Source organism: Marinitoga aeolica (assembly GCF_029910535.1).
In the GTDB taxonomy this organism is placed as follows: Bacteria; Thermotogota; Thermotogae; order Petrotogales; family Petrotogaceae; genus Marinitoga; species Marinitoga aeolica.
The window spans coordinates 2,133,844-2,249,186 of sequence record NZ_CP069362.1; the positions used below are offsets into that span (position 1 = coordinate 2,133,844).

A 115,343-nucleotide genomic window follows, 5' to 3' on the forward strand; every position below is an offset into this window, starting at 1 on the left:
TTATCTGGTAATGGTGGGTTAATTTTCTTTAATGGATTATTATTGTCTTTTTCTAAAAGTAGATGGTGAAACGTTATTTCGCATGTTGTGTTGATATTATTTGATTTTGCATACTTAATTAATTCAAGCGAGTTTTTAGTTGAAATATGAGCTATATGGACATGTGCTTTAGTAAATTTAGATAACTCTATATCTCTTGCTACCATTAATGATTCAAAAATTTCTTTATTTGAGAAACGACTATTTTCACAATGATTGATGATGATACCGTTGAAATTTTTTACTTCATTTAAAGCATTAAACATTATTTCATCATTCCAAATAGGATTTCCATCATCGGAAAAGAATCTATATCCATTTTTGTTGAGCTCTTTTAAATTATTTAATTCTAAGCCTTTTCTTTCTTTAGTAACCGCTGGTATTGGTATAATTTTAGATAAATTTATTTTTTTTGACTTTTTTAATACATAATCCAAAATTTCTAAATTATCCATAGCTGGTTTGGTATTAGGCATTACACCAAGAGTAGTAACACCACCATGTACAGCTGCTTTTAAACCTGTTTCAATAGTTTCTTTATATTCGTATCCAGGTTCTCTTAAATGTGTATGCATATCGATAATTCCAGGTATAAGAGTTAAGTTTTTTGCGTCAATGACAATATCTGCTTTTTTTATATTTTTCGATATTTCTATTATTTTGTTTTTTTCGATATAAACGTTAAAAACACCATTGGTTGAATGTGAAATGATATTAGCATTTTTTATTAATATGCTCATATTTTCACCTAAATATTCCATATTTCATCATAATTATGAGGTGTTTCACAGTATTCACATACTAAATTTCCGTTTTCATCTTTTATAAAGGAGCCTTTTACATTTTCACCATGAATAGGATTAGTAATACAATTTTCATTTTTACATCTTAATTCTTCAAAACCATAGACTTTTGGTGGAAGTTTTATTCTATATTTTTCTGTAACTCTTGAATCTTTTATAATATTTACAGTTACATTAGGTGAAATTGCAGATAATTTTTTGATTTCTTTTTTGGAAAGGTATCTATCTGGTAAGCTTATGTATCCTTTTAAATTTCCGTCTTCTGATTTGAATATTCCATCTGCACTATCTATGTCATATAATTTCATTATTTTTCTTATTTTCATAATAGTTGAATAAATTTCATCTGAACTCTTACCTTTTGCAATATGATCTATAATAGTTCCATTTGCTATAGGTTTAATTCCTCTTTTACCATCTTTTTGGACACCTTTTGTGCCGTTTGTAATAGGTGCATTTATTATAAATTCTTCATCTTTTTTTTCTTTTTGTGGGGTTAAATCAAAATTTGTTTTTAAAGCTCCACCAAACATAGATAGTAAAATAATTCTTGTCCAATAACCATTGATTGCTTGTTTTTCCCAACCATTTAATGGAAGATCATCTAAGAAAGTAGGAATAGTAGGATATATTTTATGTCTTGGAAGTGGATGATAGAATTTAACATTTTGAGGAAGTAAAGTAAGGAAATCTTTTTTGAAGGTAACAGCTTTTCTTAAAATAAATTCTTTTTCTAAAATATCTTCTCCCATTCTTTCTAATTGTAATCTTGTAAAATACCATATTTTTGCAATATCTTTTTGTTTTAAATAGTTTTCAATTGAATCAAAAATTCTAACTTCAAAACCATTTTTTTTCATTTTTTCGATATAGTGTAAAGGCATTGAGATTTCTTGAGGTGCAATAAGGTCGACTTTAACGTTTTTGAAGATTTTTAATCCATTAACTTTTGAATGGACAGTTCTGCCATGTAACAAATCACCAACAAGAGCAATATGAATAAAAGAATTATCAAAATTATTTTTTTCAAGGAAAGTAAATTCATCGAGAAGTTCTTGAGTAGGGTGTTCATGTTTTCCATCGCCGGCATTTATAAAAGAGGGAATAGGGAGATTATTTCTAATAGCAAATTTTGAAACAGATTCGGAAAGTAATTTAGTAGTACCTTCAAGTTTTGTTCTTAAAACGAAAATGGAATAGTCACTATAACCGGTAAGCATATTAAATGTATCAACATAACTTTCTTTTTTATTAAATGAGGAATGATTTGAATCAAAGATAGTAACTTTAGCGTTTTTGTGGAATTTAGCAGCATTAATGAAGGATTCTTTTGTGCGGGTACTTGGTTCAATAAAAACAATATAAATACCAACATTTTTATTAATCATAAATTCGGATAAATCTTCTTTGTTAGACCATTTCTGCTTTAAACGATGAGTTTGTCTATACAAAAATAGTTGTTCATCAACATTTAAATCATTAATAACGGTGAGTGATCTACCTAAAAAATCATTTCTCGCTGTTTCCATTTAACCACCTCCCAAGAAAATTTATTCTCGAGAGAGAATAATACACAAAAAAATAGATAAAATCAATTAACGAAAAGTAACAGGATTTTTAACAATACTATATATTGTATATCTTGTATTAAGATAATTGTTTATATAGGACCGTTTGAAGATATACGATAGATATAAAACAAAAAAACTCCCCGAAAATCGGGGAGTTTTTGTGGTGGCCAGGGACAGAATCGAACTGTCGACACCTGGATTTTCAGTCCAGTGCTCTACCAACTGAGCTACCTGGCCATCTAATAAAATGGTGGGTGCTGCAGGGATCGAACCTACGACCTTCTGCTTGTAAGGCAGACGCTCTCCCAGCTGAGCTAAGCACCCACTCGTTTCTGGCGCCCCCAACGGGATTTGAACCCGTGCCTTTGGCGTGAAAGGCCAATGTCCTAGGCCGCTAGACGATGGGGGCAAATTTGGTTACATTTCCCTTCGCAACCGAAATATATATTACCAGAAAAAACTTTAAAAGTCAAGGAATTAAATATTGAATTTATGTAAAATCTTAAAGTAATGCTCGATTTACCTTAACTTAATATTAGCTTTATTTTTTTTTAATATCTTTTTTGTAGAATCGCGGTGTAAAGAAAAGAATTTTGAAAATTAAATAGTATGTAGTGTCCTCTTCCTGTATAATCCCAAGAATATGGCTTGGGAGTCTCTACCAGGCAGCCGTAAACTGTCTGACTACAGGAAGAGGGGTAGTGGATATATGCTATAATTCACGCCTCTCTTCCTGAGAGGCGTTTTCTGTTTTAATAGGCAAACTTGAAGGAGGTAGATTATGTCAAAAGTACTTATTATTGCAGGTAGTGAATCTGATAAAGAATTCGTTAAACAAGCTTTAAATCTGTTTGATGAGTGGAATGTGGAGTATGAATTCAGGATATTTAGCGCTCATAGGAATCTTCTTGAATTGACAGAGTATATGAAGAATCTTTCTTCAGAATTTAAAGTTGTAATTGCTGTTGCAGGCCTTGCTGCTGCCCTTCCTGGCGTTGTTGCTTCCTTAACTTCCCTTCCTGTAATTGGTGTGCCTCGTGATGTTGGACCTCTTAATGGGATTGATGCACTTCTTTCTATTGTTCAAATGCCTAAAGGTGTTCCAGTTGGAACGATGGGAATAGGAAATCACGGAATGAAAAATGCTGCATATTTTGCAAAAAGAATTTTAGATTTGGAGGGGAAATGATGAATATTAAAAATTTGAATTTGTTATATGAGGGAAAGGCAAAAAAAATATATGAAAAAGCTCCTGATGAAGTTGTGATTTATTTCAAAGATGATGTTACAGCATTTAATGGCGAAAAAAAAGATTCAATTATAGGTAAAGGCAGAATCAATAAAAAAATAACGACATTTTTCTTTGAAATGCTTGAGGAAAAAGGAATTCCAACTCATATGATATCAGATATAGACGAAAATTCTTTTCTTGCAAAAAAAGTTAAAATTATACCTCTTGAAGTTATAGTCAGAAATTATACAGCTGGAAGTTTTTGTAGAAGATATGGGATTGAAAAAGGAATAAAACTTGAAAAACCAATTGTTGAATATTCATTAAAAGATGATGATCTTGGAGATCCTATGATATGTAGAAATGTGGTGTTATCTTTAAAATTGGTAGAAGAAAAAGTTTTAAATAAAATAGAATATTATGCTTTAAAAATAAATGATATTCTTTCACAATTTTTGGAGTCAAAAAATATTATTCTTGTTGATTATAAGTTGGAATTTGGTATTAGTAATGGAAAAGTTTATTTAGCAGATGAAATTTCGCCAGATACCTGTAGATTTTGGGATAAAGAAACTATGGAGTCACTTGATAAAGATGTATATAGAGAAGATAAAGGAGATTTAATAGATAAATATTCTGAATTTTTGAGGAGGGTTGAAATATGAGAAAATTTGTATTCGAAGCATTAATAACATTAAAAAATGGAATTTTGGATCCACAAGGATTAGCTACACAAAAAGTATTGAAAAGATTGAAATATCCTATAGAAAACGTTAAATTTGGAAAATTAATAACCTTTGAAATTGAAGCGGAAAATGAAAAAAATGCAGAAGAGTTAGCAGAGGAAATAACCTATAAATCTTTAATAAATCCAGTTTTAGAAAATTATGAATTGAAATTATTAAAGGAGATAGAAGCATGATAAAAGCAGGAATAATAGTTTTTCCGGGAACGAATTGTGATAGAGATGCTGAATTTGCATTAAAAATGGCAGGTTTTGATGTTGAATATATCTGGCATGATTTTGAGAATATAAAAAAATATAATTTAGTATTTATACCAGGTGGTTTTTCATATGGTGATTATTTAAGAGCAGGAGCATTAGCAAAATTTTCACCTGTAATGAAAGAAGTAGAGAGATATGTAGAAGAAGATAGAGGATTGGTATTGGGAATTTGTAACGGATTTCAAATATTAACAGAAGCTGGTTTGTTAAAAGGAGCATTAACTAAGAATAAAACTTTGAAATTTATATGCAAAGATGTAGATGTAAAAGTTATTAATAAAGAAACTCCTTTTGCAAAACATATAAAAAAAGAAAGTTTAACAATTCCAATTGCTCATGCAGAAGGAAATTACTATATTGAAGATTATGATTATTTGAAAGAAAATAATTTAATAGCTTTTGAATATGTGGATAATCCCAATGGTTCTATAGGAAATATAGCGGGAATATATAATGAGAAATTTAATGTTTTAGGAATGATGCCACACCCTGAAAGGAATTCATTAAAAACATTAGGTAATGGTGATGGATTAGAAATTTTACTATCAATCAGGAGGGCTTTAGAAAATGAATAATTTATATCTAGAATTAGGATTAAAAGATTTTGAATATGAAAAAATAAAAAAAGATTTAAATAGAGAACCAAATGATTTAGAAGTATATATGTATTCTGCACAATGGTCTGAACATTGTGGTTATAAACATTCAAAGGAATTACTTAAAAGATTACCAAAAAGCATAGAGAATGAAAATGCAGGTTATGTAATTATAGATGATTATGCGGTGGTTTTTAAAGTGGAAAGTCATAATCATCCAAGTGCTGTTGAGCCATATCAAGGTGCTGCAACAGGTATTGGTGGGATAGTTAGAGATGTATTGGCAATGGGAGCAAGGCCGGTAGCTTTACTTGATTCTTTGCGTTTTGGAAAAGATATTAAATCAAAAAATATCTTTGAAGGCGTTGTTTCTGGAATTAGTGGTTATGGTAATTCTATAGGTGTTCCTACAGTTGCAGGCGAAACATTTTTTGATGAAAGTTACAATACTAATCCTCTTGTAAATGTAATGTGTGTTGGTCTTGCAAAAACAGAAGAATTAGCTTCCTCAAAAGCAAATGAAGCTAATAAATTATACGTTTATGTAGGCTCTAAAACAGGGAGAGATGGAATTCACGGTGCATCTTTTGCTTCAAAAGAGTTATCAGGAAAAGATGATAGACCATCTGTTCAGGTTGGAGATCCTTTTTCTGAAAAAAATCTCATTGAAGCAACTCTTGAAATATTGAAATTAAAAGGTGTATTAGCCTGTCAAGATATGGGTGCGGCTGGGATTTTAAGTTCATCTTCTGAGATGTCCTTTAAAGGAAATCTTGGATGTGAATTATATATGGATAAAGTTCCTTTAAGAGAAGAAAATATGGAACCATGGGAAATATTATTATCAGAATCTCAAGAAAGAATGTTATTTTTGGTAGAACCTGGTGAAGAGAAAGAAATAGAAAAAATTGCAAAAAAATATTTTTTAGACTATGCAGTAATAGGTAAAACAATAAATGGTGAAAATATTAGAATAATGAAAAATGACAATATCCTTTCCGAAATGCCTATATCTTCACTTGTTGATGCTCCTTCGATGTATAGACCTACTAAAGAACCTACATATATAAAAGAAATAAAAAACAAAAAATTTGAAATGGCAATAGATTTAAAAACAGCTTTTTATAAGGTGTTAAAGGATATTAATGTTGTTAATAAATCATGGATTTTTGAACAATATGATTATAAAGTTGGAACTAACACATTGATGGTTCCTGGAAAAGCTGATGCTTCAGTTGTGTGGATTAAAGATACAAATAAAGGGGTAGCTGTTACTATAGATGGAAATGGGTTATATTCCTATATTGATCCATATGAAGGAAGTAAAAATATAGTTTTTGAAGCTGCAAGAAATCTTGTTTCAGTAGGAGCAAAACCGTTAGGTGTTACAGATAATATGAATTTTGGTAATCCTGAAGATGACATGGTAATGTGGCAATTTGAAAAGAGTATCGAAGGAATATCAGAAGCATGTAAAACTTTGAATATTCCAGTTACAGGAGGTAATGTTAGTTTCTATAATGAATCAGAAAATATGGCAATATTGCCAACACCTGTGATTGGTATGATCGGAGAAATAGATATAAACAAAATAATGGATATGACTTTTAAAAATCCAACAGATAAAGTTTATCTAATTGGAAAGGTGAATTTAGATAGAGAAAGAATTGGTGGAAGTATATACCAAAGGATTTTAAATAATTTCATTGGTGGAGAAATAGATAAGGTAGATCCAAAATTTGAATTAAAGCTATATAATGTGATTTTTGATTTAATAGAAAATAAAGTTGTTAATTCAATTCATGATGTTTCAAAAGGTGGAATTACTATTGCAGTTTTAGAATCAGCATTGAATGGCAATAAAGGGTTTAAAGGAGATTTAGGTAATACGCTTGAAGATTTGTTTGGTGAAAATCAATCGAGATTTATATTAACAGTTTCAAGTGAAAAGGCAAGAATATTAGAAAATATATTAAAAGACAAAAATATAGAATTCAAAAACATTGGCGAAGTAATGCCGGCAGATTATGGATTTAATTTAGGATTTGAAAAATTTGATTTTGAGGAATTGAAGGATATTTACTATAATTCCATACAAAATTATATGGAGGAATAAAAATGTTAATGGAAGAGTGTGGTGTATACGGTGCTTATTTTAAAAATAATGAAAATGCTATTCCTTATGTTGTTGAGGGGTTAATAGCTTTACAGCATCGAGGTCAGGAATCAGCAGGTGTAGCCTATATATCAGATGAAGAAGTGAAAGTATATAAAAAGATGGGAATGGTTGTTGATGTTTTTAATAATGGAATAATGAAAAAATTGAATAGTTCGCAGGCAATAGGGCATGTAAGATATTCCACAAAAGGGAAATCGGAAATTCAAAATTCTCAACCATTCCATGTAAGATTTAAAAATGAACATTTTGCTATTGCGCATAATGGACAGATAGAAAATGCAGAAGATTTAAGACAAATGTTGGAAGAAAGAGGAACAATATTTTTAACAGAAAGTGATACAGAGTTAATTTTGCATATTTTGATAAAACAAATGAGAAAAAACATAAGTGAATGGACTCTTGAAAATATAGCTAAAACAATATTTGAAAATGTATCACCATCATATTCATTATTATTGCTTTTTAAAGATAGAATAATTGCAATTAGAGATAAATACGGATATAGACCATTATATTATTATATTTCTGAAAAAGGATATTTTATGTCCTCTGAAGATAGTGGATTTAATTTTTTAGATCCAGATCTTAATAATATCTATGAAGTGTTACCAGGAGAAGCTATAGAATTTTCGAGAGATGGAATAAGAAAGTATAACATTGGAAATTCGGAAAAAAGATATTGTTTTTTTGAACATATTTATTTTGCCAGACCTGATTCAAATGTTTTTGGTAAAAATGTACATTTAATGAGAGAAAATTTAGGAAAGTTATGTGCAAAAGAGAATCCTGTTGAGGCTGACATAGTTGTTCCTGTACTTGATAGCGGGTTCTCTGCTGCATTGGGATATTCAAAGGAAAGTAAAATTCCTATTGAAATGGGTTTAATGAGAAATAGATATGTGGGAAGAACATTTATTAATCCAAATCAAAGAGATAGGGAAATTGGAGTAAGAAGGAAACTTCCACCAATATCACATGTAATAAAAAATAAAAGAGTTATTCTTGTAGATGATTCAATAGTAAGAGGTACAACAATGAAAAAAATAGTAAATATGATAAAAAGTGCAGGAGCTAAAGAAGTACATGTGAGGATAGCAAGTCCTAAAGTGCTTAATGCATGCCATTGGGGTGTTGACATACCTACTACTGAAGAATTAATAGCAGCTAATTTAACAATTGAAGAAATGAAAGAAGAATTTAATGCAGATTCTATCGGTTACATTTCATTAGATGGAATAAGAAAATTACTTATGGAAGATTATAATGATTATTGTTTTCATTGTTTTATGAGAGGTGAAAGGAATGGATTATAAAAAAAGTGGAGTAAATATAGACGAAGCAAATAAAATGATTTCAAATATCAAAGAAAAATTAAATGATAATGCTGACATGTATGCTGGAGTTTTTTCATTGAATGAGATCATCGAAGATTATGAAAATCCACTTTTAGTTGCCAGCACTGATGGTGTTGGAACAAAAATGGTTTTATTAGAAGAAAGAAAAAGATGGGATATTGTTGCACAAGATTTAGTAGGAATGGTTTTAAATGATTTAGTTTGTGTGGGAGCAAAACCGTTGTTTTTCTTAGATTATTATGCTACTGGAAAATTAAATAGCAAAGATGGAGCAGCATTTTTGAATCATTTAATAAACACATTGGAAGAAGTTAATTGCAAATTAATAGGAGGCGAAACTGCTGAGTTACCTGGACTTTTAGTAAGCAATAGAGTTGATGTAGCAGGATTTGGAGTTGGAATAGTTGAAAAAGCAAAAGTGCTTGGAAAAAATAAAGTAAAAGAAGGAGATATAATAATAGGATTAAAATCAAACGGGATACACTCGAATGGATATTCTTTGGTTAGAAGTTTGTTGAATGAAGGAACGTTAAAGTTTTCAGAAAAAATAATTGCCCCTACTAAAATAATGGTTAACCAAACACTTGCAATAAAAGATTATATTCATGCAGCTGCTCATATTACTGGTGGTGGAATAGCAGAGAATCTTTCGCGTGTAATACCAGATGGATTAAGTGCTGAAATCTATGTTAATTGGAAATTTAATGATGTATTTAAAGAAATATTAAATGCAGGTGTTTCTATAAAAGAGGCATTTAGAGTATTTAATATGGGTATAGGAATGATTTATATATTAGATCAAAATAATTTAGATAAAATAAAAGAATTATTACCAGAAGAAGAAATAATTGAATTGGGAAAAATAGGAAGTGGAGATAAAAAGGTAAGAATTTATTATTAGGAAGGCGATAATATGAAGAAAAAACTGATAGTTTTAGCATCTGGGAATGGGTCCAACTTTGAAGCAATAGTTAGAAAATTAAGAAATAGATATGAAATAAAATTAATAAGCGAAAATAGAGATGCATATGCTTTACAAAGAGCTATCAAATTAAACATAGATTATGAATTAATAAACTATAAATACTTTAGGGAGAGGGAGAGTTATAATAAAAAACTTTTTGAATATTTGAAGAAAGAAGAACCCGATTTAATAGCTTTGGCAGGCTATATGAAAATACTGCCAGAATATATAGTTGAATATTTTTCAGGAAGGATATTGAATATACATCCTTCCTTATTACCTGCTTTCAAAGGATTAAATGCTATTAAACAGGCATTTGAATATGGTGTAAAGTATACTGGAGTTACAGTACATTATGTAAATAATGAACTTGATGGTGGAAAAATAATTACTCAAGAAGTTGTAAAGATTGAGCCAGAAGATACATTAGAAACGTTAGAAGAAAAAATTCATAAATTAGAACATAGATTATATCCTAAAGTAATAGATAAAGTAATAAGAAGGCTTACAATATCAATATAAAAATTATGAGGAGGTAATGATGAAAAGAGCGCTTATTTCCGCATATAATAAAGACCATATAGAAAAATTAGCAAAAGTATTGGTGAATAATGAATATGAAATACTATCTACAGGCAATACAGCAAAATATTTAGAAGAACATGGTATTAAAGTAATTAAAGTGGAAGAAATAACAGAATTTCCTGAAATACTTGATGGAAGGGTAAAAACATTACACCCAAAAATACATGGAGGTATATTATCCAGAAATACAGAAAAAGATAAAAAAACTTTAGAAAAATTGAATATTAAAAAAATAGATTTTGTATATGTAAATCTATACCCCTTTGAGGAAAAATTAAATGAAAATCTTGAATTAAAGGAATTAATAGAGTTTATCGATATAGGCGGCCCAACATTGATTAGAGCAGCGGCAAAAAATTTTGAAAACACAATAATATTAGTAGATCCAGATGATATTGACTTAATAATAGAAAAAATAAATAATTTTGATTTTGAAACGAAACTATATCTTGCTGCAAAAGCATTTAATTTTACCGCATATTATGATTCAGTAATTTCTTCTTATTTTAATAAATTAATAAATAAAGAATTTCCAGAATATATGGCATTACCGCTTAAGAAAAGAAATGAATTAAGATATGGTGAAAATCCGCATCAAAAAGCAGTATATTATGAAAATGCATTGGAAAAAGGATTATTTAAAGATTTTGAACAATTAAACGGAAAGGAATTATCCTATAACAATTTTAAGGATATAGATATGGCGTGGAAAGTAGTTAACGAATTCGATGAAAAAGTATGTTGTGCTGTAAAACATCAAACTCCATGTGGTGTTGCTGTGGGAAGAGATAATTTAGAAGCATATAAAAAAGCATATGAATGCGATCCAATTTCTATATTTGGAGGGATTGTAGCCTTTAATCATAAAGTCACTGCAGAAACAGCTAAGGAGATGAAAAAGATATTTTTAGAAGTTATTATAGCTCCAGAGTTTGAAGAAGAAGCAATTGAAATATTGAGAAAAAAGAAAAATTTAAGAATTATAAAAGCAAAAACTAATCCTTCTCAAAAATTAGAATACTCTTCAGTAGATGGTGGAATATTGGTTCAAGAAAGAGATTTGAAATTATTTGAATCGTTGAAAATAGTAACAAATGGTCCAGTAGCAGAATACTTAATAGAAGATATGATATTTGCATTTAAAGTTGTAAAGCATGCAAAATCAAATGCAATAGTGGTTTCAAATGGAAAAATGGCTAAAGGTATAGGATCTGGACAACCAAATAGAATATGGGCAGCTATAGATGCTCTTGATAGAGCTAAAGATGGAGTAGTTCTTGCATCAGATGCCTTTTTTCCATTTGATGATGTTGTAAGAAAAGCGGGAAAATACAATATAAAAGCTATAATTCAACCTGGTGGTTCTATTAGAGATGAAGATTCCATAAATGCAGCTAATGAATTGGGGATTTCCATGATATTTACAAATATGAGGCATTTTAAACATTAATGAGGTGAGAAAATGAAGGTGGCTGTAATAGGGAATGGTGGAAGAGAACACGCTATTGCTTGGAAAATATCTCAAAACCCGAAAATAGATAAAATATATTGTATACCGGGAAATGGTGGAACGGCTGTTGAAAAAAAATGTGAAAATGTATATATTGATAATATAGATGAGATTGTAAATTTTGCAAAGAAAAACAATATAGAGTTAACGATTGTTGGTCCGGAGAAATATCTTGTAGAAGGAATAGTAGATGAATTTAAAAAAAATAATTTAAAGATAATAGGTCCAGATAAAGAAGCATCTAAACTTGAAGGCAGTAAAATATATGCAAAAAACTTTGCAAAAAAATATGGTGTTCAAACGGCGGAATATCAGTTTTTTAACAATATAAAAGAAGCGAATGAATATATAAAAAATGCAAAATATCCATTAGTAATTAAAGCGGATGGACTTGCTGCTGGTAAAGGTGTAATAATAGCTCAAAATATAAAAGAGGCTGAAAATGCACTTTATGATTTTATGGAAAAAGATATATTTGTTGGAGCTGGTAAAAATATTGTAGTCGAAGAATATTTAAATGGTTATGAAATGTCAGTATTCGTGCTTTTTGATGGATACAATTATAAAATTTTTCAAACAGCAAAGGATCATAAAAAAATATATGATGGTGAAAAAGGACCTAATACGGGAGGTATGGGGGCAATATCACCTCATCCAGAATATAAAAATAGTTTAGTAAAAAAAATAGAAAATAAAATAATAATTCCAACAATAAGTGGAATAGTTAAAGAAGGATTAAATTACAAAGGAATAATTTTTATTGGATTAATGATAGTAAATGAAGAACCCTATTTATTAGAATATAATATAAGATTTGGAGATCCAGAAACTCAAGCGATGTTACTGCTTTTAGAAAGTGATTTGTTAGAAATTTTTGAACATATCATAGATGAAAAACTTGATGAAATAGAAATCAAGTGGAAAAACAAAGTTTCATGTTGTATTGTAGCTGCGTCAGAAGGTTATCCTTTGAAATATGAAAAAGGAAAAGAAATAAATATTAATACTGAATCACTGGTATTTCAAGCGGGTACAAAATTAGAAAATAGAAAACTTTTAACCAATGGTGGAAGAGTGTTATCGGTAGTTGAAGTTGGAGAAACATATAAAGAAGCAAGAGAAAAAGCATATTTGTCTATAAAAAATATAACTTTTGATGGAATATATTATAGAAATGATATAGGAAAAGGATGGTGAAATCACCATCCTTTTTTTTCAAAAGTGGAGATATAAAACTTATAGAATTTACAAAGAATGAAGGATGGGTTATGATATAATATAAATAAAAATTATAAGATTAGGGTGTGAATATGTTTATAAACTTCTTATATAATTTTAAATTAACTAAAGATCAAGAATATTTATCTAACGAATTGGATAGTTTTCTCTTCAACACGTTAGATTTTTTAATAGTTCAGGGTAGCGCTGGTACAGGAAAAACATTTTTAATTTCTCAATATGCAAGATATTTATATAGAAAACATAGAAATTTTGTAATATTAGCTCCTACAGGAAGAGCTGCAAAAATCCTTCATGAAAAATCTAAATTTAAAACAAAAACAATTCATAGTGAGGTTTACAGTTTTTTTGATAAAGAAATAAACCTTGATAAAGATGAAATAAAAATATATTTTAAATTAAAAGATTCATCATGGGATAACACCATTTTTATAGTCGATGAAAGCTCAATGATATCAGATACACCACAATCAGATGAAAATCTCATTTTTGGTAGTGGTAAATTACTTTCAGATTTAATTGATTATATTAAATCTGGTAATAACAATAAAATTATATTCTTAGGTGATGAATATCAACTTCCGCCGGTTAATTCTAATTTTTCTCCAGCTTTAAATAGAGAATATCTTGAAAAAAATTATAATTTAAAAGGTGAAAAAATAATACTCAATGAAATCGTTAGACAAAAAGAAGAGAGCTATATATTAAAAAATGCAAATACAATAAAAAATCATATAGATAAAAAAAAGTTTATAAATTTAAAATTTGAATATAATAATGATTTTATAAAAACTGATAAATTAATTGAAAAATATAATTATTCTGAGCCAGGGAAAGATATTATAATAACCTCAACAAATGAAAAAGCATTAAAATATAATCAAGAAATTAGAAAATTTTTGGGCTATAAAAATAATATTGAAATAGGAGATATATTATTAAATACAAAAAATGTATATTATAATGAAATAAACATATTTAATGGAGAATTTTTCAAAATAATTGATATATTAAACCATGAAAAAAAAGATGCCTTTATAGGAAAAAAAGAACATATAATTTTAGAATTTTATGATTTAAAATTAGAAAATGTATTTTCTAGTGAAACTATTCTATTTAAAGTATTAGCGAACTCATTGTTTTCAAAAACTGCAGATATAGATATTAATTTAAAAAAAGCATTATATAGTTTTTGTATAGACGATATGTATAAAAAAACAGGATTACCAATAGAATTTGTAATTCAACAATTAGATTCTCATCCATATTTTAACGCCTTGCATGTTAAATATGGCTATGCAGTAACTACACATAAAGCCCAGGGCGGCGAATGGAAAAATGTTTTTGTAGATCCATATTATTATAATTCACCAAAAACAAAAGAATATTTTCAATGGTTGTATACTTCAATAACCAGAGCTAAGGAGAGGATATATATTAAAGATTTACCTTTTAAAATTTTTTCACAGAAAAAATTAAAAATAGAAAAAGATTTTACAGTAAAAGAAAAAATAAAAATTTCATATAATTTAAACTTTTCAAACACTATATTGAGAGAATTATATCTTGCATTTAGAGAAAGAATTTTAGAAAAACAATTTGAAATAATAGGTGTAGAACATCATCAATATCAGGAAGTATATTATATAAAGAAAGACAAAGACTATTTGAAAGTGCAGATGTACTACAATAAAAATTATGAACCAACGAAATTAAAAATAATGGAAACTACAAATATTGAAAAAGCTCATAAATTTCTTGAGATTTTTAACGAAAAAATATTAGAAGAAGAAACTGCATATGAAGAAGATAGCGAAAATTGTATAAAAATATATGTAGATGGTAGTTATGATCAAAAATTGAAAAAATTTGGAGCTGGATTTGTTGTCGTTAAAGAAAATAAAGTGGAAAAATATTGGAAAGGTTATATAAATGAGAAATTTTTAAAACATAGAAATATATCTGGTGAAATATTTGCTGTTTTACTAGCATTAGAATATGCGAAAAAAGAAAATTTAAAGTGTGTTGAAATAAATTATGATTATCAGGGAATTGAAAAATGGGCATTGGGGTTATGGAAAACAAACACAGAATTGACAAAATACTATAAAAAACAGTATGATTATTATTCTAAATTTTTTCAAGTGAAGTTTAATAAAATAAAATCACATTCTGGAGATGAGTTTAATGATATGGCAGATGAGTTAGCTAAAAAGGCAGTATATGAGAATGATTATAATATCAAATATGATATTGAGGTGAAATTATGAATTTATTAGAATTAGCTAAAAAAAGAAAAACAGTAAGAAAATTTGATAGCAAAATGCCAAGTTTTGAAGATATAAAATACGCTATAGAAGTTGCCAAAGAAGCTCCATCAGGTAAAAATGATCAACCGTGGTTATATGTTTTGATTAAGGATGATAATAGAAAAAAAGAAATAAGAAAAATATGCGAAAAAGGTGAAAAAACATTTTATGATAATTCAAAAGGGGAATTAAGAGAATGGTTGGATAAAATGGGATTTTCATGGGAAAAGCCTTTTTTATCTGAAGCGCCATATTTATTATTTGTATATTCTAATATGAAGTCACCTTTTTCAAAAGAATCAGTGTGGATTTCAATAGGTTATTTATTATTAGCATTGGAAGAAAAAGGATTAGCTACAGTTACATATACACCTTCAAATTTTAATGAAATATCTAACTATATTAACTTATCAAAAGAATATAAACTTGAAGTGATTTTGCCTATAGGATATTCCATAGATCCAAAACCAAAATATAAAAGAAAAGATATAGATGATGTTTTGATTATAAAATAAAAATAATATATAATTAATTTAATAAATTGGAGTGCTTGCTTTCCATGTCAATAGGAGCAAAGCACTCCAATTTCTGTTGCAATCAGATTATTTCAATCTAATCTTTAACTTTACAGGATTATGATCAGAATTTTCAAATTCATAATTTAATGTTTTTACATATTCAATATCAATATTTGGTGAAACATAAAATCCGTCAATAACAGTAACGAAGTTTTTTCCTTTTTCATAAGCAAAAGCGACTGATCTATTGGTTGGATTGGAACTATCAACAGCCCATTTCCAACCATCAATTTTTAAATCTTTTGGTAATTCAACATAACTTTCTGGTTTTTTTTCTGTATAATCGAAATTTATCTTTGTAAATTCGCTATTCCAATCTCCACCTATAATCACATAATTTCCTTTTTCATATTCTTTTTTTGCTGTATTTAAAATAAATTCTAATTGTTGTTTTCTTAAAGTTCCACCTGAATCATATGCGCTAGGATGGATATTTAAAATAACAAGATCTTTTCCTTTATTTGTTGGTATTCTGGTTAATATTATACATCTATCTAATTGAAAAACTTTAGTTGGCCAACTATATTCTCCTGGTAATTTTAATCTTTTTGCTTCTTCAATTTTATATTTAGAAATAGTAGTTAATCCTGATAATACCTTACCCATTGGTTTTGAAAAAGGAACTGGAACAAACGAAACATTATAATTAATAGCAAATGCTATATTATAACTATTCTCAAAAACATTATTTTTTAAATATTCTAATTCATTAATATTATGACTTCTATGACTATTAATATCAATTTCTTGAATTAGATATATATCTGCAGGATTTTCTTTTAATGTATTTGCTATACCTTCAAGATATTTTCTAACATGTTCTTTATCAGGCACTGATCCTGTTCCACCATCCATAAAGAAATCTTCATACTTTCCTAATCCAGCATATCCAATATTCCAATTAAAAAGTACTAGTTCATCTGGTGCAATTTCGTCTGTATAACTCTCAACGTTTATTTTTTCTACATCTTTTGGTTTATAGTCTGTAAGTGTTCCAAATAAAATCACTCCTGGGAAATATAAAATAATAGCTACAATAACAATAATAACAACCTTTAACCACCCTGGCATCTTCTTTTTACCCATAACCTATCCCCTTTCCTGGATATTCATAATATATTATATTTTAATTAATCTTGGAAGGACTTTCAAAATTAGTTTTAATAAACCAAATATGAATTTTTATCCCCTCTTTATCTTCTAATAAATAATCAAAATCATCTATACTATTTGAATATATTACTAACCATCCTTCATTCAAATCTTTTCTTTTTAAATATTCAATTATTTGTTTTTTCGCTTTTTCATATTCATTTCCCGTTATATCTGCTTTTACTTCTATTAAATACTCTTTATTATTAAAGTTTATTAATAAGTCTATTCTTCCCCCACCTACTTGTGTTTCTGGATATACTTTTCCTTCTCCTGCTTCAATATATAAACTCAGAAATTGATCTAAATTATATTGATATACTCCTTCATAATAATTCCTTCCTTTAAACATTATTGCTCCTCTTTGTTTTATATACTTCGTATATCTTTCTAATAATTTATTTAAATCCAAGCTTCCATCTTTTTTTATATATTCCCTTACTGTATCTTTTAACGTTGCCATATAATTCTTTTCACCATTTATTTGTGGTTTGAATTTTGCATATAATGCTTTGTAATACAATGGTACTTTCACACAACATTTCCCTTCACAATTATCTATCACACCATTTAAATATAGGAATTTTATTCTTTCATCATATATTACAAATTTTACACTTTCTGGTTCAAATAATATTTTTATTATTAATTCTTTTTCTTTTTCTGCTTTTGATATTATATTTGATATATTTTTATTTATATATACATACATAAAATCATTTAATGTTTTTTCAAAATATTCTTTTGTTATTATTTGTTTATCTTTTGCTTTTTTTTCTACTAAATCATATGCCAATGCATTGGTTAATCCTGGTTGTCCGCCTGCATTTTCCCAAATTAGCTCTTTCACTTTATTATCAAATATCTGTCCTGTTTCTTTTTCATGTTGGTTTAACAAATCATACACTTGTTCTTTTGTAAAATATGGCACTTCCATATGCTCTGCTATATTAAATGGACTTGCATTATCTTCTAATATTCCACTTAAATAACTTACACTGATTAATATTACACTTCTGAGTTTATATAACATCTTTTTATGATACACATTTCTTATAACATGTAAAAATTCATTCATTAATTCTTCATTATTAAATTTCTCAAACTCATCTATCATTAGTATAATTTCTTTTCCTGTTTTGTTGTATAAATCTTCTAATACAAGCCTTATTTCATCAATTTCCTCGGGGGTTTTTAATTTAACCTTTATGTTATGTCTATATTCAATATCATCTTCTATATCTTTTATAAATGTTTTTAAAAATTGATTTTGATCTTTACTGGAATAACTTTCAAAAGATATAAATATAGGTAAATATTTATCTTTTGTCTTTTCCACTATATCATTTAAAAATGTTGTTTTTCCCGTTTGTCTTGGTGCTGATACTGTAAAGTATCTCCAATTTTCTATATGGTCTAATGCCTCTTTCATCAATTCTGGTCTTTCTATATAATAACAAGTATTCTTATCAACAGGTCCTGATGTACAAAATCGTTTCATCATCTCACCTCAATATAATCAATTATATTTTTTCTATCATATATTCATCAATATTCCTTTTTTCTGAGTCTATATTTATTCCTATTATATATATTTCTTTTTCATTGTTTTTACTCATATATTTTTCATAATATTTCTTTTCTTTTATTTGTTCAATTGCTTCTTTTGCGCTTTTATCTAATTTTATTTCAAATAAATATATTTTATCATCATGATCTAATACTAGGTCACTTCTTCCAAGATTCGTTAATTCTTCTGCTGTTACGTTTAATCCTGCTGAGGCTAATATTGTATATATTAATGAGTGATAATAACTTTCTCTTTTTTGATGTAAGTTATACGGTATTGCACTTATTATCCTTTTTATTTCTTCTATTATTTCTTCTATTTTATTTTTTGACAATAATTTCCATATTGTTTTATTTAATTCTTTTATCTTATCATTTTCTAAATTATAATTTGCTTCTAATATTAATTTTGAGAAACTATTTTTTACTTCTAAATTTGGATAGTCTAATATATACTCTTCTTCAAGACCATATTTTTCTTTTCCTTTAAAGGTTAAATATCCTGCTTGTGCAAAGAATATGTTTGCATTTGCATCTTCTATTTCTCTTGTTGTAAAGTCTAATGAATTTACTGTGTATTTTACTAAATCTTCGTATTCTATTTTTCTCCCTTTTACATATTCATATATAAATGATGGTGATCCACTTTCAAACCAATAATTTTGAAATTTCCTTTCATCAAAGAATCTTAATACTGAGAATGGATTATATACAAAATGTTCTCCATCAAATGAGAATCCATTATAATATGTTTTTATTTCTTTTAGTAATTCTTCTTTACTTATTCCCATTTCTTTTGCTGTTTCTTCTATGTGTTCTTTGAAATAATATTCTAATTCTTCTTGGGTATAACCTAACATTTGTGAATATTTTCTGTTTAGTGATATGTCATTTAAATTATTTAATGCTGAAAATACTCCTGTTTTTGTGAATTTCGTTATTCCTGTAATAAATACGAATTTTATGTATTCATCTTTTGTTTTTACTTTCTTATAGAATTCTCTTAAAAATCCTCTTATTTTTTCTGCTTCTTTTTTATTGTTTATATGCTCTAATATTGGTGATTCATATTCATCTATTAATATTACTACTTTCTCATTATATTTTTTATTTAAACTTTCTATTAAATTACCAAATTTTGTTGGAATATTATTTTTTATTATTGGCATTTCTTCATTTATATATATTTTATTTATTACTTCGTCTAAAGATTCTATAAAAGTTTCATATGTTGTTAAGGTATTATCAGACATATCTAGTTTTATAATAGGGTATTCTTTGAATTCCCATTTGTCATATATATAAGCATCTTTAAATAATTCTTTTTCGCCTTTGAATATGTAATATAATGTCGATATCGTTAAGCTCTTCCCAAATCTTCTTGGGCGAGATAGAAATATTGGCACTTCTGAACTTATTAAGTCATGTATATATTTTGTTTTATCTATATATATATAATTTCCTTCTATTATCTTTTTATAATCCTGTATTCCTATTGGTAATTTTTTCATCAGTTCCACCTCCGATTCAATTATATCATATAATATCAATAATGATTTGCTGTAAGATAGATAAAATAGTTAAAAGTATAATATCCATATATTTAATATGATATAATAATTTTAATATGAATAACTATATTTTGATATTCAAATGAATAAAATTTTTAGAGGTGTTTTTGATGGCTAAAAGAAAGATATATGGTAAAACATGGTGGGGTAAGAAATGGATTGAGGCTATGGAAAAAATAGATTTTAATACCAATAGGCTCCCTAGAGGTAGAACCTATGCTAATAAGGGATTGGTTTTGGAAGTTAGAGTAAATAGAAATTCCGATATTGTTGCTAGAGTACAGGGAACAAGAGCTACACCATATAAGGAAAAAATTTCTTTGATAAAATTTCCTTCATATGATGTAGAGATTATTGGAAGTATACTTTCTGAAAATCCATATATTGCAGGACAATTATTAAACGGAATATTACCAGAAGAATTATATGAAATTTTTCAAAAAGAAGGGATAAAATTATTTCCAGAATCATGGGATGATATAGAAGCATATTGTTCATGCCCCGATTGGGCTAATCCATGTAAGCATCTTGCTGCAGTATATTATGTTATTGCTAATGAAATTGATAAAGATCCATTCCTTTTATTTGAAATGCATGGACTAAAAAAGAAGAAATTATTGGAGCTCGCTAAAATTTCCAGTGAAAAATCGAAAAATGTCTTAAACTTTTTACCTATTAACAGTGAAAAAAATGAATTAGTTTTAGATGAAAAAATTGCTTTAGAAGAACCTTTCATTTACTTTGAAAATATAGAGGAAATAATATCATTGCTTTCTGAAAAAACTATTTTTTCTGATTTTTCAATAAAGGATTTTTTAAACGATTTATATGGACAAGGCGAAAAATATGTGAAAAACATAAAAATATTAGAAGAAAATCTGTATCTTAAAGATACAGAATTTAAAATAATTTATTCATTACAAAATCCAGATATATTAATTAAAGGATATAATCCTTTTTCAAAAGAAATAATAAAATTTGAAGATTTATTTAATTTAATGTATAGTATATCTTTTTTACCTGATAAAAACGATAATGAATATTCCTTCTTTTTTAAAAAGGTTTTAGGATTTGTATTTAATATCATTATGAATCATTCATTTGCACCAAAACCAGAAATAATTGAATCGGATAAATTTTATGTAAAATATATGCCACTTATTTCAAATTCATCTTTTATAGAATATTTGGATTATCTTGAAAAAATAATTCCAGATAATCTTGTAATTTATTTAGAAAAAAATAAAGTATTAAAAAAATCAGATGCTGTTATATATATTATATCTTTGGTTATAAAGGAAATAGTAAAAAAAGTATATGTAAATAAGAAAATGTCGCATAATATATTATCTGTGTTTTCAGAAGATAAATTGTATCCATTAAAAACATTAGAAGAAAAAAATATTGCTAATTCATTGGAAAATTATTTTGAACCTTTATTTTTTAAAAGTCAAAAATATACATTAGCCATTAAAATCATGCCGTTTATTGAAGATAGGTATTATTTATCTCTTTTAGTAAAAGATAATTCAGATGTATTATCCGAACCTATTAGTCTTACCGATTTTTTAAAAAACAAAAAATACTTTAATGAAAAAGCTAATATATTAAAACAAATAGGGTTTATTTCCAATTTATCCAATTTTTCTAAAACTATTATGAAACATGAGGATATAATAATAACTTCATCAGAATTAAGTACATTTTTTAATGATGTATTACCTGCTTTAAATGTTTTTGGTATTGATGTAATTCTTCCAAAAGAAATGAAAAAAATAGTAGAGCCAAAAGTAGTTATACAAGCAAAAAGAATTAATAATACTACAAGCTTTTTTAATTTGAATGATTTGTTAAGATTTGATTGGAAAATAGCAATAGGTGATCAGATCATATCTGCTGAAGAATTTAGAAAATTATTGGAAAAATCAGAAGGAATAATAAAATTCAAAGATATGTATATTCATCTTAATCCAAAGAAATTCTTAAACATATTGAAAAAATTAGAAAAACCTATTGATGAATTATCTAATTACGAGAGTTTAAGAGTTTTACTTTCAGAAGAATATAATGGAATACCATTATATTCGGATAATAAATTAAAAAACATAATTGATGAAATGAAAAAAATCAAAAATATTAGAATACCTAAAACATTAAATGCTGAAATGAGAGAATATCAAAAACGAGGATATAAATGGTTAAAATCAAATGTTGATAAGGGTTTTGGAGTATGTCTTGCGGATGACATGGGATTAGGTAAAACTATTCAAACAATAGCGGTTGTTTTAAAGGATAAAGAAAATAAAAATTTAAATGAACCAGCTTTAGTTGTTTGTCCTACTACGTTAATAGGTAATTGGGCAACGGAAATTGAAAAATTTGCACCAAAATTAAAATATCATATATATCATGGAAATAATCGTGATTTAAAAAATGATTCAGATATTATATTGACCTCATATGGGGTTATAAGAAGAGATATAGAAAAATTAGAAGATTTAAACTGGTCATATATAATACTTGATGAAGCTCAAAATATTAAAAATCCTTTAACTAAACAAACTAAAGCTGTAAAAAAATTAAAAGGTAAAAAAAGAATAGCATTAACCGGAACTCCTGTGGAAAATCGCCTATTAGAGTTATGGAGTATATTTGATTTTTTAATGCCAGGATATTTAGGAAATTATAATAATTTTATAAAAAATTATGCTATTCCTATTGAAAAATATAATGATAAAACAAAATTAAAAGCTATTAAAAAAGCTATTAATCCATTTCTATTAAGAAGATTAAAAACGGATAAAAATATTATAAAAGATTTACCAGAAAAAATTATTTTTGATCAATATGTATATTTAACTCCAATTCAAACATCATTATATAATAAAACAGTAGAAATGGTAAATGAGATTTCTAACTTTTCTGGTATAGAAAGAAAAGGATTAATCTTTAAATTAATCACATCTTTAAAGCAAATTTGTAATCATCCTGCTAATTATCTTAAGAATAAGAATTTCAGTCCAGAAGAATCTGGTAAAACACAGAAATTGTTGGATTTATTAACCGATATATTTGAAAATAATGAAAAGGCCATAATATTTACACAATATAAAGAAATGGGAGAAATACTTGAAGATATAATAAAAAAACAATTGAAAGTTAAAACGTTATTTTTTCATGGAAATTTGCCAAGAAAAAAGAGAGATGAAATGGTAGAAAAATTTCAAACATCACATGATTATCCTGTGATTATTATTTCTTTAAAGGCTGGAGGTACAGGATTGAATTTAACTGCTGCATCGCATGTAATCCATTTTGATTTATGGTGGAATCCTGCAGTTGAAGCTCAAGCTACAGATAGAGCATATAGAATAGGGCAAAAAAACAATGTTATTGTTCATAGATTTATCACCAAAAATACATTTGAAGAAAAAATCAATGAGATAATTCAAAAAAAGAAGAATTTAAGCAATAATATTTTAAGTATTGGAGAAAAATGGATTTCTGAACTTAGTGATGATGAATTAAGAGAAATATTTAAAATATAAAATATTATAAAATACCTCCAAAGCGGAATTAAACCACAAAGGAGGTATCCTTTATTGAATATAATCCTGTATTTATAATAATTTTTAATATTTTTGGAGTATACTCTAAATTTTTAATAAAAAAATATGACTGTACTCCAAAAAATTATTTTAAATGGAAACGTCAGTTTATTAGTAATGTAATACTTTAATATAAAAATCCAAAAAGGTACAGCGGGATAATACTTTTTTCTCCATACAAAATATCATCTTTTACAATAAATGAATTATCTATATTATTTTTAATTTGTTTTTTACTTTTATTTTTTCCACCAATTTCAAAGTAATAACTATTTACATTAAAATCTCCTATCTCTTTACTATATCTTATATTTTGATTACTGTTCTTTATTTGATTAACAAAAATTATTTCTCTTAAATTTCCAATGTTTATGTTATTTCTAATCTCTTCATTTATAGCGTTATATAAAGTTCCATTTCCTATGTATATTTTTTCTGGGCTTCTTATTAAAGTTCCCCCTACCCCTTCCTTAAATAAAAGAGTTAATAATCCAGCGTCTTCTAACTTTGAAATATAATTTATTATAGTTTTATTATCTTTTTTTAAATTCTTGCTTAAACTGTTTATATTAATTTTTCCAGGTTGCATAGTTGCAATAAAATATATTAGTTTTTTTAAAATAATTAAATTTTCTGTATTTAAATTTGCAACTTCAACAATATCTTCATATATAACTTTTTCATACATATTTATTATTTTAGAAACTATGGATTTTGGATTTTCAAAATATATAGGATAATATCCATATTTATAATATTCTTGAAAATCTAACAATATTTTGCTGTTTTCAGCAATATTAAAAGCAATATCCATATGATTATTAATTAAATCTTGAAAATCATAAGGTTTATAGTTTTCATTATATTTTATATTTAAAAATTCTCTAAAAGACAATCCATTTAAAATATATGTGACACATCTCCTTGAAAGATCGTATTTTGCTTGCTTGATATTTATGCTTGAACTGCCTGAAAAAATGATTTGAATATCATTATAAAAGTCATAAACATTTTTTATTTCCTGCTCCCAATTTTTGTATTTATGTATTTCATCTAAGAAGAAATTTTTTATTCCATATTTTGTATAAAGATTTTCTATAACATTTATTAATTTATTTTCTAAAAAGAATATGTGATCTAAACTCATGTATATAGTTTTTGATAATTCGTACTTTTCTTTTATTAATTGCAGCATAAGGGTTGTTTTTCCAGTACCTCTGGCTCCTAAAATCCCAATTAATCTATTATCAATATCTATTTTCTCATATAAATATCTTTTGGTTGTAATTTTATTGTTTTTGATTTTATTTCTTGAAAGATTTAGTAAGAATTCCATTATATCCACCTCTATTCAGGAGTATATTCTAAATATCATATATAATTATATCATTTTTTAGAATAAAATCAAAAAATTATATAAAAAAATTTGACTATAATCCAATTAAAAAATACTTACTACATTTAAACTTTTATTTTAAATACACTTTACCTCTTTTATCATTTTCTATATTTTTCAATATATCTCCATTTACTTCTAAACCTGCATGAATTCCTTTAGATGAGAAAATTATATTATTATCTTTTTTAAAAACAATACTAATTTCTGAATTTAAACTTTCATTTACTCTACCTGTCATATTTCCATTTTTTGGAGCTAATAAAATTTTTCCTTCTCCTTTTTTTATTCTTACATCAAGATAATAATTTTTTCTTTTTGCTTTAAAAGTAATAATATTTTCTTTAATCGCAAGATCATAAATTTTTGCTCCATTATATGTAGTAAATTTATATATTTTTCCATTCAAGTATAATCCCATTATAAATCCTACAAAATAACTTTTTCCAAAAGGTACATTTGCTATTGACAATGAAAAGGAAGCATCATAATCTTCAAAATTATTAGATGATGCCCATATCCATGATTTTGGAAATGATCTTCCCCAATCTTTTTCTATATATCCATTTCCATTTTCATAATCTTTCTGTTCACCTCTAACAACAACTGACCCTTTTATAGTATGATTAAAACTTAATATTCCATGATAACACTCTAAAAAATTTAAAAATCCATATGGTCCCATTGCTCCTGGATTAAATAAACTTACAGGCCATGGCTTTAAATTTTCAAAATTCAAATCAGCAGATATATCCTCAAGATTTAAAATTAATCTTTCTAAAGAGAAGAAATTATTACCAATAGTAACACTAAATGGATTATTTGTATATTTAAAATCTTCTAATTTAAATCTATAATATTTTGAAAAATTATTATTATCAATTATTTGAACAAATGAATGTGAATCATCACCTATAGATACCCCGGGAATAACTGCAAAAACATATTTTTTTTGAGGATCGGTATTTTTAAAATACCACCCTTCAAAAAAATTCTTTTTATTCACACCATGGAAATTCTCAGGATGCCATTTATTAAAAATCATTTAATCACTCCATTTTTTAATTCATCTCTTTTTTTCCTATATTCCAATATAGGTAAATCTCCTGTAATTAAATTTTCTTTCATTTTTAATTCACTCTTTTTTGGAATTTGAGTTTCTACAACTTCTTTATCTTGATTTAAAACCTTTTTATTAAAAGGTATAGCAAATTTACCAATTATCTTATTTAATAATCTTGATTTTGTAAATTTATTATAAAATCTCAAATATATCTTAGTATGTTCTTCGTCTATTGGAACAAAAGCTGCAACAACTCTAATTTTTTCAGCAATATGATTTTCCCAATAATTAGGAAATTTGAATTCTAAATAAACTTTACTAACATCTTCTTGAGATAATTCATGAGGCTTTTTAGCAGGAGTGCCATCTTCAACTCTACTTCTCATGTAATAATAAAACATAGTGTTATTTTCCCATTTTAATATTGGTCCATCCATGATTGTTCTATTACCCTTACCTATAGTATTATAATGAACAAAAGGTACATGAACAGGATCTAATTGGTTTTCAATAGCTCTACTATAATGAACATTCCATAATTCATTAAATTCAACAAATGTCAATTCATTATCAATATCTTCAAAAAAGGATGGATTATGATCTGGTTTTCCATCGCCATACCAAACCCAAATAAAATTAGCCAGTTCATATGTATAATAAGAATTTACTTTAAAGTTTTCTGGTACAGGAGTAGTTCTACCATTTGCTGGAATTACTTGTACCTTCCCATTTGAATCATATTCAAACCCATGGAAAGGACACATTACTCTCTCCCCGTTAGCTAATATTTTCCCATGTGAAATAGATGCGCCTCTATGACAACAAATATCTGAAATACAACTTATGTTATTTTTCTCATCTCTCCAAAGAGCTAATTTTTCACCAAATCTGGTTATTCCAATTAATTTTCCTTTAGGTAATTCTTCAGAAGACAGTATTATATACCATTGATTTTTTATCATAATCTCCCTCCCCATTATTAATATTAAATCATTAAAATTATAACATAAATTTAAAAAAATAGCTCCCGGTAGGGAGCTAGAAATATACATTATAATACTTTTTTACCTTCAATATAAACACTTTCAGCTTTTGCTCTAATATCAAATGGGTGATAATTCCATATTGCAATATCTGCATCTTTTCCTGGTTCTAACGATCCAACTCTATCGTCTATTTTTAATATCTTTGCAGGATTTATAGTTAACATTTTTATTAAATCTTCTTCTTTTGCGCCATATCTCATACCAAGAGCAGCTTGTACATTAGCATGTTCCAAATGAAGTACAGGATGATCACACATTAATCCAGCTAATATACCTTTTTCGTTAATTATTCTTAACGCTTCAAATGACATATCCTTTAATTCTAATTTTGTTCTAAATCCAAATAATGGTCCTAATACTAAAGGAATATCTTTTTCTTTTATATAATCGGCAATTTTATATGCTTCTGTAGCGTGTTCTATTACTAAATCAAATCCAAATTCTTCTGATAATCTAATAGCTGTTATGATATCATCTGCTCTATGTGCATGAATTCTTGCTGGTATCTCTCTTTTCAATACCTTTTCACCTATTTCCATTTTTAAATCAAATTCATAAAAATCGCCTTTTTCTTTCTTTTTCATATAATTTTGTACTTTTAAGAAATATTCTCTAATAACAGCAACACTTCCGAGCCTTGTAGATGGCAATTTTTTTTGAGAACCATATACTCTTTTTGGATTTTCGCCCATTGCCATTTTTAATCCTGCTGGTTCTTTAATTATCATTTCATCTACTATTTTAGATTTGAATTTTAAAATTGCTCCTTGTCCCCCAATTGGATTAGCACTTCCAGGAACAACCATTACTGTAGTGACCCCGCCTTCTAAAGCTCTTTTTATTGCAGCATCTTCTGGGTAAAATGCATCAATAACTCTAACTTGTGCAGTATTAGGGTCTGTCATTTCATTTCCATCTTGATAATAACCTTCACCAACACCTTCTTCAAAAACTCCGATGTGAGAATGAGCATCTACAAAACCTGGAAAAATATATTTACCTTCAACATCAATAACTTCATCTGCTTTTGCTCTGATGTTTTTAGCTAATTTTTTGATTTTGCCATTTTCAATTAATAAATCTCCTTTAAATGGGTCTGAAGTTATTGGGTAGATGTTAGCATTTTTGAATAATATTTTCATTTTTCTTCCTCCTTCTATTATATTGTCAAAAATATATGAATAAATATATTAATTTTTTGACTACTAATTTACTAAATTATATCATAAAATGATTCGTAAAACAAATTAAAATTTCTCAGAAATCTTAACATTTAATTCTATGTTTTTTGGGAATTGAATTTGAAAATTTTCTACCTAATTTATCCGATATACATATATATTGTGTTTTTTGATTTATTGTGATACAATATATCGTGTTATATTTAGAATTAATGGAGGAGGGGAAATATGAATTTAATTTATGATTACATCAATAATAGTGATTGGAAGGTTAGAGAAAATTCAAATATGCAATATTCACTTCAGGGATTAAACAATCATATACATCAGGAAATAACAAAACAATTCTGGCTAAATGAGGTGTATGACAAACATAATAAGAGCATAAGTGAATATCATAATAAAGGATTTATGCATATACATGATTTAGGTGCATTATCTGCATATTGTGTTGGTTGGGATTTAGAAGAGTTATTGAGAAAAGGGTTTAACGGAGTACCTGGAAAAGTAGCTTCAGGACCTGCACGACATTTTAGAACTGCATTAGGGCAAATAGTTAATTTTTTATATACCATGCAGGGAGAAGCAGCTGGAGCTGTTGCATTTTCGAACTTTGACACATTATTAGCACCGTTTATTAGACATGACAATTTAAATTATGATAAGGTAAAACAATCTCTTCAAGAATTTATTTTTAATATGAATGTTCCGACACGAGTTGGATTTCAATCACCATTTAGTAATATCACAATGGATTTAACTGTTCCTTCAACACATAAAAATAAAAGAGTTATTATAGGTGGGAAGGAAACAGAGGAAACATATAGTGAATTTCAAAAAGAGATGGATATTTTAAATAAAGCATTTATTGAAGTTATGTTAGAAGGCGATTATGATGGAAGACCATTTTCTTTCCCTATTCCAACATATAATATTACAAAAGATTTTAATTGGAACAATGAAGTTGCTACGATGGTTATAACTATGACAATGAAATATGGAACTCCATATTTTGCTAATTATATAAATTCAGATATGAACCCAGAAGACGCTAGAAGTATGTGTTGTAGATTAAAACTTGATAATAGGCAGGTTTTACAACATATGCAACAACTCTCATTTGGTTTTGTTAATGAAGATAAAAAAGAAAATGAAAAGACGGAAATCAAAAGACGCGGTGGTTTATTCGGTTCAAATCCTTTAACTGGATCAATAGGCGTTGTTACCATTAATATGCCAAGATTAATGTATTTATCAAAAGGCGATAAAAATAAATTTTATTCATTATTAGATGATGTTATGAATTTAGCAAAAGAAAGCCTTGAAATAAAAAGAATTTATGTAGAAGAATGGACGAAACAAGGATTATATCCATATACAAAAGTATATCTTGATAGTGTTTATAAACTAACGGGTCAATATTGGGCAAATCATTTTTCTACCATTGGTTTTGTAGGGATGCATGAAGGTTTATTGAATTTTGGTATAGAAAATGGAATTGTAAATCCTGAAGGAAAAAAGTTTGCAGAAGAAATTATGAATTATATGCTTGAAAAATTAAATGAGTTTAATAAAGAAACTGGTAATTTATATAATCTTGAAGCATCCCCAGCAGAAGGAACAACATATAGATTGGCTAAAATAGATAGAAATGAATTCGAAGATAGTATAAAACAATCTGGATCAAATGAAAGACCATATTATACTAATTCTGTACATCCTCCAGTAAATTATTTTGAAGATCCGTTTGATTTATTAGAACATCAAGAAGGATTGCAAAATAAATGGACAGGTGGAACGGTTGTTCATATTTTTGTGGGTGAAAAAATTACAGATGCTGAAGCTTTAAAAGAATTTATTAAATTTAGTTTTGAAAATTATTCTTTACCATATATGAGCATTACTCCAACATTTTCAATTTGTCCTGAACATGGATATATAGCTGGCGAACATTTTGAATGTCCATATTGTGGAGAAAAAACAGAAGTTTATTCAAGGGTGGTTGGTTATTATAGACCTGTTCAAAATTGGAATGATGGGAAACAGCAAGAATACATTGAAAGAATACAATTTAGAATTAATGATGAGGTTTTGAGGGGCTGATAATATGGTGCTAGCTGGAATAAGAACATTTAGTTTTGTGGATTATCCAAAAAGGATTTCAGCAGTAGTATATACTGGTGGATGCAATTTTAGATGTCAGTGGTGTCATAATTGGAAAATTGCATATTCTAATGAATATAATGTTATTTCCGAAGGAAAAATATTAAAAAAATTAAAAGATTTAAAGAAAAGGCTAAATGCTGTATGTGTTACTGGCGGTGAACCAACTATTCATAATGATTTGCCAGAATTTATTTCTAAAATTAAAGAAATGGGATATTTAATAAAATTAGATACTAATGGAACAAATCCTGATATGGTAAGTGAATTGATAGAAAATAAATTAATAGATTATGTAGCTATGGATATTAAAGCTAAGCCAGAAAATTATTATAAATTAATAAATATACCAAAAAAATATTGGGATAATATAAATAAAACTATAGAAATATTAAGAAATTCAAATGTTGATTATGAATTTAGAATGACCTATGTTTCTGGATTATCTACAGAGGAAGATGTGGAATTTTTTGAAAATATGTTATTAGAAAATGAAAAAGGATATATTACAATGGCAAATTCCACTGAAATTTTTGAAGTTAATTCGAAAGATGAAATAAGATTTAACAAACTTATATTAAGATGAATAGGCCGAAAGGCCTATTTTTTGTGGTAAAATATTAGTAAAACAAAATATTTTATGGAGGAATAAAATGAAAGAATATTTTTTAATTGTAAATCCACATTCTTCAGGTGCAAAAGCGATTAAATTATGGCCTAATATTAAAGAAACTCTGGAAAAAGAAGGCTTTAAATTCGAATATGAATTTACAAAAGGTAAAATGGATGCATATAATATCACTATAGATGCAATAAAAAAAGGATATAGAAAAATTATTGCTGTTGGTGGGGATGGAACTGCTAATGAAATAATAAATGGTATTTTCAATCAAAATTATGTTGATACAAAAGATATTGTTGTGGGTGTAATACCAACAGGAACAGGAAACGATTGGGGTAAAACTATTGGTATTCCAAATGATTATTTACAAGCGATTAATATAATAAATAAGGGTAATATATTTACACAAGATATTGGTAAAGTGTTGTATTATGAAAACAATGAAAAAAAAGAAAGATATTTTATAAATATAGCTGGGATGTTTTTTGATGCTGTTGTTACAAAAAATACTAACAAATCAAAAGACAAAAATAAAAGTGGAACATTTTCATATCTTTTAAACCTTTTAACGACATTATTCAAGTATAAATCTCAAAAAGCTGAAATAAATATTGATGGAAAAATAATAAAAGAAAAGATATTTACTATGGCTGTTGGAATTTGCAAGTATAGCGGTGGTGGAATGAAAATGCTACCTAATGCAATTCCAAATGATGGCTATTTTGATATTACTCTTGTAAAAGAAGTACCAAAATTCCAAGTAATAAGAAATATTAAAAAAATTTTTGATGGAACTTTTGTAAATTTAAAGTGGGTAAAACAATTTAAAGCTAAAAATGTAAAATTAACTTCAAAAGATAAAATATATTTAGAAGTAGATGGTGAAAATTTAGGATATTCGCCTTTTGAGTTTGAAATTTTAGAAAATGCATTAAATGTTTTTTGGGAGGGATAATATGGTACCTACTATTGTAAATGCTTTTGCAGTAATAATTGGAAGTCTATTGGGATTGTTAGCTAAAAAAGGAATACCAGAAAGGTTAAAAATAATATTATTCTATGCTGTTGGCTTAACTACTTTAGGGATAGGGATAAATATGTCTATGTCAGCTAATAATTTTTTAATAGTATTAGGCTCAATGGCTTTAGGAGGATTAATAGGCGAATTGCTTAATATAGAAGGATTTTTGAAAAGAATAGGAGATAATATGAAAGAAGGAGATTTCTCCACTGGATTTGTTATGTCATCTATATTATTTCTTGTGGGGCCATTGACAATTATAGGTTCTATTAATGCCGGATTAACTAATGATGGAACACTTATATATACCAAATCATTATTAGACGGAATATCTTCAACAGTTTTAGCGTCCATATATGGACTTGGAGTTATGGTTTCTGCTGGTTCTGTACTTGTAGTTCAAGGGAGTATTGTTTTATTAGCATCACAATTATCATTTTTAACAAATAAAATATATCTTAATGATTTAGTTGCAGTTGGTGGTATAATGGTATTAGGAATAGGGTTGAAGATATTAGACATAAAAGATACAAAAGTTGGAAATTTTTTACCAGCATTGTTTGTATCTCCAACTTTGGTTTGGATTGTATCCCTTTTTAAGTGAGGTGAAATAATGAAATTAATTAAAGATATTGAAGAGATATACGATGAGGCAAAACCCTTGGTAGAAAAAAGATGGCAAGAATTTGTTGAATTTGGAAAAAAAGGTAATGAATTAGAATTGTTTTCTGAATTATCTTTCTGTGTTTTAACTGCAAATTGGAGTGCGAAAGGTGGAATAAAGGCGCAGAAAGAAATTGGAGCAGAAGGTTTTTCAAAATTAGATATAGATGAATTGGAGTATTCTTTAAGAAAGGTTGGTCATAGATTTCCTAAAGCACGAGCACAATATATAGTGTCCAATAGATGGATTATAGGGACAATACGTCATCTTTTTGTTTTACCATATTATCAGATCAGAGAATTTTTAGTAAGGAATATTAAAGGGATAGGTTGGAAAGAAGCCAGTCATTTTTTAAGAAATGTTGGATATGGTGAAGTAGCTATTCTTGATAAACACATTATGAGATTAATGTTGGAAAACGAATTGATTGAATCTATACCAAAGGGTTGGACAAAAAATAGATATCTTGATTATGAAAAAAGATTAAAAAATGTTTTGGAAAGTCATTTTAATGAACCTATAGGGAAATTAGATCTTTACCTATGGTATCTGGTTAAAAAAAGTGTTGATAAATAAAGAAAGCCAGAGTAATTCTGGCTTTTTAATATATCTATAAATATTTTTTAATTTCTTCAATTGAAATATTTCCTATTATACTACCTCTATTTTCTCCTCCACCACCTTTAATCTCTGGATAATCTTTTTTAATGTTATTGATTAATTCTTTACAATTTACTTTCTTTGAAGAGATTTCAAATCTATTTTCTTTTTTTACAATATATATTGCCTCTTCCATTGGTAAAAATTTTGGTAAATAAGAAACAAAATCTTCGTATGAATCTAAATATATAAATTTAATTCCACTAATAATTTCTGCGCTATTAATAATATCTTTAGCTATTAATTCCGCATATTTTTCATTCAATTTTTCATATTTTGATTTATATTCTTTCATTTTATTTATAGTATCTTCTACTCTTTTTGGTGTATCTTCTATTTTTGAAGTCATTAAATTAGAAATAGTTTTTGTTATTTTTATTCTTTCACCATAATCTTTTAAAGCTCTATTTCCAGCTACAAAATAATATCTTATTAGATTACCTTTGATTTTTTCTCTATCTATTATTTTTATTAACCCAATTTCTCCAGTATTTTTTACATGAAATCCTCCACAAGGATTAATATCAAAATCTCCAATTTTTATTAATCTTACAGTTCCTTTAACCTTGCTGCTTAAAGGTTTTCTTAATTTATATTCATGTATCTTATCCACTGTAGTAAAAATTTCTTCTACATCAATACATTTTTGAATTATTTCATTTGAAATTCTTTCAACATCTTCTACAAATTTTTCGGATTTATAATCTAAATCAATAGTTGTATACTCTTCCCCTACTCTAAAACCTAATGTATCCATATCAGCAATTTGTTCAAAAAGTGCTGAGATAATATGTTGAGCAGTATGTTGTTGAGCAATATCTTTTCTTCTGCTTAAATCTATTTCGTATTCATATTCTCCAGGTTCTATTTCTTTATCAATTAAATGATAATACATTTCACCCTTGTATTCTACAAATAAAACATTGGCATCTCCAATTTTCCCCCTGTCTCCTAATTGCCCGCCTTTTCCATCTGGATAAAAAGGACTTTCTTTAGATATTGCATATACTTTCTTTTTATCTTTTATTATTTCAATAATTTCTATCATTTGACACCTCCTATAATATTAAATATTTGCCATTTTCTCTAAACCACTTTCTTGATTCTAAATAATCATCACAATATTTTGATACGTAATCCCAAAAACTTTTCTGATGATGTTTATGTAATATGTGAGCTAATTCATGAACTATTATATAATCTATTTTTCTCATAGGAGCCATTATTATTCTAAAATTAAAACTGAGATTATTTTTCCCAGAACAACTTCCCCAACGAGTTTTTTGATCTCTTATATATACCTTCCCATATTTTAAATTCATTATTTTAGAATAATATTCTAAACGTTCATTAATAATTTTTTTTGCTTCATTTTTATACCACTTTAAAATCATTTCTTTTTTCAATGAAATATTGTCAAAAAAGTCTTTTTTTAAGGAGATATATATAAAATCATTCTGAATACCTACTCCATAATTGCCTTCAATAGTTATTAATTTATAGTATTTACCAAGATAAAGGAATTTTTCACCATCTCTATACTCTTTTTCTTTAATAGGCTTAATATTGGTTAATTTCGATATAATCCATTTTCTTTTATCAAAAATAAATTTTTTTATTTCGTAATCTGAAAGAAATTTTGGTGCCCTAACAATTACGTTTCCGTTATTTTCTATGGTAATAGAAAGGCTTTTTCGCTTTGATTTTATTATATCGTATTTAATATCCATAATTTCGGTTCTTAAAATATTCATAAAACACCTCATCGGTATGTCTTTACTATAAGAAATTATAGCATATTAATCTTTTTTTTACAAAATCTTATATTAGAGAACTTTTGTAGGAATAATTTTTACATTTATTTGATAAAATAAAATTAGTTTTAGTTAGGGAGGAATTAATATGCTTGAATTGAAAAACATTAATTTTACAACGGGTTCGAGAAAAATATTGGAAGATATTACTTATACCTTTGAAAAAGGGAAAATATATGCTGTTTTGGGAAATAATGGTGTTGGGAAATCCACTTTGGCAAGAATAATAATGGGATTAGATGGATATAAAGGAAACCACGGTGGTAAAATATTTTTTGAAGGACAGGATATAACTGATACTAATATAACTGAAAGAGCAAAATTAGGTATAACTATGGCATGGCAGGAACCAGCAAGATTTGAAGGTTTAGGTGTAAAAGAATATTTAACTCTTGGAAAAAGAATAAAATTAAGTGAAAATGAACTGATAGAAATATTGAATTTAGTTGGATTAAATCCATTTTATTTACATAGAAAGGTTGATAAAACGCTTTCGGGTGGCGAAAGAAAAAGAATAGAATTAGCTTCTTTAATTATATTAAAACCTAAATTTGCAATTTTTGATGAACCGGATTCTGGAATAGATATGATGTCAAATATTATGATAGAAAGAATATTTAAAATGATAACTGCTAATGGTGGATCTGTTTTAAGCATAACTCATAGGGAAGAAATTGCAGAAATTGCTGATGAAGCATTTTTAATATGCTCTGGAAGAATTAAAGCTGAAGGCGATCCGAAAAAGGTTTCAGAAGTTTATAAAACTACTTGTGATAATTGTGCCCACATAAATGTTCCAATCGATTTTTTTGAAAATGAGGTGAAATTATGAATATAGAAAAAAATTATGCCAAAGAATTTGAAATGATAGAAAAAGCTTATGAACAAGCTGGTGGTGATGTAAGTAGTTTACTAAGTAAAGATATAGTTTCCCTCATCATAAGTGGAGATAAAGTGTTGGGTAAAAATACAGTTGAAGGTATTCATTTGAATGTTGAAACCTCTGAGGGTGTTGTAAATTATGAAATGATAATAGAAGATGGCGTGAAATTGGATAAACCAATACATTTATGCGTTGGTTTTTTAAGAAATCAAGGAGAACAATATATTAATGCAAAATATAAAATAGGGAATAATTGTGATATTAAATTTTTATCGCATTGTTCTTTCCCATTTGGAAAAATTCATCATAAAATGGATTCTGAAATGATAATAGGAGAAAATTCTGTTGTGTTTATGGAAGATGAACATTTTCATAACGAAAAAGATGGTATATTTTTAGAAACATCATATTACACAAAAGTTGGAAAAAATTCAGTTTTCGACAGCAGATTTAAATTAACTAAATCAAGAGCAGGTAAATTAAAAATAGATATGTTTGTAGATCTGGATGAGAGTTCTAAAGCATTGTTGGAATCTAAGGTTTGGGGAAAAAAAGATGATGAATTAGAAATAAGAGAAATAGTGAATCTTAATGGGGAATATTCTTCAGGTATTGCAAAAAGTTATATTTTTGCTCAGGATTCGACAAAAGCAGAGGTAGTAAATGAAGCATATGGAAATGCACCGTATTCAAAAGGTCATATTGAATGTACAGAAATAAGTAAAGGCTCAAATGTAAACATTAGTACAATACCTATTTTAAGAGTAAAAAATGATCTTTCAGAATTAACTCACGAAGCATCTGTAGGAAGGGTAAACCCTCAACAATTGGAAACATTAATGGCAAAAGGATTAGATGAAGATGAAGCAACAGAATTAATTATAAAAGGAATTTTAAAATAAAAATAGATATTATGGCGCAGTTAGTTTTAACTGCGCTTTTTTACATAAATTTAATTTAAATAAGATATTTTTTATCCAATTTATGTTATAATAAATATGATAATATTTATCGTAAATGAGGTGATTTTATAAATATGATAATAAAATTCTTTAAAGATTTTCTTTCAATATTTTTTGACCTTAATAGGGATTTAAATGAATATTTAAAAAAGGATCCAGCATCTAATAGAAAGTTAGGAATAATTCTATTTAATACCGCATTTCATGGTTTGGTATTATATAGAATATATCATTTTTTTCACAAATATAAAATATATCCAATTTCATATTTCTTATATATGTTAAGTAAAATATTATATTCAATGGATATTCATCCAGCTGCAAAACTTGATGCCGGTATTGTAATTGATCATGGAATTGGTGTAGTTATAGGTTCTACAACTACTGTTGGAAGTGGTACTTTAATATATCATCAAGTAACCTTAGGTGCAAAACATATTAAAAAAGGAAAAAGACATCCAGACATTGGTGAGAATGTAATTATTGGAGCAGGCGCTAAGGTTTTAGGAGATATAATAATAGGTGATAATTCAGTAATAGCTGCTAATTCGGTAGTTTTAAGAAATGTTCCTTCAAATTGCCTGGTTGCAGGGATTCCTGCAAAAATCAAAAGTTTTGAATATGATCAAAATCATATTTATGAAATAAACCATAATTATGATTTTTCTATTTAAACAAAAAATTTTAGTATAAATTTGTATTTATTATAATTTTTTGTTATAATTTTTATATATAGAAACCGTAGGTGAAAAGATGGATTATTTAGAATATTTATCATATAATTATGAAAAAATTATAAAAGAATTACTTAATCATTTACGTATAATTGGAACTGCATTACCTTTTGCAATTCTTATAGGGGTAGGAATAGGGCTTTTAATTTCTAAAAATAAAACTCTATCAAAGATAGTATTGTATATAGCTGGTATATTGATGACTATTCCGAGTCCAGCATTATTTGGTATAATGGTAATACTTCTTGCTCCTCTTCATATGGGTTTAGGTAAAACTCCTGCAATAATTGCTTTGATAATTTATTCTCTTCTTCCAATGATAAGAAATACTTTAGTTGCTATTCATTCTTTGGATAAAAGTATTGTAGAATCCGCTCGAGGAATGGGAATGACCGAATTACAAATCTTATTTAAAATAAAAATCCCTTTATCTATTCCTATAATTATGTCTGGAATAAGAAATTCAGTAGTGATGGGCGTAGGTGTAGCGACAATTGGTTATTATATAGCTGCAGGAGGATTAGGATATTTTATATTTGCTGGTTTAAGTCGCGGGAGATACGATATGATTATTACAGGAGTTATATTATTAGCAGTATTGGGAATTGGGTTAAATTATTTAATGTTAAAACTTGAAGAAATAATTACTCCTAGAGGTTTAAAATTAAAGAGTAAATGATGGAGGATATATATGTCTATAGAATTAAAAAATCTATCAAAAAAATATAATGATAAATATGCTGTGAAAAATCTCGATTTAAATATTGAAGATGGAAAAATCACTGTATTAATAGGCCCCTCAGGTTGTGGGAAAACTACAACATTAAAATTAATAAATAGACTAATTGAAAGAACGTCTGGTGATATATTATTTGATGGAATATCTATAGATAATATAGATAAAATTCAATTAAGAAGGAAAATAGGATATGTTATTCAAGAAATAGGTTTATTTCCACATTATAATGTTTTTGATAATATAGCAGTTGTTCCGAAATTGTTAGGATGGAATAAGAAAAAAATCAAAAATAGAGTAAAAGAGCTTATAAACTTAATAAATTTAAAATATGATGAAGTAATAAATAAATATCCAATGGAATTATCTGGTGGCCAAAGACAGAGAATTGGAGTAGCAAGGGCTTTAGCAGCGGATCCGAAAATATTATTAATGGATGAACCCTTTGGGGCTATAGACCCTATTAATAGAGAAGTTTTACAAGATGTTTTCCTGGAAATACAAAATAAATTAAAAAAAACTATTGTTTTTGTTACGCATGATATAAGAGAAGCAATTAAATTAGCTGATAAAATAGCAATATTTAATAATGGTGAATTAGTACAATATAACTCTACTTTAAACATAATAAAGAAACCAAAAAATGAGTTTGTTAAAGAATTATTAGGCAAAAATGCTGAATTAAATTTTTTAGAATTTGTTAAAGCAGAAAAAGTTATAGTAAATGATTATAAAATTATAAAATCATTTAATGAAATAAAGGTAGATAAAAAATCGTGTTATATCGTATTTAATGAGAAATATGAAGGGTTTTTAACAGAAAGTGATATTAAAAATAATAATTATTATTTGAGAAAAGAATATATCAACTATAATGATAGTGTTTTAGAAGGATTAAACATAATGTTTAAGAGAAATATACATTATTTACCAGTTTTGAGAGATGGAAGAGTTATTGGAATATTAAAATACGATTCAATATTGGAGGAATAATATGAATATTTTTTCATATATGGTGGATAATATTGATGTTGTTATTGAAAGGACATTGGAACATCTGATGATATTTTTCTTTTCTTGGACTTTATCTGTCATTGTTGGAGTTTTTATAGGTATATATATTACTAGAGAAAAAAGAAAAAAATACACCAATATTGCACTTTCAATAACTGGAGTTACTCAATCTGTTCCCAGCATTGCGGTAATTGCTTTAATATTTTTATTTATGGGAATTGGAAAAATAACTGCTATAACATCGTTATTTTTATATGGATTAGTTCCTATAATATTTAACACAACATCAGGAATAATTAATATTAGTCCAAAAATTATAGAAGTAGCAAAAGGTATGGGAATGGATGAAAAAGATATTTTATATAAGGTTGAAATTCCAATAGCATTACCAGCTATTTTTTCTGGAATAAGAAATTCTGCAATAATAAATATTGCAACTGCTACTGTAGCCTCTGTTATTGGAGGTGGGGGATTAGGAGTGATAATATTTACAGGGTTATCACATTATAATGGTCCTATAATATTTGCTGGTGTGTTGCCTGTTTCATTATTAGCAATATTAGTAGATACATTACTAGGAATATTAGAGAAAAAATTTGTTTCAAGAGGATTAATTACTGAAATTTAAGGGGGTATTTTTATGAAAAAATTTGGAGTTATTTTGTTGTTAGTTATCATGAGTTTTAATGTTTTTGCTGCTAAAACAATAGTTGTTGGGTCAAAAATGTTTACAGAAGGATATGTTATTGCAAATATGATATCTTTACTTTTAAAAGATGCAGGATTTAAGGTTGAAGAACAATTTGGGTTAACATCTTTTCCATTAAGGGCTGCTATAGAAAATGGACAGGTAGACATTTATTCTGAATATACTGGAACAGCATGGGCAGCTTATTTTAAACAAAAAAAGAATATATATGATCCATATGAATTATTCAATGAGGTTGCAAAACTTGATTATGAAAAAAATAAAATTGTTTGGATAAATATGATACCGTTTAATGATACATATGCTATGGCTGTTAGAAACGAATTTGCAGAAAAAAATAATATTAGAACTCTTTCAGATTTAGCAAAATTTGTGAATAATGGAAATAAGGTGATATTTGGAGTTAATCCTGAATTTTATGAAAGAGCGGATGGTTTTTTTGCAATGGCAAATGCTTATAATATGAATGTTCCTAAGAAATATGTGAAAACTATGGAAGCGGGTTTAACATATGAAGCAGTGTCAGCAGGGAAAATAGATGTAGCTATGGTATATTCAACTGATGCAAAATTATTAAAATATAATTTAACTGTATTAAAAGACGATAAAAGCTTTTTCCCGTTATATAATCCAGCTGTATTGGTTAGAGAAGAAGTTTTGAATAAATATCCTGAAATAAAAGAAATTTTGAAACCTTTGACTCTTTATTTAAATGAAAATATAATCATTAGACTTAACTATTTAGTTGATGTAAAAGGTATGGAACCAGAAATTGTTGCAAAAAATTATTTAAAGGGGTTAGGATTAATTAAATGATAATGGAGGAATTGAAGTGCAGGAAATAATTGAATTATTAGGTTGGATAAACGTATTTTTATTGGTGTTTAATCTTTCATTATTTATATCAAGAAGAATTTATAAGTATATTATTAAAGACAAAAAATCAAAAGTTGCAAAATATTTTGTTGTAATAATGAATATCTTAAAAAGATATCATAAATTATCTGGAATATTACTAATTATAACAGGTATTATTCATGGTTATTTAGCATTAAATGGAAATTTATATTTACATACTGGTGTGATATTGTGGTTAGGAATAATTTTAATGTTTTTAATGTATTGGTTGGGTAAGGTGCAAGTATTTAAAAAGATATGGGTTAAATGGCATAGATATTTAGGTTTTATATTAATTGTCTTATTATTAATTCATTTAATTAACCCATGGTTATTATAGGAGGGGAAAATTATGAAAAAAGTTTTTTTATTTGTCACTATATTTATTTTAGGTTTGTCTGTATTTGGTGAATATGTAAATATTTTAGATGTGAAATTTGAGGATTTTGGAACAAAATATAAAATAGTTCCATATAGTGAATTAGTAAAAAATAATGGTAAAGATGGTTCAGATGCATGGGTGGGTATAAATGGCTTAGTTTATGATCTCACATACTCTAAATTATGGAAAAACGGGGAACATAAAGGAAAACACAATGCAGGAATGGATTTAACATATGAAATAAAAGAATTATCTCCTCATGGGATTGGGAAATTAGAGAAATTTGATATTGTTGGAATTTTAGGTTTTACTTTAGATGATTTAAAAGAGTTTAATGGAAAAAATGGAAAAAAGTCATATGTAGCTGTAAATGGCATAATATATGATATGTCCCATTCTAAATTATGGAAAAATGGAGAACATAAAGGAAGGCATAATGCAGGAATGGATTTAACATATGAAATAACTAAATTATCACCACATGGTTTGAAAAAATTAGATAATGTTTATCCAATAGGTGTTTTGATTCTGGATTTGAATGATTTAAAAAAATTTAATGGTAAAGACGGAAACAAAGCATATGTAGCTGTAAATGGAATAGTATATGATATGTCTCATTCTAAGTTATGGAAAAATGGAGAACATAAAGGAAGACATAGTGCAGGAATGGATTTAACATACGAAATAACAAAATTATCTCCTCATGGATTAAAGAAATTAGATAATGTTTTTAAAGTGGGATATTTAGTTTTAAATGAAAAAGAATTATCTATTTATAATGGAAAGAATGGTAATAAGGCATATGTAGCAGTAAATGGTGTAATATATGATATGTCCCATTCTGACTTATGGAAAAATGGAGAACATAAAGGGAGGCATGAAGCTGGCAAAGATTTAACGTATGAAATAACAAAATTATCACCACATGGATTGGGAAAATTAAATAACGTATATAAAATTGGATTTTTATTGAAATAGGAGGACTATATGGAAAAATATACATTAATAACTGGTGCATCTAGTGGAATAGGATTAGAATTAGCAAAAATATTTGCAAAAAACAAGCATAATTTAGTGTTGATTGCTAGAAGTTATGATAAATTACAAAGAATAAAAGATGATTTAGAAAAAAAGTATAATATAAAAGTTATTATAATAAAAAAAGATTTATCTAATCCAAATTCACCAAAAGAACTATACAATGAAATTAAGCAAAAAAATATATTTATAAATATTTTAGTAAATAACGCTGGATATGCTACTTTTGGAAAATTTTATGATTTAGATATAGAAAAAGAATTAAATATGATTCAATTAAATGTTGTTACATTAGTTCATTTAACAAAACTATTTTTAGATGATATGATAAAATATAATGAAGGAAAAATATTAAATGTTGCATCAACCGCTGCATTTCAACCAGGACCATTAATGGCTAATTATTATGCTTCAAAAGCATATGTACTAAATTTTAGTGAAGCATTAAATGAAGAATTAAAAGACAAAAATATTTCTGTTAGCGCATTATGTCCAGGTGCAACATCGACGGGTTTTGTAAAAAGAGCGAATATGGAAAAATCAAAATTATTCCAGGCTTTAAAACCAATGCGTCCACAAAAAGTAGCGGAAATTGCATATAACGGTTTAATGAATAAAAAACAAGTTATTATTCCAGGTTTTAGAAATAAATTTTTAGCATTCTCAATTAGATTTACACCTCGAAAAATAGTTCCCAAGATGGTTATGAATCTTCAAAAAGAGATGAATTAAAATTTGACAAAATATAAAAAATATAATATAATAAAATTTGTTGAGGAGGGGATAAAATGGACTCAATCGAATTAGTTGTTAAAGTTTTATCTGAATCTAAAGAACCTTTAAAAGCTGGAGAGATTGCGGAAAAAGCTGGGATTGATAAAAAAGAAGTAGATAAGGCTATAAAAAAATTAAAGAAAGAGGAGAAAATTGAATCTCCCAAAAGATGTTACTATACTATAAAGAGATAATACTAACTGAAACCTACGGGTTTCAGTTTTTTTATTTTTTTGAAAGGAGTTGAAGGCTGTGAAAATCGCTATTATAGGGTTTGGTGCTGCTGCAGTTGGTTTTTTGAAAGAAATTGATACTTCTAAACATGAGGTAACTGTCTACGAAATGAATAGAGATATTTTTTCTTCTTCAATTAGTGGTATCAGGGCAGATGGAAAACTATTTGTTTCATCTGAAATGGGTGGTGATTTGGAAGAGATACTATTTGATAAACAACTACAGAAAGAAATTGTGGATTATTATTCAGAATTATCGGAAACAGAGCCCGAGATAGGTACAAGAGAAAATCTTGAAGAATTACAAAAAAAGTTTTTTATTAATGGATTTAAATTAGTAGAATCAGAATTTTTCCATATAGGAACAGATAAACTAAAAATATTCTTAAAAAATGCACATGAAGAATTTGTTAGAAAGGGTGTTAATTTTAAATTTAATTCATTAGTTAAAGATATAGAAATTAATGAAAAAGTAATTGTTAAATATATAGACAGAGAAACAAGGAATGAAATAAAAGAAGCATTTGATAAGGTTTATGTTGCTGTAGGAAGGAGTGGATTTAAATTAATAGATACTTTAACAAAAAAGTATCCTGATATTATATTATCCAATACTAAAGTTGATTTGGGAGTTAGATTTGAATTACCTGATATTGTAGTTAAAGAATTAAATGAGGCATTATATGAATTTAAAGTAAAATTTAAATCTTCAAATGGTCAATTAGTAAGAACTTTTTGTAATAACCCCTCAGGATATGTTGTTACAGAAAAGTATTCGGATTTTATTACAGTAAATGGTCATGCTATTCACGACCAAAAATCTACAAATACTAATTTTGCAATTTTAGTGACTCATTCATTTACTAAACCATTTAATGATCCAAATGGTTATGGATCATACATTGCAAAATTATCCAATATCTTAGCTGGCGGGAATAAGGTTATACTTCAGACATATGGAGATTTTAAAAAAGGTAAAAGAACAAAAAAGTTATGGAAAGTATTCCCGACCTTAAGTCAGGAAGAATATGTTTTAGGTGATCTGAACTTGGTTTTTCCAAGTAAAACATCTATATCATTAATAGAATTTATAGATAATTTAAATAATATTATTCCTGGAATAGCAGATGAAGAAAATCTTTTATATGGAGTAGAAGTTAAATTTTATGGTAAAAAATTAGATAACAATTTATTTGAAAATTTAAAATTTATTGGAGATTGTTCAGGACAAACAAGAAGTATAGTACATGCTACAGCCCATGGAATTATTGAAGCGCGAAAATTAATAGAAAGTTAAATTTATTCATGATATATTTTAAATAAATTGGATTATACTATAAGAGTATTAATATAGAAATTAAGAGGAGCTAAAATAATGGATGAATGTGAATTAATTGCAGAAATATTTAAGGCATTGTCTCATCCCACACGTTTGAGAATATTAAAAATATTAAAAAATAGAAAATGCAATATAATTGAAATTTCAGAAGAGCTTGATTTAACACAATCAAGCGTTTCTCAGCATTTAAAAATTTTAGAAAATGTTGGTATAATTAGAAAAAGAAAAGAAGGTAATATAGTTTTTTGTGATCTAAAATATGAAGCAATATTTAAATTATTTAATGATGCTAAAAAGATTGTTCATGAAGAATTACAAGAAGCTCATAAAATGATAAAAAATTCTTAGCCCACATCGTTAGATGTGGATTTTTATGGTATAATAATAGTATGATTGCGATAGAAAAAGGGATTATAGATAAGAAAATTTTAAAAAAATTAAAATTCGAATACGTACTTATTGATAAAAATACAGAATTAAATTCTGTAAATATTATTGTATCTAGTGATATAGTAAATAGTGATATTTATACAATTCTAGTAGTTGATTCAATGAGCGAAAATTTATTAGAAGCGGATGATTTTATTTTAAATCCAATTAATATTGAAGAATTAAATTATAGAGTAGAATTAGGGTTAAAAAAAGTTAAGTTAATAAATGAATTAAGAAAATTATCTTTAATAGATTATTTAACAGGTGTTTATAACAGAAGAGCTATTACAGACATTTTAAAAAAAGAGATAGAAAGATCGAAAAGAGAAAATAGAACATTTGTTATTTCAATGCTTGACTTTGATAATTTTAAGAAAGTTAATGATACATATGGGCATGATGCAGGGGATGAAGTTTTGAGGAAAACTATTGAACTTATAAGAAAAAAGATTAGATATTATGATTCCATTGGAAGACTTGGCGGAGAGGAATTTCTGATTGTATTATCTAATATATCTAAAGAAAATGCTCTTAAAGTTACCGAAAGAATAAGATTGGCAGTAGAGAATAATATTGTACATATAAATGGTCATCAAATTAAAATCACAGTAAGCCAAGGGTTGTCAATATTTGATGGAAATAAAAATGTAGATCAATTAATTAAGGAAGCTGATTTAGCTGTATATAAAGCTAAGGATAATGGAAAAAATAAAATAGAGTTTTATGAATAATCCCCGGTGAAAAAATCACCGGGGATTATTATTTTTATTTAACTAAAGCATTCATTCCTGCTTCAATAGCTTTTAAATTTATATCCAATAATGCTGCTTTTTTACCTTTTAATGATTTTTCTAAAGCTTTTTTTACTGAATCAAAGGAAACAGCATTTGTAGCTTTTAAATAAGCGCCTAACATAACCATATTTTGGACTTTAACATTTCCTAATTCATCGGCAATTTCGTTTGCAGGAATTTTATAAACCTGGATATCTTTTCTTTCTGGATCTCTATCGATAACTGATGAATTTAATAATAAAATACCATTTTCTGGTAATAATTTTTCAAATTTATACATTGAAGGGATATTAAATGCAATAACTTCTGTTGGTTGGTCTACAACAGGTGAGGCAATATATTCTTCTGAGAGAACTACTGTACAATTTGCTGTACCTCCACGCATTTCAGGACCATATGAAGGTAACCATGTCGTATACATATTTTCATACATTGCAGCTAAAGATAATATTTTCCCAAATAACATTACACCTTGACCACCAAATCCTGCAGCTATAAATGCATGATGTTTCATTTTTCATCACCCACCTTATCAACGTAAACGCCCAATGGATATTCTGGAACCATATTTTCTTCTAACCATTTATTTGCTTCAACTGGTGGAATACCCCAGTTTGTAGGACATGTTGATAATACTTCAACCATACCGAAACCTTTACCTTCAATTTGAGCTAAGAAAGCTTTTTTTATCATTTTTTTAGTTTTTATTACATCTTGTGGTTTGTTAACTTTTGTTCTTGCCAAGTATGCTACACCTGGTAAGTTAGATAATAACTCAGCCATATGGATTGGATAACCTTCATTCTCAGCACTTCTTCCATATGGTGAAGTAGTTGTTTTCATTCCTAATAATGTAGTTGGAGCCATTTGTCCTCCAGTCATACCATATATAGCGTTATTGATGAAAATTGTTGTAATTTTTTCTCCTCTATTAGCGGCATGTAAAATTTCAGCTGTACCAATTGCAGCTAAATCACCATCACCTTGATAAGTGAATACAACATTTTCTGGCATAGCTCTTTTCATACCTGTTGCTACTGCTGGAGCTCTTCCGTGTGGTGCAACAGTTCCATCAACATCAAAAAATTCATATGCAAAAACTGAACAACCAACTGGAGCAACCATTAAAGTTTTTTCTCTTATACCTAATTCATCAATTACTTCTGCAACAAGTCTATGAACAATTCCATGATGGCATCCTGGACAATATGTAAATTCCTTTCCACTCAATGCTTCAGGGCCTTTGAATTTTATTTTATAAGACATAATTTTCCTCCTTTCTTATATCAATTCCATTAATTTTGCTAATACTTCATTTGGTGTAGGAACAACCCCACCAGTTCTTCCATAGAATTCTACTGGTTTTTTACCATTTACAGCTAATTTTACATCTTCTACCATTTGACCCATACTCATTTCTACTGTGAAGAATAATTTTGCTTGATCAGCTAATTTTGCCAATGCATCATAAGGATAAGGCCATAATGTAATAGGTCTAAATAAACCAGCTTTAACGCCTTTCTCTCTAGCCATGTTTACAATTGTTTTTGCTATCCTTCCCATTGTACCATAAGCCACTATAATAACATCAGCATCTTCTGTTTTATATTCTTCCCACATTTGTTCATTTTCAATGATTTTCTTATATTTTTCTTGATATCTTAAATTCATTTGTTCTAAAACGTATTCGTTTATATCAAATGAAGTTATTTTATGAGGTTCTCTACCTTTTGCTCCTTGCATAGCCCATGAGCTATGATCTGGTAATGTGTTTAAATCTCTAAATTCAGGGAATTCAACAGGTTCCATCATTTGACCTAACATACCATCTGCAAGTATTAAAGCAGGGTTTCTATATTTATCAGCTACATCAAAAGCTTTTGCAGTCAGTTCTACAGCTTCTTGTAATGATTCTGGACCATAAACAACTAATCTATAATCACCATGTCCTCCACCTTTTGTAGCTTGAAAGTAATCACTTTGAGCAGGTTGAATATCACCTAAACCTGGACCACCTCTAACAACATTTACAAATACAACAGGTAATTCTGCACCTGCGATATATGAAACCCCTTCCTGCATTAAACTATAACCGGGTGAAGATGTTGAAGTCATAACTCTATGTCCTGTTGATGCAGCACCATATAACATATTTACAGCAGCTACTTCACTTTCTGCTTGTAAAAAAACACCATCAACTTGAGGCATTCTTCTTGACATATATTCAGTTAATTCGCTTTGTGGAGTAATAGGATAACCAAAATATAATCTACATCCAGCCCTTATGGCGGCTTCACCAATTGCTTCAGTACCTTTTACCATTACTTTTTCAGCCATTAATATCCCTCCTTAAGCTTTAGCTTTTTCTAATGTTGAAACTGTTATACATACATCGGGACACATTTGATAACAGAAACCACAACCAATACATTTTTCAGGATTTAAAACTGCAGCAGGATGATAACCTTTTGCATTAAATCCTTCAGAAAATCCTAATGTTCCTGTTGGACATGCATCTATACAAAGACCACATCCTTTACATCTTTCTTGATCAATTTCAACTTTGTTCTTGTATTCCATCGTATCCCTCCTTCTATAATTGATATACTTTATCTAAAAATCTTTTTAATATAAATTTTGGATATTCTGTTTCTATATCCTTTAAAAATTCAGGAACAACAGTAAAAGCAATAGGAATTCCTAATTTTTCCGAAACCCTTTTTAACGTTTTTTCACCATTTAAAATAATTTCTTTTGTTGTTTCGTCTTGTAAATTAGAGTTAGATATCAAAAAATCCACTTTTCTTCTAGCTTTTGCACTTAAACGTTCAATATAGTATTCAATATCTTCAACAGTGTTCATAAAAGGTCTTTTTGTATTAACAACAAAATATGTAGCTGTTTTTGTTTGATCCAAAAAATTTTTTAATGAACCAACAACTGTAGAACCGTCCTCGTTACCACCAGCATCTATTATTGTTTGATATTCAGGATTAACAATATATCCCCCAACCGCAGGTGGTATTATTGGTAAATCAGCATGCATAAATTGTCTTGGAGGAGTTATAACTTTTATTCCCATATTTTCTAATACATCAATTTCATCTCTTGTTCTGAAATAAGGACTAATTACATCAATATCTGCAATTGATACTTTTTCATATTTTTCTTTTAAATATATTGCAGAATTTAAAGCAATTTCAGTTTTTCCGGAACCAAACATTCCAATAATCACATGACATTTATAATTAGTATTAAGCATTATTTACCTCCGTAGGTGGATATTTTTTTGCTTTATCTTCGCCTTTTAGTACTCTTAGAGCAGCTTCTGCTAATGCTCTTTCTTCATCACCACCAGGTACAACATAAATTGGTGCAATAAATTCTGTATGTTCAGTTAACCACTTAACCATATTATTTTTATCATATGCTAATCCACCTGTTAATACAATTCCATCAACTTCAAAGCTTAAAGCAGCTGCCATTTTACCAATCCATTTAGAAATTTGTAAAGCCATTGCTTTGTATATTAAGGTAGCATATTCTTCTCCATTTTCAACTCTTTTTTGAACTTCTAATGCATCGTTTGTATCGAGGTAAGCGACTAATCCGCCTTTCCCTTTTATTCTTTTTTTCATTTCATCTAAAGTCATTTTACCTGAATAAGCTAAATCAATAATTTGTGTCATTGGTAATGTACCAGACCTTTCGGGGGTAAAAGGGCCGTCACCATCTAATGCATTATTCACATCAATGACTTTTCCTTTCTTATGGGCTCCTATAGATATTCCTCCGCCCATATGTACAACAATTAAATTGACTTCATCATATTTTTTATTCATTTTTTCTGCAGTAGCTCTGGCAACTGCTTTTTGGTTTAATGCGTGAAAAATAGATTTCCTTTCAAAATCTGGATGTCCTGAAAATCTAGCAATATCAATCATTTCATCTACAACAACAGGATCGGCTATGAAAGAAGGAATATTATAATCAGAAGCTAATTCGTGTGCAATTAATGCGCCTAAATTTGAAGCGTGTTCGCCAAATTTTCCTTCTCTTAATTCTTCTTTCATTAATTCATTGATTTCATACACGCCACCCGGGATAGGTCTTAGCAATCCACCTCTTCCAACAATAGCAGAAAAAAATGAAAGATGATACCCTTCTTTTTCTAAAAATTTCTTTATAACTTCTTTTCTAAATTCATATTGTTCAGCTATATGTTTAAATGGAGCTAATTCATCTGATGAATGCCTTACAGTATCTTTAGAGATCAATTTTTCGTCTTCATATATAGCTAACTTTGTGGATGTTGAACCAGGATTTATAACCAATATTTTATGCATATTATTACCTCCTAAGCCAAGAGTACAGATAATGCAATTGAAAGCAACTTTGCATCATCAGAATCTGCTCTTGAAGTTAAAACTACAGGTTTTTTTCCACCAAGTATTGTACTTGCGACACTAGAACCTGCTAAAAATACCATAGATTTATAGAAAATATTACCTGCTTCAATGTCAGGCATAATTACAATATCTGCATCTCCAGCAACCTCACTTTTAATACCTTTGTGTTCTGCAGCTTCTTTTGAAATAGCATTATCCATAGCGAATGGTCCGTCGACTATACATCCCTTTATCTGTCCTCTTCTATTCATTTGAGTTATTATAGCAGCATCCATAGTTGCCTGCATCTTTGGATTAACCTTCTCTAATGCCCCAACAATTGCTACTTTAGGGTTTTGTATTCCTAATGAATTAGCTACTTTTACAGCATTATTTATTGAATCCACTTTTTGCTCAAGCGTAGGAGCTATAACCATACCAGCATCTGTAACAATTAGTAATTTATGATATTTTTCTATATCAAAAACACTTACCAAATTAATTGTGCCTTTGGTTCTTAGCCCATATTCTTCTTTTAAATATACTGACAATAATTCACCTGTTGTTATATGACCTTTCATAGGCAAATCAGTTTTTCCAGCAGACACATCTTCTATAGTTTTTATAACAGATTCTTTATTTGAATTGCAATGGACAATTTCCATTTTTGAAATATCTATATTGTTTTCTTGAGCTATTTCTTTTATTTTATTTTCATTTCCATATAAAACAGCGTTACATATTCCTTCTTTAACTGCGCGTGAAACAGCTTTTAAAACCACATCGTCTTCGGCAGCAGCTACACCAATAGTTTTTTTTGTTTCTAAATTTTTTGTTAATTCAATAATTTTATTAATTCGCATATTTTCACCTCACATTTTCCAATCTTTAGCCTTTTCCTCATTATTTAGAACTCTTAGGGCTCCTTCGGCTAATGCTTCCATCTCAAATGAACCTGGATACAACATTATTAAGGCGATTTTTGATATTCTTTGTCTTATCATATCAATGAAATCATCATTTCGGGCCATTCCACCGGTGATAATAATTGCGTCAACTTCTCCTTTTAATACAGCAGCCATTCCTCCAATTTCTTTTGCAATTTGATATGCCATAGCTTCAACAACTTTTTTTGCATATTCATCATGTTCTGCTTTTTTCATTGCAACTCTTAAATCATTGGTTCCGAGATATGCAACTAAACCACCTTTTCCAATGTATCTCTTTTTTAATTCTCTTTTTTCATATTTTCCTGAAAATGCTAATTTAGCTAAATCTCCAACAGGCAATTCACCTGTTCTTTCAGGACTAAATGGACCTTCATCATTAGCATTATTAACATCAATCATTTTTCCTTTTCTTTGTGCTCCAATTGATATACCGCCACCTAAATGTGCTATTACAAAATTACATTCTTCATATTTTTTGTTTAATTCTTTAGACGCTTTACGTGCAACACTTTTCATATTTAATGCATGATACAAACTCTTTCTTTCAATTTCAGGTATCCCAGAAATTCTTGATTCAGGAATAAATTCATCAACAGAAACGGGATCAGTAATAAATACAGGTATATTATTTTCTGCTAATTCCCAACCAATCACTGCAGCTAAATTTGAAGCATGTTCTATTTTTGTTTTGTTTTTCAGGAAATCCACCATTTCTTTTGTTACTCTATATGTTCCACTTTCTAAAGGAGGTAACACACCTCCTCTTGCTGCGATAGCATTGAAGTCAGTTATTTTATAGCCATATTTTTCAATAAAACTTTTTATTTCATCTCTTCTTAAATCTATTTGATCCATTAATTTTTCATATTTATCTAACTCTTCAGGAGAATGAGAAACTTCTTCTGATACTATTAATTTTTCGTCTTCAAAGACTGCAATTTTAGTTGAAGTAGAACCTGGATTAATAACTAAAATACGATTCATTTTTTCACCTCACTTAGTGGTTATTTTTTTAATTTTAACTCTAAACCCTTTTTACTAGCATACTCTTCAATAGTTTTTCTTAATCTTTTTGTTCCCTCTTCTAATTCTTCAAAAGAAGGTAAACAGAATGATACTCTCAGAGTATTTCTTTCTGGCTCATCAACGTAAAATGTTTCTCCTGGAATATAAATTATTTTATTTTCTTTAGCAATTTCAAACATTTCCATTGTATCAAATCCTTCAGGTAATTTGATCCATGAAAATAAACCACCCTCAGGATGTATCCAGTCGATTCCATCAATATCTCCCAAATATTTATCTAAAGCTTCCATAAATTTATCCTTTTTGGCCTTATATAATTTTATTGTTGGTTGGATTTCTTCAAATAAGTCATATTTTTCCATAAATCTTGCAGCAATTCTTTGAGTTAATGTTGAAGAACATAAATCCATTCCCTGTTTAGCTAAAACCATTTTTCTTATTAATTGTTTGTTCCCGATGATTACACCAATTCTTAAACCAGGAGATAATACTTTACTAAATGTGTTTAATAAGATAACCCTTTCACCGTTATTTAATTTAAAAATACTTGGTAATTTTTCTCCTTCAAATCTTAAAGCACCATATGGATCGTCTTCAATGATAATGAAATCATATTTTTCTGCTAATTCAATTAATCTTTTTCTTTTTTCTAAAGATAAAGTAGTACCAGCTGGATTGTGGAAATTACTTACAGTATATACAAATTTAAATTTATCAATTTTTCCATCTTTTTTGAGTTTTTCTAATTCTTCTTCTAAAATGTCTAAATTCATTCCATCTTTTTCTAAAGGAATACTTATATAATTAGGATTTCTTTGATTAAATGCACTACCAGCACCTAAGTATATAGGTTTGCTAACTGCACAATAACTATCTTCATCTAAAAATACAGTACCAATAATAAATAAAGCCTGTTGAGAACCTGTTGTTATCATAAGATTTTCTTCTGTTAATCCCGATATACCCTCATATTTTTCTAATAATCTAATATATTGCTTAATTAATTCTGGATCTCCTTCCGTAGAGCCATATTGTAAAGCAATTTTATATTCATTCATAATAACTTCTTTGGAAATTTCTGATAATTTTTCTATTGGGAAGGTTTCTGGATCTGGAATACCTCCACCAAAAGAAATAATTCCTTCTTGAGTAGCTGTTTTTAACAATTCTCTAATAATGTTAGATTTAATTCTTTTTACCGTTACAGAATATTTACTTTCAAAATTCATAATATCACCCCTCCAAATTTAGTTTCTTTCTCGATTTTATTTTACACTTTTAATTTAAAATTTACAAAGTTGATTATGGAGCCATATATCTGGTTATATACAATTATAAGTGATTATATGCTGTGTGAAAAATTTTTCACGAAATTTTTTTCAATATCAATACTGGTTTTTACAAAAATAATGTTGTATAATATGATCGAAACTAAAAACAGTAATGTACGTTAATTGTAAAATTAAATTTTATTTTGATTAAGAATTAAATCACATAAGGAGGAGTTAAAATGTGGGAAAATCTGAAAAATGTAGATCCAGAAATTTATAAAATAGTTATGAAAGAATTAAACAGACAAGAATATGGTTTAGAGTTAATTGCGTCTGAAAATTTTGCATCACAAGCTGTGATGGAAGCTATGGGAAGTGTATTAACTAATAAATATGCAGAAGGTTATCCTAAGAAAAGATATTATGGTGGTTGCGAATTTGTTGATGAAGCAGAAACGTTAGCAAGAAATAGAGCTAAAGAATTGTTTGGGGCTAAGTATGCAAATGTTCAACCACATTCTGGTTCTCAAGCAAATATGGGAGTATATTTAGCATTAATGCAAACTGGAGAAACATTAATGGGGATGTCTTTAAGTCATGGCGGCCATTTGACTCATGGAGCTTCTGTTAATTTTTCGGGAAAAATTTTTAATGTTGTTCAATATGGTGTGAATGAAGAAACAGAAGTTATAGATTATGATGAAGTGGAAAAATTGGCTTTAGAACATAAACCAAAAGTTATTGTTGCTGGGGGAAGTGCTTATGCAAGAATAATAGATTTTAAAAGATTTAGAGAAATAGCTGATAAAGTAGGAGCTTATTTGGTAGTTGATATGTCACATTTTGCAGGATTGGTTGCTGCAGGATTATATCCTAATCCTTTGGAATATGCGCATGTTGTTACAACAACTACCCACAAAACGTTGAGGGGACCAAGAGGTGGAATGATATTAACAAATGATAAAGAATTATATAAATTAATAAATAAAAGTATATTTCCTGGAATTCAAGGTGGCCCATTAATGCATGTTATTGCTGCAAAAGCTGTAGCTTTTAAGGAAGCTTTGTCTCCTGAATTTAAAGACTATCAAGCACAAGTAATAAAAAATGCAAAAAAATTAGCTGAAGAAATGGAAAAATTAGGTTTTAGAATCGTTTCAGGAGGTACAGATTCTCATTTATTCTTAGTGGATTTAAATGAAAAAGGTGTAACAGGTAAAGCTGCAGAAAAAGCATTAGAAGCATCTGGAATAACGGTTAATAAAAATACAATTCCAAAAGAAACAAGATCACCATTTGTCACAAGTGGTATTAGAATTGGAACACCAGCAGTAACTACAAGGGGAATGAAAGAAGAGGAAATGAAAATTATAGCAGAATTAATTAATGAAGTTATATCTAATATAAAAGATGAAGATGGAACTTTAGACGATACATTTAAGGAAAATATGAAATCTAGAGTTAAAGAGTTATGCGAAAAATTTCCATTATATAAAGGAAAAATATTTTAAAGTAAGCCCCAATTGGGGCTTACTTTTGTAGTCAAAGTACAAAATAAAATATTTAAAATAACAATCATTCATCCAGTGAAAATTCTTATTCCTAAAGTTGGAATCAAAATAAAACTCATTCAAACGCTTGATTGCTAATCTGAAAAAACCATATTTTTAATGCAACGCATTAAAAATAGATAAAGTTTTATATTAAAAATATAATTTAATACATTTTTAAAACAAATAGGTATTTTAATTTATAATATTTAAATTTTTTCGCGAAGCGAAGCTTAGGTAATCTTCGAGTTTTCATTCGTTTTATATTTGAGTTCCAATAATATACATAATTTCATTTATATTTTTTCATACTTTAATTTGTCATCAGTCTGAAGCACTATTAGGGTTTTTTTTAAATAAAAAAAACGGAGCATTTAAGCTCCGCAAATTCCTTAGTTTATTTTAAGGAGGATAGGGGTATTATAATATTATCATTATTATGTTAAGTAAAAATCAATTAATTATTCAAAAATATGTATTATAAATTAAGAAAAGTAAAACAAAATAGTTATAAAAATATTTTCTTAAAACTAAGAATTAATGATATAATATAACTTAAGAATAAAATTCAGGAGGTGTTTTTGGTGAAAAACTTTTCAAAATTTTTAGTTGTAGCAGTTGTTTTATTAGGATTTTTGTTTATTCCTAAGATAGGTATTTCAGAAAATTCTAAACAAACAGGTAAGGATTTAAAAATTGCTTTTGTACAAATGCAAAAAGTTACGCAAAGTTATTACAAATGGGTTGATTTACAAGAAAAATATAAAAATGATCTTCAATATTATCAGAATAAAATCAATCAGATGAAACAAGATTTTGAAAATTTAAAGAAATCAGGCGCATCTACAGAAGAATTATCTCAAAAACAAAAAGAATTGGAAACAAGAGTATCTGAATATCAAAAGGCAATTCAAGATGAATATACACAAAAAACAAATCAGATATTAGATGAAGTAAAGAATAAAGTTATAGAATATGCAAAAGAAAATGGTTATAATTTAGTTCTTTATGAACCGTCTGTAATTTATGCTGATGAATTAGTTGATATTACACCACAAATTATAGAATTATTGAAAAAATAATATTATGCATAATCTTGTGTGCAAAAAAATAACAAAAAAATATGGAAGAAAAACAGTATTAAATAAAGTAGATTTTAAAGCCAGCACCGGCAAAATTGTTGGGATTTTGGGTCCCAACGGTGCTGGTAAGTCTACTTTATTTAAATCAATTTTGGGAATCGTAGTTCCCAAAAGTGGAGATATATATTTAGATGATAAAAAAATTACTCATTTACCTGTTCATGTAAGAGCAAAAACTGGAATAGCATATCTTCCACAGGAACCGTCGGTATTCAGAAATTTGACAGTTTGGGATAATATGGATTTAATAGCTACAATGTTGAAAATTAAAAATAAGGAAGATTTCATAAAAGATATTTTAATCGAATTTGGAATATATGAATTAAGAGAGCAAATAGCAGATTCGCTTTCGGGTGGTGAAAAAAGAAGATTAGAATTTGCAAGAACTTTGATAACTAATCCAAAATTTATTTTATTAGATGAACCGTTTGTTGGAATTGATCCAATTACAGTTAAAGATATACAAAAAATAATAAAAACGTTGTCTCAAAAAAATTTAGGAGTTATTGTTACAGATCATAATGTTGATGAAATTGCAGAAGTTGTAGATATTTTATATGTTTTACATAAAGGTAATGTTATTGCCTATGGGAATCCAGAAGAGGTATTAAAAGATAAAGTAGTAATAGAAAATTACTTAGGTTGGTGATAAAATGAATATAGGTGTGATTGGATATTCTGGTAACCCTAATGAAGAACCAATCAATTCTCTAAAAGGTATAGTATATGAAATTGGAAAAATGATAGCTGAAAATAATTGGACTTTATTTAGTGGTGGAAGAGATGGAATTATGGAATTGATTTCTAAATCTGTAAAAGAAAATGGTGGAAAAAGCATAGGAATATTGCCCTGGGAAATAGAAGGAAATGAGTATCTTGATATTTCAATAAAAACAGGGTTGGATTTTTCAATGAGATCATATGTTCTTGTTAAAAGTGTTGATGTTGTTATAAGCATTGGTGGAGAAATAGGGACTGCAATAGAAATTTTAGGAGCATATGCAAATAAAAAACCAGTAATTTTAATAAAAAGAACTGGTGGTTGGACTGATAGAATACAAAATGTATTGATTGAAGAAAAATATTTAGATAATAGAAAGCTTGCTAAAATTTATATAGCAAATGATATAAAGGAATTAGAAATGTTACTAAAAAAGTTAGAAAATTCTATTGATAAAGTAAGAGGAGGAGAATTTTAATATGATTAGATTAAGATTTGCTCCTAGTCCCACAGGTAGTATGCATGTTGGAGGAGTGAGAACAGCTCTTTTTAATTGGTTATATGCAAGGAAATATAATGGGAAATTTATATTAAGAATTGAAGATACGGATATTGAAAGATCTACAAAAGAATCAGAAAATGAAATTATTAATTCATTAAAATGGTGTGGTTTAACTTGGGATGAAGGTCCAGATATAAATGGAGATTATGGTCCTTATAGGCAAAGTGAAAGATTAGAAATATATGATAAATATATAAATTATTTGATTGAAAATAATAAAGCATATTATGCTGTTTATGATAAAGATAATAATGAAATATACACATCTTCAGAGTATCCAGAAAAATTTAAAGATGAAAGTATTGTAGTTAAATTTAGGGTAGATAAAAAAGGAAATACGAAATTTGTAGATTTATTAAAAGGGGAAATAACTTTTAGGAATGATCTTTTAGAAGATTTTATTATCAAACGTTCTAATGGAATTCCTGTGTATAATTTTACAGTTGTTATAGATGATCATTTTATGGAAATAACTCATGTAATTAGAGGCGAAGACCATATTTCAAATACACAAAAACAAATAATGCTATATGAAGCTTTGGGATGGACTCCGCCAAAATTTATGCATATACCATTAATACTGGGAAATGATAGAAAACCGTTAAGCAAAAGACATGGAGGAACTTCAGTTGAATATTTCAGAAAAGAAGGTATATTGAAAGAAGCTTTAATGAATTATCTTGCGTTACTAGGGTGGACTATAGAAGATGAAATTTTTAACTATAAGAGTAAAGTTGGTAGTTTTACTCCAGAAAAACTTTCTAATAAAGGTGTAATTTTTGATTATGAAAAATTGGAATGGATTTGTGGAAAACATCTTAGAATGAAAAATATTGAAATATTAATGGATGAATATATTGATTGGTTGAACTATATTGAAGATATAGATTTAAAAGAAAAGGTTTTATCTGATAAAAAGTATTCTCTAAATGTTTTATCCATATGTAGAGAAAAAGTGAATACTTTAAAACAATTAAAAGATTTTTCATATAATTTCTTTATAGAAAATTTTGATTACGAAGAAAAATTTATAGAAAAATTTTTAAAAAAAGAATGGTCAGAAGAATTAATAAAAATTGCAAAAGAAAAATTTGAAGAATTAGAGGATTATACAGTTGAAAATGTTGAAAAAGTTATTAGAAATTTAGCAGAGTTAAAGATAGCATCAAAAAAGAATACTTTTCAAACAATTAGAGGCGTAGTTTTAGGTAAACTAGTTACACCAGGACTTTTTGAATCTATATCGGTTTTAGGGAAAGAAAAAACAATATCTCGTTTTAAAAAGGCAGAGGTGTTTTTAAATGAATATATTAAAAAATAAAAAGATAGTATTAGGTGTAAGTAGTGGGATAGCTATATATAAAGCTGTAGATTTATCTTCAAAATTGAGAAAGTTGGATGTGGATTTAAATATAGTTTTAACAGAAGATTCTAAAAAAATGATATCGCCTGTGGTTTTTTCAGCGGTGGGAAATTGTCCGGTATATACAGATTATTTTAATGAAGTAAAGGATGGGTGGATACCTCATACACAACTTTCTATGGAATCAGATGCAATAATAATAGCTCCGGCAACAGCTAATATTATTGCAAAGATTGCTAATGGTTTTGCAGATGATTTATTATCATTGATTGCTCTTGCTTTTAGGAAAGAAGCAAAAATATTAGTGCCGACTATGAATACAAGAATGTATGAATCCCCTACATTACAAAGAAATCTTGATATTTTGAAAAAAGATGGATGGATTATAGTGGAACCAGAAGTTGGACATTTGGCATGTGGAGAAGTAGGAAAAGGAAGATATCCAGATAATGAAATGATTTTGGAATATTTAGAATATGTATTAACAAAGAAAGATATGAAGGGGAAAAAAGTTTTAATAACAGCAGGTCCTACTGTAGAACCTATAGATCCTGTTAGAAATATAACAAATAGATCAAGTGGTAGGATGGGATATGAATTAGCCAGAGCATTTTCTTATAGAGGAGCTGAAGTTACTCTTATTTCTGGTCCTACAAATATAAATCCACCATATATATTAAAAAGATTTATTAATGTTAATACTGCATTAGAAATGAAGAATGAAGTAATGAAATATTATAAAAATTCAGATATAATTGTTATGTCCGCCGCTGTTTCAGATTATAAAGTAAAAAATTATTCCAATAAAAAGATAAAAAAAGAAAATGAAAATATAATATTGGAATTAGATAGAAATCCTGATATTCTTAAAGAATTAGGAAAAATAAAAAAAGAAAATCAAATATTAATTGGATTTGCTGCTGAGACAAACAACTTATTAAATTATGCTAAAAGAAAATTGGTGGAAAAAAATTGTGATTTAATAATTGCAAATGATGTATCTAAAAAAGAAATAGGTTTTGATTCAAATTTAAATGAAATAGATATAATAAATAAAATGGGAGATGTTACCCATGTTAAAAAAAGTTCAAAAAGAGATATTGCTTTTAGGATTATTGATTATATTGCAAACAATTATTCTGGCTAAGAATTCTATAACATTTTTAAAATTTCATAATAATATTATTTATTTGAGAGCAATTACCGAAGAAAGAATGATAAATCCAAAAGTTTTTTTAACTACAATAGGTTTTAGAATAATGCCAGATTATTCTTATAGTCCGACATATATTGATATAAGAATAAATATTGATGATTTTAGCAGGAAAGATGTTCTAAATTTGGAGATAGAATATGATTCTTTAAATGGGAGAAAGAAAATAATAGTTAATAAATTTCTTGAACTTAAAGATTTTTTTGATGAAATAAAAGTAGAAGTTTCTACTATAGAAACATTGGATGGTTGGAAAGGTGTTCTGGTTAATAACTCTAATGGGAGATTTAATGTAGAAAATGTATATCTTGATAATAGGATAAAAATATATAATAGCGAGAGTAATTTATATTATTTACCAGAAAGTATTGAGGATGGTTTTCATGAGATAAAAGTTTTTTATTTAAATAAATATAATGTTGAAAGAATAAAAAAAATTAAATTTTTCAAAAAAGGATGGTTTTATGCATCATCAAATTTAAAAGGAGCTTCTTATAGGGTAAGATTTATTGATAATTACCTTGTAAAGAAGGGTGATTCTATATATAAAATTGCTAGAAAATATGATGTGAAACCTGGAGAAATAATATTATATAATAATATTTCAGATCCAAAAACAATTTATCCAGGGCAATTATTAAAAATTGGGAAATTAAAATTTGGAGAAAGTCCTCTGATAATTACCGTTGATCTTGATAAATCTATTCTTAATTTATATTATCTTGGAAAAAAGGTATTAACTTTTCCTGCAGCAGTCGGAAGGAGTGATGCGACGCCACCTGGGTATTATAGAATAATGTATAAAGAAAAAGAGCCTGCTTTATACTGGTATGGAGAATATATAAAACCAGGATCTATTATAAATGGTGTTGGTAGTAGATGGCTGCAATTATCTGTAGAACAATATGGAATACATGGAACAACAAAACCATGGGAAATAGGGAAAAGGATTTCACATGGATGTATAAGATTATTAAATCAGGATGTGGAATTATTGGATTTCTTAACTGGTATAGGAACAGAAGTGTATGCTTTAAAATCTGCGAGGTGATTTTTTTTGCTTTTTTTTCTCACGCTATTTAAAATATTACCTTTATTTATAATAATTTTTGTAGGATATATATTTGGAAAAGTGTTTTTTGAATTGGATAATGCTATCTTGAATAAAGTAACATTATGGATAGCAGGGAACGTTTTGGCTTTTACAGCTATAAATTCTAATCCTCCAAGATTTAATGAATTAAAAGCATTTTTTGTAGGTTATATTTTTATATTTGCTTTAGCAATAATACTACCTTTAATATTAAAAAAGCTTAACTTAATAAAATCTGAATGGGGTATTATTTCTTTTGCTCTGATGTTTTCAAATGGTGGGTATTTAGGGTATCCAGTTGTAAGTGCTCTTTTTGGTGAAGAATATATAGCTAAAGCAGTGATGTATGTTATAGTTATGACATTATTATCTTTTTCTATAGGTATAATAATTTTAACTGGAGATATAAAAAAAGGGTTAAAAAATATGATAAAACTTCCAATGTTGTGGGGATTTTTAATTGGTTGGATTTTAGGAGCTAATGGTTTATCATGGGAGAAATTACCATTTTTTTTACATGAACCATTAAAAATGATAAAGGAAGCTAGTATTGTTATAATTCTAATAAATATAGGAGTTTCCCTTTCAAGGATAAAAATAAAGATTTATGATTTATATGATACAATTTTAACAACTACATTTAGATTAATAATATTTCCAGTTATAGCTGTGTTTTTAGTTCGTTTATTGAAACTGGATCCTATTCTTGCTGGAGTTTTTGTAATAGAAGTGGGAATGCCTGTTGGAATGAATGTATCATTTATTACTGAAGAGTTAGAAATAAATCCTGCTCTTGGAAATTTAATGGTTTTTATTAGTACATTGATATCTATTATAACTGTTCCGTTATTATACTATTTAATTAGTCTTGTGTAGGAGGGATAATATGTTTGATGTTAGAAAAATAAAAAAGATTGGATTAATTGGTGCAACAACAAACAAAGCTAAATTTGGGTATAAAATTTTAAAAGATTTAGTTTCAAAAGGTTATGAAGTTTATCCAGTAACACCAAATTACGATGAAATAGAAGGTATAAAAACTTATAACTCTGTAAAAGACTTACCAGAAGTAGATATTTTAAATTTTGTTGTTCCGCCAAAAATTGGTTTAAAAGTTACTAAAGAAGCTTATAAAAATGGTTTTAAAAAATTCTGGTATCAACCAGGGGCGGAGTCAGAAGAAATAAAAGAGTATTTAGAATCATTAAATGATCCAGAAGTTGAATATTTATTTTATAAATGTATAATGGTAGAAACAATGTAATATAAAGCCCGGACGGGCTTTTATTTATACTTAGGAGGGTGTGTTTCTGTGTCAGATATAATGAAATTTACAGCAATATTTGCATCTGCTACTATGGTAAGCAGATTTTTAGGATTATTTAGAGACATTTTGTTTGCTTATTATTTTGGAAGAAGTGGCCAATATGATGCGTACATAATTGCAATATTACTTCCATTTTTTCTCAGGCGTATTTTTGCTGAAGGTGCATTTTCTACAGTCTTTGTTCCACTATATACAAGAAAAAAAGGAAAAGATGCAGATATTTTTGCAAGCACGGCTATAAATTTTTTGTTGTTGATTACAATGGGATTATATATTATAGTTTTTTTATTTTCACCATATGTTGCTAAAATTCTTGGTAGCGGAATGAATAAAGAATATTTAAAACTTTCATCTGAACTTATGAAAATAACTTTTCCTTTTATTACATTTATTTCAATATGGTCAATATTCTCTGGCATCTTATATAATAAAAATAATTTTTTTGTTTCAGCTGTTTCGCCTGCGATTACAAATATTTTCACAATTTTAGGAATTATATTTTCATATATATTTTCAATAAAAATATATGGACCAACTATAGGATTTCTTATGGGTGGTTTTTTTCAGATGTTTCTTTTATTTATATATGTAAAAAAGAAAAAATATTTTCAATACCATTTTTCCTTAAAAAAGGAATATATAAATGAAATAATGGGGATGTTTATACCAGCATTTTTTGGAGTTGCTATATCTCACATTAATAGTATTGTCGATACAAATGTAGCAACATGGACCGGAGAAGGCGGTGTTGCAACAATCCAATATGCTTTAAGATTATATCAATTACCTTTAGCAATCTTTTCCGTTAGTATAGCAAATGTGATTTTGCCTAGATTATCAAAATTATCCTTTAATAATCAAAAAGAAAAATTTATTCAAGAATTTAAAGATGCTATTTTAATTTCATTATTTTTAACTATTCCTGCATCTGCTGGATTAATAATCTTAAGTAAAGAAGTTATTAGACTTATATATCAACATGGCAATTTTTTGGAAAAGGATACAATTATTACAGCATTAACTTTAATTACTTATTCTATAGGAATAATTTTTTATTCAATTCATGGTATTTTGGTTAGAAATTATTATTCGAGATTAAATACAAAAAAACCAACCAGGATTTCTTTTATAATGGTTTTAATAAATATTGTTCTGGATATAATTTTGGCTAAATATATGGGAGTTGCTGGTATAGGATTGGCTACAAGTATTTCAGGATTTATTGGTATGATAATATTGGGTTGGGAATTCTTTTCACATTTTACAAAAAATGATTATATTGAAATTATTAAAATTATTATTTCTACATCAGGAATGTTGCTTGGTTTGTATATTTTGAAAATGTTGAATTCCTCTAATATATATACAATAGCATTAGTATTTGCTGGGGTTATTATTTATTTGATATTTACATTATTATTTAAAGTGAAATATTTACAAAATATAGTTAATATAGTTAAAAGCAAAAGATATAAAAAATATTAATGAAACAATTTAATTCATAATAAATGGTTATCAATTAGCAAATAATGTTTGTATATAATTAATGGATTTGTGGTATAATTAAAGTGAAAAAAAGATTATATATTTAGGGGGCTTGAATATGGATGTAATGACTGTAACCTTAAACCCCTCTCTTGATAGAGAGATAATTGTAGAAAATTTTAAATGTGGTAAAATGTTTAGGATTTCAAACCCATCAAATGCTGTTATGGAGCCAGGGGGTAAAGGTATAAATGTTTCTAAAATGCTTAGTAAATTAGGTATAGAAAATATGGCCTTAGGTTTCTTGGGAGGCTTTATAGGAAAAGTCTTTCTAGAAAAATTGTTAGAAGATAGAAATATCACATCTAATTTTATTTTTGTAGAAGAAGAGACGCGTGAAAATATTGCAATTTTAGATTTAGTAAATCATTCAATAACTCAAATCAATTCTAGTGGTCCAAAAATTACTGAAGTTGATATTGAGCATTTGATTCAAAGATATGAAAACTCTTTATCTTTAGTAGAACATGTATTAATTTCTGGTAGTGTTCCCCCAAATGCTCCTAAAGATATTTATGCAACATTATTTTCATTAGCTAAAAAAAATGGGATTACAACTTATATGGAGGCAAATGGAGAGCATTTTAATGAAGCAATAGAGAAATCCTGTCCAATGGTTGTAAGAGTTGACTTAAGAAAAGAAAAGAAATATTATGATAGAGAATTAAAGGAAATGGATGATTATATCTATGCTGCAGAAGATATTATTAAACATGGAGCAAAATTAGCTGTTCTAAGTTATCATGTTGAAGGAGATATAATTGCTACAAATGATGGAGTGTGGTTATTCGCTGTAAATGAAAAAGTTGACAGATCTCATTTATTTGGTGTTGGGGATTCATTTATGACTGGTATAATTTATTATATATTAAAAAATGGTTATAATTATCTTGAAGCTGCTAAATTTGGTATGGCGACAGCTATCGCTAAAATACATCATATAGAAAAGTATATAGAGAGTAAAGATGAAATTAACAAATATCTTGATTATTTTGAAACAAAGAAGGTGAAATGATGAGAGTAGAAGATATTATGTTAAAGGATGTTACATCTTTAATGGAAGACGTTACTATAGAAAGATTTATTACTTTATGTGAAAGGCATGGGTATTCAGCTTTACCAGTTGTTGATAAAGAATTTCACCTTGTTGGCTTATTAAGTGAATCTATGGTTATAAAAGCATCTATACCAGGATATCTTTCTTTAATGCAATCTACATCATTTATTCCTGATTCACAACAGTTTATTAAAGGTTTGGGGAGTATTCTACATAAACCTGTTTCTGAAATAATGGAAAAAAATCCAACAAAAGTTTATTATGATGATACAGCTTTGCATGTGGCAGATGTAATAATAAAAAATAGTTTAAAAATAGTGCCAGTGGTGGACTATGATAATAGATTAGTTGGTATTGTTAGAAGGATTAAATTACTGAGTCTTGCAGCAAAGGGGATATTGGAAGAATCGTGAGTATAAAAAAAATAGATATTATTACTTTTGGTTGTAAATTAAATCAGGCAGAGAGTGAATTTATTGGTGAAAAATTGAAAAATATTAATTTTGATGTTTCTTATGATAAAAAAAATAATAATAGTGATTATGTTTTGATAAATTCTTGTACTGTAACTTCGGAAGCAGAAAGAAAAATAAAACAGTTAATACGTAGTATAAAAAAGAATAATAGCAATAAAAAAGTAATAGTTGTTGGATGCTATGCACACACGAATGCAGAAGAATTAAGGAATATAGGGGCAGACCTGATATTAGGAAATTTAGAAAAAAAATATATTGAAAACTATATTGAAAAAAAAGGTATTTTTGTTGATAAAGTATATTGGAATAAAGAAAAAGAAAGGGTTTTTATTCCTTCTAAACCATATAATTCATATTCAAGATACTTTCTTCCAATTGAAGAAGGATGTCTTGAATTTTGTAGTTATTGTAGAATTATTTTTGCAAGAGGTAATAAAATTAGAAGTGTTGAGAAAGAAGATATATTCAATAAAGTAGATGAGATATATAATAAGGGTATTAAAGAGATAGTATTTACTGGAATAAATCTTTCTTATTTTGGCTATGGTACTGATTATAATTTAAAAAAGTTAATATATGACTTAAATGAGAAGTATTCAAATAAGGAGATCAGATTTAGAATTAGTTCACTATATCCTGATTTTATTGATAAAAATATAATTAAAGTATTAAATGAAAGTCCTATTTTTGAAAAACATATTCATTTATCATTACAACATGTTTCGGATAATGTTTTAAGAAATATGGGAAGAAAATACACAGAAAAATATTTATATAATCTTTTTGATATGATTTATTCAATAAATGGGTATTTTTCTGTATCGGCTGATTTAATTGTAGGATTTCCTGGAGAAAACAAAGAGGATTTTCAAAAATTAATATCTTTTTTAAATAAATACGATTTTTCAAGAGTTCATGCATTTAGATATTCAAGTAGACCAAATACTAAAGCAGCTAGAATGAAAAATCAGATACCCGGAAATATAAAGAAAGAGCGAATGAAAGAATTGCAAAAATATATAAATATTTCAACAAACCGATATTTGGATAAATTAAAAAGCAAAAATACGAAAGTTTTAATAGAAAAGATAAGTGGAAATGAAAGTTTTGGATATGATGAATATTACATATATCATAAAATTGATAAAAAATTGAGTGACAATATGTTTTATAGTGTAAGAATTAATAATATTGAAAACACTGGAGTGATTTCTTATGTTTTATAATACAGAAAATTGGATTGAAAAAAATAAATATGAAAATGATGATTTTGACTTATTTAACGGTTATTCAACTTATGAGACTTTAAGAACTTATAATAAAAACATTTTTGCCTTACGTTTTCATTATGAAAGATTAAAAAAATCCGCAATGTTTTTAGGATTAGATATTCCAAAATATGAAGAATTAAAAAATATATTGAATGAAGGAATAGAAAAATTAAATTGCCAAAATGACGTTAGAATTAAATTAATGCTAAATAAATATACTTCTAGCAAAAAATCGTTTTATGCTTTTATAGAGCCAATAATAGAGATAGATGATTTAAGGGAAAGTGGGGTTGTACTTACAATATCTCGTGAGAGAAAACCGAAAAATCCCGTAATACCATATTATGTAAAAACATCATTGAATGGTTATAGTATGTATTTAAGACAGAAATATAATGCTTATTATGATGCTGTAGTGTTGAATGAATTTGGATACGTTACTGAAGGTACAAAGTCTAATATTTTTATTGTTACTGCTGGGGTTATTACCACTCCACCGGTATCTGCCGGAATATTACCTGGAGTAACGAGAAAAATAGTTTTAGATTTAGTGGAAAGTTTTAATATGGATTTTGAAGAAAGAAATATAGAAGTTTGGGAACTTCTTTCTGCAGATGAGATCTTTTTGACTCATACAAGTGTTGGAATAGTTCCTGTTAGAAGAATAGTTCCAAATTTTACTTTTAATGCACCAGGTATTACTACTGAAACACTTATTAATTATTGGCAAGATTTTATTATTAATAATAATGCTTATTGGGATTAAGATGAAAGATTTTAATGATATTTTTAGAGAAATTAGCCATAAAGATAATGTTTTGAAAAAGGTTTTAATGATTAAAGACTTAAAGCAAATAATTAAAAATGTTTTTGATAAATATGGATTTACCTCAGTGGAGGTGGTTAATGTAGATTTAAAAACCTCCACACTTTTTTTGTATATAGAAAATAATTATATTAAACAAGAAATAATTTTTAAAAAGAAAAAAATCTTAAAAGATATTAATGATAAATTGGAATATGACAAGATAATAAATATAAAATTTTCCGGAGGTGTTGATTAATGAGTCAATATTCACAAGAGAACATAAAAGTATTAAAAGGTTTAGAACCAGTAAGAAAAAGGCCGGGAATGTATATAGGCTCTATTGGTAAACCAGGATTAAATCATCTTGTTTATGAAATAGTTGATAATAGTGTGGATGAATATATGAGTGGTTTTTGTACAAAAATAATTGTCAAAATAAATAGTGATGATTCAATAGAAGTGAAGGATAATGGAAGAGGTATACCAGTTGGGCCACATCCTACAGAAAAAAAAGATACATTAGAAGTTGTATTTACAACGCTGCATGCTGGTGGGAAATTTGATAATGCAACATATAAAATCAGTGGAGGATTACATGGTGTTGGTGCTTCGGTTGTAAATGCTTTATCTGAATATTTAGAAGTTTGGGTTCATAGAAATGGGAAAATATATTATCAAAAATATTCTCGAGGAATTAAGGTAACTGAGGTAGAAATATTAGGTGATACAAATAAAACTGGAACACATATTAAATTTAAACCTGATCATAAGATTTTTGAAAATGGTGATATTGAAGTAGAAGGACAAATAATTGAAAATAGATTAAGAGAATTAGCGTTTTTAAATCCGGGATTAGAAATAGAATTTATAGATGAAAAGAGAAATAAAAAGACTTTCTTTAAATTTGAAAAGGGAATTTCGGAGTTTCTAGAATTTCTTGTAAAGAAAAACAAAAAAATTCCGATTCATGAAACCCCTATTTTTGGAAAAGGCGCAGTAAAAAATCCAAGAGGAGATAATTTTTCAGATATTATAGTAGAATTTTCAATGATGTATACCAGGAATGATTTTCCACATATTTATAGTTATGTGAATAATATTAGAACTATAGAGGGTGGAGAACATGAATCAGCTTTTAAAGCTACATTAACAAGATTAATGAATGAGTATGCAAGAAAAATAGGTGTTTTAAAAGAAAAAGATGAGAATTTTACAGGAGAAGATGTAAGAGAAGGATTAATTGCTATTATAAGCATTAAACTTCCAGATCCGGTTTTTGAAGGCCAAACAAAAGCTAAGTTAGGAAGTAAAGAAGTGAGAGTTGCTGTAAATGAAATATTATCCGAATATTTAATTAAATATTTAGATTCGCACCCAAAAGATACAAAAATGATTTTTGAACGTATTAAAGAAGCTGCAAGAGCTCGTATAAATGCACGAAAAGCGAGAGATAAAGTAAAAAGGAAATCTATTTTTGAAAATTCACCGTTACCAGGTAAGTTAGCTGATTGTACTTCAACAAATTTAGACGAAACAGAATTATTTATAGTTGAAGGTAATTCTGCTGGAGGAAATGCTAAATCAGCAAGAGATAGAAATTTTCAGGCTATTTTACCTTTAAGAGGTAAAATTATTAACGTAGAAAAACATGATATAGAGAGATTGATGAAAAATGAACAGGTTTCTAACATTATATCTGCAATAGGTACAGGGATTGGTGAAAATTTTAATATAAAAAAATTAAGATATGGTAAGATTATAATTATGACTGATGCGGATGTTGATGGTGCACATATTAGAACATTGTTATTAGCATTATTCTTTAGATTCATGCCTGAACTAATTAAAGAAGGTAGAATATATGCAGCACAGCCGCCACTATACAAATTTAAATCTGGAAAATTTGAAACATATTTATATAGTGATGAAGAATTGGAAGAACTAAAAAAAGAATATCCAAAATATTCACTTCAAAGATATAAAGGTCTTGGTGAGATGAATGCTGATCAATTATGGGATACAACAATGGATCCTGCAAAGAGAAAATTAATCCAAATTAACATTGATGATCTTGTTGAAACAGAAGAAATTTTAGAGATATTAATGGGAAGTGACCCATCTTCGAGAAGAGAATTTATTGAAGAACATGCTTTGAAGGTTAAGGAGTTAGATATTTAAAATGAGCACTTCTCGCACCTTATTGCTATTAATATCGATGTTATATTTATTTATTATTTTTTATATAGGTTCACAATTTTTTGTTACAAAAAGTCAACGATTAAGAAATTATTATGCAACACAACAACCTATATGTGTGGTAAAATTTAATAGCAGGTATCTTCTTTTAAGTAAAGATGAAATAATTTTTAAAATTTCAGATGTTCCTATTGTTGGTTATCCTATTATAAATTTTAAAGATTATTTTATTCATAAAAATGAAATAGCTAAATTGACCTTAAATCAGTTAAATTATATATCGAGAATAGATTTTAAACAAAAAATATTATATGTAAACATTGGTTATAAAATATTGTTTAATTCATGGCAAGATGTTGTAAATCATTTTAAAGATGTAATAAATAAGTTAGAGAAATATGAACCGGGGAATTATTATCTTCTCTCTGGAGGTAGCTTAATTAGCATTTATTAGGAGGGATAAAATGGCCAAAAAGGTTATTTATGCAATTGATGTAGGAAATTATTTTATAAAAGGAATTGCATTAGAAGAAAATAAAAATGGTTATCAACTTGTATCTAAAGCATTAGAACGAGCTGAAGGAATAGTAAATGGGCAAGTACAGGATGTTAGGTCTTTACGAAGAAAAATAGAAAATATTATTTATTCCCTTGAAGGTGAAAACAATAAAGCTAAAGAAATAGAAATAGTTTTATCATATGCTACAAATGAATTAAAAATTTCAAGGGAAGGTTATACCTTAGAATTTTCAGAACCTAAGGAAATAACTGAGGGAGATTTGGAAAGAATTAAAGCTAATATCCAACAGAAATATTCAGAATTAAATAAAGAAGTTTTGGACATTAAATTTGTTAACTTTGAAGTTGATGATAAAAAGGTAAAAAATCCAGTTGCTTTTGTCGCAAACTACAGTTTAAATGCACTTATAAATGTTGTGTGGGTACCTGAAAATTCTTTTGCGCCAATTAGGAATACAATAAAAAATTTAATAGAAGGTGAAATACCAATATATGATTCTACACTAGCATCAGCATATGGTGTAACCAATACTTCAGATAGAAATCTTGGAGTTGGAGTTGTAGATTTAGGACATTCTAAAGCCAGGATGTTGATATTTAAAGATGGAATACCTAAATTTTATTTAGATTTTGAAGTTGGAATGGAATATGTGTTAAAAGATATAATGCATGTATTAAAAACTTCAGAAAAAGAAGCCTTAAGATTATTAGAGGAACAAGCAGTTTGTCTTCAGGATACTAAAATAGTTAAAAAAATTGATTATTTAAGTTTAGTTGGAGACCATTATGAATATACTACTCAAAATTTGTTAAATAAAATTGTTTTTGCTAGAACAAGAGAAATAATAAATAAACTAAATAGTGATCTGGCAAAACTAGAATATGAAAATACCTTTGAAATTGCTGGTGGTTTACAGGCAGGAATAGTTCATACTGGTGGTGGAGCAAGAATAAAAAATATTGAAAAAACTATTTCAGACTTTATGGGTGCTCAAACAAGATTAGGGATTGCATCTAATAATGCTAATAATTTTTATATCGAGAATGCCGATGAATTATATAAAGATCCATTGTTTTCACCTATAATTGGTACAATTAATTTGTATTTTAGTGGTGCGAACATACCTAAATTATATATAGAAGATACAAAAACATATTCTGAAAATAATTATGTAGAAGAAAAAGTAGAAAAAAAGGGAGGGTTCTTCTCAAAGCTTGGAAGAATTCTTTTAGGAGGTAATGAAGATGCCATTTAATTTACCTATTGAAGATGAACCAAAGGAGATGTTTCATAAAAGACCAAAATATGTAATTAAAGTTATAGGGGTAGGTGGAGCCGGTAATAATGCCATTGAAAGAATGGTAAGGTTAGGAGTTTCTGATGTTGATCTTATAGCTGCAAATACAGATGTTCAAGTATTGGAATCAAGTAGTGCTAAATTTAAATTACAGCTTGGAAAAGAATTAACCAGGGGATTAGGTGCTGGCGGAAATCCTGAAAAAGGTGAAAAAGCTGCCGAAGAAAGTGTAGACGAAATAAGAGAAATGATTCAAGGTACTGACTTATTATTTATTACTGCAGGATTCGGCGGTGGAACTGGAACTGGTGCTTCTCCTGTAATTGCTCGTATTGCAAGAGAATTAGGAATATTAACTGTTGCTGTAGTTACAATACCATTTCATTTTGAAGGATCAACAAAACAAAAAATTGCTAATAGTGGGTTAAATAAATTAAAGCCATATGTAGATACATTAATTAAGATTTCAAATGATAAATTATTAGAAGATAATGATGATATTCCAATAAGACAAGCCTTTGCAAAGGCTGATGATATTTTATACCAGGGAATTACTGGAATATCAGATTTAATAACAAAAAAAGGTTTAGTTAATACAGACTTTGCTGATGTTGAATCAGTTTTAAAAAGAAGAGGTTCTGCAATGTTAGGTATAGGTTGGGGTAAAGGTTCTAATAAGGCAGAAGAGGCTGCTAAAAGCGCATTAAACTCCAAGTTTTTAGAGAATTCTGTTCAAAATGCCACAGCAGCTCTGGTGAATGTTTCGGGTAAAAATCCAACATTAAAGGATTTGAAAATTGTAACTTCTATTTTGCATTCTTATTCAACTGATGAAGTTAATTTGAAATATGGAATTACCGAAGTAGAAGATATGCAACCTGATGAATTAAAAGTTACTATTGTAGCCGCAGGATATAATAAGATATTGAATGATTTTGATGGAGAAAATATCTATGAAATTCCAGCTATATACAGATTATTTGGTAATAATGTCTTAAATGAAGAAAGAATTAAATTGGAAAAATATTTAGAAGCGCAGCAGGGAGATTATGAAGAATAATTTAGATGAAATATCTACTTTACAACTTTTTTATAATAAAAAAATAAGTAAAAATACAGAAATTAAAGATTTGAATTCTGGTATGCTTTTTGAAAAGTATATGAATATTCTTTTAGAAAATAAAGTTACAGATTTGCATTTTTCTCCTACAGTAGGTCAAACTGTAGTATCTTATAGATTCAATACAACATTGATAGAATATGAGAGGATATCTCAAAATTCATATGAGAAGATAATCACTAAAATTCAGGTATTATCAGGAATTGACATTATTAACGACAAGGATCCGTCAGATGGGTCCTTTACTTTTTATAATCATAGATTTAGAGTATCTTTGATAAAAAATTTTAACGGTATAAATTGTGTTATAAGAAAATTAAAAAATATATCTGATTTAACGCTTGATAATTTGAATTATTCTGAAAAATTCATTAATCATATAGAAAGAATAAAAACATTAAAAAGTGGTCTTATTCTATTTTCTGGTCCTACGGGAAGTGGTAAATCAACAGCATTAAGTTATATACTTATTAATATATTAAAAAGTTATCCAAAAAAAATTATTACAATAGAAAATCCGCTTGAATATCAGATACCAGGTGCTCAACAAATTGAAATAAGAAATGATTCTGAAAAAACAACAATCTTAAAAAACATATTAAGGCATGATCCTGATATTTTAATGACTGGGGAAATAAGAACTAAAGAAATAGCAAGATTAACTATTGAAGCTGCAATGACGGGGCATTTGGTTTTCTCAACAATACATTCAAATAATGTTTTTAATGTAATTAATAGATTAATTGAAATGGGAATTAGTAAAAATGATATATTTAATTCTACAAAGATAATATTTAATCAGAATTTTGTAAAGATATTGTGCGATTGCTATATAAATGAAAATGAAAAAGGGTGTAAAAAATGTCATTATACAGGTTATTCTGGAATAACACCTATTTTTGAAATTTTAGAAATTAATGAATTAACCAAAGCTTTTTTAAAAAATGAAGACTTTAAAAGTTTAAAGAATACACCTTTTTATATATCTTATGAAGAGGAATTAAATCAATTATTTATTAAGGGGAAAATATCTTTAGAAGATTACAAATCTTTTATTTCTGATAGTTAGAGGTGAATTATATGAAATATCATAGCAAGACACCTGAAGAATGGGAAAAATATGATGAGGAAAAGGAAAAAAAAGATTATATAAAAAAAATGCATAAACGAAGGCAAAAGATTAATAATATATTGATTATTTTTATTTCTATTTTAGCAATTTCATTGATTATGATATCAAAATATTATTTTCCAAGGTATAATCTTGGTTTTTCTATTTTGCTGAATGGGATTTCTTTTTCTATAATGTCAGAAGATAATTATACATATCCAGATGCTCTAAATATAAATGTGAATATGTTTAATACAAAAAGTAAACCAGAAGACATGAAATTAGATTCTTTTAGATTTAAAATTTATAAAATTACCAAAAGTTCAAGTGAAGTATTTTATAACTTTGAATATCCTAAGATAATAGACTATAAATTATATCCAATGGAAAGTAAAAAAATATTTGATTTGAAAAATATAAATCCTTTATCTAAAATTCCTAACGGAAAATATATTATAGAAACTGCATTTAATTATAACGGGAGAAAAATACGTTTAAAAAAAGAATTTAATTATATTCATTCTATTAAATATAATATATATCTTGAAAAAGGATTTTATACAGAAAATGAACGAGCAAAACTCTATATTGAACCAAAAAATTATTCTGCTGAAATAAAAAGTATTAATTTAATTGGAGATATTGAAATTTATACTAAAAAAAGGAAATTAATAAAAAAAATTCCGATAAATCTTGGTTATGTGACTTTGAAACCACTTGAAAAAAAGGAATACAGTATTATTTTACCTACAATTAAAAAAGGAACTTACGAATTATATTTTGTCTCAAAAGAATTAAATCAAGCAGTATATATACCTTTTCCTGTAACTGATAAAGTTGAAAGAAAATTAAAAAATGTCAATTTATCAGTAGATACTTATTTATTTTATCCTATCAATGAAACTTTTAAAGGTGCATTTTATATAAACAATCTGGATTTTAAAAAGGAAAGATTTTTAGAAATTGAAGGTTACACGATTCGATTAATAAATATAGAAAATAATACGATATTTTTTAATTATGAAAATAAAGATAAAAGAAGAATATATATTAGTGAAGGTGGCAAAACGTTAATTAATATTATTTTACCAGAACCACCGGTGAAATTGTCAATACCGGGTAATTATAAGTTAATATTTACAGTATTTGCAAATGAAAATTCTTTAGAAAAAGACTTAGATTTATATGTTGGAATTTCTCAATAAGGATGTGAAAGAATATTGTATGGGTATATTTCACTTTATTTTAAACCGAATGAAGATGAAAGATTAAATTATATAAGTCATTATTGCTCTATGTGTCATTCATTAAAAAAAGAGTTCGGGAATTTATATAGAATGTTTATAATAAGAGAAGTTTCTTTCTTTTCTATAATGAAATTAGATTTTGAGAAATCAAATATAAAAGAGATTACATGTCCATGGGTGGGCTTTAAAAAAAGATATATATATAAAAATTTGGACACATTTAAAGAATTTTCATATCTAAATGCATTTATTATATATGGGAAACTATTTGATAAATTACATGATTCGCATCTTGAAAATATGAAAATATTTATAAAAAATTTGAGGAAAAAAATAGTTGATTATTATGGAGAAAGTTTCATTACTGAATATGAAAATATATTAAGAGAACAATTTGAATTGGAAAAAGAAAAATTAGAATTAGAAGATTATTTTATACCTTCAATAAAGATTATTAATATGATTGTTAATAGGCATAGATTGAATTTACCTGAAGAATTTAGTTATTATGTTGGAACACTGATATATATATTTGATGCGTTATATGATTTCGAGAAAGATATAAAAAAGAACAATTTTAATCCTATTCATGTAATATATAACATTGATAAATTAAGCAAATTGTCTCTGCGGGAGAAAGAATACATAGATTTTATAATAGATTACTCTATAAAAAATATTTTAGATATATTTGAAAATGCTGAAATAAACAATAAGCATTTTGTAAAAAAATTATTTACATTTAGTGCAATACATCATAAATCTAAAATAGAAGAATTATTTCATGAATTTAAAAATCATAAAAATATTAAGTTGAATGATTCTTTATACTTAGAAATAAAAAAATAGAAGCCTGATGGCTTCTATTTTTTATATTTCATGAATTAATAATCCTGATCTTAATTTTGGTTCAAACCAAGTTGATTTTGGAGGCATGGTTTTATTATCATCAGCAACAGCCATTAATTCCTCAATAGATGTTGGGAACATTGAAAAAGCTACTTTCCATTCTTTTTCATCTATCCATTCTTCTAATGCTTTAACGCCTCTAATACCACCTAAAAAGTGAATTCTTGGGTCTTTTCTAGGGTTTTCTATTCCCAGTATAGGAGCTAATAAATAATTTTGTAAGATATATACATCTAATTGTTTAACAGGATCATTTTCATCTATTATTTCATTCTTTGCTTTTAATATATACCATTTTTTATTTATATACATTCCAAATTCATGCTTGGATTTTGGTTTATATGGGCTTTCTGGAGCATCTATAATTTCAAAATGTTCAGAAATCTTATTCATAAATTCATCATCGGATAGTCCATTTAAATCTTTAACAACTCTGTTGTAATCTAATATTTTTAATTCATCATGTGGAAAAACTACAGCCATAAAATAATTATATTCTTCATTTCCGGTATGTAATGGATTTTTGGATTTTAATATTTCCCTTGTTCTTGAAGCAGCTGCAGCTCTATGATGTCCATCTGCAATGTATAACGCTTCTACTTTTTCGAAAGCGCCCTCTAATTTTTTTATCAAATCTTTTTGAGTTAGAACCCATAATTCATGATGAACTTCTTTTTCATCAATAAAATCATAAATTTTTTCAGCTTTTTCAACACCTTCATTAATTAATTCTTTTATTTTATTTTCAGATTTGAAAGTTAAAAATACAGGTCCGGTTTGAGCTTCTAAAATCATAATATGTTTTGTTCTATCGTCTTCTTTATCTTGTCTTGTTAATTCATGTTTTTTTATTAAACCACTTTGATATTCTTCTACAGAAAAAGTAGCAAAAATACCTGTTTGTGAATGTCCTTGCCACGTTTCTCTATATAAATAAAGTGCGGGTTCTTTTTCCTCTATTAATATACCGTCTTTTTTAAACTGATCTAAATTTTCTTTAGCTTTTTTATATACTATTTCACTATGAGGATCAATCTCATTTTCAAAATCTACTTCTGCTCTGGTAACCCTTAAAAAACTGTTTGGATGTTTAGAAACAATTTCTTTAACTTCATTTTCTTCTAAAACATCATAAGGCGGACATGAAAATTCTTCAACAATATCTTTTCTTGGTCGCAACCCTTTAAAAGGTCTAATAATAGACACTTTAATACCTCCCTTATTTTTATTTTTATACCAGGACTATTATATCAATTAGAGTAAGTTTCCTCAAATAGATTCAATAAAAAAATAAGGTATTATAAAGTAAATATTATTAATTAAAGCAAAAAATCATGCATACTTACATATAAAGAAAATAATGAAATATTTTTCATATATATTAAAATAATTCTTTAAAATATTTGTCTTGGAGATCAAACATTTCTCTTTTTTCATTTTCATCAATGTGGTCATATCCGCAGATATGAAGAATACCATGAATTAAAATATAAAAAAATTCTTCTTCAAAAGTATTTCCAAATTCAGGTGCTTGCTCTTCAATCTTTTCAACTGAAATTATAATGTCACCAATAACGTCTTTGTCTAATCCATATTCAAAAGATAAAACATCAGTGGGGCCTTCTTTTTTTCTATATTCTTCATTGTAATATTTTATATTTTTATTGTCAGTAATAAGAATATTTAATTCATAATTTCCTTCACCAACTTCTTTGAGTAAGACATTTTTTGCAATATTTTTTAATTTATTTATATCGATATTTTTAATTTTTTGTTCATTAAATATATTAATTTTCAATTTTATTCACCTCTTTAAGCAATTCTTTTGGAATCTCAGGATAACTAATTCTTGAATGATTCATATTTAATATAGTTTCTGTCATTGAATGTGCAATTTTTTTAATTTCTCCCAAAGTTAAACCGCAATCGTCCAATTGACCTTCAAAAAAAAGATCCTGTATTAAATTATCTATTTTCTCTTCAATATTTTTTTTGTTAATTTCTTTCATACTTCTTGTAATAGCTTCTATATTATCAGCAATCATTAATATAGCAGCCTCTTTAAATTGAGGAATAGGACCAGGGTATTTAAATAAATCAGGAGGTAGATTTTCATTTGATTCCATATTTTTATGAAAAAAGTATCTTTTTATTCTTGTTCCATGATGTTGAACTATCAAATCTTCTATTAATATAGGTAATTTATATTTTTTTGCTAATTCTTTTCCTTTGGTAACATGAAGGTTTAATATTAAAGCGCTTAATTTAGGATTTATTTTATCATGCGGATTAATGCCCCTTTGATTTTCTGTGAAAAATAAAGGTCTTAATGATTTTCCAATATCATGAAAATAAGCTCCAACTCTTAGAAGAATAGGATTTGCATTTATAGATTCTGCTGCACTTTCAACTAGATTAGCAATAATTAGACTATGATAATAAGTACCAGAAGCATTTAATGAAAGTTTTCGTAATAAAGGATGATTTAAATTTCCTAATTCTAAAAGACCAATGTCGGAATATATTCGAGTTATGTACTCTAAATAAGGTAACACACCTAGTACAAATAACATTTGAACAAGATTAGATATAAAAATTTGAGGTATGGCTAAATATTCAAAATCTTTATATATTAAATAAATTATTATTTGAGAAATAGTAGCTCCTAAAAATGGTATAACTATTCTAACTCTTGAATATATTTTTTTGCTTAAATAAGCGCTTGTTAAACCAATTATAAAAAGAGAAATAAAAGTTTTTAGTGGAGAACCAATTAAAAAAGAAAAATAAAAAGCAAAAACAAGAGAAGATAAAAAGCCTAAATAAAAATTCATCATAAGGGTGATTGTCACAGCAACAAATAAAGGTGTAATGGAAGGATCAGAAAAATATTTTAAGGAGAAAATATTAATAATAATCCCTAAGTCTAATATTATTAAAAAAGATAACCAGTAATTTGCAGGATGCAAATTAAACATTTTATCCTTTTTTATCAAATATTGTGTAATAAAAAACCAGAATGGCATAAAAATTATCGTGAAGTTAAATAGAAAACTCCACGTAAAGTTATGCCATAATAGAATTTCTGTAAATATTTGCAATAAGAAAAAGTTAAAAAATAAAAAGATATTCATGTATATCTCATTTTTGTCCATCTTTTTCACCTTTTATTCTTTCAAATTTATCATATGCTTTTATAATTTCTTTAACTAAAGGGTTTCTAACAACATCATTTTCAGTAAGCTCAATAAAACTTATTCCTTTGATATTTTTTAATATATGTTGCACAATCAATAAACCAGAATCTTTTTTATTTTCAAGATCTATTTGTGTAGTATCTCCAGTCACTACAGCTCTTGAATTAAACCCTATTCTTGTTAAAAACATCTTCATCTGATAATACGTGCTGTTTTGAGCTTCATCTAATATGATAAAAGCATTATTTAAAGTTCTACCTCTCATATAAGCTAACGGAACAACCTCTATTATTCCTTTTTCTTTATATTCTATAACTTTATCAGCACTGATAAAATCCATCAGCGAATCATATAAGGGTCTTAGATATGGATCAACTTTGTCATATAAAGTACCAGGCAAAAATCCTAATTTTTCTCCAGCTTCTACAGCGGGTCTTGTTAAAATAATTCTTTGAACTCTACCAGTTTTTAAAAATTCGACGGCCATAGCAACTGCTAAATATGTTTTTCCTGTTCCGGCTGGACCTATACAAAATACAATATCATTTTCTTTCATAGTTTTTATATAGTCTGATTGGCCATAAGTTTTTGCCTGAACTCTTAGCCCACTTACTGTTGTATTAACAACTTTATTATAATCACTTTTGTTTGATTTAATTAAATCTTTTTCTGTTTCGTATAGAGAAACAATATATTGAAATTCTGTCCAATCAAGTAGATGACTATTAGACGTAATTTCTATAATTTCTTTTAATATATTTTTTACTTTATCAATATTTTTTTTCTTCCCTCCGTTTAAAATTATTTTATTTTCCAGATAAGAAATTTGAACATTGAATTTATTTTTTAAATATTTAACCCTATTATTATAAGTACCAAATATTTCAGTTAGTTCTATATCCTCAGGAATAGTTAAATAATCTTTTATAACAATCACCTCTATAGCAATTAGTATTTTTTGTCATAATCAACAATAGAAAGAGGAACACCAAATTTTAAATAATTTTTAATATTTTCTATAGTATAATCTATTCCAGCAGTAGTTGCATGATATGAATATCCTCCTACATGTGGAGAAAGAACAACATTATTGAATTCCCATATTGGGAATCTTGATGGCATAATATTCTTATTGTTAGTAGTTGGGTAGTTAAACCATACATCTAAAGCCACGCCTTTTAATATATTTTTTTGAATTGCACGGTATAATCCCTCTTCATGAATTAAACGGCCTCTTCCTACATTTATTAAATATTTTCCTTTCATTTTCATTAAACGCTTTTCATCAATTATTTCATATGTTTTTTCTGTTAATGGTAAAGTCAAAAATATCATTTCACTATCATTTAAAATCTTATCAATATCATAATAAACTTTATCAACATTTTTTGGCAAATAATCGATTTTCTTATTTTTTAAAATATAAATATGTGTATCAAAATTTTTTAAAAATTTTGCTATATTTTGTCCAATTGAACCAAATCCTAAAATTCCAATATTCATTCCTTGGATAGATGTCCAGGAATCGAATATAGATTCACCAACAGTGAAACCATGCCATATCCCTTTTTTTAAATCATTATGAAAAGGAACAATTTTACCTAAAAGAGTTAAGGCTAAAGCTACGGCTCTTTCAGCAACATATTTCCCGTTTCCGTGTGCATTGGAAATTATAACTTTTTTTTCTTTTAGTTTTTGCATTGGTAATTGTTCGACACCTGCAAAAGGAACAAATATAATCTTTAAATTTTTCGCAATTTCTAATTCCTTTTCAGTGATAAATCCACCAATTATTCCATCTGCAATTTCTAATAATTCTTCTTTTGTTTTTTTATGTTTTCCTGGAAAGATAATTTCTATTTCAGAGAAATGTTTTTTTAATTCATTAATTTTTTTATCCCAGTACGAGTTATGTTTGTGTAAAAATAAAAGTTTCAAAAAATTCCCTCCTTAGAAATTTTTTAATCTTTTTCCTAACAATTGTTCAATATCTTTTCTATAAACTCTTATTGTAACATAGGCCATTCCCTGTGTCATGTCGAATCCTTCATCTATTTCCTGAGCACCTTTGATAACTCCCCATAACGATGAATCTATTGTCTTATTTTTTAAAGCAAAATCTTTAATAGTTGTATTGGAATCAATAAATATTCCATAAATATACTCGACAGCTTTTGAATATGCATCCTGCCTGGCAGCTTCTAAAGCAGCTAATTTGGCTTGGGCTTCTTGTGGAAAAGATTTATAATCTATAATACCAAAACCTTTAAAATCATGATAAGCCGCGCCCTTTTGATTTTCAGGTTGAGAGAATATTCCAAATGTGTTTGCTCCACATGATGCAAACAAAAGAATTAATAATAAAAGCATTATAAAAAATAAACTTTTTTTCATCCTCATCCCTCCAATTTGTTATTTTTTCAATTTTATTATACCACAAATATAAGTATCTTATTTAGAATAAGTATTTTTTCATTAATATATCTATTTGTTAACAGGAGCTGTGGTATAATAAAAAATATAATAGGAGTATAGGAGGAGTTGTATGTTGTGGATTAGAAAAATAATACAATCTTTTTTTGAATTACCAGGATTGTTTGTTACATTAGTCATACTATTGAATTTTCGGATAAAAAAATCAAAAAAATTAAGAAAAATGATTATAATTACATCGTTTATAATATATCTTTTTTCTATTCAAATTACGTCAAGAATTTTAGTATATCCATTAGAAGATGCCTTTTCTCCAATAAATTATAATAAAATAGATAAAAGTATTCCTTCAATAATAGTTGTATTGGGGGGTGGCGCTATACCGAAAACTCCGAATTCACCTGTAATAGGGGAATTATCTGATCAAAGTTTTAAAAGAATATTTGCAGGTTATGAGTTGTATAAAAAAACAGATTTTCCTATAGTAATTTCAGGTGGGAAACCACCAAATACAAATTATGTTCCTGAAGCATTAATAATGAGAGATTATCTGGTTAGGTTTGGAGTTACTCCATCGAATATTTTTATTGAACCTGATGCACAAACAACAGAAGAAAATGGCAAGTTTGTAAATTCATTAATTGGAAGTATGAAAATAGATCGAATATTTTTAGTAACTTCTGCTATTCATCTATCAAGATCATATAAAATTTTTAAAAATTTTATAAATAAAGATATAGAGATAATTCCTGTACCTTCGAATTATTTGATAACAAGAGAAAAAATTACATGGTTGGATTTTAAACCAGATATATCAGCATTGGAAGCTAATGCTATGGCTATTCATGAATATCTGGGAATGATATATTTTTATATTTTTAAGTAAGAGGTGATAAAATGAAATGTCATGGATGTGGAGTTGAAATACAAACAAAAAATCCTGATGATTTAGGTTTTTTACCAGAACATATTTTTGAAAAATTTATTGGGCGAGAAGACGAGGCTTTATGTCAGAGATGTTTTAAATTAAAACATTATGGTGAATTAATTCCTATTCCTATAAATAAAAATTTTTATAATCAATTGAAAAGTATAATACATGAATTTAAGACTGTTTTATGGGTAATAGATATAATAGATTTTGAGGGGACATTTGATAAAGATATTTTGGAATTAGTAAAAAATAAAGAACTTTTTTTAATTATAAACAAAGTTGATTTATTGCCTAAAAGTGTATCTTTCTCAGAATTAAAGAATTGGGTATACAATAGAGTAAAAAATGAATTAGATATTAAAAAAGATAATATTCGCTTAATAAGTGCGAAAAAGAACTTTGGTATAAATAGAATGGTAAAGATTCTAAAGGAAAAGAGAATAGAAAAAGCTATAGTTATTGGAACTACAAATGTCGGGAAATCTTCTTTATTGAATAATATTACTAATGTAAAAATCACTACTAGTTCATTTCCTGGAACTACCTTAGGAATAGTAAAAAGAAAAATTTTGGATTCTGATATAGAATTATATGATACTCCTGGAATTGAGACTAAAAAAAGATTTACAGATTTTTTCGATATATATACTCAAGTTGAAATGATACCAAAAAAGACAATTAGTAGGAAAACATTTAAACCAGATGTAGGTAAAGTTATATTTGTAAGTTCTTTGTTTAGATTTAAAATACTTTCATTAGCAAAAGATAGTTTAAAACCAATATTTTTAATATTTGCTCCAGAAAAAATAGCTTTTCATCAAACAAAAGAAGAAAGAGTCAATGATTTATTGAAAAATCATATTGGAGATATATTATTTCCGCCATATGAGAAGGAATATCCTTTGAATATTGAATATGAAAAAGAAATCATTTCTATAGATGAAGGTGATGAATTAGCAATGCCGGGGTTGGGATGGATTTCCGTCAGAAGAGGTCCTTTAAATATTGAAGTAGTAAAACCTAAAAATATTGAATTAGTTATTAGAAAACCATTAATTACTCCAAAAAGAGGGAATATTATATAATCGGAGGTGTAGGTATATGAAATTAAAAGAACCAGGAATTATTGTAGGTGTTTCAAACAGACATGTTCATTTATCAAAAGAAGATTTAGAAATTTTGTTTGGTGAAGGTTATGAATTACATCCTATAAAAGATTTAAAACAACCAGGACAATATGCCGCAGAAGAAGTTGTAACTTTAGTTGGACCTAAAGGAAAAATCGAAAGGGTTAGAGTTTTAGGTCCAGTTAGAAAAGAAACACAAATAGAAATTTCACAAACTGATGCATTTAAATTAGGAGTCCAACCACCAGTTAGAGATTCTGGAGATCTTGATGGAACACCAGGTATTAAAATTGTTGGACCTAAAGGAGAGGTTGAAACTAAAAAAGGATTAATTTTAGCTAAAAGACATATTCATATGTTACCAGAAGATGCAGAGAAATATGGCGTTAAAGATAAAGATTTGGTTTATGTTGCTGTTGAAAAAGGAGATAGAAAATTAATATTTGGTGATGTATTAATTAGAGTTAGTCCAAAATATGCTTTGGAATTTCATGTTGATACAGATGAAGCAAATGCTGCATTGATAAAAACAGGTGATGAAGTAAAAATAGTAGAAGAATTTTAATACCCGGTTTCTAAACCGGGTATTTTTATTATTAATATAATTCAAAAGAGTTTTTAACTTGACTAAAAAATTATTTTATTGTATAATATACTAGGTTTGCAGGTGTAGCTTCAACAGGTTAGAGCGCTGCCTTGGTAAGGCAGAGGTTGTGGGTTCGAGTCCCATCACCTGCTCCAGTTACTCCCCGAATTATCGGGGATTTTATTTTATTAATAGGGGGATTATTATGAAATCATGGGAATATTATGATAAAATTGCTAATGAATATGATTCTATGTATAATGATCCATATTGGCAAATGCATAATAAGGTTTCTGAAAGAATAATTTTTAATAATATAAAAATAAATAAAGGAAAAATACTCGATATTGGTGCAGGAACCGGTTATTGGACTAAAATCTTTTTAGATAAAAATTTTGAAGTTTATTCATTGGAACCGTCTAAAAAAATGTGTGAATTAATGAAAAAAAGATTTGAAAATTATGATAATATAAAAATTATAAATAGTTTTGCTGAAGATATTCCTATTGAAGACAATACTTTTGATATAATACTTGCAATGGGAGATATACTGAGTTATTCAGAAGATCAAGAAAAGTTTATAGCAGAAACATATAGAGTATTAAAAAATAATGGTATTTTTATTGGAACTGTTGATAATTTAAATAAATTTATTTTCGATGCTTTTTTTTCGAAAGATTTTGATATAATAAAAGTAATGGAAAGAGAGAAAAAAATAAAAGTTGGAGTATCTGAGCATATGTCATTTTATTCTAAATTATTTACAAAAGAAGAAATTGAAAAGTTTTTATTAAAATATTTTAATAACGTGAAAATCTATGGAATAATGTCATTTCCTTGGGAAAACGTTCCTGATATTTCAAATTATTGGGCAAATGTATTAGAATTGGAACTGAATTATTCAGAGAAATTTTATGATGTTGCAGAACATTTATTATATATGGTTGTGAAATAATGAGTAAATATAAATTAAGGACATTACGCGTAGAAGGTTTGATTAAGTTAGCTCAATCTGGAGATAAAGAAGCAATGAATTTGATCATGGTTAAATTTGAACCCATGATTAAGTCAATTGCTTCAAAATATTATGGTGCTTGGGCAGAATTTCAAGATTTAGTTCAAATAGGTTTTGTGGGTTTAATACAGGGGGTTTATTCTTTTGATGAGACTAACAAAACAAAATTTTCTACATTTGCTTATTTAAATATTTCTTCTGAAATAAAATCTTTTTTAACTTATCTTAATAGATTAAAAAATAAGGTATTGTCAGACGCAGTAAGTATAGAATCTATGTTTGAGGATTATTCTGAAGATTCTGATTATTATTTTGAGGTTCCATCTGAAACAGATTTATATCAATCTGTTGTATATAATTATATATTTGAAAGATCTATTGAACAAATGAAGGATATCGAAAAAGAAATTGTTAAAATGTGGTTGGATAATAATTCATATGATGAAATTTCCAAAGAAATTAATATTTCAAAGAAAAAAGTAGATAATACCATACAGAAATTCAAAAAAGTTGCAAATAGGGTAATGAAATATGTTAATTCAGCAATAGCGATAGGAGGTAAATGATGAGAATAACAAGAATATTGTTATATTTAGCAATAATATTATCTGTAATTTCAATAATAATGTCGATTGGAAGCGAAATAAGATTTTCAAAATTCCAAAATTATATGGAAAGCCTATTTAATAGGCAAAATGCGAAGGTTAATGATAATGTGTCTATGTTAAACACTAAATTAGAAGAAATGGGAAAGTATTTTGAACCAAATGGAATTGTAGAAAAATTTATTAATTATAAAAGTAATTTGGAAAAACATTTAAATGATCTGGAGAAGTTATTAACTCTAGCTCAAGAGGATCAGAATGTTGGGTATTTTCAATTATATATTACAGGTTCAAGAGAAGTTTGGATAGGAATTAAAGATGAGAAAGAAAAATATATATTTCAGGGTATGTTAAAACCTGGACTATCTCCTTATAAATTTTATTTCTTTAAAGATCCTTCTATAAGAACCTCATATACAATAAATGTTCCATATAATGCACAAATTCAGACGGCTAATCCGGATAATGTATATTTTTTAATTCAAGAGCCTGGTCAAAGAAGATTAAAAAAAATGCCAGAAGCAAAACTAAAAAATATATCTGAAGAATTAAATCTATATATACCAACCATTCGAGGTAAATAGTTAAAAAGGTCTTTTAATTTGAAGAAAATTTTGGTATAATATATGAGAAAGTTATCACTTGAATATAGGAGGGAAGGTCATGGATTATAATCATATAGAAATCGAGCAAAAATGGCAGAAAGAATGGGAAGAAAAAAAGGTATTTAAAACTTCACAAAGAAGCGATAAAGAAAAATATTATGTTTTAACAATGTTTCCTTATCCATCAGGTACGATCCATGTTGGACATGTTAAAAATTATGTTATAGGTGATGTAGTAGCAAGATATAAAAGAATGCAAGGATATAACGTATTACATCCATTTGGATATGATGCTTTTGGATTGCCTGCAGAAAATGCAGCTATAAAGAATAATGTTAATCCAGGAGAATGGACATTTAAAAATATAGAGACTATAAGAAATCAAATAAAAAAAATTGGAATTAGTTATGATTGGGATAGAGAAATTGCAACATGTACTGAAGATTACTATAAATGGACACAATGGATATTCTTAAAATTGTATGAAAAAGGTTTGGCATATAAAAAACATGCGGCAGTAAATTGGTGTCCAAGCTGTAAGACTGTTTTAGCTAACGAGCAAGTAGTTAATGGTAAATGTGAAAGATGTGGAACTGAAATTGAAATGAAAAAGCTTGAGCAATGGTATTTTAAGATAACAGAATATTCTGAAAAATTATTAAACGATCTTGATATTCTTGAAGGATGGCCAGAAAATGTAAAAATAATGCAAAAGAATTGGATTGGGAAAAGCGTTGGAGCTGAAGTTAATTTTACTATAGATGGAACAGAAAAAGAATTAACAGTTTTTACAACGAGACCTGACACATTATGGGGAGTAACTTTCATGGCTTTAGCTCCTGAATCACCATTGGTTGAAGAGTTAACAACACCTTCTCAAAAAAAGGAAGTTGAAGAATTCTTAAATAGAGTAACGAAGGAAGATAAATTTAAGAGGATTGCTCAAGGGGCTAAAAAAGATGGTGCGTTTACAGGAAGTTATGCTATTAATCCTGTAAATGGCGAAAAAATTCCAATTTATGTGGCAAATTACATTTTATTTGAATATGGAACAGGCGCCATAATGGCAGTTCCTGCACATGATCAAAGGGATTTTGAATTTGCTAAAGAATTTAATTTACCAATAAGAATCGTCATTAAGCCAGAAAATTCAGATTTAAAGGTAACAGATTTACAAGAAGCGTTTACTGAAGATGGAATAATGATTAATTCTGATAAATTTGATGGAATGAAGAACAGAGAGGCTTTACCTGAAATAATTAAGTGGTTAGAAGAAAATAAATTAGGGAAAAAGAGTATTCAATATAAATTAAGAGATTGGCTAATATCAAGACAAAGATATTGGGGAGCACCTATACCAATAGTATATTGTGATGATTGTGGTATAGTGCCTGTTCCAGAAAAAGACTTACCGGTAAAACTACCAACTGATGTTAAGTTTGAACCCACAGGGAAAAGTCCGTTAACATATACAGAAGATTTTATACATACGACATGCCCTAAATGTGGTAAACCAGCAAGACGAGAAGTAGATACAATGGATACATTTGTAGATAGTAGTTGGTATTATTTAAGATATATTAATCCAAAAATGGAAGATAAACCATTTGATACAGATGATGCAAATTATTGGCTTCCAGTTGATCAGTATATTGGTGGTGTCGAACATGCGATTTTACATTTACTATATTCGAGATTTATTACTAAAGTTTTATATGATTTGGGATATATAAACTTTATTGAACCGTTTTCAAATTTATTTACTCAAGGAATGATTTATAAAAATGGGGCTAAAATGTCAAAATCCAAAGGAAATGTTGTTTCGCCTGATGAAATGGTTGAAAAATACGGAGCAGACACATTGAGGCTCTATATGTTATTTATGGGACCTCCAGAAAAAGATGCAGAATGGAATGATGCTGGTCTAGAAGGTGTAGCAAGATTTATGAATAAAGTTTGGAATTCAATGTCAAAAATAATAAATATTACTAAAAATGTAAATATAAAAAATATGAATTTGAATACAAAGGAAGAAAAATCTCTTAGAAGAAAATTACATCAAATGATTGGAAAAATTACAAATGACATTGAAAAGAATTTTCAATTTAATACAGCAATTAGTGGTATGATGGAGTTAATTAATGAGTTGAACAGCTATATGAATAATACTCCAGAAGAAAAATGGAACAAGGAGTTGCTAAAGGAAGTAGCTCAAGATTTTATAATATTATTATCCCCATTTGCTCCACATTTAGCAGAAGAATTATGGCATATGATGGGTCATTCAACTTTTGTTTTAAATGCAAAATGGCCAGAAGTAGATAAAAATGCATTAAAAGTTGAAGAGTTAGAAATAGTTGTTCAAATAAATGGGAAGGTAAGAGCAAAAATAGTAGTAGATGCAAATGCCACAGAAGAAGAGATAAAAAATAAAGCATTTGAAGAGGAAAAAGTGAAAAAATATCTTGAAAATTCGGAAGTAAAAAAGGTAATATTGGTAAAAGGGAAATTGCTTAATATAGTTATAAAAAAGTGATTGGGGGTAAATTATGAAAAATCCAAAAATACCAAAACCAACAATTAAAAGGCTTGCAATGTATTATAGATGTTTGGAAAATAAAAAATCTGCTGGAATGCAAAAAACATCATCTAAAGATTTAGCGGATTCGTTACATATTAAAGCGAGCCAAATAAGAAAGGATTTATCTTATTTTGGAGAATTTGGGAAACGTGGGGTAGGTTACGATATTGATAAATTAATGAATTCTATTAAAACAATTTTAGGGCTTAATAAAAAATGGAATGTTGCTATTGTAGGAGTTGGAAATTTAGGATCGGCTATTGCAAACTATACAGGACTTGAAAAAAGTGGTTTTTATATTAAAGCTGCGTTTGATAAAAATAAAAATAAAGTTGGAACACAAATTTCTGCAGGAATTCTTGTATATGATATGAGAGATTTGAAAAAGGTTTGTAAAGAGAAAAACATTGAAATAGCTATATTGACAGTTCCCTCAGAAGTTGCACAAAAAGTAGCTAATCAATTAGTTGAAACTGGGATAAAAGGAATATTAAATTTTGCTCCAATATCATTAACATTGCCTGAAAGCATTTCTGTTGAAAATGTAGATTTTACTATATCATTAAAATCATTAACATATGATATTATTTCCAGCAATAAAAATCTTTATGAAATAGAAGAATGAAAAAGCCGAGGTGGCGGAATTGGCAGACGCGTATGACTCAGAATCATATGGACTTATGTCCATGCGGGTTCAAGTCCCGTCCTCGGCACCATATAGCCCGCGGTAGCGGGTTTTTTTAATGAGAGGTGAAAATATGGGAAAATTATTCATTATAGGAACGCCAATAGGAAATTTAAAAGACATTTCTTTAAGAGCTATTGAAACTTTAAAAGAATCTGATATTATTTTTGTCGAAGACAAAAGGGTTACAATAAAGTTATTGAATAATCTGGATATAGGGAAAAAAGAATTATTTACTTTCAGCGAATATAATGCAAATAAAGTTTTAAAAAAGGCTGTAGAGTTAGTAAAAGAAAATAATGTTTGCTCTTTAGTAAGTGATGCCGGAATGCCTGTTATTTCCGATCCGGGTTATCAATTAATAAACAAATGCTGGCAAGAAAATATTGAAGTTGATATTATACCTGGTCCAAATGCGCCATCTGCTGCAATTGCAGTAAGTGGATTTCCAGGGTCAAAATACATGTTTCAAGGCTTTTTGCCAAGAGGTAAAAATAAAAGAAGAGTTTTAAGAAAAATAAAAGATTTAGGTATTCTATTTGTGTTTTTTGAATCTCCACAAAGATTGAATAATACTTTGAAAGAAATATTGGAAATAGTTGGAGATAGAGAAATATTTATTGCTAGAGAAATGACAAAAGTACATCAAGAATTCTTTAGAGGAAAGGTCAGCGAAGCAATAATTCACTTTTCAGAAAAAAATATAAAAGGTGAAATAACTGTTGTATTATCTGGAAAAGAGGGTGAAAATGAAAAAATTTAAAGATTTATTAGATTTAGTTAAATGGATTACAAATGAATTAGAAAAAACATCTATTTTAGATGATACTATAGTATTTTCTGGAGATATATCAAAAGCAAAAACAAGCAGCTCTGGGGATTTATATATTGAAATTTCCCAAAGAAATGACAATGGGAAGACTTATAAAATAACTGTATTTTTATCTAGATATTACATAAAAACATTATTAGATAATTTAAAGTTAAAAAATATTTTTGAATTAGAGAATAAAAAATGGATAGTTATTGGAAAGTTGTCTTTTTGGCCATCTTCGTCATCATTTGCAATAAAGCTTCAATCACTTTTGCCATCTGGAGAATCCAATCTTGAAAAAAGAAAAAGAGAGATACTAAATAAATTAAAATTAGAAGGATTAATTAGAACTAAAGAAAATAAATTAGAATTCCTTGAACCAATAAGAAAAATAGCTGTAATTTCTTCCGAAACAGCAGCTGGTTATGGAGATTTTATAAAGAATATTAACAAATTAAAAAATCCTCCCCTAATCCACCTTTATCCATCACCAATGCAAGGAATAGAGGTTCCAATAAGTATTAGTAAATCACTAAAATTAATAATAGATTCCAAAATAGATTATGATGTTATTGCTATTATTAGGGGTGGAGGGGCTAAAGCTGATTTAATGTATTTTGATGATTATAATTTAGCTCAAAATATAGCCTGGGTTTCAAATAATAAAATTCCAATTTTAACTGGTATTGGTCATGAACAGGATACTACCATACCAGACTTTGTATCTTATATGAGATTTTCAACACCAACTGAAGTTGCAAGAGCAATAGTAAAACAAATAGAATATTATAATAAAAAAATAGATGATAATTTTCAAAATATAATTTATTCTATTAATAACATATTCATACAAGCAGAATTTTTTTCCAAAAATATATTGAATAATTTAAGTAGTATGATAGATCAATTTTTTGAAGAAGAAAATAATAAAATGAAATTATATTTAAACGTATTAACTAATTTTTCTAATATAATTTATTCCAATGAGCAAAATTTAAATAAAGCTATAAATAGTATTAAATTCTTTTCTAATTATATAGGTAATAATTTAGAAAACCTTGAAAAAAATAATGACAAAATTGAGGAAAACTTAAAATATTTTTTCGATAATTATCTCTCAAACAATTTAAAAAAACTAAATGATTATTATTTAAACATAACAAAAAATAGTCCATTTAGTGCTTTTTTAAGTGGTGGAGCTGTTTTGATTCAAGATTCTCAAAAAATTGATAGTATATATAAAGCAAATATGGAAAAAAATTTAGAAATTATATTATATGATGGAGAAATGAAGACAGAAATAAAAGAAATAAAACATTATAGGGAGGAAGAAAAATGACTATTGATGAAATTTTAAAATTATCAAAAACTGAGTTGAAAAAATATTCTTTTAAGGAAATATCTAATATGCTTGAACTAATTTCTCAAATATTCCAAAAAAACAGTAATGATTTAGATGTAGAATATGCTTTAGAAATATATAAAAAAGGATTGGACTTACTTTTGATTGCCAAGGAAAAACTAGCTATAACAAAAGAAGAAAAGGAAAAAATTGATAAGAAATTTGAAGAAATAAAATCAAAATTTGAATAATACCTCCATTTTCTAAGGAAATTTTAAGGAAAGTAAGGTATCATTAAGTTGAAGTTAAAAATAGGGAGGTGAAAAAAATGAGAAAAGTACTTGCTGTATTATTGATAACAGTTTTGAGCATTTCTATGTTTGCTTTTACCAGAATTCCTATATTAGACGAAAACCAGTTAATAGAAGTGAAAGGTGCAATTGAAAATATCAAGGACAAACCTGGAAACAGATTTTTTACGGTTAGTTTAAAAGACGAACCTAATTTTGAAATTGTATTTCCAAGATTTCCAGAATTATTAAAATGGATTGAGAAAGATACAGATATCGCATTAAAAGGATACTACATAGAATTAAAAACAGGAAAGTATTTTGTTCCAGTAAAAGTAACATATAAAGAAAAGTCATTTGATTTAAGAAAAGAAATTGCAAGAAGACTATATGCTAGAAAAAAGATGTTATATTATAAACAAAAAAACAGAAGACCTTATAATTATAATATGTATCCAGGATATTCCCCGAATATGATGAACAGGCCAGATTATTATAACCCAGGATTACCAAAATATCCAGGATATAGTCAAAATACACCATATACTCCTAATACCAATTATTATCCACCAAGAAAAGTTCCACCTATTAAATAATATCCCCCCAAATTATGGGGGGTTATTTAATGGAATAGTTTGGAGACTCTTTCGTTATTGATATATCATGGGGATGACTTTCTTTAAAACTAGCGGCGGTTATTTTTATAAATTCTGCTTTATTGTGAAGTTCTTTAATTGTTTTTGCACCAATATAACCCATTCCTGATTTTAATCCACCTAATAATTGGTAGATAACTTCATTTACTGTGCCTTTAAATGGCACCATTCCTTCAACACCTTCAGGTACAAGCTTATCTGTATTTGTAATATTTTCCTGGAAATACCTATCTTTACTTCCTTTTTTCATGGCACCAATTGATCCCATTCCTCTATATGTTTTATATTTTCTTCCCTGATAAAGTATAGTTTCTCCTGGAGCTTCTTCTGTTCCAGCAAATAAACTTCCAAGCATTACTGTATTTGCACCTGCAGCTAATGCTTTTACAATATCTCCTGAATATCTGATTCCTCCGTCTGCAATTACAGGAATATTATGTTTTTTTGCAACTTTTACAACATCCATAATTGCAGTTAATTGTGGAACTCCAATACCAGCGACGACTCTTGTAGTGCATATTGAACCAGGGCCTATACCAACTTTTAATGCATCTGCACCCGCCTTTATTAGGTCATTTGCAGCTTCTTCTGTTGCAATGTTTCCTGCGATAACAGGAATTTCAGGAAATTTAGTTTTCAAAAGTTTTATTGTTTCTATAATATTTTTAGAATGGCCATGTGCGGAATCCAGAACAATGACATCCACATTTGCATCAATTAATGCAGAAGCTCTTTCTAAAGCGTCAGAAACCCCGACTGCACCACCAACCAATAACCTACCTTTAGAATCACGAGAAGCATTTGGATGTTCTATTACGGAGAAAATATCTTTTATTGTTATTAATCCTATTAATTCTTGTTTTTCATTTATTATAGGAAGTTTTTCTATTTTATTTTCATGAAGTATTTCTTTAGCTTCAGTAATTGAAATATGAGGTCCAGCAACAATTAATTTTTTTAGTGGTGTCATTAATTCTTTAGCTTTTTTTGTAGAATCTTTTTCAAATCTCATATCTCTATTAGTTAAAATACCTAATAATTTATTATTTTCATCAACTACTGGAAGGCCCCCTATTTTATACTCATGCATTATTTTTTCAGCTTTGAATATAGGTGTATCAGGAGTTATAGTTATGGGATCATATATAATTCCATTTTCAGATTTTTTAACTTTTTCAACTTCATGAGCTTGTTCTTCTATATTTAAATTTTTATGAATAATTCCTATACCACCAGAATGAGCCATGGCTTTTGCCATTTGGCTTTCTGTCACAGTATCCATTGCTGCTGATAAAAAAGGTGTATTTAAATATATATCTTTGACTAATAATGATTTTGTATCAACTTGTGAAGGAGTAACTTCACTGTATTTTGGTTTTAGTAACACATCATCAAATGTTAGAGTTTCTCTAAACATAAAATTCCTCCTTTCATTCCCATTCAATTGTAGCGGGGGGTTTTGAAGTAATATCATACACAATTCTTCCAATTCCTTTTACTTCATTTGTGATTCTCGTTGAAGCCTCTTCTAATATTTCAAAAGGTATCTTCGACCAATTAGCAGTCATTCCTTCAACACTATTAACACTTCTAATAGCTAAAACATAATCGTAATTTCTCTCATCTCCTACAACTCCCACAGTTTTAATTGGAGTTAAAACTGTAAATGCCTGCCAAACTTTATCATACCAATTGTTTTTCTTTAAGGTTTCAATAAATATGTGATCCGCTTTTTTTAATATATTCAATTTTTCTTCTGTAATTTCACCAATTATACGTATGGCTAAACCAGGTCCTGGAAATGGATGTCTGTATAAAATATGTTTAGGAATTCCAAGAATTTCACCAATTTTTCTAACCTCATCTTTGAAAAGATATTTTAATGGTTCAATTATCTTAAATTCAATATCTTCAGGTAAACCACCAACATTGTGATGACTCTTTATTTTTGCAGTATTTTTCCCCGAAGCAGCACTTTCAATAACATCAGAATATATAGTTCCTTGTATTAGATAATCATAGTTATTTTTCGATACTTCTTCAAAAACCCTAATAAATTCTTCTCCAATTATTTTTCTCTTTTTTTCAGGATCAATAATATTTTTTAATTTGTCTAAAAATCTTTTTTTTGCATCTATAACAGTTAAATTAATCCCGATTAAATCATTAAAGATTTTTTTTACTTCTATCTCTTCATTTAGTCGCAATAATCCGTGATTTACAAAAACGGCTTTAAGATTTTTCCCAATGGCTTTATGAACTAAAACGGTAGCAACGGAGGAATCAACACCGCCAGATAAGGCTATAATAGCTTTTTTATCATTGATTTCATTTCTGATTTCTTCTATTTTTTCTTCTATAAAATAATTTAATGACCAATTTTTTTCCAATTTTGCAATTTTAAAAAGAAAATTTTCAATGATTTTATCTCCGAATTCAGTGTGTTTTACTTCTGGGTGGAATTGCAAACCATATATGTTATTTGAAAATTTAATAGCTGCATATATATTATTTTTGGTTTTTGCAATAACACTACTATTTTTTGGTAAAAAAACAACAGAATCACCGTGACTCATCCAGGTTATTATATTTTTTGGAATATTATCAAAAATAGGATCATTAGAAATTTCGATTTCAGTTTTTCCATATTCTGAAATTTCGGTTTTCTCAACTTTCCCTCCAAGTTCTTTTGATAATAATTGAAGGCCATAACAAACACCTAATATAGGTTTCTTAGTATTTAATATCCATTTTGGTAAAGGTAAGGCGTCAACATCATTAACACTTTTTGGCCCTCCCGAAAGAATTATTCCACCAATTTCATCTGGTGGATTGTCGTCGTATTGTATAACTTCTGAATAAACGCCTAATTCCCTTATTCTTCTTGCAAGCAACTGTGTGTATTGAGAACCGTAATCGATAATAACAACTTTTTTCATAAACACCTCCTATAAAAAAATACGCTCCCCTATAAGGAAAGAGGAGCGTATATTCTTTATACACTATATACAAAACCCCTTTCCTATAGTCAGATGGTTTACGGCCATCTGGTAGATACTTCCAGACCATATTACTGGAATTATATAGGAAAGTATAATCGTATTTAATTTTCTGTATTTTAACAAAAAAAAACTGTTTTTCTTTTTCTAAGTGATTAATAATTTGTTAATCCATTTTATATTTAACATATAATAGATATTCAATATTGCCTTCTTTTCCTTTAATTGGTGATTCTGTTATTCCAATAATTTCAAACCCGTTGTTTTTAAATGATAATGTTACTTTTTCAATTGCCTCATTTCTAAATTTATCATTTTTTACTATTCCTTTTATGAGTTTAGATGGTTCCAATTCAAATTGCGGTTTAATTAATACAATTCCTTCAGATTTTTTAGATATAATATTTTTTATTGGAGAAATTAATTTTGTAATAGATATAAAAGATACATCACAGGTAAAAAAATCTATTTCTTCAAAATTTTCTTTTTTTAAATATCTAGCATTTGTATTTTCCATTAAAATAATTTTTGGATTATTTCTTAATGATTGATGTAGCTGATTTGTTCCAGAATCAATTGCATAAACCCTTTTTGCACCTTTTTCTAATAATACTTGAGTAAAACCACCCGTTGAAGATCCTATATCCATACATACTTTTTTTTCAATATTTATATTAAATACTTCAAATGCATGTAATAATTTATAAGCTGCTCTACTTACATATTTTTCGGTTGAGATAATTTCAATATAGTCATTTTGATTAACTTTTTTAGAAGGTTTAGTTATAATAATATTATTAACTTTAACTTTTTTTTCTTTAATTAAACGTTGCGCTTTTTCCCTTGATTCAATATAATTGTTTTTAACCAGAAATATATCCAATCTATTTTCCATTTTTATACCTCATTGTAATATTATTTTTTTTAGTGATTTTTACTTTATTATTTTTTATAAAAATATTTTTATTTTCTAAAGATATTGTTTTTTCTGTGCGTAATTTAATATTATTTTCAATTTTCGATGTTTGACCAATAAAATATAATCCACCGGTTTTTAAATCTATTGAATATTTTTTACCTCCAAATGTTAAGACAGATATTTTATTATCTTTAACAGTTATATATGAAGGTGCTCTTTCCATATCTCTTATAATGTTTCTCAATCCAACAGTTATTATTTCTCCGTAGGATGTAATAAGATAAATAGTAAAATTATTTTCATAGGCAAAAACAGGAATTCCATGAAATTGAATGCCTTTATTTTTTTCTAAAATACCAAATGGTGAAGCGAAAACAGCGTTTTCAACAATTAAAATATTATCTCCTTTTTTGGGAATCCAAACACTTTTTTCAGTTCCTGTAATTTCAATACCAGTTTCTAAATCAAAAATTCCCAAAATTTTTTTGAAAGATATTTCTTTTTCTATAATTTCTGATATTAAAGGTATTTCATATTTATTATAAATATTTTCAAGATTAAATTTTATTTTTTCATAAGGAGTTTCAAGAGTATAATTATTTGGTGGTAATATCATATGTTCTTCTAGTTCAATTTTTTTCCCATTTAATGTTGCATCTCCAGTATATCCAAGAAAATTAACTTCAATCCACCTTTCAGGTACTTTTTGTAAACTCTGTCCAATAGGTGTTTTGACAGGAACATTAAAAATCATGTTGTTTTTTAGAATTTTGACTCTTAAATTTTCTGACCAATTAAAAAAAGCAGAGTTAACGATTTCTCCAGACTCATCAAACATTTGACAATTATTTGCTATCAAATAAATTCTTCTTTGATAGTAATTTTTAAAAACATCTGATAATAAAGATTTAAAATTGGTCAAAGAATCTGTATATTCTTTTTTATCAAAATCTATTATAATGTTTGAAGCTTGAATAGTTATTTCTAATCTTTTTGAACTTGTTGATGGTGGGGTTTCTATATCAACATATTTATATATATTATAAAATACATCTGAAAATAAAGAAGAAGGGCCATTATATACTAGCCCTATTTTTTCTTTTGAAAATATTGATATATTTATTAAAATAATACAGAATAAAAGTATAATCCTTGTGGTGGAGCTGATGCTGGAGCTTTGGAACGACTTTTTGCTTCTAAAATTTCTTTTATATATTCTGGTTCCCAACTTTCTGTCCCTACCTTTACTAAAGCACCTACAATATTTCTTACCATTCTTCTCAAAAACGAATGACCCTCTACTCGTATCAATATGATATTATTTCTCATTTTTAAAATTCGTATTCTATATATTGTTCTTACAGGATTTCTATCATCATTTCCAGTTTTAAATGTTGTAAAATCATGTTCCCCTTCTAAATATTTAGCAGCTTTTCTCATTTTCTCTATGTTTAAATTATAAGGAAACCACCAAACCCTATCTCTTAAAAATATGTTTGGCTCATCATTTTGATAAATGAAATAATGATAAATTCTTTTTTTTGCTTCGTGGCGTGGAGAGAATTTATCTCGAACATTTCTAACTTCCCTAACATAAATATCTTCAGGTAGATTTGCATTCAAGGCATCTTTTATATTTTTTAATGTCATTCTTTCATTTGGAACGCTAAAAGCTATAACTTGTCCATAACCATGAACTCCTGTATCTGTTCTTCCAGCACCCCACGAAATTACTTTTTGTTTAAAAATCCTTTTTAAAGTTTTTTCAAACTCACCTTGAACAGTTCTAACTTTAGGTTGTCCTTGAAATCCATTAAATCTAGTTCCATCATATGCAACTATTGCAGCAACTCTTCTCATATTTTACCTCCATTATAAAACGCCTTTTTCCTTTAAAACACCAGTTTCTAACAGTTTATAAGCAATTTCTTTTTCTTGTTTTTCGAGTAATTCTAAATCTTTTTTAAATAGTTTTTCATAAATTCTTATTAAATAAAGGTTCGCAAATTTTGATACGTACATTTTTATTGTTTCTTTATGAGAATCTTCAACATTTTTAACTAAAGTTTCTAACCAATCTTCATAATTTTCCCTTATTTTTTGGGTTTTTATTAAAGAATTAAATTCATGTATTGTTTCATATAATCCAATAAATTCTGATATAAGTTCTATATAATCACCATACAACTCTCTTATTTCTTCTGATAAAAAATCTACAAAAGAAACTTTTAAATATGATGAAACCTTTTTATCTATTTTTAAAAATCTTTTTAAACCAACTAAATTTCCTTTTTTTTCTTTCAATACAAAATAACCTAAAATACCATTATTAAAATTTTGGATATTTTCCAAATCTTCTTCACTATATAATATAATTTTTAATGTTTTAGAATCTATAAATTCGCATTTTTTTGGAACGTAGAAATCACCATTATTGGTTACTAATAATAGATTTGGTTCCATAATTTCACCTCAATATTCAGTCAATGAATTTACAACCTCTTTTGCACCTGAAATAATATTTTTTGCTTCAACTTCATTATTTCCTTTTGCTAACAAATAAAATTTAATTTTTGGTTCTGTTCCAGATGGTCTTCCGATAATTTTTAGTTTATTTTCATAATTTAATTCTACCACATTAGATTGAGGCAAATCATTAATACCTTTCAAATAATCTATAATTTCCATTAATTTTAAATTTTTTACTTGAGTTGGTGGATTATTTCTTAATTTTTGCATGATAGTATTAATTTTGTTTAGACCTTCAATACCTTCTAATGTAAAGGAAACATTTTCTTCAAGATAATATCCGTATTTTTCTTTTAATTCATTAAAATAATCAGTTAATGTCATATTTTTGTTGTGTATATAAGAAACCATAATAGCTACCAATCCAGAGGCAATAACAGCATCTTTATCTCTTGCGTGGTCATTGGCCAAATACCCGTAACTTTCTTCAAATCCAAAAATAAATTTCTTTTCACCATTATTATAATATTTTTCAAGTTTTTCACCGATGAATTTAAAGCCGGTTAGTGTTTCTTCAACAGAAATATTAAACTCTCTGGCAATAGGCTTAATCATATCTGTTGTTACAATGGTTTTTATTATTAATCCATTTTCTGGTAAAATTCCAAGAGATTGCATTCTGGTTAAAATAAAATGTGACAACATAACTCCAATCTGGTTTCCAGTGAAAGCTTTATAATCATTTCCCTCTTTTACGTATATACCTAATCTATCGGAGTCTGGATCAGTTGCCATAACCAGATCGGCATTAATATTATTTGCATAATTTAAAGCGAGTTCGAAAGCATCTTTTTCTTCTGGATTAGGAACTTTAACTGTTGAGAAATTTGGGTCTGGAACAGCCTGTTCTTCTACAATTTTTAAGTTAAAACCCAATCTTGTAAGTATTTCTTTGACAGGCTTTAAACCGGTTCCATGGAAAGGTGAATAAACAATATTTATATTATTTTCCATTTGAGGCATTAATGATCTTAAATAACTTTCTAAATTATTAATGTAGTCTTCAAATAATTCTTCAGATATCCAATTAATATATCCACTTTTTATTCCCTCTTCAAAATCAGTAATTTTTACATCATCAAAATAATCCAATTTATTTATTTCTTCAATAACTTTGTTAGCCACTTTAGGTATAGCCTGTGTACCATCTGAAGTGTAAATTTTATATCCATTATATTGTGGTGGATTATGGCTGGCGGTGATAACAATACCCGCAGTAGTTTTTAAATATCTTACTGCAAAGGATAATATTGGAGTGGCAGTAACTTCTTTAAAAATATGAACGTTAATTCCATTAGCAGCTAAAACTGAAGCGGCTGTTTTAGCAAAATCTAAAGAAAATTTTCTTGTATCATAAGCTATTGCAACTGCTGGAAATCTACATATTTTTTTTAAATAATTAGCAAATCCCTGTGTAGCTCTTGCAACTGTATGAACGTTCATACGATTTGTACCTGCTCCAATTTTCCCTCTTAATCCACCCGTACCAAATTCTAAGTCTTTAAAAAACCTATCTAAAAGTTCTTTTTTATCATTTTTAATGTTAATTAATTCATTTTTTAATGAAGAATCAGCTTTTTTAACCCATAGTTCAAATTTATTATAAGCATTTTTTTCTATATCTGTCATAACCTCTCCTCCTTGAAAAATACTTTATACAATAAAATTATAACACAAAAAAGAGAATTATTTCAAAAAAATGTTTAAAATATATAAAAGGGGCTAAGCCCCTTAAAATAATCTTTGATCTGGAAAGTAGAAAATTTCAAATTTATCGTTTATACCAATAACATCAATTCTGGTTTCATCGAAATCAATATTATTATACTTTATATAAATATTGGCAGTTTTTGTGATTTTTTGTAATTTTTTATTATTAACCCTATATGCTGGATTTTCAATATAATCTTTTCCACCCTTGACTTCAACAAAAACAAGGCATTTGTTATCTAAAGCAATAATATCAATTTCTCCTATTTTAGTAGAGAAATTGCGCTTAAGAATTTTAAAACCTTTTTTCTTTAAGAATTTAACAGCAATATCTTCATATATTTTTCCTTTATTATTCATCAGTTTTGAATTCCAGGAACTTTTAATAAATTATCTCTTTTGATTGGAAATTCATTTATAATTTTTTCTAATGCTTTAGACTGTTTTGTTTCATCTATATGGAAAACATTTTTTAAAATATTTTCTACTGGTGAAAATAGAGGATTAACATTTTCAATATTTACTTCATCTATCATTTCCATATACTTTAAAATTTCAATAAGATCTTTCTTTATTATTTCTTTTTCCTGTGTAGATAATTTAATCATGGACAATTTTTCTAATTTTTCAATAAGTTCATCGTTAACATTTATCATAAACAATCCTCCTTAAATTAAAATTATTTCAATGTAAATAGCAGATAATATTAAATTAGTAAGAACGATTAAAAAAGCAAATTTAAAGAAATCCTTAAACTTAATTTCTTCATTTTTGAATTGTTTTAACATAGCTAAAGCTACTATATTAGCAGATGCACCTATTGGAGTAAAATTACCCCCTAAACATGCTCCTAACGATAAGGAATACCATAGTGGTTTTAAATTCGAAAAAGTTTCTGGGTTTATATGTTGTAAGTTTTTAATAACAGGAATTAATGTAGCGGTAAAAGGAATATTATCAACAAAGCCTGAAATAGCTCCAGAAACACCTATAAGCATCATTGCAAAGCTTCTCATTGAACTTCCTGCAATATTAACTAAAACATGTGTAAAATCTTTTAAAATACCGGTTTGAACCAAGCCACCTGTCATAATAAACAAACCAAAGAAAAATAAAATGGTTCCCCATTCAACTTCTTTAAGAATTTCCTCAACTTCATTTCTATCTAAAATTAACAAAGCTAAAAATCCTATAAATAACGCAATGGTAGAACTTTCCATTTCAAGCTGATGCTGAAATATAAATAAAAGTAAAGTTAAAAGCAACAATGCCCATGAAATATAAAATCCTAACTTATTTTTAATAGCTGATCTTGGATCAAATGATTTAACTTTATTTTCATCTATAGAAAAATTTAGCTTTTTTTTAAAAAGAAACATTGTAATTAATTGCATTACAAATAAGTTTAAAAAAGAAATTGTTCCATTAACCATAAAAAATTCTGTAAAACGTAGTCCCGCTGCACTGGCTATCATTATATTTGGAGGGTCGCCAATTATTGTGGCTGTTCCTCCAATATTTGAAGCCATAATTTCACCGAAAATAAATGGTAAAGGATCTACTTCAAGTGAATCTGTAATAGCCAGAGTAATAGGAATAAATACAAGTACTGTTGTAACATTATCAATAATGGCGGACATTAAAGCGACCATAAATGTTAAACCAAAATAAAGAATATATCCATTTTTATGAAATGCTTTTAAAGTAATAATTCCAAGATATTCAAAAAGCCCCTTTTTCCTAATTACAGAGACAAAAATCATCATTCCCATTAGTAAGTATATGGTATTAACATCAACATAATTTTTAATTGCTTCTATATGATTTTCAAAAATGCCAAGAATCATCATTATCGTAGCCCCAAGAATGGCGACAATGGTTCTATTGATTTTTTCAGTGACTAAAATAGTATAAGAAAAAAGAAAAATTATTAAAGCAATAGTACGTTCCGTAAAATCATCCCCCTATTAATTAATAAATTTATCAATGTTATTAATAATATCATTTATTTTTGATGGGTCTTTTCCACCTGCCTGTGCAAAATCGGGTCTTCCACCGCCACCGCCACCTAATTCTTTAGCAATATTTTTAGCAATATTTCCAGCATGATATTTTCCTACTAAATCTTTGGTCACCTTAACAATAAAGTTTACTTTTTTATCGTTTTTATTGAATAAAATAATTAGACCACTTTTTAATTTATTTTCTACAATATCAGTAGTATTTCTTAAAACATTTTGATCAACATTTTCAAAAACTTTTACAAAAACCTTTATATTGGCAAATTCTTTTATATCAGATAAATCTATTGACTTAGTAGTCATTTTTTCCTGTAATTTTTTAATCTCTTTTTCAAGTTCTTTAATTTTTTCAGACATTGAATTTATCTTAGGAATTATGTTTTCTTCTGTAACTTCTAATGTTTTAGAAATAGTATTTATTTCATTTTCAAGGTGATTTAAATATTCTAAGGATTTAACGCCAGTGATAGCTTCAATTCTTCTAATTCCTGCTGAAACAGCATTTTCAGAAATAATTTTGAATAAACCAATTTCTCCTGTATATGATACATGTGTTCCACCACAAAGTTCTGCACTAAAATCTCCTACTTTAACTACTCTAACTTCGTTCCCATATTTTTCTTCAAATAATGCCATAGCGTTTTCATTTTTTGCTTCTTCTAAGCTTTTTACTTCTGTTATAACTTTTAAATTATCGAGTATTTTTTCATTTACTAGCTTTTCAATTTTTTTAATAGTATCATCTGATATTCCTTCATAATGCGTAAAATCAAATCTCAATTTTTCATCTGTAACTAAAGAACCAGCTTGTTTTACATGTTCGCCTAATATTTCTCTTAGAGCTTTATGTAAAAGATGTGTCGCTGTATGATTTCTTTTTATAGCTTTTCTTCGTTCATTATCAACTATTAATTCTACTTTTTCACCGGTAGTTATATTGCCATTAATTACTTTTCCAAAGTGGCCAATTACTTCATTATTAATAATTTTAGTATCTTCAACTTCAAACTCAAAATTTTGATTTTTTATAATACCAGTATCACCGATTTGACCACCTTTTTCGGCATAAAAAGGTGTGTTTTTTGTAATTAAAACTATAAAATCTCCTTTGGTTGCAGTATCAATAATTTTATCTTCTTTTGCAATATAAAGGACTTCACTTTCATCACTTACTTTTTCATAGCCAGTAAATTTTGTAGTTTTTATTTCATCACCAATATATTTGTACGTTTGATTCATTTTTGTGTATTCTTTTTCTCCTGCTGCTTCACGTGCTCTTTTTCTTTGTAATTCCATAAATTCATTAAATCTTTTTTCATCCACAGTAAATTTATATTCTTCTGCAACTTCTTTTGTTATATCTAAAGGAAATCCATAAGTATCATATAATTCAAATGCAAATTCACCATCTATTACATTGTCATTAGAAGACTTTATATAACCTATTAATTTTTCCATACCTTTATCTAATGTTTCAAGGAATCTTCTTTCTTCTGCCTCAACTATCTTTTTGATAAATGACTCTTTTTCTTTTATTTCAGGGTAAATATCACTATAATTTTCCAGTACAGTATTAATTACTTCATTCATAAAAGGTTCCTTTTTTCCTAAAAGAGCTCCATGCCTTAAAGCTCTCCTTAAAATTCTCCTTAGAACATATCCTCTTCCCTCATTTGAAGGCAATATTCCTTCAGATACAAGGAAGGTTACAGCTCTTGAATGATCGGCAATTACTTTAATAGATACATCTATTTTATCATTTCCTCTAAATTTCACATTAAAAATTTCTTCGATTTTATTTATAATAGGGGTAAATAAATCTGTTTCAAAATTATCGTAAACTCCCTGAACTGCTGCAGTAACTCTTTCTAGACCTGCACCAGTATCAATATTCTTTCTTGGTAAAGGTGAAAGATTACCATTTTCATCCTGATAGTATTCAGTAAATACTAAATTCCATATTTCAACATATCTTCCACAGTCATCTTCAGGAGTACAATTTTCAGGATTAGGGCATAGGTCTGTTCTGCCAGTATCATAATATATTTCAGAACATGGACCGCAAGGTCCAGAAGGTCCCACGGGCCCCCACCAATTATCTTCTTTTCCCATTCTTACAATTTTTTCTTCCGGGAAACCGATAACATCTTTCCAGATATTATATGCTTCATCATCGTCAAGATAAACAGAAACCCACAATTTTTCTTTTGGTAATTTTAAAACATCAGTAAGAAATTCCCATGCGAATTTAATTGCGCCTTCTTTAAAATATTCTCCAAAAGAAAAATTTCCAAGCATTTCAAAAAATGTTTGATGCCTTGCTGTTCTTCCGACATTTTCTATATCATTTGTTCTTATGCATTTTTGGCACGTAGCAATTTTAGTATATGTTGGTTCTACTTTACCCCAAAAAATAGGTTTAAAAGGTACCATTCCAGCAACAGTAAATAATAATTGTGGATCGCTTGGTATTAAAGGAAAACTTTTCATTATTTTATGATCATTTTTCTCAAAGAATTTTAAAAATGATTCTCTTATTTCTTTCGAATTCATATAATCCCTCCATTATATTCCTAAAATTTTCATCAAAAAATAAAAAGATGGAGTTAGATATAATAATCCATCTATTCTATCGTACATTCCTCCATGACCAGGTAATGTTTCTCCAGAATCTTTTAAATTATAAGTTCTTTTTAAGGATGATTCAGTAAGATCACCTATTGTATCAATTACTCCAACTAATATTGCAAAAAAAATAGCTTGAAAAGGATTTATTAGATTTAGATCAAAGCTTTTTCTAATATATTCGAAAAGAACTATATATAAATAAGTTAAAATTATTCCACCTATTAAACCTTCAACACTTTTTTTGGGAGAATAATTAGGTGATAATTTATGTTTTCCAATATTCAATCCAACAAAATAAGCTCCAGCATCGTATATCCATACTGAAGTCAAAACTAAAACAGCAGTTGTTGCGCCGTAATTTAGAACTATATGATAAAAATAAGATAAAAATAAGGAAATTGCTATAATACCATATAGATAGCTTTCTATAGCAATTTTATATTTATGAGTGTTTTTTAAATAAATTAAACTAAAACCTGCAATTAAAATTATAGAGATTACATATACAGTGATTGGATCGAATATTGTTAATCCCGAATAATAAGCTCTTAATGAAAATCCATAAACTGCACTGGTTAAAGCAACTATAATAGAAAGAAATACCTTGTATTCATATTTAAAGTTTTTTAATGTCATTTCAAAATATTCTAATGCGGTGATTAAAATAATAGATGTTACTAAACCAATAGTAGTAGGCAATGTAAAGAAAGAAAAAACAACAGCTGGTCCTAAAATAATTCCTGAAAGTGTTCTAACTAAAAGATTTTTTTTATTGATAGCCACTATTTTTCACTTCCTTCATCTGAAGAAATACTACCAAATCTTCTTTCTCTATTTGAATAGTTTTCTATAGCTTTAATTAAATCATCTTTCGTAAAATCTGGCCATAAAGTATCGGTAAAATATAACTCTGAATAGGCAATTTGCCATAAAAGAAAGTTGCTTATTCGTATTTCTCCAGAAGTTCTTATAATTAATTCTGGATCTGGCACATCAGGCAAATAAAGATTATTAGATATATCTTTAATATCTATTTCCTTTATACCTTTTGAAATTATTTTATTAACAGCATCAACTATTTCTCTTCTTCCACCATAATTTACAGCTAAAATAACATCAATTTTTGAATTGTTTTTGCTCTTTTCTTCTATACGTTTACAAACATCAAAAACCTCTTGAGGTAGCTCCTCAATTCTTCCTGTAAATCTAACTCTAACATTTTCTCTTATTATTTTATTTAGTCTTGATTCAAGATATCTTACCATAAGAGAAAAAAGAAATGAGACTTCTTCTTTTGGTCTCTTCCAGTTTTCAGTAGAAAAAGAGTATAAGGTTAAATACCTTATACCCAAATCAGATGCCCATTGTATTACATCTTCAGCAACCTTTGCACCACGTTCGTGTCCCATAGTTCTCTTTAAACCACGTTGTTTAGCCCAACGGCCATTTCCATCCATTATTATTCCGACATGTTTTGGTATTTTCAAGACTCCATTATCTCCTTTTCTTTTTTATGAAATACTTCATCTATTTTATGTTCGTGTTCCTTTAATATTTTTTGTATTTCTTCTTCTAGTTTTTTAGCATCATCTTCAGGAATTTCACCATTTTTTTGTTTTTCTTTAACAAGTTTCATATCTTCACGTCTAATATTCCTTAATGCAATTTTGAATTCTTCAGAAAGTTCTTTTGCATGTTTGACCCATTTTTTTCTGTCTTCTACAGTAGGATTAGGGAATTTAACTCTAACAACTACACCATCAGTTGAAGCCATCATACCTAAGTTAGCAGCATTAATAGCTTTTTCTATTTTTGAACATAAGCTTTTGTCCCATGGTGTAATAACAACTGTTCTATCTTCTCCGACAGTTAATGTAGCTGTTTGATTTATTGGAGTAGGTGTTCCATAATAATCCACCATAATTTCTTCAAACATTGCTGGGGAAGGCCTTCCAGTCCTAAGTTTTTTATATTCATCTTCTAAATGTTTAACCGTTTTATCCATTTTAGATTTTGCTTCTTTCAAAATAGGATCTTTTAATGACACGACATCCACCTCCAAGATAATTTTTTATTTTGTATCTTAAATAATATTATATCATTTTTTATATTGTACAAGAAGTAATTCATCATCAATAAAATCAAAAGAAAAAGGTTTTGTAAATTTAATAAATTTATCAATATTATTTGAATTTAAATACCATAATGCTCTTGGGTCTTTTTGAAAAATGTTCTCACTTAAATTGAAAAAAATAAATAAATTATTACTTATAGAAATTAAATATTCTATATCTTTTAATAAATTTCTTGAATATTCTGGATTAAAAAATACTATGTTATCAAATGTATCTTTATAAGGTTTATCCTCAATATATTCCAGGTTATATATAGAAATATGTTCTTTTTTTAGAAATGGATTGAGTGTATTAATTTCCAAAACTTTATCATTATTAATCTGGGATAACAAATATCTTATTTTATTTTTTTTCAGTGGATTAGGAAATAATGTCCTAAAATATTTGGAGTAATTTTTTAAGTAATTATCCAAACTTTTTAAAGAATTATATGTTGGTAATGGAGAAACATATCTCAATCCGCTTTCTTCAGACTCATACCATGTTTTAACTGGATTAACAACAGGTATCAAAGAAATAATTTCTCCTAAATTCAAAACATTTACTATTTTATCTTCACTTTTTTTTATATTTTCTTCAAAATAAAAACCTGTATAATTATAACGTCCTTCAGCTAAATCTGCAAGTATAGAATTTAATTCAAGAGCTTTTTTGAGATAAAGTTTAGCTTTTTCAAAATCATTGTTTTCTTTAAAATAATTATATAATCTCAAGTTTATAAAAGCTTTAAAGTATTTATTTTTTGTGATTTTAGAACTTTCTATCAATAATAATTCATATAATTTTTTATTATCATTTTTTAATTTTAAAGCATATACATATTTTAACTCTGGAAAAACTTTTCCAAAATAGAAATCAAACAAAGCTAACTCCCTATGATCAAAAATATTTAGGTCAAAGAACAATTCGTTTTTTTTATTCATTTCTTCCTTTAATTCAACATATGCAGGAATTAATTCTTTTGGGTCCATATGAGTTAATATATCTTCTATTAACACTTGAACAAATTTTGCTAGAGATTTTTCTAAATTTACAGCTTTTTTATATCTTATTTTTGCTTCACTGAATCTTCCAGTTTTAGTTAAAATATCCGCAATTAAGAGTTCTATAACAGCTTTTTCTCTGTCAGAACTAATATCTTTTCTCAATCTTCTTATTTTTAAAAGTAATTCCAGTAGTTGCTCAAAATCTTGTTCGAATAAGTTATCAATAAAAGTTAGTAAAAATCCAACGATGTTTTCTTCTTTTTCCAATCTTTCAATAAAATATTCCAAAAATATATATGGATTTTTATCTTTTGATTTTTCAAAAATTAAATTATATTTATTTATATTATCTATTGTTGTTTTATCATAATAATCTTTATTTTTTAGTATATTGTTATGAAGTATTTTTATTATTTTGATTAAATCATTTTTTATATTGTAGTTATCTTCTTTAGCGAATTCATCAAAAACAAAATTATATAACATCACAATTTTTTCGTTGTTTTTTGTATAATCAAAATCATTCAACGCATTTTCTACATTTTCAAAATCTTTTGTTTTTATCTTTGACATGATGAGAAAAGATAGACCTTCATTTTTTTTAAATAATGATTGCATTGACCACGTAATTTCACTACGTCTATTTTCAAAAACATTTAAATATTTTAAGAAATCAAAAGAAGCAATCTTCAAATTTTCCCAATCGCGTTTATTATAGTATACATTCATTAATCCATAATATGCGTCGAGATTCCATTTAGACCCTATTTTAAACCATTCTTCGGCTTCTTCCCAATACCCTTTATTCATTAATTCAATACCCCATAAAAACATGAATTCCACAGTCATAGGAAGAGGTTTATAGTCTTTTTTTTTGAGATTTTTTAAAATCATTTTGGATATTTTATATCCAATCTTCATTTTCTCTATATGTCTTTGGGCGATCGATAATGTTTTCATATATTGAATTAAATAATATATATCATCAGGTTTTTCTTCAAGATATTTTTCAAGAAGTGCTAAAGTTCGTTGAGTTTTTTGTTTTCTTCTTAATCTTGTCCATATATAACCGTAATGATATAGTTCAAGATCAACTTTTACATTTTTCCCTTTATATACAGGTTGATTATGAACAATATTTTCATATTTTACTTTTCCATTTCTAAAGAATCTTGCTGTACTGGCTATCTCAGAATGTTTTTTTTCAAAATCCAAAAAGTTTACAGTAGGGATATATACAGCAACGATATCATTTTTCAATGATTTTAAATAATTTCTAATATTATTTTTTAAATTTTCTGAAGCTTCTTCATCTGCATCGATTATAAATACCCACTCAGATGAAGCATATTTTAAAGTTTCATTTCTTGCGTCTGAAAAGCTACCATTCCACGGGAAAAAATATATTTTGTCAGTATATTTTTTTGCAATTTCAACAGTGTTATCTGTAGAACCAGTATCTACAAAAATAATTTCATCACAAAAATCTTTTATGCTATTAAGACATCTTCCTATATTTTGTTCTTCGTTTTTTGCCATAATACATGCACTAATAAGTTTTTTATGCATAGTAACCCCCCATATTAAAAGAGTTTTATAATATTATTTTTCCTCATTTCTTCATCTTTATTATTTTCGTATTCAATATCTATTTTTATAAGATGTTTGGTAAGGTTTGAATAAAATAATTCTAGAATAGTAGATTTAGATTTTACAATTTGATATTCCAATAGATTTTCCTTCTTGAAAAATATTTTAATATAGTCGTCTTTTTCAGTTATTTTTGCATTTTTTAAAGCAAAATATAACCCTAAATCCATTTTTTCTTTTTTATTTAATAATATATCCAATACTTTTGAAGTCAACGATTCAACAGTAGATGTTGAAATTTCTTCATATTGAGTTATATTATCTAATTTAGTAGATTGTAAGGATTTTTTTTCATTATTATTGGTAGAAAATTCAAAAGCAAATAATAATATATTAATATCAAATAGAATTTTTTTATTTTCTGAATATTTGATTTCTTTTAATAAATCAGATAATTTTTTTGCAATATGAATATCTCTTGATAAATTTTCTGATTTTTCAATATTATTAAAAATGTATTCTAATACTTCTTCTAAAAAAACTTCAATTTCTTTACCTTCATTAAAAATTTCATTTGATATTTTCAATAAATTTTCATTATCGCCATTATAAATAGAATTTATAAAATTTTCCAGCAAATTTTCATCAAATAATCCTAAAATTTTAATAACATCATTCTGAGTTATATTGTTATCAGAGAATTTTAACAATTGCTCTAAAAGTGACAATGCGTCTCTTGCGCCACCTTTAGCTTTTCTGGCAATTATTTTTGCTGCATCTTCTGTAATATTCCTGTTTTCGGATTTAGCTATATTTATAATATGATTTGTTATATCACTTTCTGTAATATTTTTAAACTGTAAAACTTGAGCTCTTGAGATTATAGTTTCAGGAACTTTTTCGAGATTAGTTGTAGCTAAAATGAAAATTACATGTTCAGGTGGTTCTTCTAATGTTTTTAATAAAGCATTAAATGCTTCTTTTGTGAGCATATGAAATTCATCAATTATATATACTTTATACTTTCCAGAAACTGGTCTAAAATTGGCAGCATCACGAATTTTTCTTATCTCATCAATTCCTCTATTTGAAGCAGCATCAAGTTCTATAACATCCATAAAATTTCCATTATTTATAGCAACACAATTTTCGCATTTATTACATGGATTATGACCATTAGGATTTTTACAATTTAAAATTTTACTTAATATTCTTGCTGTTGATGTTTTTCCGGTTCCTCGTGGTCCCGAAAATATATAAGCGTGTGAAATTTCATTTTTTTCTATTGATTTTTCAAAATATTTTTTTATATGTTCTTGGCCTATTAATTCTTTAAATGTCATAGGTCTGTATTTTCTATATAATGTAATCATTGAATTCTCCTCCTATAAAAGAATCAATATAAATTATATCATATATTTTAAAAAATAAAAAGGGGAACTAATCCCCTTTTTATATATTAACGCACTTTTCAAGAGCCTTTACTATTTCACAATCAAATTTTTTTGGACAATCATCTTTTAAAATTCTTAATACTTTTTCTTTTGGCCATGGTTCTTTATAAATTCTTTTTGCGGTTAGAGCATCATATATATCAACTACTGCGAGGATTTTTCCAAATAATGAAATTTCACCATCTTTTTTGTTATAAGGATATCCGGTCCCATCAAGCTTTTCATGATGTTCTAATGCACCTAAAGGAATATTTTTAGAAAGAAAATCAATTTCTGATAAAAGTTTAGCACCGATAATAGTATGGGATTGTATAATTTTGTATTCATCATCAGTTAATTTTGAAGGTTTATTTAATATTTCATCCGGAATTCCTATTTTCCCAACATCATGTAAAAGTGCTGCAATTTCAAGTTCTTCTAAAAAGGAATCATTAAATCCTAATTCTTTGCCTATTTTTATTGATAGGGTTGAAACATTTTTAGAATGAGTATGTGTATAATTGTCTCTTAAATCGATAGCTGTAGCAACTGCAAGAATTATTCCTTTTATCGTACTACTTAAATCCTCATATATTTTTGAATTCATTAATTTATTTGATATCAAAGAAGAAAAAAGTTCAATAACTTCTATATCTTCCTGTGTATAAACATCGCTTTTTTTGTTAACAGCTTCTAATACACCAATGGTGTCATTTTCAAAGAATAAAGGAGTAGCAATTATATTTTTTGTTTTATATTTTGCCTTCATATCTGTTTTTTTAAAATGTAAAGGATTTTTTTGCGCATTGTTTATAATAATTGTTTCTTTTCTTTTAAAGCATTCGCCCGCAATTGAGCTATCTATTGGCACATCAATGGTTTCAATATACCCGCTGGCGCCACCAGAGGTAACATAAAAATTTAAGACGTGTTTATCCTCGTTATATAATAATATTGAAGCCCCATCAGAATTTAATAGTTTTCTTAGTGCATCTTCTGTTAATTTTAAAACAGTTTCTAATTTAAAATTACTATTTATTAATTCTAATATTTCTAAGATATGTCCGCTTTCAAATCTTACTTTTATTAATTCATCGTTAGTAATATTAATTAATGAATTTTTCAGTGTTATTATTTCAAGAGAAGTTAATTTTTTATCAGGGAATATTTTTATATCAGGAGAAATATTAATACTAAAATTCCCTTCTTCTCCATATAATATATTATTAAATGCTATGCCTTTTAAATCAAAATTTTGTATAACTACATTTAACATTATTAAAACTCCTTGGTTTCGAAATTTAAAGTATATTCAAATTTTTGTTCTTTCATATTATAATTTATAGAATAAATAACTCCTGAATTTTCCAATACTGGATAATAAATGAATCCTTGTAAATTGGTATTATCATTTAAGAAAACATTAGAGACACTAGAATCTTCCAAAAATTTATATTGCATGTAACTAAATCCTGCTGTTAATTGTGGCATTCCTCCTATTGAAGGTATATTTATAGTCATTTGTCCGCTTAATAAACTATCTCTATCTTCACTAAATAATTTATTATAATTAAACAGTACATGTAAATATGGACTTATACTCAAAATGGATTTTCCTACTAATCCAAATGAAGCTTTATTTTCTAAATTCATATAAAAACCATTAGCAGAATTATATTCATAGTAAGAATTTAAATATTCGTTGTTAAAACCGGCTGATAGGTAATTGAAACCAAACATGAATTGGAAAAATGGTGGGAAATTCATTGTTGGCCCTGCTAATGTACCCCAAACCATGGTACCTTCATTTGTAATAACAACATCTGTTTCTATGCCTAATCTAAAAAATAAAATATCTTTATATAGCGTAGTTAAATATGCTTGATAAAAATCATTTTGAGGTTTAGTTTTGTTTAAATTTATTATTCCAGTAATCTCAGCATTGAAAATATTTAAATCAGCATTAATATATCCAAAGAAAATGTTTGAAGATTGTTGATAATTAAATGGCATCAAAGAAGTTATTTCATAGGGGATATGGAATCCTAATTTTAAATTTGAAAATTTTAATTCTGTATCCAAAACCCTTGAATATGGAACATAATAATTATTCATAAATAGTCCTAATCCTTTTGTATATGATGGACTTATTCCATATCTTATATAGAAAGCAGGAAAATCTAATTTAAAATAATTAATAGATAACGCGCTTAAAATATTTGTTGATGGAGATGCTTCATCTGTTGGTAAACCATAATAAAGAGGGCTATCTATATTTTCTTGGTAAGCATTAAAGCCAATTCCGATTCCAAATGGTCCAAAATCCAGATTTGGAGCAAAAGAATATACAAGATAGCTGTTTAATCCTTTCGTTTGTTTTCCAAAAGATATATTACCAATATTTGCCTTTGCTTTTGAAGGTTGCTCTTCGGTTTTAGTTTTTTCTTTAGCCTTTTCTTCTGATGGTTGTTTTTCAGTTTTAGTTTCTTCTTTAGGTGTGATTTCATTTTCATATTCCTCTAATGGTTTATCTAATTTTTGTATTTGGGGTTTGGGTTGCTCAGGAGAGTAATTAAACATATTTCCAGCAGTCACAGGAAATAGCTGATTATTTACCATTGTATATACTGTTCCTTCAAAGGTTCTAATTTGGGTATTTCCATTATGATTCTCGAATCCAAATTCTGTTCCTCTAACCCCAGCAACTACAGAACCAGAACCTACTAAATATTTTGATCCTGGAGCTAATATTTCTTTAATTTTATTAACTGTTGCACCTTTTTTCAATTCATATTCAATATCAATATCCCCGCTTTCAGAAACTCTTAAACGTTTTATATATAATTGAGTATCTGCAGCAACCTTAATTTCAATATTAAGACTTGGTTCTTTTAAATGGACAAATCCATCTTTTAATGTTAATAATTCTGATTTTTCC

Annotated in this window: 110 protein-coding genes, 5 tRNA genes and 2 riboswitches (2 of these 117 only partly in view); of the genes, 68 read left to right on the plus strand and 47 right to left on the minus strand. The window is 27.3% G+C overall.

Features of this window, described 5'->3' with window-relative positions:
• The 5 genes from JRV97_RS10090 to JRV97_RS10110 form a co-directional block, all read right to left on the minus strand.
• Positions 1-779, minus strand: partial view of a dihydroorotase gene (locus JRV97_RS10090; protein ID WP_280998535.1) — the 5' portion only. The gene continues 409 nt to the left of window position 1, outside the view; 779 of the gene's 1,188 nt are visible here — the first part of the coding sequence; it begins with the start codon at positions 777-779; its stop codon lies off the left edge, out of view.
• A gap of 8 nt (positions 780-787) precedes the next feature.
• Positions 788-2,371: a bifunctional aspartate carbamoyltransferase catalytic subunit/aspartate carbamoyltransferase regulatory subunit gene (locus JRV97_RS10095; protein ID WP_280998536.1), complete on the minus strand. Its 1,584-nt coding sequence runs from the start codon at positions 2,369-2,371 to the stop codon at positions 788-790.
• Positions 2,372-2,574: 203 nt separating this feature from the next.
• Positions 2,575-2,650 (minus strand) — tRNA-Phe (locus JRV97_RS10100).
• Between the two features lie 11 nt (positions 2,651-2,661).
• Positions 2,662-2,737: transfer RNA gene (locus JRV97_RS10105), tRNA-Val, on the minus strand.
• Between the two features lie 9 nt (positions 2,738-2,746).
• Positions 2,747-2,822, minus strand: a tRNA-Glu gene (locus JRV97_RS10110).
• 196 nt (positions 2,823-3,018) lie between these two features.
• Positions 3,019-3,120: riboswitch (purine riboswitch) on the plus strand.
• A 74-nt stretch (positions 3,121-3,194) separates the two neighbouring features.
• On the opposite strand from JRV97_RS10110, the gene JRV97_RS10115 reads away from it, so the two are divergent.
• The 12 genes from JRV97_RS10115 to JRV97_RS10170 all read left to right on the plus strand — a co-directional run bounded on the left by JRV97_RS10115 (position 3,195) and on the right by JRV97_RS10170 (position 15,902).
• Positions 3,195-3,602: a 5-(carboxyamino)imidazole ribonucleotide mutase gene (locus JRV97_RS10115; RefSeq protein WP_280998537.1), complete on the plus strand. Its 408-nt coding sequence runs from the start codon at positions 3,195-3,197 to the stop codon at positions 3,600-3,602.
• A complete protein-coding gene (gene purC / locus JRV97_RS10120; protein WP_280998538.1) occupies positions 3,602-4,309 on the plus strand; it encodes a phosphoribosylaminoimidazolesuccinocarboxamide synthase in 708 nt (235 codons plus the stop codon). Before JRV97_RS10115 ends, purC begins: the two co-directional genes overlap by 1 nt.
• Positions 4,306-4,566, plus strand: coding sequence for a phosphoribosylformylglycinamidine synthase subunit PurS (purS, locus tag JRV97_RS10125; protein WP_280998539.1), 261 nt, complete (start codon positions 4,306-4,308; stop codon positions 4,564-4,566). The genes purC and purS overlap by 4 nt, the downstream gene beginning before the upstream one ends.
• Positions 4,566-5,225 (plus strand): phosphoribosylformylglycinamidine synthase subunit PurQ, encoded by a 660-nt coding sequence (purQ, locus tag JRV97_RS10130; protein WP_407081594.1) that lies wholly within the window; start codon positions 4,566-4,568, stop codon positions 5,223-5,225. The genes purS and purQ overlap by 1 nt, the downstream gene beginning before the upstream one ends.
• A complete protein-coding gene (gene purL / locus JRV97_RS10135) occupies positions 5,218-7,362 on the plus strand; it encodes a phosphoribosylformylglycinamidine synthase subunit PurL (protein ID WP_280998541.1) in 2,145 nt (714 codons plus the stop codon). The genes purQ and purL overlap by 8 nt, the downstream gene beginning before the upstream one ends.
• A 2-nt stretch (positions 7,363-7,364) precedes the next feature.
• A complete protein-coding gene (purF, locus tag JRV97_RS10140) occupies positions 7,365-8,738 on the plus strand; it encodes an amidophosphoribosyltransferase (RefSeq protein ID WP_280998542.1) in 1,374 nt (457 codons plus the stop codon).
• On the plus strand, positions 8,728-9,681 hold the full coding sequence (gene purM, locus JRV97_RS10145; protein WP_280998543.1) for a phosphoribosylformylglycinamidine cyclo-ligase: 954 nt from the start codon (positions 8,728-8,730) through the stop codon (positions 9,679-9,681). The genes purF and purM overlap by 11 nt, the downstream gene beginning before the upstream one ends.
• Positions 9,682-9,693: 12 nt before the next feature.
• The gene (gene purN / locus JRV97_RS10150; RefSeq protein WP_280998544.1) at positions 9,694-10,266 is read left to right on the plus strand and encodes a phosphoribosylglycinamide formyltransferase; all 573 of its coding nucleotides are present in this window, start codon (positions 9,694-9,696) and stop codon (positions 10,264-10,266) included.
• Positions 10,267-10,282: 16 nt separating this feature from the next.
• Positions 10,283-11,779: a bifunctional phosphoribosylaminoimidazolecarboxamide formyltransferase/IMP cyclohydrolase gene (gene purH / locus JRV97_RS10155; protein ID WP_407081548.1), complete on the plus strand. Its 1,497-nt coding sequence runs from the start codon at positions 10,283-10,285 to the stop codon at positions 11,777-11,779.
• A gap of 12 nt (positions 11,780-11,791) precedes the next feature.
• Entirely contained in the window at positions 11,792-13,036 is a 1,245-nt protein-coding gene (gene purD / locus JRV97_RS10160; RefSeq protein ID WP_280998546.1) for a phosphoribosylamine--glycine ligase, read from the plus strand.
• Positions 13,037-13,149: 113 nt separating this feature from the next.
• Complete coding sequence (locus JRV97_RS10165) at positions 13,150-15,348, plus strand: AAA family ATPase (protein WP_280998547.1); 2,199 nt, start codon at positions 13,150-13,152, stop codon at positions 15,346-15,348.
• A complete protein-coding gene (locus tag JRV97_RS10170) occupies positions 15,345-15,902 on the plus strand; it encodes a nitroreductase family protein (RefSeq protein WP_280998548.1) in 558 nt (185 codons plus the stop codon). The genes JRV97_RS10165 and JRV97_RS10170 overlap by 4 nt, the downstream gene beginning before the upstream one ends.
• 87 nt (positions 15,903-15,989) lie before the next feature.
• On the opposite strand, the gene JRV97_RS10175 is transcribed toward JRV97_RS10170, so the two are convergent.
• The 3 genes from JRV97_RS10175 to JRV97_RS10185 are packed head-to-tail and all read right to left on the minus strand — an operon-like array spanning position 15,990 to position 20,197.
• Positions 15,990-17,051: an endonuclease/exonuclease/phosphatase family protein gene (locus JRV97_RS10175; RefSeq protein ID WP_280998549.1), complete on the minus strand. Its 1,062-nt coding sequence runs from the start codon at positions 17,049-17,051 to the stop codon at positions 15,990-15,992.
• Between the two features lie 40 nt (positions 17,052-17,091).
• Positions 17,092-18,618, minus strand: a complete 1,527-nt coding sequence (locus JRV97_RS10180) for an AAA-like domain-containing protein (protein WP_280998550.1) — start codon at positions 18,616-18,618, stop codon at positions 17,092-17,094.
• Between the two features lie 22 nt (positions 18,619-18,640).
• The gene (locus JRV97_RS10185) at positions 18,641-20,197 is read right to left on the minus strand and encodes an ATP-binding protein (protein WP_280998551.1); all 1,557 of its coding nucleotides are present in this window, start codon (positions 20,195-20,197) and stop codon (positions 18,641-18,643) included.
• Between the two features lie 170 nt (positions 20,198-20,367).
• On the opposite strand from JRV97_RS10185, the gene JRV97_RS10190 reads away from it, so the two are divergent.
• The gene (locus JRV97_RS10190) at positions 20,368-23,805 is read left to right on the plus strand and encodes a DEAD/DEAH box helicase (RefSeq protein ID WP_280998553.1); all 3,438 of its coding nucleotides are present in this window, start codon (positions 20,368-20,370) and stop codon (positions 23,803-23,805) included.
• A gap of 187 nt (positions 23,806-23,992) precedes the next feature.
• Here the strand turns inward: JRV97_RS10190 and JRV97_RS10195 are convergent, their stop codons facing one another.
• The 4 genes from JRV97_RS10195 to JRV97_RS10210 all read right to left on the minus strand — a co-directional run bounded on the left by JRV97_RS10195 (position 23,993) and on the right by JRV97_RS10210 (position 28,512).
• Complete coding sequence (locus JRV97_RS10195; RefSeq protein ID WP_280998555.1) at positions 23,993-25,201, minus strand: ATP-binding protein; 1,209 nt, start codon at positions 25,199-25,201, stop codon at positions 23,993-23,995.
• A gap of 133 nt (positions 25,202-25,334) precedes the next feature.
• Positions 25,335-26,306: a tocopherol cyclase family protein gene (locus JRV97_RS10200; RefSeq protein ID WP_280998557.1), complete on the minus strand. Its 972-nt coding sequence runs from the start codon at positions 26,304-26,306 to the stop codon at positions 25,335-25,337.
• Positions 26,303-27,286, minus strand: a complete 984-nt coding sequence (locus JRV97_RS10205) for an aromatic ring-hydroxylating oxygenase subunit alpha (RefSeq protein ID WP_280998559.1) — start codon at positions 27,284-27,286, stop codon at positions 26,303-26,305. Before JRV97_RS10205 ends, JRV97_RS10200 begins: the two co-directional genes overlap by 4 nt.
• An 89-nt stretch (positions 27,287-27,375) precedes the next feature.
• Positions 27,376-28,512, minus strand: a complete 1,137-nt coding sequence (locus JRV97_RS10210) for an amidohydrolase (protein WP_280998561.1) — start codon at positions 28,510-28,512, stop codon at positions 27,376-27,378.
• A gap of 267 nt (positions 28,513-28,779) precedes the next feature.
• Here JRV97_RS10210 and JRV97_RS10215 point away from each other — a divergent pair, with 267 nt between their 5' ends.
• The 5 genes from JRV97_RS10215 to JRV97_RS10235 all read left to right on the plus strand — a co-directional run bounded on the left by JRV97_RS10215 (position 28,780) and on the right by JRV97_RS10235 (position 33,597).
• Entirely contained in the window at positions 28,780-30,654 is a 1,875-nt protein-coding gene (locus JRV97_RS10215; protein ID WP_280998563.1) for a ribonucleoside triphosphate reductase, read from the plus strand.
• A gap of 4 nt (positions 30,655-30,658) precedes the next feature.
• Positions 30,659-31,300, plus strand: a complete 642-nt coding sequence (locus tag JRV97_RS10220; RefSeq protein WP_280998565.1) for an anaerobic ribonucleoside-triphosphate reductase activating protein — start codon at positions 30,659-30,661, stop codon at positions 31,298-31,300.
• 67 nt (positions 31,301-31,367) lie between these two features.
• Positions 31,368-32,291 carry a diacylglycerol/lipid kinase family protein gene (locus JRV97_RS10225; protein ID WP_280998567.1) on the plus strand — a complete coding sequence of 308 codons (924 nt, stop codon included), beginning with the start codon at positions 31,368-31,370 and terminating at the stop codon, positions 32,289-32,291.
• Position 32,292: 1 nt separating this feature from the next.
• Positions 32,293-32,961 (plus strand): DUF554 domain-containing protein, encoded by a 669-nt coding sequence (locus JRV97_RS10230; protein ID WP_280998569.1) that lies wholly within the window; start codon positions 32,293-32,295, stop codon positions 32,959-32,961.
• Between the two features lie 6 nt (positions 32,962-32,967).
• Positions 32,968-33,597 (plus strand): N-glycosylase/DNA lyase, encoded by a 630-nt coding sequence (locus tag JRV97_RS10235; RefSeq protein ID WP_407081595.1) that lies wholly within the window; start codon positions 32,968-32,970, stop codon positions 33,595-33,597.
• Positions 33,598-33,631: 34 nt separating this feature from the next.
• On the opposite strand, the gene JRV97_RS10240 is transcribed toward JRV97_RS10235, so the two are convergent.
• The gene (locus JRV97_RS10240) at positions 33,632-34,729 is read right to left on the minus strand and encodes an alanyl-tRNA editing protein (protein ID WP_280998572.1); all 1,098 of its coding nucleotides are present in this window, start codon (positions 34,727-34,729) and stop codon (positions 33,632-33,634) included.
• A gap of 10 nt (positions 34,730-34,739) precedes the next feature.
• Positions 34,740-35,435, minus strand: a complete 696-nt coding sequence (locus tag JRV97_RS10245; RefSeq protein ID WP_280998574.1) for a M48 family metallopeptidase — start codon at positions 35,433-35,435, stop codon at positions 34,740-34,742.
• 148 nt (positions 35,436-35,583) lie between these two features.
• On the opposite strand from JRV97_RS10245, the gene JRV97_RS10250 reads away from it, so the two are divergent.
• From JRV97_RS10250 to JRV97_RS10315, 14 genes are all read left to right on the plus strand, one after another.
• Positions 35,584-36,327, plus strand: a complete 744-nt coding sequence (locus JRV97_RS10250) for an ATP-binding cassette domain-containing protein (RefSeq protein WP_280998576.1) — start codon at positions 35,584-35,586, stop codon at positions 36,325-36,327.
• Positions 36,324-37,280, plus strand: coding sequence for a SufB/SufD family protein (locus JRV97_RS10255; protein ID WP_280998578.1), 957 nt, complete (start codon positions 36,324-36,326; stop codon positions 37,278-37,280). Before JRV97_RS10250 ends, JRV97_RS10255 begins: the two co-directional genes overlap by 4 nt.
• Positions 37,281-37,414: 134 nt before the next feature.
• A complete protein-coding gene (gene epsC / locus JRV97_RS10260) occupies positions 37,415-38,014 on the plus strand; it encodes a serine O-acetyltransferase EpsC (RefSeq protein WP_280998580.1) in 600 nt (199 codons plus the stop codon).
• Positions 38,015-38,093: 79 nt separating this feature from the next.
• The gene (locus JRV97_RS10265) at positions 38,094-38,753 is read left to right on the plus strand and encodes an ABC transporter permease (protein WP_280998582.1); all 660 of its coding nucleotides are present in this window, start codon (positions 38,094-38,096) and stop codon (positions 38,751-38,753) included.
• 12 nt (positions 38,754-38,765) lie between these two features.
• Entirely contained in the window at positions 38,766-39,803 is a 1,038-nt protein-coding gene (locus JRV97_RS10270; RefSeq protein ID WP_280998584.1) for an ABC transporter ATP-binding protein, read from the plus strand.
• 1 nt (position 39,804) lies between these two features.
• The gene (locus JRV97_RS10275) at positions 39,805-40,452 is read left to right on the plus strand and encodes an ABC transporter permease (RefSeq protein WP_280998586.1); all 648 of its coding nucleotides are present in this window, start codon (positions 39,805-39,807) and stop codon (positions 40,450-40,452) included.
• Positions 40,453-40,464: 12 nt separating this feature from the next.
• Positions 40,465-41,349, plus strand: a complete 885-nt coding sequence (locus JRV97_RS10280; RefSeq protein WP_280998588.1) for an ABC transporter substrate-binding protein — start codon at positions 40,465-40,467, stop codon at positions 41,347-41,349.
• Between the two features lie 16 nt (positions 41,350-41,365).
• Positions 41,366-41,770 carry a hypothetical protein gene (locus JRV97_RS10285; protein WP_280998590.1) on the plus strand — a complete coding sequence of 135 codons (405 nt, stop codon included), beginning with the start codon at positions 41,366-41,368 and terminating at the stop codon, positions 41,768-41,770.
• Between the two features lie 12 nt (positions 41,771-41,782).
• Positions 41,783-42,790: a cytochrome b5 domain-containing protein gene (locus JRV97_RS10290; protein ID WP_280998592.1), complete on the plus strand. Its 1,008-nt coding sequence runs from the start codon at positions 41,783-41,785 to the stop codon at positions 42,788-42,790.
• A 9-nt stretch (positions 42,791-42,799) separates the two neighbouring features.
• The gene (locus JRV97_RS10295) at positions 42,800-43,582 is read left to right on the plus strand and encodes an SDR family NAD(P)-dependent oxidoreductase (RefSeq protein WP_280998594.1); all 783 of its coding nucleotides are present in this window, start codon (positions 42,800-42,802) and stop codon (positions 43,580-43,582) included.
• 56 nt (positions 43,583-43,638) lie between these two features.
• Positions 43,639-43,818 carry an HTH domain-containing protein gene (locus JRV97_RS10300; RefSeq protein WP_280998596.1) on the plus strand — a complete coding sequence of 60 codons (180 nt, stop codon included), beginning with the start codon at positions 43,639-43,641 and terminating at the stop codon, positions 43,816-43,818.
• A 58-nt stretch (positions 43,819-43,876) separates the two neighbouring features.
• Positions 43,877-45,154 (plus strand): NAD(P)/FAD-dependent oxidoreductase, encoded by a 1,278-nt coding sequence (locus JRV97_RS10305; protein ID WP_280998599.1) that lies wholly within the window; start codon positions 43,877-43,879, stop codon positions 45,152-45,154.
• 78 nt (positions 45,155-45,232) lie between these two features.
• Positions 45,233-45,544, plus strand: a complete 312-nt coding sequence (locus JRV97_RS10310; protein WP_280998600.1) for an ArsR/SmtB family transcription factor — start codon at positions 45,233-45,235, stop codon at positions 45,542-45,544.
• A 41-nt stretch (positions 45,545-45,585) separates the two neighbouring features.
• Positions 45,586-46,359, plus strand: coding sequence for a GGDEF domain-containing protein (locus JRV97_RS10315; protein WP_280998601.1), 774 nt, complete (start codon positions 45,586-45,588; stop codon positions 46,357-46,359).
• A 34-nt stretch (positions 46,360-46,393) separates the two neighbouring features.
• Here JRV97_RS10315 and JRV97_RS10320 read toward each other — a convergent pair whose 3' ends face one another.
• From JRV97_RS10320 to JRV97_RS10360, 9 genes are read right to left on the minus strand one after another with little or no spacing between them, the layout of a single operon-like run.
• Complete coding sequence (locus JRV97_RS10320) at positions 46,394-46,936, minus strand: 2-oxoacid:acceptor oxidoreductase family protein (protein WP_280998602.1); 543 nt, start codon at positions 46,934-46,936, stop codon at positions 46,394-46,396.
• A complete protein-coding gene (locus tag JRV97_RS10325) occupies positions 46,933-47,688 on the minus strand; it encodes a thiamine pyrophosphate-dependent enzyme (protein ID WP_280998603.1) in 756 nt (251 codons plus the stop codon). The genes JRV97_RS10320 and JRV97_RS10325 overlap by 4 nt, the downstream gene beginning before the upstream one ends.
• 15 nt (positions 47,689-47,703) lie before the next feature.
• Entirely contained in the window at positions 47,704-48,759 is a 1,056-nt protein-coding gene (locus JRV97_RS10330; protein WP_280998604.1) for a 3-methyl-2-oxobutanoate dehydrogenase subunit VorB, read from the minus strand.
• 12 nt (positions 48,760-48,771) lie between these two features.
• Positions 48,772-49,002 (minus strand): 4Fe-4S dicluster domain-containing protein, encoded by a 231-nt coding sequence (locus JRV97_RS10335; protein ID WP_047264906.1) that lies wholly within the window; start codon positions 49,000-49,002, stop codon positions 48,772-48,774.
• 13 nt (positions 49,003-49,015) lie between these two features.
• Positions 49,016-49,684, minus strand: a complete 669-nt coding sequence (locus JRV97_RS10340; RefSeq protein WP_280998607.1) for a cobalamin biosynthesis protein CobQ — start codon at positions 49,682-49,684, stop codon at positions 49,016-49,018.
• Positions 49,677-50,768, minus strand: a complete 1,092-nt coding sequence (buk, locus tag JRV97_RS10345; RefSeq protein WP_280998608.1) for a butyrate kinase — start codon at positions 50,766-50,768, stop codon at positions 49,677-49,679. The genes JRV97_RS10340 and buk (JRV97_RS10345) overlap by 8 nt, the downstream gene beginning before the upstream one ends.
• Before the next feature lie 11 nt (positions 50,769-50,779).
• Positions 50,780-51,673 (minus strand): bifunctional enoyl-CoA hydratase/phosphate acetyltransferase, encoded by an 894-nt coding sequence (locus JRV97_RS10350; RefSeq protein WP_280998609.1) that lies wholly within the window; start codon positions 51,671-51,673, stop codon positions 50,780-50,782.
• Positions 51,674-51,682: 9 nt separating this feature from the next.
• Entirely contained in the window at positions 51,683-52,744 is a 1,062-nt protein-coding gene (gene buk, locus JRV97_RS10355; protein WP_280998610.1) for a butyrate kinase, read from the minus strand.
• 20 nt (positions 52,745-52,764) lie between these two features.
• Complete coding sequence (locus JRV97_RS10360; RefSeq protein WP_280998611.1) at positions 52,765-54,015, minus strand: aminotransferase-like domain-containing protein; 1,251 nt, start codon at positions 54,013-54,015, stop codon at positions 52,765-52,767.
• Positions 54,016-54,296: 281 nt separating this feature from the next.
• Between JRV97_RS10360 and glyA the strand changes: the two genes are divergently transcribed.
• The 22 genes from glyA to JRV97_RS10470 all read left to right on the plus strand — a co-directional run bounded on the left by glyA (position 54,297) and on the right by JRV97_RS10470 (position 76,525).
• A complete protein-coding gene (glyA, locus tag JRV97_RS10365) occupies positions 54,297-55,568 on the plus strand; it encodes a serine hydroxymethyltransferase (RefSeq protein ID WP_280998612.1) in 1,272 nt (423 codons plus the stop codon).
• 623 nt (positions 55,569-56,191) lie between these two features.
• Complete coding sequence (locus JRV97_RS10370; protein WP_280998613.1) at positions 56,192-56,689, plus strand: OmpH family outer membrane protein; 498 nt, start codon at positions 56,192-56,194, stop codon at positions 56,687-56,689.
• 4 nt (positions 56,690-56,693) lie between these two features.
• Positions 56,694-57,398 carry an LPS export ABC transporter ATP-binding protein gene (gene lptB / locus JRV97_RS10375; RefSeq protein WP_280998614.1) on the plus strand — a complete coding sequence of 235 codons (705 nt, stop codon included), beginning with the start codon at positions 56,694-56,696 and terminating at the stop codon, positions 57,396-57,398.
• A 4-nt stretch (positions 57,399-57,402) separates the two neighbouring features.
• The gene (locus JRV97_RS10380; protein ID WP_280998615.1) at positions 57,403-57,948 is read left to right on the plus strand and encodes a TIGR00725 family protein; all 546 of its coding nucleotides are present in this window, start codon (positions 57,403-57,405) and stop codon (positions 57,946-57,948) included.
• A 1-nt stretch (position 57,949) separates the two neighbouring features.
• Positions 57,950-59,353 carry a glutamate--tRNA ligase gene (gene gltX / locus JRV97_RS10385; protein ID WP_280998616.1) on the plus strand — a complete coding sequence of 468 codons (1,404 nt, stop codon included), beginning with the start codon at positions 57,950-57,952 and terminating at the stop codon, positions 59,351-59,353.
• A complete protein-coding gene (gene coaBC / locus JRV97_RS10390) occupies positions 59,334-60,542 on the plus strand; it encodes a bifunctional phosphopantothenoylcysteine decarboxylase/phosphopantothenate--cysteine ligase CoaBC (RefSeq protein ID WP_280998617.1) in 1,209 nt (402 codons plus the stop codon). The genes gltX and coaBC overlap by 20 nt, the downstream gene beginning before the upstream one ends.
• Positions 60,469-61,659 carry a L,D-transpeptidase family protein gene (locus JRV97_RS10395; RefSeq protein ID WP_280998618.1) on the plus strand — a complete coding sequence of 397 codons (1,191 nt, stop codon included), beginning with the start codon at positions 60,469-60,471 and terminating at the stop codon, positions 61,657-61,659. Before coaBC ends, JRV97_RS10395 begins: the two co-directional genes overlap by 74 nt.
• Before the next feature lie 6 nt (positions 61,660-61,665).
• Entirely contained in the window at positions 61,666-62,577 is a 912-nt protein-coding gene (locus tag JRV97_RS10400; RefSeq protein ID WP_280998619.1) for an AEC family transporter, read from the plus strand.
• A 10-nt stretch (positions 62,578-62,587) separates the two neighbouring features.
• On the plus strand, positions 62,588-62,965 hold the full coding sequence (locus tag JRV97_RS10405; RefSeq protein ID WP_280998620.1) for a CoA-binding protein: 378 nt from the start codon (positions 62,588-62,590) through the stop codon (positions 62,963-62,965).
• Positions 62,966-63,013: 48 nt separating this feature from the next.
• Complete coding sequence (gene murJ / locus JRV97_RS10410) at positions 63,014-64,513, plus strand: murein biosynthesis integral membrane protein MurJ (protein WP_280998621.1); 1,500 nt, start codon at positions 63,014-63,016, stop codon at positions 64,511-64,513.
• A 118-nt stretch (positions 64,514-64,631) separates the two neighbouring features.
• Positions 64,632-65,588, plus strand: a complete 957-nt coding sequence (locus JRV97_RS10415) for a 1-phosphofructokinase family hexose kinase (protein WP_280998622.1) — start codon at positions 64,632-64,634, stop codon at positions 65,586-65,588.
• On the plus strand, positions 65,588-66,043 hold the full coding sequence (locus JRV97_RS10420) for a CBS domain-containing protein (RefSeq protein ID WP_280998623.1): 456 nt from the start codon (positions 65,588-65,590) through the stop codon (positions 66,041-66,043). The genes JRV97_RS10415 and JRV97_RS10420 overlap by 1 nt, the downstream gene beginning before the upstream one ends.
• Positions 66,040-67,332 (plus strand): tRNA (N(6)-L-threonylcarbamoyladenosine(37)-C(2))-methylthiotransferase MtaB, encoded by a 1,293-nt coding sequence (mtaB, locus tag JRV97_RS10425; protein ID WP_280998624.1) that lies wholly within the window; start codon positions 66,040-66,042, stop codon positions 67,330-67,332. The genes JRV97_RS10420 and mtaB overlap by 4 nt, the downstream gene beginning before the upstream one ends.
• Positions 67,322-68,143 (plus strand): aminotransferase class IV, encoded by an 822-nt coding sequence (locus JRV97_RS10430; protein ID WP_280998625.1) that lies wholly within the window; start codon positions 67,322-67,324, stop codon positions 68,141-68,143. The genes mtaB and JRV97_RS10430 overlap by 11 nt, the downstream gene beginning before the upstream one ends.
• Position 68,144: 1 nt before the next feature.
• A complete protein-coding gene (locus JRV97_RS10435; protein WP_280998626.1) occupies positions 68,145-68,441 on the plus strand; it encodes a DciA family protein in 297 nt (98 codons plus the stop codon).
• A complete protein-coding gene (locus JRV97_RS10440) occupies positions 68,441-70,363 on the plus strand; it encodes a DNA gyrase/topoisomerase IV subunit B (protein ID WP_280998627.1) in 1,923 nt (640 codons plus the stop codon). Before JRV97_RS10435 ends, JRV97_RS10440 begins: the two co-directional genes overlap by 1 nt.
• A gap of 1 nt (position 70,364) precedes the next feature.
• A complete protein-coding gene (locus JRV97_RS10445; protein WP_280998628.1) occupies positions 70,365-70,835 on the plus strand; it encodes a DUF4894 domain-containing protein in 471 nt (156 codons plus the stop codon).
• A gap of 10 nt (positions 70,836-70,845) precedes the next feature.
• On the plus strand, positions 70,846-72,156 hold the full coding sequence (locus JRV97_RS10450; protein ID WP_280998629.1) for a cell division FtsA domain-containing protein: 1,311 nt from the start codon (positions 70,846-70,848) through the stop codon (positions 72,154-72,156).
• Entirely contained in the window at positions 72,146-73,258 is a 1,113-nt protein-coding gene (gene ftsZ / locus JRV97_RS10455; RefSeq protein WP_280998630.1) for a cell division protein FtsZ, read from the plus strand. Before JRV97_RS10450 ends, ftsZ begins: the two co-directional genes overlap by 11 nt.
• Positions 73,248-74,387, plus strand: coding sequence for a GspE/PulE family protein (locus tag JRV97_RS10460; protein WP_280998632.1), 1,140 nt, complete (start codon positions 73,248-73,250; stop codon positions 74,385-74,387). Before ftsZ ends, JRV97_RS10460 begins: the two co-directional genes overlap by 11 nt.
• 11 nt (positions 74,388-74,398) lie before the next feature.
• A complete protein-coding gene (locus JRV97_RS10465; protein ID WP_280998634.1) occupies positions 74,399-75,634 on the plus strand; it encodes a hypothetical protein in 1,236 nt (411 codons plus the stop codon).
• A gap of 15 nt (positions 75,635-75,649) precedes the next feature.
• Positions 75,650-76,525, plus strand: coding sequence for a DUF5685 family protein (locus tag JRV97_RS10470; RefSeq protein ID WP_280998636.1), 876 nt, complete (start codon positions 75,650-75,652; stop codon positions 76,523-76,525).
• 21 nt (positions 76,526-76,546) lie between these two features.
• Here the strand turns inward: JRV97_RS10470 and JRV97_RS10475 are convergent, their stop codons facing one another.
• The 6 genes from JRV97_RS10475 to JRV97_RS10500 all read right to left on the minus strand — a co-directional run bounded on the left by JRV97_RS10475 (position 76,547) and on the right by JRV97_RS10500 (position 82,176).
• Positions 76,547-77,791, minus strand: a complete 1,245-nt coding sequence (locus JRV97_RS10475) for a DUF1015 domain-containing protein (protein ID WP_280998638.1) — start codon at positions 77,789-77,791, stop codon at positions 76,547-76,549.
• A gap of 175 nt (positions 77,792-77,966) precedes the next feature.
• The gene (gene ybeY, locus JRV97_RS10480; protein ID WP_280998640.1) at positions 77,967-78,383 is read right to left on the minus strand and encodes an rRNA maturation RNase YbeY; all 417 of its coding nucleotides are present in this window, start codon (positions 78,381-78,383) and stop codon (positions 77,967-77,969) included.
• On the minus strand, positions 78,373-79,740 hold the full coding sequence (locus JRV97_RS10485) for an HDIG domain-containing metalloprotein (RefSeq protein ID WP_407081549.1): 1,368 nt from the start codon (positions 79,738-79,740) through the stop codon (positions 78,373-78,375). The genes ybeY and JRV97_RS10485 overlap by 11 nt, the downstream gene beginning before the upstream one ends.
• A complete protein-coding gene (locus JRV97_RS10490; RefSeq protein WP_407081596.1) occupies positions 79,727-80,725 on the minus strand; it encodes a PhoH family protein in 999 nt (332 codons plus the stop codon). The genes JRV97_RS10485 and JRV97_RS10490 overlap by 14 nt, the downstream gene beginning before the upstream one ends.
• 5 nt (positions 80,726-80,730) lie before the next feature.
• Positions 80,731-81,720, minus strand: a complete 990-nt coding sequence (locus JRV97_RS10495) for a 2-hydroxyacid dehydrogenase (RefSeq protein ID WP_280998646.1) — start codon at positions 81,718-81,720, stop codon at positions 80,731-80,733.
• Between the two features lie 12 nt (positions 81,721-81,732).
• Positions 81,733-82,176: a hypothetical protein gene (locus JRV97_RS10500; RefSeq protein WP_280998648.1), complete on the minus strand. Its 444-nt coding sequence runs from the start codon at positions 82,174-82,176 to the stop codon at positions 81,733-81,735.
• A gap of 151 nt (positions 82,177-82,327) precedes the next feature.
• On the opposite strand from JRV97_RS10500, the gene JRV97_RS10505 reads away from it, so the two are divergent.
• The 14 genes from JRV97_RS10505 to JRV97_RS10570 all read left to right on the plus strand — a co-directional run bounded on the left by JRV97_RS10505 (position 82,328) and on the right by JRV97_RS10570 (position 93,395).
• The gene (locus JRV97_RS10505) at positions 82,328-83,101 is read left to right on the plus strand and encodes a YdcF family protein (protein WP_280998651.1); all 774 of its coding nucleotides are present in this window, start codon (positions 82,328-82,330) and stop codon (positions 83,099-83,101) included.
• A gap of 11 nt (positions 83,102-83,112) precedes the next feature.
• Positions 83,113-84,234 carry a ribosome biogenesis GTPase YqeH gene (yqeH, locus tag JRV97_RS10510; RefSeq protein ID WP_280998653.1) on the plus strand — a complete coding sequence of 374 codons (1,122 nt, stop codon included), beginning with the start codon at positions 83,113-83,115 and terminating at the stop codon, positions 84,232-84,234.
• 16 nt (positions 84,235-84,250) lie between these two features.
• Positions 84,251-84,841, plus strand: coding sequence for a phosphate propanoyltransferase (gene pduL / locus JRV97_RS10515; protein ID WP_280998655.1), 591 nt, complete (start codon positions 84,251-84,253; stop codon positions 84,839-84,841).
• Between the two features lie 98 nt (positions 84,842-84,939).
• A tRNA-Thr gene (locus tag JRV97_RS10520) sits at positions 84,940-85,017 on the plus strand.
• 50 nt (positions 85,018-85,067) lie between these two features.
• Positions 85,068-85,817, plus strand: a complete 750-nt coding sequence (locus tag JRV97_RS10525; RefSeq protein ID WP_280998657.1) for a class I SAM-dependent methyltransferase — start codon at positions 85,068-85,070, stop codon at positions 85,815-85,817.
• Positions 85,817-86,443, plus strand: a complete 627-nt coding sequence (locus JRV97_RS10530; RefSeq protein ID WP_280998659.1) for a sigma-70 family RNA polymerase sigma factor — start codon at positions 85,817-85,819, stop codon at positions 86,441-86,443. Before JRV97_RS10525 ends, JRV97_RS10530 begins: the two co-directional genes overlap by 1 nt.
• Entirely contained in the window at positions 86,443-87,066 is a 624-nt protein-coding gene (locus tag JRV97_RS10535; RefSeq protein ID WP_280998661.1) for a hypothetical protein, read from the plus strand. Before JRV97_RS10530 ends, JRV97_RS10535 begins: the two co-directional genes overlap by 1 nt.
• Before the next feature lie 79 nt (positions 87,067-87,145).
• The gene (leuS, locus tag JRV97_RS10540; protein WP_280998663.1) at positions 87,146-89,623 is read left to right on the plus strand and encodes a leucine--tRNA ligase; all 2,478 of its coding nucleotides are present in this window, start codon (positions 87,146-87,148) and stop codon (positions 89,621-89,623) included.
• 13 nt (positions 89,624-89,636) lie between these two features.
• Positions 89,637-90,293: a redox-sensing transcriptional repressor Rex gene (locus JRV97_RS10545; protein WP_280998665.1), complete on the plus strand. Its 657-nt coding sequence runs from the start codon at positions 89,637-89,639 to the stop codon at positions 90,291-90,293.
• Positions 90,294-90,297: 4 nt separating this feature from the next.
• Positions 90,298-90,384 (plus strand) — tRNA-Leu (locus JRV97_RS10550).
• Between the two features lie 42 nt (positions 90,385-90,426).
• The gene (gene rsmI / locus JRV97_RS10555) at positions 90,427-91,116 is read left to right on the plus strand and encodes a 16S rRNA (cytidine(1402)-2'-O)-methyltransferase (protein WP_280998667.1); all 690 of its coding nucleotides are present in this window, start codon (positions 90,427-90,429) and stop codon (positions 91,114-91,116) included.
• Positions 91,103-92,506 (plus strand): exodeoxyribonuclease VII large subunit, encoded by a 1,404-nt coding sequence (gene xseA / locus JRV97_RS10560; protein WP_280998669.1) that lies wholly within the window; start codon positions 91,103-91,105, stop codon positions 92,504-92,506. Before rsmI ends, xseA begins: the two co-directional genes overlap by 14 nt.
• Positions 92,503-92,760, plus strand: a complete 258-nt coding sequence (locus JRV97_RS10565) for a hypothetical protein (protein WP_280998671.1) — start codon at positions 92,503-92,505, stop codon at positions 92,758-92,760. The genes xseA and JRV97_RS10565 overlap by 4 nt, the downstream gene beginning before the upstream one ends.
• Positions 92,761-92,837: 77 nt before the next feature.
• Positions 92,838-93,395 carry a hypothetical protein gene (locus JRV97_RS10570; RefSeq protein WP_280998673.1) on the plus strand — a complete coding sequence of 186 codons (558 nt, stop codon included), beginning with the start codon at positions 92,838-92,840 and terminating at the stop codon, positions 93,393-93,395.
• 22 nt (positions 93,396-93,417) lie between these two features.
• On the opposite strand, the gene guaB is transcribed toward JRV97_RS10570, so the two are convergent.
• From guaB to JRV97_RS10660, 18 genes are all read right to left on the minus strand, one after another.
• Complete coding sequence (gene guaB / locus JRV97_RS10575; protein ID WP_280998675.1) at positions 93,418-94,872, minus strand: IMP dehydrogenase; 1,455 nt, start codon at positions 94,870-94,872, stop codon at positions 93,418-93,420.
• A gap of 13 nt (positions 94,873-94,885) precedes the next feature.
• On the minus strand, positions 94,886-96,394 hold the full coding sequence (gene guaA, locus JRV97_RS10580) for a glutamine-hydrolyzing GMP synthase (RefSeq protein ID WP_280998677.1): 1,509 nt from the start codon (positions 96,392-96,394) through the stop codon (positions 94,886-94,888).
• Positions 96,395-96,460: 66 nt separating this feature from the next.
• Positions 96,461-96,562: riboswitch (purine riboswitch) on the minus strand.
• A gap of 58 nt (positions 96,563-96,620) precedes the next feature.
• A complete protein-coding gene (locus JRV97_RS10585; protein ID WP_280998679.1) occupies positions 96,621-97,349 on the minus strand; it encodes a TlyA family RNA methyltransferase in 729 nt (242 codons plus the stop codon).
• Positions 97,339-98,601, minus strand: a complete 1,263-nt coding sequence (locus JRV97_RS10590) for a vWA domain-containing protein (protein WP_280998682.1) — start codon at positions 98,599-98,601, stop codon at positions 97,339-97,341. The genes JRV97_RS10585 and JRV97_RS10590 overlap by 11 nt, the downstream gene beginning before the upstream one ends.
• The gene (gene truA / locus JRV97_RS10595; protein WP_280998684.1) at positions 98,496-99,233 is read right to left on the minus strand and encodes a tRNA pseudouridine(38-40) synthase TruA; all 738 of its coding nucleotides are present in this window, start codon (positions 99,231-99,233) and stop codon (positions 98,496-98,498) included. The genes JRV97_RS10590 and truA overlap by 106 nt, the downstream gene beginning before the upstream one ends.
• A 12-nt stretch (positions 99,234-99,245) precedes the next feature.
• On the minus strand, positions 99,246-99,836 hold the full coding sequence (locus JRV97_RS10600) for a hypothetical protein (RefSeq protein ID WP_280998686.1): 591 nt from the start codon (positions 99,834-99,836) through the stop codon (positions 99,246-99,248).
• Positions 99,837-99,845: 9 nt separating this feature from the next.
• The gene (locus JRV97_RS10605; protein WP_280998688.1) at positions 99,846-101,531 is read right to left on the minus strand and encodes a phospho-sugar mutase; all 1,686 of its coding nucleotides are present in this window, start codon (positions 101,529-101,531) and stop codon (positions 99,846-99,848) included.
• Between the two features lie 102 nt (positions 101,532-101,633).
• Positions 101,634-101,972: a YraN family protein gene (locus JRV97_RS10610; RefSeq protein WP_280998690.1), complete on the minus strand. Its 339-nt coding sequence runs from the start codon at positions 101,970-101,972 to the stop codon at positions 101,634-101,636.
• Positions 101,972-102,268, minus strand: a complete 297-nt coding sequence (gene gatC / locus JRV97_RS10615; protein ID WP_280998692.1) for an Asp-tRNA(Asn)/Glu-tRNA(Gln) amidotransferase subunit GatC — start codon at positions 102,266-102,268, stop codon at positions 101,972-101,974. Before gatC ends, JRV97_RS10610 begins: the two co-directional genes overlap by 1 nt.
• Positions 102,269-102,280: 12 nt before the next feature.
• On the minus strand, positions 102,281-103,552 hold the full coding sequence (locus JRV97_RS10620; RefSeq protein WP_281001059.1) for an ArsB/NhaD family transporter: 1,272 nt from the start codon (positions 103,550-103,552) through the stop codon (positions 102,281-102,283).
• Positions 103,553-103,579: 27 nt separating this feature from the next.
• Complete coding sequence (gene alaS / locus JRV97_RS10625) at positions 103,580-106,186, minus strand: alanine--tRNA ligase (protein ID WP_280998694.1); 2,607 nt, start codon at positions 106,184-106,186, stop codon at positions 103,580-103,582.
• Between the two features lie 12 nt (positions 106,187-106,198).
• On the minus strand, positions 106,199-107,044 hold the full coding sequence (locus tag JRV97_RS10630) for a phosphatidate cytidylyltransferase (RefSeq protein WP_280998696.1): 846 nt from the start codon (positions 107,042-107,044) through the stop codon (positions 106,199-106,201).
• Positions 107,044-107,748: an isoprenyl transferase gene (locus JRV97_RS10635; protein WP_280998698.1), complete on the minus strand. Its 705-nt coding sequence runs from the start codon at positions 107,746-107,748 to the stop codon at positions 107,044-107,046. Before JRV97_RS10635 ends, JRV97_RS10630 begins: the two co-directional genes overlap by 1 nt.
• Positions 107,745-108,266, minus strand: coding sequence for a ribosome recycling factor (frr, locus tag JRV97_RS10640; protein ID WP_407081597.1), 522 nt, complete (start codon positions 108,264-108,266; stop codon positions 107,745-107,747). Before frr ends, JRV97_RS10635 begins: the two co-directional genes overlap by 4 nt.
• A gap of 93 nt (positions 108,267-108,359) precedes the next feature.
• A complete protein-coding gene (locus tag JRV97_RS10645) occupies positions 108,360-110,951 on the minus strand; it encodes a glycosyltransferase family 2 protein (protein ID WP_280998702.1) in 2,592 nt (863 codons plus the stop codon).
• 14 nt (positions 110,952-110,965) lie between these two features.
• Complete coding sequence (gene dnaX / locus JRV97_RS10650) at positions 110,966-112,345, minus strand: DNA polymerase III subunit gamma/tau (protein WP_280998704.1); 1,380 nt, start codon at positions 112,343-112,345, stop codon at positions 110,966-110,968.
• Between the two features lie 79 nt (positions 112,346-112,424).
• On the minus strand, positions 112,425-113,681 hold the full coding sequence (locus tag JRV97_RS10655) for an HD-GYP domain-containing protein (RefSeq protein ID WP_280998706.1): 1,257 nt from the start codon (positions 113,679-113,681) through the stop codon (positions 112,425-112,427).
• A 2-nt stretch (positions 113,682-113,683) separates the two neighbouring features.
• Positions 113,684-115,343, minus strand: the 3' portion of a protein-coding gene (locus tag JRV97_RS10660; RefSeq protein WP_280998708.1) for a FecR domain-containing protein. 449 nt of this gene lie beyond the right edge of the window; the window shows 1,660 of its 2,109 coding nt (coding positions 450-2,109); the start codon falls outside the window, past its right edge — the gene reads right to left on this strand; its stop codon occupies positions 113,684-113,686.

Coding starts and splice junctions, on each gene's coding strand:
- JRV97_RS10095 (WP_280998536.1), bottom strand. CDS start 2,371: ATGGAAACAGCGAGAAATGATTTTTTAGGTAGATCACTCACCGTTATT.
- JRV97_RS10115 (WP_280998537.1), top strand. CDS start 3,195: ATGTCAAAAGTACTTATTATTGCAGGTAGTGAATCTGATAAAGAATTC.
- purC (WP_280998538.1), top strand. CDS start 3,602: ATGAATATTAAAAATTTGAATTTGTTATATGAGGGAAAGGCAAAAAAA.
- purS (WP_280998539.1), top strand. CDS start 4,306: ATGAGAAAATTTGTATTCGAAGCATTAATAACATTAAAAAATGGAATT.
- purL (WP_280998541.1), top strand. CDS start 5,218: ATGAATAATTTATATCTAGAATTAGGATTAAAAGATTTTGAATATGAA.
- purF (WP_280998542.1), top strand. CDS start 7,365: ATGTTAATGGAAGAGTGTGGTGTATACGGTGCTTATTTTAAAAATAAT.
- purM (WP_280998543.1), top strand. CDS start 8,728: ATGGATTATAAAAAAAGTGGAGTAAATATAGACGAAGCAAATAAAATG.
- purN (WP_280998544.1), top strand. CDS start 9,694: ATGAAGAAAAAACTGATAGTTTTAGCATCTGGGAATGGGTCCAACTTT.
- purH (WP_407081548.1), top strand. CDS start 10,283: ATGATGAAAAGAGCGCTTATTTCCGCATATAATAAAGACCATATAGAA.
- purD (WP_280998546.1), top strand. CDS start 11,792: ATGAAGGTGGCTGTAATAGGGAATGGTGGAAGAGAACACGCTATTGCT.
- JRV97_RS10165 (WP_280998547.1), top strand. CDS start 13,150: ATGTTTATAAACTTCTTATATAATTTTAAATTAACTAAAGATCAAGAA.
- JRV97_RS10170 (WP_280998548.1), top strand. CDS start 15,345: ATGAATTTATTAGAATTAGCTAAAAAAAGAAAAACAGTAAGAAAATTT.
- JRV97_RS10175 (WP_280998549.1), bottom strand. CDS start 17,051: ATGGGTAAAAAGAAGATGCCAGGGTGGTTAAAGGTTGTTATTATTGTT.
- JRV97_RS10180 (WP_280998550.1), bottom strand. CDS start 18,618: ATGAAACGATTTTGTACATCAGGACCTGTTGATAAGAATACTTGTTAT.
- JRV97_RS10185 (WP_280998551.1), bottom strand. CDS start 20,197: ATGAAAAAATTACCAATAGGAATACAGGATTATAAAAAGATAATAGAA.
- JRV97_RS10190 (WP_280998553.1), top strand. CDS start 20,368: ATGGCTAAAAGAAAGATATATGGTAAAACATGGTGGGGTAAGAAATGG.
- JRV97_RS10195 (WP_280998555.1), bottom strand. CDS start 25,201: ATGGAATTCTTACTAAATCTTTCAAGAAATAAAATCAAAAACAATAAA.
- JRV97_RS10200 (WP_280998557.1), bottom strand. CDS start 26,306: ATGATTTTTAATAAATGGCATCCTGAGAATTTCCATGGTGTGAATAAA.
- JRV97_RS10205 (WP_280998559.1), bottom strand. CDS start 27,286: ATGATAAAAAATCAATGGTATATAATACTGTCTTCTGAAGAATTACCT.
- JRV97_RS10210 (WP_280998561.1), bottom strand. CDS start 28,512: ATGAAAATATTATTCAAAAATGCTAACATCTACCCAATAACTTCAGAC.
- JRV97_RS10215 (WP_280998563.1), top strand. CDS start 28,780: ATGAATTTAATTTATGATTACATCAATAATAGTGATTGGAAGGTTAGA.
- JRV97_RS10220 (WP_280998565.1), top strand. CDS start 30,659: ATGGTGCTAGCTGGAATAAGAACATTTAGTTTTGTGGATTATCCAAAA.
- JRV97_RS10225 (WP_280998567.1), top strand. CDS start 31,368: ATGAAAGAATATTTTTTAATTGTAAATCCACATTCTTCAGGTGCAAAA.
- JRV97_RS10230 (WP_280998569.1), top strand. CDS start 32,293: ATGGTACCTACTATTGTAAATGCTTTTGCAGTAATAATTGGAAGTCTA.
- JRV97_RS10240 (WP_280998572.1), bottom strand. CDS start 34,729: ATGATAGAAATTATTGAAATAATAAAAGATAAAAAGAAAGTATATGCA.
- JRV97_RS10245 (WP_280998574.1), bottom strand. CDS start 35,435: ATGAATATTTTAAGAACCGAAATTATGGATATTAAATACGATATAATA.
- JRV97_RS10250 (WP_280998576.1), top strand. CDS start 35,584: ATGCTTGAATTGAAAAACATTAATTTTACAACGGGTTCGAGAAAAATA.
- JRV97_RS10255 (WP_280998578.1), top strand. CDS start 36,324: ATGAATATAGAAAAAAATTATGCCAAAGAATTTGAAATGATAGAAAAA.
- epsC (WP_280998580.1), top strand. CDS start 37,415: ATGATAATAAAATTCTTTAAAGATTTTCTTTCAATATTTTTTGACCTT.
- JRV97_RS10265 (WP_280998582.1), top strand. CDS start 38,094: ATGGATTATTTAGAATATTTATCATATAATTATGAAAAAATTATAAAA.
- JRV97_RS10270 (WP_280998584.1), top strand. CDS start 38,766: ATGTCTATAGAATTAAAAAATCTATCAAAAAAATATAATGATAAATAT.
- JRV97_RS10275 (WP_280998586.1), top strand. CDS start 39,805: ATGAATATTTTTTCATATATGGTGGATAATATTGATGTTGTTATTGAA.
- JRV97_RS10280 (WP_280998588.1), top strand. CDS start 40,465: ATGAAAAAATTTGGAGTTATTTTGTTGTTAGTTATCATGAGTTTTAAT.
- JRV97_RS10290 (WP_280998592.1), top strand. CDS start 41,783: ATGAAAAAAGTTTTTTTATTTGTCACTATATTTATTTTAGGTTTGTCT.
- JRV97_RS10295 (WP_280998594.1), top strand. CDS start 42,800: ATGGAAAAATATACATTAATAACTGGTGCATCTAGTGGAATAGGATTA.
- JRV97_RS10300 (WP_280998596.1), top strand. CDS start 43,639: ATGGACTCAATCGAATTAGTTGTTAAAGTTTTATCTGAATCTAAAGAA.
- JRV97_RS10310 (WP_280998600.1), top strand. CDS start 45,233: ATGGATGAATGTGAATTAATTGCAGAAATATTTAAGGCATTGTCTCAT.
- JRV97_RS10315 (WP_280998601.1), top strand. CDS start 45,586: ATGATTGCGATAGAAAAAGGGATTATAGATAAGAAAATTTTAAAAAAA.
- JRV97_RS10320 (WP_280998602.1), bottom strand. CDS start 46,936: ATGAAACATCATGCATTTATAGCTGCAGGATTTGGTGGTCAAGGTGTA.
- JRV97_RS10325 (WP_280998603.1), bottom strand. CDS start 47,688: ATGTCTTATAAAATAAAATTCAAAGGCCCTGAAGCATTGAGTGGAAAG.
- JRV97_RS10330 (WP_280998604.1), bottom strand. CDS start 48,759: ATGGCTGAAAAAGTAATGGTAAAAGGTACTGAAGCAATTGGTGAAGCC.
- JRV97_RS10335 (WP_047264906.1), bottom strand. CDS start 49,002: ATGGAATACAAGAACAAAGTTGAAATTGATCAAGAAAGATGTAAAGGA.
- JRV97_RS10340 (WP_280998607.1), bottom strand. CDS start 49,684: ATGCTTAATACTAATTATAAATGTCATGTGATTATTGGAATGTTTGGT.
- buk (WP_280998608.1), bottom strand. CDS start 50,768: ATGCATAAAATATTGGTTATAAATCCTGGTTCAACATCCACAAAGTTA.
- JRV97_RS10350 (WP_280998609.1), bottom strand. CDS start 51,673: ATGCGAATTAATAAAATTATTGAATTAACAAAAAATTTAGAAACAAAA.
- buk (WP_280998610.1), bottom strand. CDS start 52,744: ATGAATCGTATTTTAGTTATTAATCCAGGTTCTACTTCAACTAAAATT.
- JRV97_RS10360 (WP_280998611.1), bottom strand. CDS start 54,015: ATGAATTTTGAAAGTAAATATTCTGTAACGGTAAAAAGAATTAAATCT.
- glyA (WP_280998612.1), top strand. CDS start 54,297: ATGTGGGAAAATCTGAAAAATGTAGATCCAGAAATTTATAAAATAGTT.
- lptB (WP_280998614.1), top strand. CDS start 56,694: ATGCATAATCTTGTGTGCAAAAAAATAACAAAAAAATATGGAAGAAAA.
- JRV97_RS10380 (WP_280998615.1), top strand. CDS start 57,403: ATGAATATAGGTGTGATTGGATATTCTGGTAACCCTAATGAAGAACCA.
- gltX (WP_280998616.1), top strand. CDS start 57,950: ATGATTAGATTAAGATTTGCTCCTAGTCCCACAGGTAGTATGCATGTT.
- coaBC (WP_280998617.1), top strand. CDS start 59,334: ATGAATATATTAAAAAATAAAAAGATAGTATTAGGTGTAAGTAGTGGG.
- JRV97_RS10395 (WP_280998618.1), top strand. CDS start 60,469: ATGTTAAAAAAAGTTCAAAAAGAGATATTGCTTTTAGGATTATTGATT.
- JRV97_RS10405 (WP_280998620.1), top strand. CDS start 62,588: ATGTTTGATGTTAGAAAAATAAAAAAGATTGGATTAATTGGTGCAACA.
- JRV97_RS10415 (WP_280998622.1), top strand. CDS start 64,632: ATGGATGTAATGACTGTAACCTTAAACCCCTCTCTTGATAGAGAGATA.
- JRV97_RS10420 (WP_280998623.1), top strand. CDS start 65,588: ATGAGAGTAGAAGATATTATGTTAAAGGATGTTACATCTTTAATGGAA.
- JRV97_RS10430 (WP_280998625.1), top strand. CDS start 67,322: ATGTTTTATAATACAGAAAATTGGATTGAAAAAAATAAATATGAAAAT.
- JRV97_RS10435 (WP_280998626.1), top strand. CDS start 68,145: ATGAAAGATTTTAATGATATTTTTAGAGAAATTAGCCATAAAGATAAT.
- JRV97_RS10440 (WP_280998627.1), top strand. CDS start 68,441: ATGAGTCAATATTCACAAGAGAACATAAAAGTATTAAAAGGTTTAGAA.
- JRV97_RS10445 (WP_280998628.1), top strand. CDS start 70,365: ATGAGCACTTCTCGCACCTTATTGCTATTAATATCGATGTTATATTTA.
- JRV97_RS10450 (WP_280998629.1), top strand. CDS start 70,846: ATGGCCAAAAAGGTTATTTATGCAATTGATGTAGGAAATTATTTTATA.
- ftsZ (WP_280998630.1), top strand. CDS start 72,146: ATGCCATTTAATTTACCTATTGAAGATGAACCAAAGGAGATGTTTCAT.
- JRV97_RS10460 (WP_280998632.1), top strand. CDS start 73,248: ATGAAGAATAATTTAGATGAAATATCTACTTTACAACTTTTTTATAAT.
- JRV97_RS10465 (WP_280998634.1), top strand. CDS start 74,399: ATGAAATATCATAGCAAGACACCTGAAGAATGGGAAAAATATGATGAG.
- JRV97_RS10485 (WP_407081549.1), bottom strand. CDS start 79,740: ATGGACAAAAATGAGATATACATGAATATCTTTTTATTTTTTAACTTT.
- JRV97_RS10500 (WP_280998648.1), bottom strand. CDS start 82,176: ATGAAAAAAAGTTTATTTTTTATAATGCTTTTATTATTAATTCTTTTG.
- JRV97_RS10505 (WP_280998651.1), top strand. CDS start 82,328: ATGTTGTGGATTAGAAAAATAATACAATCTTTTTTTGAATTACCAGGA.
- yqeH (WP_280998653.1), top strand. CDS start 83,113: ATGAAATGTCATGGATGTGGAGTTGAAATACAAACAAAAAATCCTGAT.
- pduL (WP_280998655.1), top strand. CDS start 84,251: ATGAAATTAAAAGAACCAGGAATTATTGTAGGTGTTTCAAACAGACAT.
- JRV97_RS10525 (WP_280998657.1), top strand. CDS start 85,068: ATGAAATCATGGGAATATTATGATAAAATTGCTAATGAATATGATTCT.
- JRV97_RS10530 (WP_280998659.1), top strand. CDS start 85,817: ATGAGTAAATATAAATTAAGGACATTACGCGTAGAAGGTTTGATTAAG.
- JRV97_RS10535 (WP_280998661.1), top strand. CDS start 86,443: ATGAGAATAACAAGAATATTGTTATATTTAGCAATAATATTATCTGTA.
- leuS (WP_280998663.1), top strand. CDS start 87,146: ATGGATTATAATCATATAGAAATCGAGCAAAAATGGCAGAAAGAATGG.
- JRV97_RS10545 (WP_280998665.1), top strand. CDS start 89,637: ATGAAAAATCCAAAAATACCAAAACCAACAATTAAAAGGCTTGCAATG.
- rsmI (WP_280998667.1), top strand. CDS start 90,427: ATGGGAAAATTATTCATTATAGGAACGCCAATAGGAAATTTAAAAGAC.
- xseA (WP_280998669.1), top strand. CDS start 91,103: ATGAAAAAATTTAAAGATTTATTAGATTTAGTTAAATGGATTACAAAT.
- JRV97_RS10565 (WP_280998671.1), top strand. CDS start 92,503: ATGACTATTGATGAAATTTTAAAATTATCAAAAACTGAGTTGAAAAAA.
- JRV97_RS10570 (WP_280998673.1), top strand. CDS start 92,838: ATGAGAAAAGTACTTGCTGTATTATTGATAACAGTTTTGAGCATTTCT.
- guaB (WP_280998675.1), bottom strand. CDS start 94,872: ATGTTTAGAGAAACTCTAACATTTGATGATGTGTTACTAAAACCAAAA.
- guaA (WP_280998677.1), bottom strand. CDS start 96,394: ATGAAAAAAGTTGTTATTATCGATTACGGTTCTCAATACACACAGTTG.
- JRV97_RS10585 (WP_280998679.1), bottom strand. CDS start 97,349: ATGGAAAATAGATTGGATATATTTCTGGTTAAAAACAATTATATTGAA.
- truA (WP_280998684.1), bottom strand. CDS start 99,233: ATGAGAAGAGTTGCTGCAATAGTTGCATATGATGGAACTAGATTTAAT.
- JRV97_RS10600 (WP_280998686.1), bottom strand. CDS start 99,836: ATGGAACCAAATCTATTATTAGTAACCAATAATGGTGATTTCTACGTT.
- JRV97_RS10605 (WP_280998688.1), bottom strand. CDS start 101,531: ATGACAGATATAGAAAAAAATGCTTATAATAAATTTGAACTATGGGTT.
- JRV97_RS10610 (WP_280998690.1), bottom strand. CDS start 101,972: ATGAATAATAAAGGAAAAATATATGAAGATATTGCTGTTAAATTCTTA.
- gatC (WP_280998692.1), bottom strand. CDS start 102,268: ATGATAAATGTTAACGATGAACTTATTGAAAAATTAGAAAAATTGTCC.
- alaS (WP_280998694.1), bottom strand. CDS start 106,186: ATGAATTCGAAAGAAATAAGAGAATCATTTTTAAAATTCTTTGAGAAA.
- frr (WP_407081597.1), bottom strand. CDS start 108,266: ATGGATAAAACGGTTAAACATTTAGAAGATGAATATAAAAAACTTAGG.
- JRV97_RS10645 (WP_280998702.1), bottom strand. CDS start 110,951: ATGCATAAAAAACTTATTAGTGCATGTATTATGGCAAAAAACGAAGAA.
- dnaX (WP_280998704.1), bottom strand. CDS start 112,345: ATGATTACATTATATAGAAAATACAGACCTATGACATTTAAAGAATTA.
- JRV97_RS10655 (WP_280998706.1), bottom strand. CDS start 113,681: ATGTTAAATGTAGTTATACAAAATTTTGATTTAAAAGGCATAGCATTT.